Source organism: Cryobacterium sp. Y11 (assembly GCF_002929535.1).
Classification (GTDB): domain Bacteria; phylum Actinomycetota; class Actinomycetes; order Actinomycetales; family Microbacteriaceae; genus Cryobacterium.
The window spans coordinates 57672-172781 of the sequence record NZ_PJJO01000061.1 but is presented as its reverse complement, the minus strand read 5'-3'; the positions used below and the strand labels follow the sequence as shown (position 1 = coordinate 172781).

Annotated in this window: 104 protein-coding genes and 1 pseudogene (2 of these 105 running past the window's edge); 42 read left to right on the top strand and 63 right to left on the bottom strand. The window is 63.5% G+C overall.

Features of this window, described 5'->3' with window-relative positions; translation table 11 throughout:
• Nucleotides 1-564 carry the 5' portion of an SDR family oxidoreductase gene (locus CXY75_RS17465; protein ID WP_104084070.1) on the bottom strand. It extends 111 nt beyond the left edge of the window, so only the first 564 of its 675 coding nucleotides appear in the window; the start codon lies at nucleotides 562-564; its stop codon lies off the left edge, out of view.
• A 253-nt stretch (nucleotides 565-817) separates the two neighbouring features.
• Here CXY75_RS17465 and CXY75_RS17460 point away from each other — a divergent pair, with 253 nt between their 5' ends.
• Entirely contained in the window at nucleotides 818-1765 is a 948-nt protein-coding gene (locus CXY75_RS17460) for an SMP-30/gluconolactonase/LRE family protein (RefSeq protein ID WP_104084069.1), read from the top strand.
• Nucleotides 1766-2228: 463 nt separating this feature from the next.
• Here the strand turns inward: CXY75_RS17460 and CXY75_RS17455 are convergent, their stop codons facing one another.
• From CXY75_RS17455 to CXY75_RS20625, 3 genes and pseudogenes are all read right to left on the bottom strand, one after another.
• Nucleotides 2229-2693 carry an aromatic ring-opening dioxygenase LigA gene (locus tag CXY75_RS17455; RefSeq protein WP_104084068.1) on the bottom strand — a complete coding sequence of 155 codons (465 nt, stop codon included), beginning with the start codon at nucleotides 2691-2693 and terminating at the stop codon, nucleotides 2229-2231.
• A 42-nt stretch (nucleotides 2694-2735) separates the two neighbouring features.
• Complete coding sequence (locus tag CXY75_RS17450) at nucleotides 2736-3329, bottom strand: hypothetical protein (protein ID WP_146069527.1); 594 nt, start codon at nucleotides 3327-3329, stop codon at nucleotides 2736-2738.
• Nucleotides 3330-3693: 364 nt separating this feature from the next.
• Nucleotides 3694-3885: pseudogene (locus tag CXY75_RS20625) on the bottom strand (HigA family addiction module antitoxin); the annotation flags it as partial.
• A gap of 358 nt (nucleotides 3886-4243) precedes the next feature.
• Between CXY75_RS20625 and CXY75_RS17440 the strand changes: the two are divergent.
• Nucleotides 4244-4840 (top strand): helix-turn-helix domain-containing protein, encoded by a 597-nt coding sequence (locus tag CXY75_RS17440; RefSeq protein WP_104084065.1) that lies wholly within the window; start codon nucleotides 4244-4246, stop codon nucleotides 4838-4840.
• 408 nt (nucleotides 4841-5248) lie between these two features.
• On the opposite strand, the gene CXY75_RS17435 is transcribed toward CXY75_RS17440, so the two are convergent.
• Together CXY75_RS17435 and CXY75_RS17430 are read right to left on the bottom strand one after the other, a co-directional pair.
• On the bottom strand, nucleotides 5249-5536 hold the full coding sequence (locus tag CXY75_RS17435; RefSeq protein ID WP_104084064.1) for a hypothetical protein: 288 nt from the start codon (nucleotides 5534-5536) through the stop codon (nucleotides 5249-5251).
• Between the two features lie 129 nt (nucleotides 5537-5665).
• A complete protein-coding gene (locus CXY75_RS17430; protein ID WP_146069526.1) occupies nucleotides 5666-8581 on the bottom strand; it encodes a hypothetical protein in 2916 nt (971 codons plus the stop codon).
• Nucleotides 8582-9775: 1194 nt separating this feature from the next.
• On the opposite strand from CXY75_RS17430, the gene CXY75_RS17425 reads away from it, so the two are divergent.
• Both CXY75_RS17425 and CXY75_RS21140 read left to right on the top strand, forming a co-directional pair.
• On the top strand, nucleotides 9776-9997 hold the full coding sequence (locus CXY75_RS17425; RefSeq protein ID WP_369826749.1) for an ATP-binding protein: 222 nt from the start codon (nucleotides 9776-9778) through the stop codon (nucleotides 9995-9997).
• Between the two features lie 151 nt (nucleotides 9998-10148).
• Entirely contained in the window at nucleotides 10149-10853 is a 705-nt protein-coding gene (locus CXY75_RS21140; protein ID WP_369826748.1) for a CFI-box-CTERM domain-containing protein, read from the top strand.
• Between the two features lie 115 nt (nucleotides 10854-10968).
• On the opposite strand, the gene CXY75_RS17420 is transcribed toward CXY75_RS21140, so the two are convergent.
• The 3 genes from CXY75_RS17420 to CXY75_RS21135 all read right to left on the bottom strand — a co-directional run bounded on the left by CXY75_RS17420 (nucleotide 10969) and on the right by CXY75_RS21135 (nucleotide 13703).
• Entirely contained in the window at nucleotides 10969-11523 is a 555-nt protein-coding gene (locus CXY75_RS17420; RefSeq protein ID WP_104084062.1) for a hypothetical protein, read from the bottom strand.
• Between the two features lie 374 nt (nucleotides 11524-11897).
• Nucleotides 11898-12689, bottom strand: coding sequence for a hypothetical protein (locus CXY75_RS17415; RefSeq protein ID WP_146069525.1), 792 nt, complete (start codon nucleotides 12687-12689; stop codon nucleotides 11898-11900).
• 585 nt (nucleotides 12690-13274) lie between these two features.
• The gene (locus tag CXY75_RS21135) at nucleotides 13275-13703 is read right to left on the bottom strand and encodes an integrase core domain-containing protein (protein WP_104084060.1); all 429 of its coding nucleotides are present in this window, start codon (nucleotides 13701-13703) and stop codon (nucleotides 13275-13277) included.
• Here CXY75_RS21135 and CXY75_RS19560 point away from each other — a divergent pair.
• Entirely contained in the window at nucleotides 13674-14408 is a 735-nt protein-coding gene (locus tag CXY75_RS19560; protein WP_146069524.1) for a hypothetical protein, read from the top strand. The genes CXY75_RS21135 and CXY75_RS19560 overlap by 30 nt on opposite strands.
• 743 nt (nucleotides 14409-15151) lie before the next feature.
• On the opposite strand, the gene CXY75_RS17400 is transcribed toward CXY75_RS19560, so the two are convergent.
• From CXY75_RS17400 to ychF, 3 genes are read right to left on the bottom strand one after another with little or no spacing between them, the layout of a single operon-like run.
• Nucleotides 15152-16492, bottom strand: a complete 1341-nt coding sequence (locus CXY75_RS17400; RefSeq protein ID WP_104084058.1) for a hypothetical protein — start codon at nucleotides 16490-16492, stop codon at nucleotides 15152-15154.
• A 12-nt stretch (nucleotides 16493-16504) separates the two neighbouring features.
• Entirely contained in the window at nucleotides 16505-18352 is a 1848-nt protein-coding gene (locus tag CXY75_RS17395) for a DUF262 domain-containing protein (protein WP_104084057.1), read from the bottom strand.
• A gap of 12 nt (nucleotides 18353-18364) precedes the next feature.
• On the bottom strand, nucleotides 18365-19453 hold the full coding sequence (ychF, locus tag CXY75_RS17390; RefSeq protein ID WP_104084056.1) for a redox-regulated ATPase YchF: 1089 nt from the start codon (nucleotides 19451-19453) through the stop codon (nucleotides 18365-18367).
• Nucleotides 19454-19529: 76 nt separating this feature from the next.
• On the opposite strand from ychF, the gene CXY75_RS17385 reads away from it, so the two are divergent.
• Nucleotides 19530-20144, top strand: a complete 615-nt coding sequence (locus CXY75_RS17385) for an exonuclease domain-containing protein (RefSeq protein WP_104084055.1) — start codon at nucleotides 19530-19532, stop codon at nucleotides 20142-20144.
• Between the two features lie 64 nt (nucleotides 20145-20208).
• Nucleotides 20209-21651 (top strand): DNA recombination protein RmuC, encoded by a 1443-nt coding sequence (gene rmuC / locus CXY75_RS17380; protein WP_104084054.1) that lies wholly within the window; start codon nucleotides 20209-20211, stop codon nucleotides 21649-21651.
• Between the two features lie 92 nt (nucleotides 21652-21743).
• On the opposite strand, the gene glpX is transcribed toward rmuC, so the two are convergent.
• Nucleotides 21744-22676, bottom strand: a complete 933-nt coding sequence (glpX, locus tag CXY75_RS17375) for a class II fructose-bisphosphatase (RefSeq protein ID WP_104084392.1) — start codon at nucleotides 22674-22676, stop codon at nucleotides 21744-21746.
• A gap of 206 nt (nucleotides 22677-22882) precedes the next feature.
• Between glpX and fbaA the strand changes: the two genes are divergently transcribed.
• Entirely contained in the window at nucleotides 22883-23908 is a 1026-nt protein-coding gene (gene fbaA, locus CXY75_RS17370) for a class II fructose-bisphosphate aldolase (RefSeq protein ID WP_104084053.1), read from the top strand.
• Between the two features lie 34 nt (nucleotides 23909-23942).
• On the top strand, nucleotides 23943-24548 hold the full coding sequence (locus tag CXY75_RS17365; RefSeq protein WP_104084052.1) for a DUF6264 family protein: 606 nt from the start codon (nucleotides 23943-23945) through the stop codon (nucleotides 24546-24548).
• A gap of 28 nt (nucleotides 24549-24576) precedes the next feature.
• Here the strand turns inward: CXY75_RS17365 and CXY75_RS17360 are convergent, their stop codons facing one another.
• Nucleotides 24577-25617 (bottom strand): 4-hydroxy-3-methylbut-2-enyl diphosphate reductase, encoded by a 1041-nt coding sequence (locus tag CXY75_RS17360; protein WP_104084391.1) that lies wholly within the window; start codon nucleotides 25615-25617, stop codon nucleotides 24577-24579.
• A 153-nt stretch (nucleotides 25618-25770) separates the two neighbouring features.
• Between CXY75_RS17360 and xseA the strand changes: the two genes are divergently transcribed.
• The 5 genes from xseA to CXY75_RS17335 are packed head-to-tail and all read left to right on the top strand — an operon-like array spanning nucleotide 25771 to nucleotide 30032.
• The gene (gene xseA, locus CXY75_RS17355) at nucleotides 25771-26994 is read left to right on the top strand and encodes an exodeoxyribonuclease VII large subunit (protein ID WP_104084051.1); all 1224 of its coding nucleotides are present in this window, start codon (nucleotides 25771-25773) and stop codon (nucleotides 26992-26994) included.
• A 5-nt stretch (nucleotides 26995-26999) separates the two neighbouring features.
• On the top strand, nucleotides 27000-27251 hold the full coding sequence (locus tag CXY75_RS17350; RefSeq protein WP_104084050.1) for an exodeoxyribonuclease VII small subunit: 252 nt from the start codon (nucleotides 27000-27002) through the stop codon (nucleotides 27249-27251).
• Complete coding sequence (locus CXY75_RS17345) at nucleotides 27248-27901, top strand: DUF4245 domain-containing protein (RefSeq protein WP_104084049.1); 654 nt, start codon at nucleotides 27248-27250, stop codon at nucleotides 27899-27901. Before CXY75_RS17350 ends, CXY75_RS17345 begins: the two co-directional genes overlap by 4 nt.
• On the top strand, nucleotides 27898-28548 hold the full coding sequence (locus CXY75_RS17340) for a carbonic anhydrase (RefSeq protein ID WP_369826747.1): 651 nt from the start codon (nucleotides 27898-27900) through the stop codon (nucleotides 28546-28548). The genes CXY75_RS17345 and CXY75_RS17340 overlap by 4 nt, the downstream gene beginning before the upstream one ends.
• A gap of 59 nt (nucleotides 28549-28607) precedes the next feature.
• Complete coding sequence (locus tag CXY75_RS17335; RefSeq protein WP_104084047.1) at nucleotides 28608-30032, top strand: aspartate ammonia-lyase; 1425 nt, start codon at nucleotides 28608-28610, stop codon at nucleotides 30030-30032.
• Nucleotides 30033-30336: 304 nt separating this feature from the next.
• Here the strand turns inward: CXY75_RS17335 and CXY75_RS19555 are convergent, their stop codons facing one another.
• Nucleotides 30337-30552, bottom strand: a complete 216-nt coding sequence (locus CXY75_RS19555) for a hypothetical protein (protein ID WP_146069523.1) — start codon at nucleotides 30550-30552, stop codon at nucleotides 30337-30339.
• Nucleotides 30553-30980: 428 nt separating this feature from the next.
• Nucleotides 30981-32732 (bottom strand): BCCT family transporter, encoded by a 1752-nt coding sequence (locus CXY75_RS17325; RefSeq protein ID WP_104084045.1) that lies wholly within the window; start codon nucleotides 32730-32732, stop codon nucleotides 30981-30983.
• Between the two features lie 196 nt (nucleotides 32733-32928).
• Here CXY75_RS17325 and CXY75_RS17320 point away from each other — a divergent pair, with 196 nt between their 5' ends.
• A complete protein-coding gene (locus CXY75_RS17320; protein ID WP_104084044.1) occupies nucleotides 32929-33372 on the top strand; it encodes a pyridoxamine 5'-phosphate oxidase family protein in 444 nt (147 codons plus the stop codon).
• 132 nt (nucleotides 33373-33504) lie between these two features.
• On the opposite strand, the gene CXY75_RS17315 is transcribed toward CXY75_RS17320, so the two are convergent.
• The 3 genes from CXY75_RS17315 to CXY75_RS17305 all read right to left on the bottom strand — a co-directional run bounded on the left by CXY75_RS17315 (nucleotide 33505) and on the right by CXY75_RS17305 (nucleotide 36837).
• Entirely contained in the window at nucleotides 33505-33876 is a 372-nt protein-coding gene (locus CXY75_RS17315) for an FKBP-type peptidyl-prolyl cis-trans isomerase (RefSeq protein WP_104084043.1), read from the bottom strand.
• Between the two features lie 205 nt (nucleotides 33877-34081).
• Nucleotides 34082-35368: a PrsW family intramembrane metalloprotease gene (locus tag CXY75_RS17310; RefSeq protein WP_104084042.1), complete on the bottom strand. Its 1287-nt coding sequence runs from the start codon at nucleotides 35366-35368 to the stop codon at nucleotides 34082-34084.
• Nucleotides 35369-35445: 77 nt separating this feature from the next.
• Nucleotides 35446-36837, bottom strand: coding sequence for an FAD-binding oxidoreductase (locus CXY75_RS17305; RefSeq protein ID WP_104084041.1), 1392 nt, complete (start codon nucleotides 36835-36837; stop codon nucleotides 35446-35448).
• A gap of 74 nt (nucleotides 36838-36911) precedes the next feature.
• Here CXY75_RS17305 and CXY75_RS17300 point away from each other — a divergent pair, with 74 nt between their 5' ends.
• The 3 genes from CXY75_RS17300 to CXY75_RS17290 are packed head-to-tail and all read left to right on the top strand — an operon-like array spanning nucleotide 36912 to nucleotide 40287.
• A complete protein-coding gene (locus CXY75_RS17300) occupies nucleotides 36912-38477 on the top strand; it encodes an AlkA N-terminal domain-containing protein (RefSeq protein WP_104084040.1) in 1566 nt (521 codons plus the stop codon).
• A 53-nt stretch (nucleotides 38478-38530) separates the two neighbouring features.
• Complete coding sequence (locus CXY75_RS17295; RefSeq protein ID WP_233201995.1) at nucleotides 38531-39406, top strand: fumarylacetoacetate hydrolase family protein; 876 nt, start codon at nucleotides 38531-38533, stop codon at nucleotides 39404-39406.
• Between the two features lie 50 nt (nucleotides 39407-39456).
• Entirely contained in the window at nucleotides 39457-40287 is an 831-nt protein-coding gene (locus CXY75_RS17290; protein ID WP_104084039.1) for a VOC family protein, read from the top strand.
• A 170-nt stretch (nucleotides 40288-40457) separates the two neighbouring features.
• Here CXY75_RS17290 and CXY75_RS17285 read toward each other — a convergent pair whose 3' ends face one another.
• Nucleotides 40458-41963, bottom strand: a complete 1506-nt coding sequence (locus tag CXY75_RS17285) for an amino acid permease (protein ID WP_104084038.1) — start codon at nucleotides 41961-41963, stop codon at nucleotides 40458-40460.
• Nucleotides 41964-42219: 256 nt separating this feature from the next.
• On the opposite strand from CXY75_RS17285, the gene CXY75_RS17280 reads away from it, so the two are divergent.
• From CXY75_RS17280 to CXY75_RS17260, 5 genes are all read left to right on the top strand, one after another.
• Nucleotides 42220-43587, top strand: coding sequence for a glutamine synthetase family protein (locus CXY75_RS17280; RefSeq protein ID WP_104084037.1), 1368 nt, complete (start codon nucleotides 42220-42222; stop codon nucleotides 43585-43587).
• Nucleotides 43574-44353 carry a gamma-glutamyl-gamma-aminobutyrate hydrolase family protein gene (locus CXY75_RS17275; protein WP_199182495.1) on the top strand — a complete coding sequence of 260 codons (780 nt, stop codon included), beginning with the start codon at nucleotides 43574-43576 and terminating at the stop codon, nucleotides 44351-44353. The genes CXY75_RS17280 and CXY75_RS17275 overlap by 14 nt, the downstream gene beginning before the upstream one ends.
• Nucleotides 44350-45711, top strand: a complete 1362-nt coding sequence (locus CXY75_RS17270) for an aldehyde dehydrogenase (RefSeq protein WP_104084036.1) — start codon at nucleotides 44350-44352, stop codon at nucleotides 45709-45711. Before CXY75_RS17275 ends, CXY75_RS17270 begins: the two co-directional genes overlap by 4 nt.
• 66 nt (nucleotides 45712-45777) lie before the next feature.
• Entirely contained in the window at nucleotides 45778-46545 is a 768-nt protein-coding gene (locus CXY75_RS17265) for a 3-oxoacyl-ACP reductase (RefSeq protein WP_304481716.1), read from the top strand.
• Nucleotides 46545-47297: a FadR/GntR family transcriptional regulator gene (locus tag CXY75_RS17260; protein ID WP_104084035.1), complete on the top strand. Its 753-nt coding sequence runs from the start codon at nucleotides 46545-46547 to the stop codon at nucleotides 47295-47297. The genes CXY75_RS17265 and CXY75_RS17260 overlap by 1 nt, the downstream gene beginning before the upstream one ends.
• Nucleotides 47298-47330: 33 nt before the next feature.
• Here CXY75_RS17260 and CXY75_RS17255 read toward each other — a convergent pair whose 3' ends face one another.
• Together CXY75_RS17255 and CXY75_RS17250 are read right to left on the bottom strand one after the other, a co-directional pair.
• The gene (locus CXY75_RS17255; RefSeq protein WP_104084034.1) at nucleotides 47331-48794 is read right to left on the bottom strand and encodes an NCS2 family permease; all 1464 of its coding nucleotides are present in this window, start codon (nucleotides 48792-48794) and stop codon (nucleotides 47331-47333) included.
• A gap of 86 nt (nucleotides 48795-48880) precedes the next feature.
• Entirely contained in the window at nucleotides 48881-50446 is a 1566-nt protein-coding gene (locus CXY75_RS17250) for a carboxylesterase/lipase family protein (protein ID WP_104084033.1), read from the bottom strand.
• A gap of 67 nt (nucleotides 50447-50513) precedes the next feature.
• Between CXY75_RS17250 and CXY75_RS17245 the strand changes: the two genes are divergently transcribed.
• A complete protein-coding gene (locus CXY75_RS17245) occupies nucleotides 50514-51791 on the top strand; it encodes a uracil-xanthine permease family protein (protein ID WP_104084032.1) in 1278 nt (425 codons plus the stop codon).
• 350 nt (nucleotides 51792-52141) lie between these two features.
• On the opposite strand, the gene CXY75_RS17240 is transcribed toward CXY75_RS17245, so the two are convergent.
• From CXY75_RS17240 to CXY75_RS17230, 3 genes are read right to left on the bottom strand one after another with little or no spacing between them, the layout of a single operon-like run.
• On the bottom strand, nucleotides 52142-52474 hold the full coding sequence (locus tag CXY75_RS17240; protein ID WP_104084031.1) for a peptidase: 333 nt from the start codon (nucleotides 52472-52474) through the stop codon (nucleotides 52142-52144).
• Nucleotides 52471-53667, bottom strand: coding sequence for an inorganic phosphate transporter (locus CXY75_RS17235; protein ID WP_233201993.1), 1197 nt, complete (start codon nucleotides 53665-53667; stop codon nucleotides 52471-52473). The genes CXY75_RS17240 and CXY75_RS17235 overlap by 4 nt, the downstream gene beginning before the upstream one ends.
• Nucleotides 53660-54133, bottom strand: a complete 474-nt coding sequence (locus CXY75_RS17230) for an 8-oxo-dGTP diphosphatase (protein WP_104084029.1) — start codon at nucleotides 54131-54133, stop codon at nucleotides 53660-53662. Before CXY75_RS17230 ends, CXY75_RS17235 begins: the two co-directional genes overlap by 8 nt.
• 72 nt (nucleotides 54134-54205) lie before the next feature.
• Here CXY75_RS17230 and CXY75_RS17225 point away from each other — a divergent pair, with 72 nt between their 5' ends.
• Entirely contained in the window at nucleotides 54206-54460 is a 255-nt protein-coding gene (locus tag CXY75_RS17225) for a mycoredoxin (RefSeq protein WP_104084028.1), read from the top strand.
• Between the two features lie 107 nt (nucleotides 54461-54567).
• On the opposite strand, the gene CXY75_RS17220 is transcribed toward CXY75_RS17225, so the two are convergent.
• The 9 genes from CXY75_RS17220 to CXY75_RS17180 all read right to left on the bottom strand — a co-directional run bounded on the left by CXY75_RS17220 (nucleotide 54568) and on the right by CXY75_RS17180 (nucleotide 65428).
• Nucleotides 54568-55596 (bottom strand): 6-phosphofructokinase, encoded by a 1029-nt coding sequence (locus tag CXY75_RS17220; RefSeq protein ID WP_104084027.1) that lies wholly within the window; start codon nucleotides 55594-55596, stop codon nucleotides 54568-54570.
• A gap of 158 nt (nucleotides 55597-55754) precedes the next feature.
• Complete coding sequence (locus tag CXY75_RS17215; protein WP_104084026.1) at nucleotides 55755-57941, bottom strand: DEAD/DEAH box helicase; 2187 nt, start codon at nucleotides 57939-57941, stop codon at nucleotides 55755-55757.
• Between the two features lie 307 nt (nucleotides 57942-58248).
• Nucleotides 58249-58590: a DUF6804 family protein gene (locus CXY75_RS17210; protein ID WP_233201992.1), complete on the bottom strand. Its 342-nt coding sequence runs from the start codon at nucleotides 58588-58590 to the stop codon at nucleotides 58249-58251.
• A 155-nt stretch (nucleotides 58591-58745) separates the two neighbouring features.
• On the bottom strand, nucleotides 58746-59306 hold the full coding sequence (locus tag CXY75_RS17205; protein ID WP_104084025.1) for a GDSL-type esterase/lipase family protein: 561 nt from the start codon (nucleotides 59304-59306) through the stop codon (nucleotides 58746-58748).
• A gap of 98 nt (nucleotides 59307-59404) precedes the next feature.
• Nucleotides 59405-60925, bottom strand: coding sequence for an SDR family oxidoreductase (locus CXY75_RS17200; protein WP_104084024.1), 1521 nt, complete (start codon nucleotides 60923-60925; stop codon nucleotides 59405-59407).
• A gap of 84 nt (nucleotides 60926-61009) precedes the next feature.
• Nucleotides 61010-61873, bottom strand: coding sequence for an aldehyde dehydrogenase (locus CXY75_RS17195; protein WP_104084023.1), 864 nt, complete (start codon nucleotides 61871-61873; stop codon nucleotides 61010-61012).
• The gene (locus CXY75_RS17190; protein ID WP_104084022.1) at nucleotides 61870-63426 is read right to left on the bottom strand and encodes an aldehyde dehydrogenase family protein; all 1557 of its coding nucleotides are present in this window, start codon (nucleotides 63424-63426) and stop codon (nucleotides 61870-61872) included. Before CXY75_RS17190 ends, CXY75_RS17195 begins: the two co-directional genes overlap by 4 nt.
• A gap of 9 nt (nucleotides 63427-63435) precedes the next feature.
• Nucleotides 63436-64449, bottom strand: coding sequence for a deoxyribose-phosphate aldolase (gene deoC / locus CXY75_RS17185; protein WP_104084021.1), 1014 nt, complete (start codon nucleotides 64447-64449; stop codon nucleotides 63436-63438).
• Nucleotides 64450-64483: 34 nt separating this feature from the next.
• The gene (locus CXY75_RS17180) at nucleotides 64484-65428 is read right to left on the bottom strand and encodes a sugar-binding transcriptional regulator (protein WP_104084020.1); all 945 of its coding nucleotides are present in this window, start codon (nucleotides 65426-65428) and stop codon (nucleotides 64484-64486) included.
• Nucleotides 65429-65579: 151 nt separating this feature from the next.
• Here CXY75_RS17180 and CXY75_RS17175 point away from each other — a divergent pair, with 151 nt between their 5' ends.
• The gene (locus CXY75_RS17175; protein WP_104084019.1) at nucleotides 65580-66524 is read left to right on the top strand and encodes an ROK family protein; all 945 of its coding nucleotides are present in this window, start codon (nucleotides 65580-65582) and stop codon (nucleotides 66522-66524) included.
• A gap of 50 nt (nucleotides 66525-66574) precedes the next feature.
• Here the strand turns inward: CXY75_RS17175 and CXY75_RS17170 are convergent, their stop codons facing one another.
• From CXY75_RS17170 to truB, 6 genes are all read right to left on the bottom strand, one after another.
• Nucleotides 66575-67792: an MFS transporter gene (locus CXY75_RS17170; protein WP_104084018.1), complete on the bottom strand. Its 1218-nt coding sequence runs from the start codon at nucleotides 67790-67792 to the stop codon at nucleotides 66575-66577.
• A 19-nt stretch (nucleotides 67793-67811) separates the two neighbouring features.
• The gene (locus CXY75_RS17165) at nucleotides 67812-68459 is read right to left on the bottom strand and encodes a ScbR family autoregulator-binding transcription factor (protein ID WP_158251245.1); all 648 of its coding nucleotides are present in this window, start codon (nucleotides 68457-68459) and stop codon (nucleotides 67812-67814) included.
• 13 nt (nucleotides 68460-68472) lie between these two features.
• Nucleotides 68473-69447 (bottom strand): bifunctional riboflavin kinase/FAD synthetase, encoded by a 975-nt coding sequence (locus CXY75_RS17160; RefSeq protein ID WP_104084016.1) that lies wholly within the window; start codon nucleotides 69445-69447, stop codon nucleotides 68473-68475.
• On the bottom strand, nucleotides 69444-69887 hold the full coding sequence (locus tag CXY75_RS17155) for a hypothetical protein (RefSeq protein ID WP_104084015.1): 444 nt from the start codon (nucleotides 69885-69887) through the stop codon (nucleotides 69444-69446). Before CXY75_RS17155 ends, CXY75_RS17160 begins: the two co-directional genes overlap by 4 nt.
• Before the next feature lie 78 nt (nucleotides 69888-69965).
• Nucleotides 69966-70334 (bottom strand): hypothetical protein, encoded by a 369-nt coding sequence (locus CXY75_RS17150; RefSeq protein ID WP_104084014.1) that lies wholly within the window; start codon nucleotides 70332-70334, stop codon nucleotides 69966-69968.
• Entirely contained in the window at nucleotides 70331-71254 is a 924-nt protein-coding gene (truB, locus tag CXY75_RS17145) for a tRNA pseudouridine(55) synthase TruB (RefSeq protein ID WP_104084013.1), read from the bottom strand. The genes CXY75_RS17150 and truB overlap by 4 nt, the downstream gene beginning before the upstream one ends.
• Before the next feature lie 58 nt (nucleotides 71255-71312).
• On the opposite strand from truB, the gene CXY75_RS17140 reads away from it, so the two are divergent.
• On the top strand, nucleotides 71313-72323 hold the full coding sequence (locus tag CXY75_RS17140; RefSeq protein ID WP_104084012.1) for a ketopantoate reductase family protein: 1011 nt from the start codon (nucleotides 71313-71315) through the stop codon (nucleotides 72321-72323).
• Between the two features lie 33 nt (nucleotides 72324-72356).
• On the opposite strand, the gene CXY75_RS17135 is transcribed toward CXY75_RS17140, so the two are convergent.
• Entirely contained in the window at nucleotides 72357-72977 is a 621-nt protein-coding gene (locus CXY75_RS17135) for a hypothetical protein (protein ID WP_104084011.1), read from the bottom strand.
• A 23-nt stretch (nucleotides 72978-73000) separates the two neighbouring features.
• On the opposite strand from CXY75_RS17135, the gene CXY75_RS17130 reads away from it, so the two are divergent.
• The gene (locus tag CXY75_RS17130; protein WP_104084010.1) at nucleotides 73001-73906 is read left to right on the top strand and encodes an A/G-specific adenine glycosylase; all 906 of its coding nucleotides are present in this window, start codon (nucleotides 73001-73003) and stop codon (nucleotides 73904-73906) included.
• A complete protein-coding gene (locus tag CXY75_RS17125) occupies nucleotides 73903-74442 on the top strand; it encodes a dihydrofolate reductase (RefSeq protein WP_104084009.1) in 540 nt (179 codons plus the stop codon). The genes CXY75_RS17130 and CXY75_RS17125 overlap by 4 nt, the downstream gene beginning before the upstream one ends.
• A 96-nt stretch (nucleotides 74443-74538) precedes the next feature.
• On the opposite strand, the gene rbfA is transcribed toward CXY75_RS17125, so the two are convergent.
• The 5 genes from rbfA to CXY75_RS17100 form a co-directional block, all read right to left on the bottom strand.
• A complete protein-coding gene (gene rbfA / locus CXY75_RS17120) occupies nucleotides 74539-75081 on the bottom strand; it encodes a 30S ribosome-binding factor RbfA (RefSeq protein ID WP_104084008.1) in 543 nt (180 codons plus the stop codon).
• Nucleotides 75082-75352: 271 nt separating this feature from the next.
• Nucleotides 75353-78208, bottom strand: a complete 2856-nt coding sequence (gene infB, locus CXY75_RS17115) for a translation initiation factor IF-2 (RefSeq protein WP_104084007.1) — start codon at nucleotides 78206-78208, stop codon at nucleotides 75353-75355.
• 76 nt (nucleotides 78209-78284) lie between these two features.
• A complete protein-coding gene (locus CXY75_RS17110) occupies nucleotides 78285-78542 on the bottom strand; it encodes a YlxR family protein (protein WP_104084006.1) in 258 nt (85 codons plus the stop codon).
• An 8-nt stretch (nucleotides 78543-78550) separates the two neighbouring features.
• Nucleotides 78551-79588 carry a transcription termination factor NusA gene (gene nusA / locus CXY75_RS17105; protein WP_104084005.1) on the bottom strand — a complete coding sequence of 346 codons (1038 nt, stop codon included), beginning with the start codon at nucleotides 79586-79588 and terminating at the stop codon, nucleotides 78551-78553.
• 186 nt (nucleotides 79589-79774) lie between these two features.
• A complete protein-coding gene (locus CXY75_RS17100) occupies nucleotides 79775-81538 on the bottom strand; it encodes a proline--tRNA ligase (protein ID WP_104084004.1) in 1764 nt (587 codons plus the stop codon).
• A 257-nt stretch (nucleotides 81539-81795) separates the two neighbouring features.
• Between CXY75_RS17100 and CXY75_RS17095 the strand changes: the two genes are divergently transcribed.
• The 5 genes from CXY75_RS17095 (at nucleotide 81796) to CXY75_RS17075 (ending at nucleotide 89153) form a co-directional block, all read left to right on the top strand.
• Nucleotides 81796-84342, top strand: a complete 2547-nt coding sequence (locus CXY75_RS17095; RefSeq protein ID WP_233201991.1) for a galactose oxidase early set domain-containing protein — start codon at nucleotides 81796-81798, stop codon at nucleotides 84340-84342.
• 1 nt (nucleotide 84343) lies between these two features.
• Nucleotides 84344-84925, top strand: coding sequence for a hypothetical protein (locus CXY75_RS17090; protein ID WP_104084003.1), 582 nt, complete (start codon nucleotides 84344-84346; stop codon nucleotides 84923-84925).
• A 90-nt stretch (nucleotides 84926-85015) separates the two neighbouring features.
• Entirely contained in the window at nucleotides 85016-86296 is a 1281-nt protein-coding gene (locus CXY75_RS17085; RefSeq protein WP_233201990.1) for a glycosyltransferase family 2 protein, read from the top strand.
• Nucleotides 86293-87855 (top strand): glycosyltransferase family 39 protein, encoded by a 1563-nt coding sequence (locus CXY75_RS17080; protein ID WP_104084002.1) that lies wholly within the window; start codon nucleotides 86293-86295, stop codon nucleotides 87853-87855. The genes CXY75_RS17085 and CXY75_RS17080 overlap by 4 nt, the downstream gene beginning before the upstream one ends.
• Nucleotides 87856-87902: 47 nt before the next feature.
• Nucleotides 87903-89153, top strand: coding sequence for a glycosyltransferase family 2 protein (locus CXY75_RS17075; protein WP_104084001.1), 1251 nt, complete (start codon nucleotides 87903-87905; stop codon nucleotides 89151-89153).
• Nucleotides 89154-89384: 231 nt separating this feature from the next.
• On the opposite strand, the gene ispG is transcribed toward CXY75_RS17075, so the two are convergent.
• Entirely contained in the window at nucleotides 89385-90539 is a 1155-nt protein-coding gene (gene ispG / locus CXY75_RS17070) for a flavodoxin-dependent (E)-4-hydroxy-3-methylbut-2-enyl-diphosphate synthase (RefSeq protein WP_199182494.1), read from the bottom strand.
• A 59-nt stretch (nucleotides 90540-90598) separates the two neighbouring features.
• The gene (locus CXY75_RS17065) at nucleotides 90599-91303 is read right to left on the bottom strand and encodes a hypothetical protein (RefSeq protein ID WP_104083999.1); all 705 of its coding nucleotides are present in this window, start codon (nucleotides 91301-91303) and stop codon (nucleotides 90599-90601) included.
• 167 nt (nucleotides 91304-91470) lie between these two features.
• On the opposite strand from CXY75_RS17065, the gene CXY75_RS17060 reads away from it, so the two are divergent.
• Entirely contained in the window at nucleotides 91471-92655 is a 1185-nt protein-coding gene (locus CXY75_RS17060) for an acetyl-CoA C-acetyltransferase (protein WP_104083998.1), read from the top strand.
• Between the two features lie 6 nt (nucleotides 92656-92661).
• On the opposite strand, the gene CXY75_RS17055 is transcribed toward CXY75_RS17060, so the two are convergent.
• A complete protein-coding gene (locus CXY75_RS17055; protein ID WP_104083997.1) occupies nucleotides 92662-94041 on the bottom strand; it encodes an RIP metalloprotease in 1380 nt (459 codons plus the stop codon).
• A 167-nt stretch (nucleotides 94042-94208) separates the two neighbouring features.
• On the opposite strand from CXY75_RS17055, the gene CXY75_RS17050 reads away from it, so the two are divergent.
• Both CXY75_RS17050 and CXY75_RS17045 read left to right on the top strand, forming a co-directional pair.
• Nucleotides 94209-95429 (top strand): serine/threonine-protein kinase, encoded by a 1221-nt coding sequence (locus CXY75_RS17050; protein WP_233201989.1) that lies wholly within the window; start codon nucleotides 94209-94211, stop codon nucleotides 95427-95429.
• A complete protein-coding gene (locus CXY75_RS17045; RefSeq protein ID WP_146069522.1) occupies nucleotides 95426-95893 on the top strand; it encodes a mucin-associated surface protein in 468 nt (155 codons plus the stop codon). Before CXY75_RS17050 ends, CXY75_RS17045 begins: the two co-directional genes overlap by 4 nt.
• Nucleotides 95894-95901: 8 nt before the next feature.
• On the opposite strand, the gene CXY75_RS17040 is transcribed toward CXY75_RS17045, so the two are convergent.
• A complete protein-coding gene (locus CXY75_RS17040) occupies nucleotides 95902-96984 on the bottom strand; it encodes a 1-deoxy-D-xylulose-5-phosphate reductoisomerase (RefSeq protein ID WP_104083994.1) in 1083 nt (360 codons plus the stop codon).
• A 67-nt stretch (nucleotides 96985-97051) separates the two neighbouring features.
• Between CXY75_RS17040 and CXY75_RS17035 the strand changes: the two genes are divergently transcribed.
• The gene (locus tag CXY75_RS17035) at nucleotides 97052-97879 is read left to right on the top strand and encodes a lysophospholipid acyltransferase family protein (protein ID WP_369826746.1); all 828 of its coding nucleotides are present in this window, start codon (nucleotides 97052-97054) and stop codon (nucleotides 97877-97879) included.
• A 41-nt stretch (nucleotides 97880-97920) separates the two neighbouring features.
• A complete protein-coding gene (locus tag CXY75_RS17030) occupies nucleotides 97921-99267 on the top strand; it encodes an aminotransferase class III-fold pyridoxal phosphate-dependent enzyme (protein WP_104083993.1) in 1347 nt (448 codons plus the stop codon).
• A 47-nt stretch (nucleotides 99268-99314) separates the two neighbouring features.
• Here the strand turns inward: CXY75_RS17030 and CXY75_RS17025 are convergent, their stop codons facing one another.
• From CXY75_RS17025 to CXY75_RS17010, 5 genes are all read right to left on the bottom strand, one after another.
• Nucleotides 99315-100121 carry a hypothetical protein gene (locus CXY75_RS17025; protein WP_104083992.1) on the bottom strand — a complete coding sequence of 269 codons (807 nt, stop codon included), beginning with the start codon at nucleotides 100119-100121 and terminating at the stop codon, nucleotides 99315-99317.
• Nucleotides 100122-100159: 38 nt separating this feature from the next.
• Nucleotides 100160-100294, bottom strand: coding sequence for a hypothetical protein (locus tag CXY75_RS20780; protein ID WP_255411805.1), 135 nt, complete (start codon nucleotides 100292-100294; stop codon nucleotides 100160-100162).
• Nucleotides 100291-101439 carry a hypothetical protein gene (locus CXY75_RS17020; RefSeq protein WP_104083991.1) on the bottom strand — a complete coding sequence of 383 codons (1149 nt, stop codon included), beginning with the start codon at nucleotides 101437-101439 and terminating at the stop codon, nucleotides 100291-100293. Before CXY75_RS17020 ends, CXY75_RS20780 begins: the two co-directional genes overlap by 4 nt.
• Nucleotides 101436-101795 (bottom strand): PadR family transcriptional regulator, encoded by a 360-nt coding sequence (locus CXY75_RS17015; protein ID WP_104084383.1) that lies wholly within the window; start codon nucleotides 101793-101795, stop codon nucleotides 101436-101438. The genes CXY75_RS17020 and CXY75_RS17015 overlap by 4 nt, the downstream gene beginning before the upstream one ends.
• A gap of 121 nt (nucleotides 101796-101916) precedes the next feature.
• Complete coding sequence (locus CXY75_RS17010) at nucleotides 101917-102396, bottom strand: OsmC family protein (RefSeq protein ID WP_104083990.1); 480 nt, start codon at nucleotides 102394-102396, stop codon at nucleotides 101917-101919.
• A 93-nt stretch (nucleotides 102397-102489) separates the two neighbouring features.
• Here CXY75_RS17010 and gabT point away from each other — a divergent pair, with 93 nt between their 5' ends.
• Nucleotides 102490-103878, top strand: coding sequence for a 4-aminobutyrate--2-oxoglutarate transaminase (gene gabT / locus CXY75_RS17005; protein WP_104083989.1), 1389 nt, complete (start codon nucleotides 102490-102492; stop codon nucleotides 103876-103878).
• A gap of 7 nt (nucleotides 103879-103885) precedes the next feature.
• Nucleotides 103886-104878 carry an asparaginase gene (locus CXY75_RS17000; RefSeq protein ID WP_104083988.1) on the top strand — a complete coding sequence of 331 codons (993 nt, stop codon included), beginning with the start codon at nucleotides 103886-103888 and terminating at the stop codon, nucleotides 104876-104878.
• Nucleotides 104879-104920: 42 nt separating this feature from the next.
• Here the strand turns inward: CXY75_RS17000 and CXY75_RS16995 are convergent, their stop codons facing one another.
• Genes CXY75_RS16995 through CXY75_RS16980 form a run of 4 tightly spaced genes read right to left on the bottom strand, consistent with a single transcriptional unit; the run spans nucleotide 104921 to nucleotide 109072 of the window.
• Nucleotides 104921-105727 (bottom strand): ABC transporter permease, encoded by an 807-nt coding sequence (locus CXY75_RS16995; protein ID WP_233201988.1) that lies wholly within the window; start codon nucleotides 105725-105727, stop codon nucleotides 104921-104923.
• A complete protein-coding gene (locus CXY75_RS16990) occupies nucleotides 105724-106656 on the bottom strand; it encodes an ABC transporter permease (RefSeq protein ID WP_104083987.1) in 933 nt (310 codons plus the stop codon). The genes CXY75_RS16995 and CXY75_RS16990 overlap by 4 nt, the downstream gene beginning before the upstream one ends.
• Before the next feature lie 2 nt (nucleotides 106657-106658).
• A complete protein-coding gene (locus CXY75_RS16985; RefSeq protein WP_104083986.1) occupies nucleotides 106659-107858 on the bottom strand; it encodes an ABC transporter ATP-binding protein in 1200 nt (399 codons plus the stop codon).
• Complete coding sequence (locus CXY75_RS16980) at nucleotides 107858-109072, bottom strand: PotD/PotF family extracellular solute-binding protein (RefSeq protein WP_104083985.1); 1215 nt, start codon at nucleotides 109070-109072, stop codon at nucleotides 107858-107860. Before CXY75_RS16980 ends, CXY75_RS16985 begins: the two co-directional genes overlap by 1 nt.
• 236 nt (nucleotides 109073-109308) lie before the next feature.
• Here CXY75_RS16980 and ald point away from each other — a divergent pair, with 236 nt between their 5' ends.
• Nucleotides 109309-110436, top strand: a complete 1128-nt coding sequence (gene ald / locus CXY75_RS16975; protein WP_104083984.1) for an alanine dehydrogenase — start codon at nucleotides 109309-109311, stop codon at nucleotides 110434-110436.
• 24 nt (nucleotides 110437-110460) lie between these two features.
• On the opposite strand, the gene CXY75_RS16970 is transcribed toward ald, so the two are convergent.
• From CXY75_RS16970 to CXY75_RS16955, 4 genes are all read right to left on the bottom strand, one after another.
• Nucleotides 110461-113466 (bottom strand): FtsK/SpoIIIE domain-containing protein, encoded by a 3006-nt coding sequence (locus tag CXY75_RS16970; protein WP_104083983.1) that lies wholly within the window; start codon nucleotides 113464-113466, stop codon nucleotides 110461-110463.
• A 95-nt stretch (nucleotides 113467-113561) separates the two neighbouring features.
• Nucleotides 113562-114146 carry an FHA domain-containing protein gene (locus CXY75_RS16965; RefSeq protein WP_104083982.1) on the bottom strand — a complete coding sequence of 195 codons (585 nt, stop codon included), beginning with the start codon at nucleotides 114144-114146 and terminating at the stop codon, nucleotides 113562-113564.
• Nucleotides 114147-114157: 11 nt separating this feature from the next.
• A complete protein-coding gene (locus CXY75_RS16960) occupies nucleotides 114158-114502 on the bottom strand; it encodes a zinc ribbon domain-containing protein YjdM (RefSeq protein ID WP_104083981.1) in 345 nt (114 codons plus the stop codon).
• Nucleotides 114503-114563: 61 nt separating this feature from the next.
• Nucleotides 114564-115110: the 3' portion of a PP2C family serine/threonine-protein phosphatase gene (locus tag CXY75_RS16955; protein WP_369826745.1), read on the bottom strand. 257 nt of this gene lie beyond the right edge of the window; only the last 547 of its 804 coding nucleotides appear in the window; the start codon falls outside the window, past its right edge; its stop codon occupies nucleotides 114564-114566.

Here is a 115110-nt window from a genome sequence, read left to right as displayed (position 1 = left end):
CTGTGGAATGCCGCCGGGAATCACCAGTTGGTTGACACGGATGCCCTCATCCTCGAGTGCATCGTGGAGCATTTCGCCGTAGGCGCTCTCGGCGGGGAACGCGACCGAGGTGCCGGCGTAGCCAGCGCGGGCCTTGACCGAGGTTCCACCATTGATCATGATGATGCTGCCGCTACCTGCCAGACGCATCGCCGGAAGCACTGCTCGCACCGCGTGGATGAGCCCGAGGGCCGAGAACTGCAATGCCTCGAGCGCCAGCTCGGGCGTCATCTCAAGCACCGGCTTCAGGTAATCGCGCGACGGCAGCGGACTGTATTGCAGCGCGGTGATGGGCCCGAGCTCTACCGCGGCATGTGCAAGGGCAGCTTCGAGCGACTCCGGCGTGCGGACATCCGCAACGTAAGCGCTCGCGGTGAAGCCGGCAGCGGTGAGCTCGGCAGCCATAGCGTCTAGCTTCGACTGATTCCTGGCGATCAGGGCAATTGAGAAGCCCTCGCGTCCGAACTTTCGCGCAACTGCTGCGCCGAGTCCCGGTCCGGCTCCGATGATGGCAATAACAGGCACAATGGTCTCCTTCGATTGACGCTGCTGTGATGATTCACGCGAAAGTGACCAGTCTAAACGTTGAATCTGTAGTCAAGTCGACGAGCGCTTCTGCCGCACCCCACGGCCTCAGCTTTCTGAGCACCACCCTTTCAATCCGTGGATCCGGCGACGGCACTCGCTCATCACGCCACAACCACGACCGGCCGGTGATTTTCCGTCCGAGGCCGATCAGGCCTATTGGCAGCCCCCGAGCCGGACTACTGTTATCGCCATGATCAGTCGCATCGTCGCACGCACATTGTCTGCCGCCGCATTGAGTGCTCTCTTCCTTGTTTCAGGGATACCAGCAGTCCACGCCGCAGCGCAGCCACAGCAAGGTCATTTCGAGCAGGTTATCGCGCTTCCCAACGGATTCCAGCCCGAAGGGATCGCGATCGGTCCGCGCGGCACTGCCTACGTCGGCTCACTCGCCGACGGCGACGTCTACGTCTTCGATGTGCGCACCGGCGAGAAGATCACAACGCTCGAGGGCCCGGGCACTCCGTCGGTCGGCCTGAAGATCGACAACCGCGGTCGGCTTTTCATCGCGGGCGGGCCCACCGGCGAGGCGAGGGTCGTGGATGCCGCCACGGGCGACCTCCTGCGGAGCTACGCCCTCACCAATGCGCCAACGTTCGTGAACGACGTCGTTCTGACTCGCGACGCCGCATGGTTCACCGACAGCCAGCGAGCGCAGCTCTATAAGCTCCCCCTCGGACCGGGCGGCGCGCTCCCTGGAGCGGATGCGATCGAAGTCGTCCGCCTGTCGGGCAGCTGGATGCAGCAGCCGGGCTTCAACGCGAACGGTATCGCGGAGACCCCCAACCATCAAGCGCTTCTGGTCATCCAGTCGTCCACGGGCATTCTGTTCCGCGTCGACCCCGAGACCGGCGTCGCCGCGGTCGTTGATCTGGGTGGGCTCCTGCTCCCCAACGGTGACGGGCTGCTCGTCGTCGGGCGCACCCTGTACGTCGTGCAGAATCAGTTGAACACCGTCGCCGTGATCCGCCTCAATGCAGCCGGGACCAGCGGCAAACTCATCGACCGGTACACGGACCCCGACTTTCAGGTGCCCACGACGATCGCGAGGTTTGGCAACGGGCTCTACCTCCCGAACGCCCGCTTCGGCACTCCCCCGACGCCCGACACTCCCTACTCGGTAGTGCGCATCGATCGGTGACCACCGCCTGCAGACGCACATCCCCAGCGTTTTGGTCACGAACCCAGAGGTGGCAGTCCCGCCACCTTGGCGCGGTCACGGCCGATGAACGCCGCTACCCCGACGAGAACACCGCTCTGCGTCAGAATCGACTCGATCCCGGCCCCACCACGCGGGCCCGACTTCACTCTGACACACACCACGTCGTTTGGAGGGGATGCGGCACCACAATCAGAATCGGTACCCCGACCGTATCTTTCTCGCCGCGACAGGCATGCCCTCTACACGGTAAAGCGGAACTCCACCCCGTTCCGTTACCGAACAACGTCTTGCGCCGGTGAAGACCTGTTGCCGGCACGGTCTCGGTATTCCTCCGGCCGAACGGCGGTAGCGGTAGCCCGGTGAACTAGGTGCTCGTAACGTCCATGGCCTTGGAAGCCAAGGCCTCCTTCGAAGTCTGCCGCCGCGTCACAGTCCTCGGGCGCTACTCCCCGTCGGCTCGACGCAGTCGCGACCCCACTACCACGAAGAAGACGCCAAGCCCGGCAGCGAAGGCGCTGACTCCGTACGCAAGTACCGAGGTCATCAGGGAGGTGCGCAGCGATGCCGCGGTCGACAGCGCCGAGCTCTGGTTGCGCAGTTCGCGCGCCTCGTCGCTGCTTCCGTCGACACCGCGCAGCGCATCACTGATATCGGCGAAGGTACGTCCGCCCGCGCCGCGCTCGGCGTTGCTCTTGATTACGAGCGCCTCGACGTAGGCAGTCACCGGGCCTTGAACCGGCTTGCCCGCGAGAATCGGTGCATTGCCGGGCACCGTGATCTTCTCGTCGCACAACTGCTTCGTCACGGTGTACCAGGCACCTGCACCCGCAGCAATGACTAGCGTGCCAGCGACGATGGTGAGCCCCCCGACACTGCGGAGAGCGGAGATGGTGGCAGGAGATGTCATCGTTGATCCTTAGTTGTTGAAGCGGAACTCCACCACGTTACGTTACAGAACAACCCCTGAACCGGGTGAGCGAGCGAGTGCGGTCGTCCCCGCCGCCGGCAGACCCAGGTCTGCACCGAGCTGAACGAACCAGCGGCGCTGGTAGGCGGGCAGATCACTTCTCAAGGCTGACTCGACGCCTTGAACGACGAAGCTCCGACTCCACACTCCAGCCTCCACGAGCCCGGCCACGACCACTGTTCGAAGTGGATCGTTGACATCACTCCGGTCGCTCTGCCTCAAAGAAGCACCTTTGATGCCACGCGTCGTGAAGAGACGAGCGAAGAGCACCCTGGTGACTTTCGGTCTCGCAAGCAGCCAGTACAAAAGCGGCTTCCCCGGCCTGTCAGCCCAACCGCTGATCAGCATCAAGACAGCTCCATCATGATGTGGTGCCTCGACGAGACCTTCTTCAATCCACTCATACATCACGGCCCGACCCCGGTTACGGTCCCAGTTCTTGGGATTCGCTGCGAAATCCGAAGACCATTGATCGACGAACGCGATGAGGTCGTTGGGGAACAAGGCCGGGTACACCCACTGCGCAAACGAACGGTCCTCTGGTATCGGCCAGACTTTTGCGGCCTGAGCGGGCACTTTGGAGGCCAGCAGGACGGTGGTCGCCGCATCCCAGTGCCCTAGTTCCAATGGCCCTGTCCAGGCGTCAACGAATTGCGCGTACCCCCCGGGATAGTCTGCTCGCAGATCGCGAAGCCACGAAGTCACCGTCGATGCTGAACTCGCGCACAGGATGGCCTTGGCCTGACCAACCAGGGGCTTGCACGCCGCGCGGCGCTCGTACGGCTCAACGGAAGCGAGTCGGGCCGCAAGGTCACCCGAACGGCCCGTTGCGAGGAGGTTCCTGAGCGAGTCGACCGTGAGCATAACCGAATGCTAGTCCGCTCTCCGCCCACCAGGTTCGCCGTGCCTCGAAAGAAGGGTCTTTGTCCCGCGGGCGGCGCGGAGTGATTGCCGCAATCTGCTCAGCCATGCGATCCTCGGCAACATCGCGGTCATGCCGGTCCTGCAACGTCAACCAGAATTGCGCCGAGGTGCCGAAGTACCTGGCCAGGCGGAGAGCCGTGTTCACGGTGATTCGACGCTGGCCGTGCACGACCTCGTTGATGCGGCGAGGCGGCACACCGACGGACACCGCGCTCGAGACGGCCCTCGCGGGCCTCCTCGACCATCAGAAAAGGCTCTGGCGGACCTCCTCGACCTGCAAGAAGCGGCCTTGGCCGGCCTGATTAGACGTTAAACCTAAATTCGACGACGTCGCCGTCCTCACCCATGACGAGCAGGCAAGTGTCCTCGCTAGTTCACGATTGAGGCCGACTCGCACATGTACAGCGTTTGCAACGCTCGACAGGACGGCACAGTCGGTTGCCGGCCGGGGCAAGTGTGGGAGATAATCTGGCACACCTTGCTTGAATTCAAGCACGCCGTGCTAGGTTTCCTAGTGGTACCGCACCTTCAGCCGAGTCGGTAGGACCACGTCACGAAGGGCAGAAATGCTTAAGATCTCAACCACTCAGGCAGCTGACTTCCTCAACACCGCCTTTGGCGTCACCAACATCACGGACAAGAAGACCCTAGCTCTGGTCCGTGCAGGCCTTTTCGCCAATGTTGGATCAGGCCGCAGTATCCGCATCGACCTTGCGGAGGTAGAAGAGTACGCCACGAGTACTCGCTATGTCGCTTCCTCCCAGTGGCCCACCGCACAGCCGATTTTCCGCGTTAGCCTCCTCGGTCTCCGCGAAGACGAGATTAAGGATCAGCACGGCATTGTCCTGCGCACCCACGCAGGGGCCGACTACGCGAACATTTATGGCCTTACCCCTCTGATGCGACGCCGCGCGTGGACGGGAGTCTGGGAGGTCTCCGACTCCACCATCACCCGAGCCATTAATGAGCGCGCGCTCCTCGTCGGCACAACAAAGGGGGCCGTGCATCCGGAGTACGTCCGAACAATCACTGGAGCCAAACGGGATTCGACGACCGGCCGCGTGTGGTGGAAGACGAAAAAGGCGCCCGAGGTTATAAATCGTTTCGTAGGCTCCGGGCTATGGATGGACGTGAAGTCGGGCCGAGAGAGCGACTGGGCCTAACAGCCCGCCAACTAAAGGCAGGTCTCCACCCGAGTTGGTCGAGACCTGCCTTTCAGACCAGAACCAGACGCCTCAGCCATTCGCGAAACTTGGCCCGCCCACGGCGCGTCGGTTCACCATAGGGGTCGGCCCGGTCCGGAACGGCAGCGACACCGTGAGCCTCCAGCGACCGCCGGCACCGAGGGCAGATCTCCTCGTCGTGGAATCGCTCACATGGATCATGACGGCGCTGGCTCCGGACCGATAGTGTCTACATCGCCCAGACGCACGATTCCTAAAGTCCGGCGGCGAGGTAGGTCTATAGTCCTACAGGCCTAGTTCGGGCTTAGCCAGCAGCAGAAGCGGCGCCCGGGAACGATCCGCCCGAGCGCCGCTTCACCCTGCCCACTTGACAAAAACGACTACATATCAGCTGTACTGCCGATCGAACGCTGTCAATCCGGTCCGGGTCACGAGATAGTCCGTCGTCGCGATGCTTTGGCAGCCCACGAATTCGCCGTCGAAACGAACCGTGGTCTCGAGTGTCCACACCGCGGGATTCATTGCGGCCCGCTTCGCCCAGTGATACTGCAGGAGCCTCAGCCGGACCTTGCCCATTGAGCCCGTGGTCCACGGGAACGAGAACGGCATGTCGGCTGGCGCAGGGACGCCATCGTCAAAGGTTTGCTCCTTGCCATCTACTTTGATGGCGAACATGAACGTGTCTCATACAGCTGATGCTCTAGGACTGGCCTCTGAACCAACCATGTTCTGCTCGACGGACCGAATCTGAGTCGGCCAATCAGATTCTTTGTGTAGACGGGCGTTTGAAGCCACCTTATCGGGTTAGTTGAATCCGAGTCGAAAGCGTTCGGCGACCCCCTCGTTGTGCCGTGCATCGCCTTCGTACGAGACAGCGATCCGCCTAAACAGACCTGCCACTCGAGGTGCTACGTCAGCCAGCGCCTCGGCGTTAGCGCGATAGCCGGCAGCAAGTGCGCGCTCCTGATCTCCGCCGTCCTCCATCCCGCGACTGGTTACACCACGGCCATTGACAATGTGTAGGTAGAGTCCAGATTCGATGTGGTCAAGGTGCACTTCTTCAAGCAGGTCCCGCACGACGAGGCCGGGCCAGGTGCCATCGGCATCAGGTGGTGTGTGACCGAGCACCTGCCCAATGTGCTGCAGGCCAACCTCGGTCCGACCTTGCTCCGCTAGGAGATCCATTGCCCGCTCTAGCCACGCTCTAAGGGCCTCAGCGTTCATCACGCCATCAACGAGCCCTGGCGGCGTATCCCATGCATTGAGTAGGCGGTAGGCATTGCTTGCCATTGAAGCATTCCGCCCGTCTTCGCCATCCTGATCCTCGTCGCCGTCGCCGTCGCCGTCTTCACTCTTCGGCCGAGCGCGATAGACGGTGCACACGATACCGACGAATTCCGCCGGGTCGGCGGCCAAGCTTTGTGACAACGCAGGAATCTTGGCGTCGTATCCGAGCGCTGGAAGGTATGACCACTGCAGGCGGATAAGGTCGCCGGGCTCCAGATGGTTCCGCATAGCCTCGAGATAGGCGAACAGTCGCTCGAAGTCCCAGGTTGCCAGCCCACTAGCTACCGCACTTTGAGCTTGATCTTTTAGGAGTCCGTCCAACGCTCGCACGATGAGTTTCGCTATTGCCGGACGCTGCTCACCCTTCTCGATATGGGAATACAGGTTGAGAAAATATAAGACGTCTGCGTGGCGAGAGGCTCGTATCAAACGCTCAGCAACCTCTTCGATCCCATCGAAGTCTTGCCCCAAGCCAAGCGGCTGGAACGCCGCCCAGTAATAAGCATCAAGTTCGGGGTCCGCGGCAGCCATTTCCCAAGCCTCCGTCAGGTTGTCACGGGCGACCAGCAGTAATCGAGCACGCTGATCGACCGTGAGGTCGTCCCGATCTAGCAGACCCGTGATGAGCTCGAACCCGTCGAGTGCATAGCGCGCTGAGAAGTACGACAGCGCAGTGCCGTTTAGATTTTCATGGTCGGACGCGAGCCAACTGAGAAGATCGACATCGTGAGAGGGGCCGACATTCGCAAGGGCTATGCCAACGGAACCGTGCACCGAAGCGTCGATCGCGAGCCTTCGAATGGAGTCGAATCCTCCTTCGGTTTCGATCTCTTTGATGGCTTCGACGCGGTGGCGTGCGAGTTCGCGCTCGAATGCTTCATAGTCGTCTTGTCGGCTTGCGCCGATATACGGATGCCATGACTGAAAGAGCCCGACCAGCCTAAGGTATGCGGATTTCGGAAGGTAGCGCGTAGCCAGCGTGTCGAGCTTGTCTAGTTCATCGTTCGGGAGCGTCCAGGCAGCGTCCGGAAACTCGCGATGGCGGCCGATGAGGTCCATAAGTGTTCGCCAAACCGCGTCTCTAAAGTCACTGTCAAGCTCCGGCTGGTCTGCCATCGAATCGAAGACAGCCACCACGCGTTCTCGATCTGCTGGTTGCATTTCTGAGGTATGAGCAATGATGATTGCCCAGCGTTCCGCGTCTCGTCCGGCGTCCTCGATACAGCGCTCGACCGCGGCGGTGGTCACCTTCCAGATCTCGCCATATGTCACCGTCAGCTTGTCCGGCTTCCAAGTTCGGAACGTTGGTGAGCTGATCGGAAAGTGTGTTCCGTGGCTCTCCGGAAGCATGCTGCACTCCAACTTCCAGGCGCTGTCGGGATGTCTTCGGCGCAACGTGTCGATGACTGTAATGCGCCGGTCAGGGTCGACCGAGGCGTCGGGATGCCACGGACGGAAAATGGCGGCCAGCGAGGCGGATGGACGGTTTGACATTCGGCCTCCTGGATCGATCTCGTCCAAGCGCGCCAAGAGGTCGACAGCGCGTCCGAAATAGTCGGTGGACCATGACACGCACTCAAGCGCCCAGAGCAGGTTGCTATGGGGAGTTCCACCCGAAAAGATCCCCGACTCGTCCGTATTGTCCTGGAACATCGTGGCCAGGAGAGAGTCGTCGCCGGCAGACGCTGTTCCTACAGCATCGAGGAAAGCTTCTGGCCCAGCCTCAGCGAGCAGCGGCAAGATGTCAGCAAGCGATTGCCACGCCTTCCCGCTCGCATCTGTCGACGCCCAGTCGAGCAGTTTACGTACTAAATAGTTCGCAAAGTCTGCACCCGATGTTCCGCCTGACCAATTGACGGTTTCCCCATACATCCCCAACAGAGCGAGCGATTGGGCAATACCGCGACGGAGGTCGCTCGAGAAGCGCCGCGTCTTACCCTCCATCGATGCTCTCCACCGCTGGTCCCGCGGTAGGTCGAGAGCAGGGTCGCCCTCCGCGAGGGTCATCTCGACGATTGTCTCGAATCGCTTCATGTCGTCGTGATTGAGTTTCGACACCAACAGCATCCACGCATCCACCGCTGACACCAGATGCCATGCCCCGTCAATGCGGATCGCTAAAGGATCAGTTGCACTGTCGGCAACCCCTGTGACTGCCTCTCTAAATGACTCGTAGTCGGCTCCCGAAAGGACCTCGAGGACCTTGCGGTCTCCTGCCACGTCATCATTCCAAGAGCCAGCCAACAGGATCGATCGAAAATGTCGCGAGGGATTGGCGTCAGCCCACGTCGGTCGATGCAGGACGGCCTTCACAGCCATGTTTCGTCGCAGTCCGGTCAAACTGCGACGGCCAAGTCGGCCCAGCGAGTCTGCCTTGTCGTGGTCGGCGACACCGGCTCGCTTCAGCGCCGATGCAACCTCGGCTGCGTCCAACGCTGGAAGTGTGATGTCGGCACCCTCGCTGGACAAGACCGGCACATAGAAGATGTGGCCCGCACCAATGGGGATATCGTTCGCGAGGTCGGGAGTGCGAGGGACCAAGACAAGCGGTTGCGACGAAGCGGTCAACTGCCTCCATGTGGATATGTCGTCGACGAACGCGAGTCGCGCGAGCATCTGCCCCTTGCCGCGTTCGTCCAGATCAACGGCCACCGCAGCGATGAAGGCGCAAACCTCCTCCATCGAAGCGCCAGCGACTGTTGTGACAGAACCGGAATTGGCAAGTCGGTCTTGGAGGGCCGTCGCGGCGTCAGTTCGACCAGCGCGTACAACCCCCGGCGTCAATGCGGGGTTGGTCTGAGCTGCCCAGCCGCGCCACCATGTCAGGCCAGTGCGCAGGCCGTATGGCGAAAGCCCCAGTTCTTCGGACAACCACGCCCACGTAATTGGTGCTGCCTCAAGCCACGTCTCGATGTCATCGAGCCCCAAAGCCTTTACGTCTTTCCAGACCTTGTCACCCCGCTTGCCCGTAGCCCATGCAGCCCTCGCCGTCCACGGCCGCAGGATCGCCTCGACGTAGGTGGAATTAGCGGCGGGAGTGCCATTTGGGGTATCTGTTCGCTTGGAGTAGTCATCATCGGCCTTGGTGTTCGGGCTGGAATTGACGGATAACTCCCAAACAGAGAGGCCGTCTGGAACCCAGACGGTTGCTTTGGTCGACCGCACAGACCCGTCCCAGTCACCGGCGGCCACACCATCGCCTGCGGGCATCCCAAGCTCGACCAGACCTGGCGTTGTCTCAAGGATCAGGCGCCGTATCAGACGAGGGAACTCGGATTGAGAGGGGCGTGTGTCTGCCCAACTCTGCAACTTGTTGCGATCGATATATCCGGGCCGAGTCATCCTTGATCACGTATTTCGATGATGCGCGAGTTCACAACCGCATTCTAGCGATTAGGACGCCCCAGCCTGCGATAAGTTGCGATAGTGGCAGGGCTGCGGGCTCGACCATAAAAAGGAGCGGACGTCTGTTGAGTCCATCGAGAACGAGTTTGTCTACGACTTATGTAGCGGAATGCTCGGCGAGTTCCCACCCGGGAGCACCCAAGTGACTCTGGGATCAAAACCGGTGCACCTGGCGGTCGTTCCAGGTCATACTCACCTCGCATCGGCTCATGCGGGAGCATATTGTCCCGCGCGAACCTGTTTCTTCCAGCTCAGCGCGAGCAGACACGAACACGCATCGCTAATCATGACGAGCAAACTGTCCTTTTCTGGGGCGAGGTCATCGGTGACCCGACCGTCGCGTCCGCGATGATCGACCGGATCGTGCACCACGCCGACCTCATCAGCATAAAAGGCACCGGTTGCCGGTTCAAGAGCCGCCAGCCGACGCCCGATACGGCATAGTAGAAGCACACATAGTGGTCCTCTTTTCAAACGGCACTATTGGCCCTGTTTTAGATCGGCGTCGACAAGGCCACGATGGCCATCAATTGAACGGGTAGCGAGTCGTCCTCGCCCAACTGCGGCGGCTGGATTCTGCTGCTGCTGAAAGTACATGGTGGTAATGGTGGGGAATCTCGGGCCAAACGCATCGTCGCAGTTCATGCCGGCGAACTATCGGCACCTCGAAGCTAGTCGTCTGATGCTTGTTGATGGCCTGATCCAGACATATCAAGGCATGGGCCTTGACTGGCAACGCATTCACCAGCGAGCTCTGCAGAACGATGCGTCGATCCCTCAGTTCGGCTTCAAGCCTGGACGTGGAGACCTTCAGTACTGGTCATCGACAGGACAAGGGCCAATGAGCGTGCTTGCGTTTACAGGAGAACGCGATCGGATTCGCCTCGCTGCGGATAGAAGCATCGCCCCTCTGCCGCTCTTGATGCTGTCCTCAGATGCAAGTCCGTCGGTTCGACACGCAGTGGAAGGAAACCCAGTTTGGTCAGAGGCCAAATCGTTTGCGAGGGAACACGAGATTCCAATCAGTCCAGCACCTCAAGGGCAGAAATCAGGTAGCAACGGAGGCTGCTACATAGCTACCGCTGTTTACGGTTCCTACGATGCTCCCGAGGTCCTCGTCCTACGCCACTTCCGTGATACGTACATGGCCCGAACAGCCCTCGGACGAGCCGGGATCCGCTTCTACTATGCAGTGAGCCCATCTCTCGCACGTCACATCGGAGGAATACGAACACTAAACCACATGAGCAAGAGGATTCTCGACTGGCTGGTTCAGCGCCTCGAATCAAGCCATACATGACTGCTTAGCCCGATTGACGTGTCACCGACCTTCGACGAGCACACCCGCCCCGGCAGATTTGGTCATAGTGAACTGTGACGGGACTCCACGCCTTCCCGATTCAGCGGAAACTGCTTCATTCGCGAGACGGAATCGGTTTCGGACCATTTCGGAGTTCGCGAACTGGATGACCGTTGACTCGTTCCCACCAACGCCCGTTGGCGTCCTGGAACTGTAGCTGTACATCCATCCCGCCCCCAATTTGGCCCGGCGAGTAGTACACATTGCGCACCTTCTCCTCATGGGGGGCCACTTCGTCGAAGCCGAGTGGGAAGTGCACCTCACGACCGTCGCCAAGCACCAGCCACACTCTGAGGCCCGAGAAGGTCTCATCGCTAGTTGACACGAGGCGCACTCGTGCTCTCAATATGTCTTTCGCTACTACGAGCTTGCCGTCCCGGGTAAAAGCGAACATACCGTTGTCCCCAACCGATTCGGGCTCGACCGGCGTACCCGGCAGAGCCTGTACGGGTACCGCGCCGCCTACAGGGGCCAACAAGCGGGCCTGAGCGCGCCGATTGTCCCGCAGACTGTTGGCATAAAGGTAGATGGCCCAGAAAACGGCACCAAGAGCGCCGATTGCCCCGATCCATGTCGGGACATCGCCCCAGTTGATCACCCAGTCACACATAGCGCTCCAATGTGATGTTTATGAGTGAGGGAACTCCACGGCGTCGCCATCCGGCGCTGCGCTCCCGAGACTTACACCCCGCTCGGGTAGGACAGGGCGTGAACGGGCTCCACTAGAGCGCCCTGATCCTTTCGGCAAACTCTATTCGGAAGATGATCATCGGATGGCTGGCTGTCCACGGACCTGAAATTGTATAGAAGGCTACTTCTGCCCTGATGTTGCTTGAAAGCGGAACTCCACCACGTCGCCGTCACAGCTAAACATTTGAGGTGGTGCTCGCCCTCATGGACTATGTACCCGAGCGCCACCCTCGAGCGTTACGGCCATGTGCTTGACGGACGCGGGAGCCGGCTGGTGCGGGCTGGCTTCGAGTACTAAGGCTGTGACTCGCGAACAAATTGTGCTTCTTCCTCGATCTTTTCGGTTCGTATGGGCTGGCCCAGAACCCTGTAGGAGCGCGAAATCTTATAGAGCTCACCTGAGTAGGTTCTCGCGTACCACGCCGCGAGCCCATGCTGCTTCAGCTGGAAATCGAGAGCAATGGTGCGCGGGTTCACCGCTTGCTCCTCTTCGAGCTTGTCCAACAAGTCCCGGGGCATTGCCTTTCGAACCGTCATGCCCCGTGCTCGACGCACGAACCACCGGGCTGTCCTCCCGGGAGATTCGACAAACCAGCCATGATTGCCCGGCAGAAGGGGATCAGGCAACTTTGCCTTCCAATCCAGATGATCGAAATCGAGGTCTGCTCCGTTAGTTCTGAGCTTCGCGATGGCGTCAGACTCATAGCTCGGTTTGACCATACCTTCGGAAGGCTCGTCATCCGCGAGCTCAGGGTTGTAATCCTGAGCAGAATCACGCTCGGCAATTTGCCGAATGAGCGTCGCAGACCGTTCGAGAAGGTCCTTGACATCCTGCACAGTCTCTTTTGTGCCGTCGACGGTTCCGTTGACCTTCTCAACAACACCGGCGAGAGTCGCTGACTCCTGTCCCTGTCTCCGCGCGATGATGTATGTCAACGCGATAGCGAAGGCAGCAGTAGCAGCGCCAAGTACCGCAACCCAGGCGCCCGGCAAGGCGAAGGCCAGCACGACAGTAGCAGCAGCAGCAACCAAGCCCAGGACCGCCACAAGTCCTGGCCAGCCGAACAATACTTTAGTGTTCCCCACGCACCCGAGAGTAGTGCAAAATCAAGCGACCAGATGCACCACGACATCACGTCACTAAGCACCGTGGCGACAGAAGTCGGTTCGCCAGCGCACGGTCACGGTCACGGCACCGTTCAGCCACGGCCAGTGAAGCGCGTCGTTTTGTTCTTGGGTCCCCTAAGGAGGCGAAATGAATATAAGCGAGATCACACCAACGCACGCTCGTGCCGGATGATATGCCAGTCTTCCTGTGCTGTGATTGTGCTTCCGATCATCTGAGTATTTGATGCTTTGAGAGCCACGCGATCCGCCGGGTATCGGCAATCTCCCGCGGTGAGCTGGCGTCCAAACTGGCCACCGCAACGGCTCCTTGCAGCGAGGACGAGCGCGCCGATCGAACCGTGCCAATACCAGTGTGCGCCGACGCTGGCGAGGGAACCAGGATATTAGCCGTGACGGAACTCCGCAACGTCGCCGTCCAGTCATTCACAGAAAGTGAATGACTGCGGTTCTGTGCGGGCGTCTCTCGATGCGATGCTGATCACATGGCGACCGACGTGAACCGTCCCGGGTTTCATGCCGCCGTTTTGTTGGCGGCTTCGATATTTATCGGGCCATTTGTTCCAGCGTAAGAGTTGAGCTCATATCAGCCGGCGGCTTGTTCCCCAAGGCGCTGTGCAGCCGCCGACTGTTGTACCAGTCGAGCCAGTCGAGCCAGTCGAAGGTGAGCTTCTCAACGTTGGCGAGGGTTTTCAGCGGTCCGGTGATGAAAGGTGAATTCTTCGCCACGGCCTCGTTCTTGTAGAGGCCCATTACGGTCTCCGCGAATCGAACGGACGTATATTGCGACCCGGCATCGCTGTGATGGATCAGGCCGGGTTGGACGGTGTGACCTGCGTTGTCTCGTCGCCACAGCGCCATGTTCAAACACACCTCAACGAACGGGGTGTCCGGCCCGAAAGGGCGCGCAGTGATCTGCCCCTCGGGACAGATGCCGGCGAGTCTGTGCACATCGAGGTCAAAATAGACGATCACGCCAACGACGACCAGCTACGCAAACTCCACGAAAAGTACCCCGAAGCACTCGTTGTACTTCTTGTGGCAGATGCAGAGTCACCCGACGTCGAAGCCATCGACCCAGATGTGTTTGCTGACATTACGATTCTCGAGTGGGGCGTTTTCCTTTCCGCGTTCACAAGTCCTCACGTCCGCCGGCTACAAGCTGACATCACGGCAATCGTAACGAACCCCTGCTCGAAACGGTCCCAGCGCTACGCCTTTCGTAGTGCGCTAGCTCAGGTCGATGTTCCGGACCCTGCCTGGAATCCTCATATAGAGCCAACCGACAACAGTCGTCCAGCTGTACTCCTCAACTCCCCGTGTGGAAACGTGCGTGCGCAGCTTGAAGTCACTGGCAGGAACGGCGTCCTTCACTACACTCCCGGAATTGGATTCCGATATCGAGAGGGTCAGGCCGACGATGAGATCACTACCCTGCTGCACAAGGTGATGATGCCCCTGGGAGCCGCTGAGTTTGATGGCGAGTTTACGATCAGCCGCGCCCGAAGTCTCGGCTCCCGCTGGGAGGGACGCGGCTTTGAAGAGAAACCATGGTTCACACGCGGGTACGCCAACGACTACATCGGCGTCAAGCTTAAGACCACACCGAATGCCGCGGACGCGTTAGAACAGCTCTACAGCGCATTCAAGGTATTCGAGATGATCGCTCTCTCGAACTGAGCGCCAATCCTGTTTTGTCAAAAGAACGGCCGGCGTGGATCACCGGGCGATCCAGGGTCCGCGCGCACGTATTCGGCTAAAGTGTCCCGGCCCGCTCGGCAAACTCCCGTCTGAAAGTGATTGTCGCTCCGCCGCCCCGGTATGGGTTCTGGACGGCAAGTTCCTCAGACTCTGGATCGTAATTTGCGTATGCTTCATACGTTAGTTTCCCCGACCGCGAACGGACGGTGAGAGCGGCCCGAAAACCCGTGACTGAGCACCCGATTATTTCGGAAATGCTCTCCGCAACCTCTCGGGCAATCATTTCGAAATCGCGTTGCGAAAGTGCCAAGTGCGGTCTCCCCTTGTTATCGTGACGAACAGCGAAACCCTATCAGTCACTCTTGCTCGCCGGGAGCGAGCAATAAGTCGGCGTCCGGGATTGTGAGTGCTGTCACCCTGCGCGCCGCTAGACCGGTCTTGTTTCGCTGAATACGTGTTGCGCCAAACTTCCACCGTCGCGGCTGAAGACCGCCGTAGTCACGCTTGTTCCCTCAACACTCTGGGGCCCCCGTGCCGCTGCAAATCAGACTCGTCAGGAGTGTTCGCGGCGCAGGGCACTGAGCCTTTTCGTTTCACGCATACTGTTCGCACGAAGACGCCGGTTCGGGGGTCTGTGAGGCTATTTCTGCCCAGATGTTGCAAGAAAAACGGAACTCCAGCGCGCCGCTGTCTGCGCTCGAACGCCTGTTGGCGAGCCGGGCCTAGGTAGCCAGGAACCCTGACAGTCCGTCGTAGGAGTAATAGCTTGACGAACCACTCGGGTCTGCGCGATTGCGCGCCTTCAATTCAGCTGCAAGGTCTACCCACACCTGCCGAGCGCCGACGATCTTCACCGTATCTTCCAAGGCCTTCAAAGCCAGCGCTGGCATGTCGGACGCAACACGCACCTGATCGTTATGAAGGATTGTCTCCGCAAATGTTTCCACGTGGCGCAGCTGAAATGCTTCCGTGGTCTTCAGTACCCGCCGCATGTTTGCTTCGGCTACTCGATAGTTCGACGACTCCGCAAGAAACGTCAACGCCTTGTCCGCCCACTGACCACGGTCATAAGGGCGATTAAGCTGGTTGTCGACTTCGTCGATGCCAGCCCTATCCAGAATGCCGTTGTAAAGGTCGCGAACTTCGATATCACTCGGCGGACCGCTTGCAAAAAACCGCTCCTCAACAAGCGACCCGAGAGGTGCAACTTTTAATAATGCGATCAGCCTCATCCGCGAGGTAGACGGCAAGCGCTTCCACATCGCGTCGAAGGGGCCCAAAGCACCGACAGCCCGAAGTAGGTCTTTGTCTCCGAGTTGACCCCCTTGCTCACGCTTCGACAACACAGATTCGACGGCGAGGTCAAACCGATCGTGGTCGAATTCGTGTAGCGCTCGAACGCATTGAAGGCACCTGAACGCCAAGTTATTATCGCCTTTGGGCGGCTCGATACATCCCTTCACAAAGATCTCTGACAGATTTCGCTTTACTTGATCACGAGAGCGCTCGAAGTACCTCGTGCGGAGGTAACTCGCGACGTCGTCCTCTGACCACGAATCGCTTTCAAGCTCCGTAAGGAACGTCGCAATCATTTGACGCCCGGCAATGCCGGGCTGCGAGAGGACGGCGTCACACGCCATCGCCAAGTGACTTCGTACTAGCTCAGCCGTCGGATGGAAGGACTCTGCACCTTCCTCATATCCAGGATGAGCACAAAGATTGCGATCTTCATAAAGCCGCGTCAACTCGCTTTTCTCACGTGCAGTGAGAAGCTGCAATTTGTCCGCGCACAATTCGAGGAGACCATTCTCGAACGCCTGCATCTTCCTAACGTCGCGACCCTCGACAAATGCATGCACATCACGCATTGCCGCCGCCGCCGCACCGTCACCTTGCTCAGCAAGATGACGCACTTTCGTGATCAGGTCAGATGTGACGGCTATCCAGATCGAAACGATAGATGCGCGGTTGGCTCCGGCCTGGTAGGCCCGAAGTGCCTCGTTGAACAGCACGCGGGCATCGCGATCCCGGACACTCTCAAGAAGAGAACTCAGATCACGCATCGACAATCACTTTTAGCCAGACGTTGCTTGGTGACGGAACTCCACCACGTCGCCGTCGGCCGGCCCACGTTGACTCGGACCATTAGGAAGCGGGAAGCGCGACATCACTCTCGAAGCCAACTCCTGCGTGCGGCGCTCGATGTCAGCACTCGTCCACGAGTCGCGCGTCGCCAACTCGGCATTCAGTGAAAGTCCGTTGCGATAACCGATCTGCCGTCCTTTAGAGTCCTGACGGTCGCGCTTCTCCGCGAACGATTTGTTGCCGAGGTTGCTGTTATATGCCGTCACAGTGAGGTTGCCGAGCCGGTGCTTGTGTTCCTCCTGAACCAGGGAAGCCACTTCCTTACCCCCGAGCATCTCCACCCAGGCGCCGGGCAGGTTCTCACCTTGCGGAAGGATGTGCTCGATCGTCCACACGAAGTGGTTCTTCTCCTGGCGCCACAGGTCGACCCTCGTCTCCTTGGTCATCTCGTCCTCGGCGAGTGTGGTCAAGGCAAACCTTGCGACGTCGGTGTTCTCGTCATAGATGCGGCCCAGAAGCCGAGCACGGAACTCGTCGTCGGCCGCCGAGACGGTGGTTAGCTTCTCGGCGACGACCCAGAAAATGTCCTGTCCCTTGGCTGCGCCGATGGCGCCAATGGTTGTCATGAAAAGCTTTGCCAGCGCGTACGTGGGCGGGTAGCCCGTCAAGTTGCGACGGACGAAGAAACTCGTGAGGAGATCGGCGATTGCTCCCACATCGACTTCGCTGAGCTTCAGGTCGTTCTGTTTCGCCATCAGCCACATTAAGAGGACGTAGGACGGGGCGCCCTGGGCTCGCATGAGCCTCTGGAAGGCCCTGTCAAGCGATGTCGGCTGGTCGAGCTCGACAACACAATTGATGCGGCCGTAGATCCTGCTCGCGTCTACAAGGGCATCAGCCACTTTCTTGAGGTCCTGCTCCAGGAGCGTCTCGTAAATGCGGATCAGGTTCGACTTCGTAGCCACAGATGCGTTGGGTACATCGGGCAGCTCTGACCTGAAGGCGTTGAAGTAGTGCCGTAGGAAACGCTCCTGGGTGGAATAATTGTCGCCGAGGCTCGTCAGCATTTCGTTCCAGTGCCTAAACGCCTGGTCGACGTTCATAATCTTCTTCTTCTCGGACTCGGCGAGCAGGTGGTTCTTAATTAGATCCACCGGCGAGAGCGGCATGCCGCGGTTGTTGAGCGACTCGAAGAGAACAAAGGCGTCCGAATGGCTGGCCACTTCGATCTTCACGATGACCGCCTTCATAGCCGCCTCGTGCACTCGAAGCGCGGCCTCTGTCTCCGCCAGGTCCTCTGTTTCAGCGAGCTTGAGAATGGCGGAGCGGAAGTAGTGGTAGCACTTCGCGATCCGTCGGCTCGGGTAGTACGGCTTCCACTCGCCTTCGACCGGCAACCCAGCCTCCTCGAGCACCTTGAGGTAGTCGAAGAGGTTCAGGCCCTGCTTTTGGGGCGTCACCCTCGGCTGTCCGTCAATCTTGCGCACTAGCTGACGCCCGAGGTTGATGACGTCGGTCCGCGTGTCATCGTCGAGGTCATCGACGTGATCCTTGAGCACCGAGTACACGGCAGCTAGGAGGAGCGTCAGTGTCGTGAGCCGTTGTTGGCCATCAACCACTTGAAGGATGTTACCCTCCAGCGTGTCAGTGGTCTGATCGAGCGTGATGATGGTGCCAAGGAAGTGCGCCCCGTCAGCGTCGATCAGGTCCTCGAACAGGTCCTCCCACTGAGCTTTGTGCCACGAATACTCACGCTGATACGCCGGAATTTTGTAGAGGACGTTCCCTTCATGACTGAAGAGGGTGTGCACGGGGTACTGGTTAGCCGACTTGATCATCCCCCGGCGTCCTTACTTCTGACCAGATGTTGCTTGGAAGCGGAACTCCACCACGTCGCCGTCTTGCATGACGTATTCCTTGCCCTCGATGCGGGCCTTGCCCTTGGAGCGGGCCTCGGCGATCGAGCCGGCGGCCATGAGGTCTTCGAAGGAGAAGATCTCCGCCTTAATGAAGCCCTTCTGGAAGTCAGTGTGGATGACTCCGGCGGCCTGCGGCGCGGTCCAACCCTTGTGAATCGTCCAGGCGCGGCACTCTTTCGGTCCGGCAGTGAGATAGGTCTGCAGGCCGAGGGTGTCAAATCCGATGCGGGCGAGCTGGTCGAGACCGCTTTCGGCCTGACCGGTCGAGGCGAGCATCTCGGCGGCGTCTTCGGCGTCAAGTTCGCTCAGTTCACTCTCGAGCTTGGCATCGAGGAACACGGCGTTCGCTGGGGCGACGAGCGCGGCGAGGGTGTCGAGCTTGGCCTGGTCCTGCAGCACTGCCTCATCGACGTTAAAGACGTAGATGAACGGCTTCGCCGTGAGCAGGCCCAGTTCACGGATCGACTCGATGTCGAGCGTTGCGGAGGAGAGCGGCTGACCGGCGTCGAGGATGGCCTGCGCCTTGAGCGCGGTCTCCAGAACGAGCGGCGCCATCTTGCGCCCCTTGACCTCTTTCTCGAAACGCAACACGGCCTTCTCGAGGGTCTGTAGGTCGGCGAGGATCAGCTCGGTATTGATTGTTTCCATGTCGCCGGCCGGGTTGACTTTGCCGTCGACGTGCACCACGTCGGGGTCAGCGAAGCCGCGGATAACCTGGGCGATGGCATCCGCTTCGCGAATGTTGGCGAGAAACTTGTTGCCGAGGCCCTCCCCCTCGCTCGCACCACGCACGATGCCGGCGATGTCGACGAACGACACTGGTGCCGGCAGCAGGGCCTTGCTGCCATAAATGGTTGCCAGGGCGGCCAGGCGCGAATCGGGAAGGTTCACGATTCCAACGTTGGGCTCGATCGTTGCGAACGGGTAGTTCGCTGCGAGCACGTTGTTCTTGGTCAGGGCGTTGAAGAGGGTGGACTTGCCCACATTGGGGAGTCCGACGATTGCAATAGTAAGAGCCACGAGAGACCATTCTACCGGCCACGTCGTCGCAGGCCTTGTCGGCGGCCCGTGTCGGTGGCCCGTGAGAACATAGAATGTGCTGAATTTTACCGCCATCGATTTTGAAACCGCGAACTCCTCGGGCGCCTCGGCGTGCTCGGTCGGAATGGTGAAGGTGCGTGACGGGGTGGTCGTCGATTCCGCCTATTGGCTCATTTCGCCGCCGCCCGGCCACGACGCGTTCTCCGAGTGGAACACGCGCATTCACGGCATTACCGCAGCGGATGTCGTGGGCGCGGCCAGCTGGGTGGAGCAACTTCCGCAGTTGGTCGCCTTCGTCGGTGACGACTACCTGGTCGCTCACAACGCCGGCTTCGACCTCGGTGTCATCAAAACGGCATCACTCGTGACGGGCCAGCCGGTGCCCGACTTTCACTATGTCTGCAGCCTGCAGGTCGCTCGCCGCACCTACCACCTGGAGTCATATCGACTGCCCGTCGCTGCGATGGCGGCCGGCTTTGAGGACTTCTCGCACCACAACGCACTGGCCGATGCCGAGGCGTGCGCGGCCATTATGATTCACGCGGCCAAACGACATGAGGTCGACACCCTCGAGCAGCTCGCCCACGTGACCCGGGTCAAGGTCGGCGTGATCGGTCCGGTTGCCACGAAGGAATACGCCTCGACTCACGGACCAATGGCGCTCAACTAGCACGTTTTTATCCTGATCCGAGTGTCATTCCGACGATGTCGGTGGGCGCTGGCAGACTTAAAGCATGGATCCACTGCTGAGTTTGATCGTCGGTCTCATCATCGGCGCCGCGTTGGGCGCCCTCTTCACCATGGTGCTGTTGCAACGCCGCCTCACGACCGGCGCGGGTGACGGTTCGGTCGACCCAGCCGTGCTCGATGCCCGCCACCAGGTAGCCCTCGCCGAGGCTCGAGCCAGCGAGGCGACCGTTCGCGCGGCGCTGCAGAGCGAGCTGTCTGCTGCCCTCGCGACCGTTGACGGTCTGAATGCGCAGATCGACCATGACCGGGCGTCGACGCGTGAGGCCACGGAACGACAGCGCTCAGACCAGCGGTTGCAGTCCGACAGGGAAAAGCGCGAGCACCTCGTGCTCGAGGCCCTCAGCCCCGTGCGTGAGACCCTCCGCACCATGCAAGAGAAGGTCACCGAACTCGAAACCCAGCGCAGCGAACAATACGGTTCGCTGTCGGAGCAGCTCAAGCAGGCGCAGATCTCCGACCAGCAGCTGCGGGTGACCACCGAGTCGCTCGCGAGCGCGCTGCGTTCTAACAGCACCCGCGGTGTCTGGGGCGAGACCCAGTTGCGACGCGTGGTCGAAGCGGCCGGGCTTGCCCAATATGTGGATTTCAACACGCAAACCAATATCACGACGGATGCCGGACTGGGCAGACCGGACATGGTCGTGCGCCTGCCCGGCAATAAGTCAATAGCGATCGACGCCAAGGTTCCGCTCGAGCATTACATCGAAGCGAGCACGATTCCGTTCACGGCCACCGGCGAGGAGGGCGCCCGCCGCCAGGTACTCATCGACAAGCACGTCAAGGCCGTGCGCGCCCATATCGACGCGCTCGCTAAGAAAACCTACTGGGAAGGCTTCGATGCCAGCCCGGAGTTCGTGATCGCGTTTATTCCAAGCGAGTCCCTGCTGTCGGCGGCGCTCGAAGCGGACCCGTCCATCCTTGATTACTCGTTCAGCAAACGGGTTGCCCTGGCCTCGCCGGTCAACCTGTGGGCCGTGCTCAAGACGGTGGCGTTCACCTGGCAGCAGCAGGCGGTCACCGATGAGGCGCAGAAACTCTTCGACCTCGGCAATGCCCTCTACCAACGGCTCGGTGCTCTGAGCGGCCACGCCGAGTCACTGCGTAAGGCACTCGAGCGCACGGTGGACAGCTACAACAAGTTCGCCAATTCGCTCGAGTCGCGGGTGCTCGTGACCGCCCGTCAATTTCCCGGGATCGACCAGACCAAGATCGGGCTGCTCACCGAACCGGCTATCGTTCATGATTCTCCGCGCAAGCTGACCGCGCCAGAGTTGGAGGCGCCGGCTGAAGAACGCGACACTCTGCACCTTCCAGGTGAATTGGACGGTGCCGAATTGAATGAGGCTCAGCACACCGCGATCAAAAGCCGTCTGGACACTTTAGACGACCACACATTAGACGATTCAGAATCCGACCTGCGCGTGTAATTACCGGAGGATGAAACAAAACAGCTGCCCGCCCCGAGTCTGAACGAACAGACCCGCGACGTGCAGCTTCCTCAAGAACTAGCGCGAAAGGCCTACAGCCACTTCTCGGCGAGGTGCTCCGCGATGACGCGACGTGCCGTGCCCGAACGCGAGCGCAGCACGATGCTCTCGGTGCGAATCATCGGGCCCTTGCGGCGCACACCGTCAACGAGCCCGCCATCGGTTACACCGGTCGCAACGAAGAACGTGTTGTCGCCGCTGACCATGTCATCAATCTCCAACAGCTTGTCAATGTCGAGCCCGGCCGCGACGCCGCGCGCGCGTTCCGCGTCGTCCTTCGGGGCGAGGCGCCCCTGCATGTAACCGCCGAGCGCCTTGAGCGCGCAGGCCGTTGTGATGCCTTCCGGGCTGCCGCCAATACCGACGCACATGTCAATGCGGGTCTCGTAGCGGGCGGCGTTGATGCCACCGGCTACGTCGCCGTCGAGCATCAGGCGCGTTCCAGCGCCCGCGCTGCGGATGGCATCGATCAGGCCGGCGTGGCGTGGACGGTCAAGCACGGCCACCGTCAATTCGCCGACGGGCTTTTTCATCGCCTTGGCTAGCTCCTGAAGGTTGTCAGCGATCGACTGATCGAGGCTGACCACACCGCGCCCGGCGGCACCGGTGACGATTTTGTCCATGTAGAAGATCGACGAGGCGTCGAGCATGGTGCCGCGGTCGGAAACGGCAATGACCGATACCGCGTTTTGACGGCCGGCGGCGGTGAGACTCGTGCCGTCGATCGGGTCCACGGCTATGTCGCAGGCGGGACCGCGGCCATTGCCGACGTGCTCACCGTTGAAGAGCATGGGGGCTTCGTCCTTTTCGCCCTCGCCGATGACGATGAGGCCGTCGAAGTTGACGGTGCCGAGGAAGGCGCGCATGGCGTCGACGGCGGCCTTGTCGGCGGCGTTCTTGTCGCCGCGGCCGATGAAGGGCACAGCGCGAATGGCGGCGGCTTCGGTCGCCCGCACGAGTTCCATGGCGAGGTTACGGTCGGGGTGTTGAAACAGGGTGGCGGTCTCGGTGCTGTTCACATGGTCCTCCCGGACGTAAGTTCGACTTCGATTACGACGGATGCGCGGCGGATCGCGCGGAGTGTCCGCCCGAGTCACCCTATCGCGACGGAACACCAGGGCGGGCGTAGCTAGACTCGGATCACACCCCCGCACACCTCCGAGGAGACGCAATGCCCATCGCAACCCCCGACCAGTACGCCGAAATGCTCGACAAAGCGAAGTCTGGCGGGTTCGCATACCCGGCATTCAACGTGTCTTCGTCGCAGAGCATCAACGCCGTACTTCAGGGCCTCACCGAGGCCGGATCCGACGGAATCATTCAGGTCACCACCGGCGGCGCCGACTACTTCGCCGGCCACACCGTGAAGAACAGGGCCTCCGGCGCACTCGCCTTTGCCCGTTTCGCGCACGCCGTCGCCGACAACTACCCGATCACCGTCGCCTTGCACACCGATCACTGCCCGGAGGGCGCGCTCGGCGATTTCGTCATTCCGCTCATCGAAGCGTCCGAGTCGGCAGTAGCCGATGGCGGTCACCCCATCTTTCAGTCGCACATGTGGGACGGTTCTGCCATCGCGCTCGACAAGAACCTGAACATTGCCACCGACATTCTTAAGCGCACCCGCGCCATCAATGCCATTCTCGAGGTTGAGATCGGTGCTGTCGGCGGCGAGGAAGACGGCGTTCAGGCTGACGTGAACGAGAACCTGTACACGACCCTCGACGACGCCATCAAGCTGGTCGAGGCCCTCGGCCTCGGCGAACAGGGCCGCTACATGGCCGCCCTCACCTTCGGCAATGTGCACGGCGTCTACAAGCCCGGCAACGTGAAGCTGCGTCCGGAACTGCTCAAGGAAATTCAGACGGGCCTCTCGTCCAAGTTCGGGCTCGCTGCCCTGCCGCTCGACCTGGTCTTTCACGGCGGCTCTGGCTCAACGGATGCCGAAATCGCCGAAGCCGTTGCCAACGGCGTCGTCAAGATGAACATCGACACCGACACCCAGTACGCCTTCACCCGCTCGATCGCCGACTACATGCTCAAGAACTATGACAGCGTGATCAAGGCTGACGGCGAAGTCGGCAACAAGAAGATTTACGACCCGCGCGCCTGGGGCAAGGTGGCCGAGTCGGCTATGGCCGCTCGCGTCGTCGATGCCACCCGCCAGCTCGGCTCAGCCGGGCACTCAAACAGTTAGAGCACGCAGTTAGAGCAATGACAGCAGTAAAGCAATGACAGAGAACCCGGACTCCGTTCCCCCCGCACAGGACCCACGTCCCCGCCCCCAGTACGGCGAACTCGCTCCTGAGGGCTGGACGTGGCAACCGCCGCAGGGCACAGACCGGGTTGACACTCCCGCCCCCGCCGATGGGGCGGGAGCTGGCGCGCCCCTGCCCGCGCAGCCGCCGACCGCCCCGTCGACGCCCTACATACCGGGACAGCCGTACGCGCCGAACCCGACGCCGCAGCGCGCCGTGCCGGGCTGGGACCGACCACTGACCATCGGGCTGCTGATCTTCGGACTGCTGGCCACCGTGTATGGCGCCTTCTCGCTCGGCGCACTCCCCGATGCGATGCAGCTGATCTACACCCAACAGGGCCTCGGCACCTACACGCCGGCCGCCAGCATCGGACCGTTGACCTCGGTCGGTGCCATTGCGGTCGTGTTCATCTGGCTCGCCGCGGCCGCGCTGTCCGTGCGCCTTCTGCTGCGGCGCCGCCGAGCCTTTTACGTGCCGCTGATCGCCGGCGCCGTGTCGACCGTGACGATGTTCGCGTTCACGGTCGCCGCAATGCTAAATGACCCGACCCTGATCGAATTCCTTAGTCGCCAGTAGCTTTCAGCAGCTGCACCGCCCCGGCCGTCTACTCGGCTGCGGCGGTGCGACCGCCGAAGGCACGCGCATCCGTTTCGCCCGAGACGTTCGTACGCAGTTCCTTCGGCAGCGAGAAGATCAGGTCTTCTTCGGCGGTCTTCACCTGCTCGACGTCGGCATAGCCGGCGTCGGCGAGCGCCTCGAGCAGTTCGACGACGAGTTCTTCAGGAACGGATGCCCCACTCGTCACCCCCACGGTCGTCGCGTTGTCGAGCCACTCCTGTTTGACCTCGCTGGCGAAGTCGACGCGATAGGCAGCCGTCGCGCCGTACTCCAGCGCCACCTCGACCAGTCGTACGGAGTTCGAGGAGTTGGCGGAGCCGACCACGATCACCAGGTCGGAGTCGCGCGCGACCTTCTTGATAGCAACCTGACGATTCTGGGTGGCATAGCAAATGTCGTCGCTGGGCGGATCCTGCAGCAGAGGAAAACGCGCCCGTAGCCGGCGCACGGTTTCCATGGTCTCATCAACACTCAGCGTGGTCTGCGACAGCCAGACCACCTTGCTCGGGTCGCGCACGACAACCGTGTCGGCTTCATCGGGACTGCCGACGAGCGTGGTGTGCTCTGGTGCTTCACCGGCGGTGCCCTCGACCTCTTCGTGGCCTTCGTGGCCGATCAGTAAAATTTGAAAATCATCACGAGCGAAGCGCACGGCTTCGCGGTGCACCTTGGTCACCAGCGGGCAGGTGGCGTCGATGGCCTGCAGGCCTCGGGCAGCGGCGGCATTGACGACGGCCGGCGAGACGCCGTGCGCGCTGAAGACGATGTGCGCGCCGTGTGGAACTTCGTCGACTTCGTCCACGAAGATGGCCCCCAGATTTTCAAGTTCAGAGACAACGTGAACATTGTGCACGATCTGCTTGCGCACATACACCGGTGCGCCATAGTGCGTAAGCGCCTTCTCGACCGCGATGACCGCACGGTCGACTCCCGCGCAGTAGCCGCGCGGGGCCGCGAGCAGCACCCGCTTATGTCCGACCACCGGGGTATCCTTGAGCCTGTTGCGTGCGCTCGGAATGCGCGGCATGCCCAAGCCGATAACGGGCACAGTGCTCTGAACTGGCGCAGTGCTTTTCGTTTGAATGCTGGTGTTCACCGCCTCAGTCTACGCACGCACGACCGAACAACTCTGGGAGGACCAGCCTGTGCCCCACGTCAGCGCCATATCAAGGACCACCGCATGACGGACGCCCCCGCCACCGTCGAAACGCCGTGGCCGGTCGCCCTGCTCTCGGGCAAAATTCGTGGATACATCGAACGCTTAGGCATGGTGTGGGTCGAGGGTGAGATCACCCAGTGGGGTGCCAGCGGCGGCAACGTCTACGGCAAGCTGAAAGACCTCTCCGAAGACGCCACGGTGAGTTTCACCATCTGGTCGTCGGTTCGGGCCAAACTCACCGCCGATTTCAAGGCCGGCGATCGCGTTGTCGCCCTGGTCAAACCCAACTTCTGGGTCAAGGGTGGAACGCTCACCATGCAGGCCTTCGAAATGCGCCACGTGGGACTCGGCGACCTGCTCGAACGGCTCGAACGGCTGCGCAAGCAGCTCACGAGCGAGGGCCTGTTCGATGCCTCCCGCAAAAAGCGCCTGCCGTTTCTGCCGCACTGCATCGGCCTGGTGACCGGAAAAGATTCCGACGCCGAGAAAGACGTTATTCGCAACGCCCAGCTGCGCTGGCCGGCCGTGAACTTTCGAGTCGCTCACGCGGCTGTGCAGGGAGATCGCGCCGTCGGCGAGGTGACCAGCGCAATACAGCGCCTCGACGCCGACCCCGAGGTCGACGTCATCATCGTCGCGCGCGGCGGTGGCGACTTTCAAAACCTACTCACCTTCAGCGATGAGGGCCTGGTGCGCGCCGCGGCCGCCTGCGTCACGCCGCTGGTCAGCGCGATCGGGCACGAGGCCGACCGTCCGCTGCTCGACGAGGTGGCCGACCTGCGAGCGTCTACCCCGACGGATGCTGCCAAGCGCGTCGTTCCCGACGTCAGCGATGAACTAGACCGGGTGCAGCAGGCCCGGGCGCGTCTCAGCGGCCGGCTCACCGGCATCCTCTCGTCGGAAATCGACCGGATCTCCCAGCTGCGCAGCCGACCGGCTCTCGTCGACCCGCGCTGGATCATCGATTCCCGCAGCGAAGACCTCACCCGCTACGTCGCCCGCGGAGCCGAACTGACCGGGCGCATTCTCGAGCGTGCCGGAGCCACCGTGGTTGAACTGCGCTCCCAGCTGCGCGCTCTGTCGCCGCAGGGCACCCTCGATCGCGGCTATGCGATCGCCCAACTGCCGGGCGGCCACGTGCTGCGCCGAGCCGAAGACGCCCCAGCCGGCACCGAGCTGCTGTTGACTCTGGCCGATGGAACCGTCGCTGCCACCGCGGCCGTGCCCGCCGCCGCGTCGAAATAATTAGAATGGATGCTATGACCTCGCCTGCCCCCGCCATCAGTGATCTCAGCTACGAACAGGCCCGCGATGAACTCATTCGCGTGGTCAACGAACTCGAACAGGGGTCAAGCACCCTCGAGCAGTCCCTGGCACTGTGGGAACGCGGCGAAGCACTGGCCCGCCGCTGCGAGGAATGGCTGATCGGAGCGAAAGCCCGCCTTGACGCGGCCCGCCTGGCAGCAACGACACCCTCTGAAGACGCCACGCCCGCCAGATGAGCCGCGCCCCCAAACCGCCGCGCGTCGTCGCCGAGCTCGGTCGACCGGAAACTCCGCAGGAGACCGCCGACCGGCTCGCCGAGAACTCGCGCAAGTATCGGTCCCACAAGACCGTGAACAACCTGGTGCTCTCACTTCTCGTCACCGTGGGAGCGGTGCTCGTGCTCGTGCTGCTGGTGCCGCGCACTGACAACCCGATCACTCGCGACGTCGACTACGCGAGCGTCGCCGCCCGAATGCAACCCGTCGTCGACCAGGCCCTGGCGAGCCCCGCCCTGCCAGCCGATTGGACGGCGAATGACGCCGAGTGGCGGGCCGGCAGCAACGGCCAGGTTCCGTCCTGGTATATCGGTCTGATCACGCCGGAGAACCAGTTCATCGGCTTCAACCAGGCCTTCGACGCCGACCCCACCTGGCTAGCCCAGAAACTGCCGGATTCCCCCGTCGTTGACACCGTCAGCATCGCCGGCGTCACCTGGGACGTCTACCGCAACAGCGCCCCCGCAGCCGATCGAGGTAATTTCGACTATGCGCTCGTGACGACCGCTGGCACGAGCACCTACCTATTGATCGGAACCGCGCCCACCGGCGAATTCGAGACCCTCGCCACCGCGCTGGCCACCAATATTCAGGAGAACGCGACCACATGACTCCAATGTCTGCTGCCCACCCGTCCCCAGCCCAGGCCTGGAACGAACTGCGCGAGGGCAACGTACGCTTCGTCGCCGGCACCCCTAGGCACCGGGAGGACGTCGACCGGCGGGCCGAGCTGGTCGGCCAGCAGACCCCGCACGCCGCTTTATTCGGCTGCAGTGATTCCCGGCTCGCCGCTGAGATCATCTTCGACCAGGGCCTCGGAGATTTGTTCGTCGTGCGTAACGCCGGCCAGGTCATTTCATCGTCCGTGCTCGGTTCGCTGGAATATGCGGTGGCGGTGCTGCACGTTCCGCTCATCCTGGTACTCGGCCACGACGAGTGCGGTGCTGTACGTGCCGCAATCGATTCTCAAAGCACGGATGCCCCGGCTCTGCCCGTGCATATCGCGCGCATCATCGAAAAGATCGTGCCGGCGGTGCGTCGAGTGAGCGGGCAGGCGGCATCCGCTCAACTGGACCCAACGCAGATCGATGCGGGCCACGTCGGCCGGGAGCATCTCAAAGACACGGTCACCGAGCTGCTCGAGCAGTCCGAGGTGATCAGCGCGGCCATCGCAGCCGGTACATTGGCTATCGTCGGTGCGAACTACGTTCTTCGCGAAGGACACGCCGACCCCAACATCGTGGTCGGCGTCATTTAGACCCGACCATCCGCGCACCCGTTGCGCACAGCACGACTCTCACATAGCACCGAAAGGGAATGCACACAGTGGTGGACACCTCCGCACAAACCGGCTACCGGATCGAACACGACACGATGGGTGAGGTCCGCGTTCCAACGGATGCTCTCTACGGTGCCCAAACCCAGCGCGCCGTCGAGAACTTTCCTATCTCCGGCTCCACACTCGAGTCCGCGCAGATCGCGGCCCTCGCCCGCATCAAAAAGTCGGCCGCTCTCGCCAACGCCCAGCTCGGCGTACTCGATGCGGACATCGCCGAAGCGATCGCCTCGGCCGCTGACGAGGTCATCACCGGCCACTTCGACAGCGAATTTCCCATCGATGTCTACCAGACCGGCAGTGGTACCTCCTCGAACATGAACATGAACGAGGTCCTCGCGACCCTCGCGACCCGTGCCCTCGGCCGCTCGGTGCACCCGAACGACCACGTCAACGCGAGCCAGTCCTCGAACGATGTGTTCCCGACCTCGGTGCACATCGCTGTGACGAGCGCCCTGATCGACGAGCTCGTCCCCTCGCTCGACCACCTCGCCGTCGCGTTCGAGACCAAAGCCGAACTGTGGAAAGAGGCCGTCAAGGCCGGCCGCACCCACCTCATGGATGCAACGCCCGTCACCCTCGGCCAGGAGTTCGGCGGCTATGCACGTCAGATGCGACTGGGTATCGAGCGCATCCGCACCGCCCTCCCCCGCATCGCCGAAGTTCCCCTCGGCGGCACAGCGGTCGGCACCGGCATCAATACGCCTTACGGCTTTCCGCAGCTCGTCATCGAGCTGCTCGTGCAGGAAACCGAACTGCCGATCACCGAGGCGCGCGACCACTTCGAAGCTCAGGCCAACCGCGACGGGCTGGTCGACGCCTCCGGTGCCCTGCGCACCATCGCCGTGTCGCTGACCAAGATTTGCAACGACCTGCGCTGGATGGGCTCCGGCCCGAACACCGGTTTCGGCGAGATCAGCATTCCCGACCTGCAGCCTGGTTCCTCGATCATGCCCGGCAAGGTCAACCCGGTCATTCCGGAGGCCGTACTCATGGTCTGCTCGCGCGTCATTGGCAACGATGCCACGATCGCCTGGTCTGGCGCGTCGGGCTCGTTCGAGCTCAACGTCGGCATCCCGGTGATGGGAACCGCGCTGCTCGAGTCGATCCGCCTGCTCACCAACGCTACCCGCGTGCTCGCCGACAAGACCGTCGACGGCCTCGAAGCCAACATTGAGCACGCTCGTGCCTTGGCCGAGAAGTCGCCGTCGATCGTCACGCCGCTCAACCGCGTCATCGGCTACGAAGCCGCGGCCAAGGTGGCCAAGAAGGCCGTCGCCGAAGGACTGACGGTACGCGAGTCCGTCATTGCGCTCGGCCACGTCGAACGCGGCGACCTCACACTCGCCGAGCTCGATACAGCCCTCGACGTGCTGAGCATGACGCGCCCCCCGCAAAAGAAGTAACAGAACCACAAATTCGAGTGTTGCCGATGCGCCTCAGGCGTTATCGGCAACACTCGATCTCGTTAAACATTCGACCCTAGGAGGCTGCTGAACAACTTTGGGTGTGGTTTCGCCTTTTTTCCTGCATGAGCGGGTTCTTGCTGGGCAGGGCGATCAGTGTTTGTACGGGGTTGATCTCGATCGGCGGTTAGAGCCAGTACTGGCCATCGCCGAGGAGGATTTTCCAGTGTCGGCTGTGGAGCAGTATGTGGTGGTGGCTACAGAGCAGTATGGCGTGGTCGATGTTGGAAAGTCCCTGGTCAGACTAGTTTTCGTTGTGGTGTGATTCTGTCCAGGCTGGTGGTTGTTCACACCCGGTCCAGCGGCATCCGCCGTCGCCGGCGGCCCACCGGGCAGCTTCTCGCTCCGTTTCCGCCATCGCCTGTGCCGCGGCGTCGACGGTGGCCTGCTGCACCATCAACGTCGCATTGCTAAACCCGTGCCGCGCCGCCCGGGTGAGGTCCATCGCCATGTTATTCATGATTCAACTCAACACCCGACCACCGACATTCCCGAGAAAAAATCACGCATACAAGCACTAAACTGCCGACAACCCGCAAAGAAGACCCAAAGAAATGTTTTCCAGCTGGGAGGTCCTGAACCGGGCCCACCTTCAGACCGCGGGCCCAGTTTCTAGAGCTTGTTGCGCTTTGCCTTCGGACCGAAAGTTGACCACAAAATATGGGGTAATCGGGTCCGTAATTGGGCACATGTCGTGGTCGGACCCGGAGGGATTCCCATTCTGCAACAGGCTCTTTATCCTGGGCAGTCGTGGCGTCAAAGGGGGGAATGGGTGGCTAAACGGCCCTACCGGATGTGGTGCCATTGCTCGCGGACCGAAGATCCACCGGAAGATACGGAACACACCAGCCGTGGTCGAGGTCCAAGGGTTCCCCGACCCAACAGGCCCTAAATCTTGGGGCGACGGCCCCAACGCGGCCGGCGGGCTGGATCGTCGGTCAGCGCGGCTTCGATGTGACCGTCGACCTGCTCACCGAAGTGGTCGTCGAAGTTCTCTTCAAGGTGCGCGGTCACGGTCTCGCCGATGCGCCGAGCCATCTCCTCGCGCCGCTGTCGACGTTCGAGACTGACCAGAACCTCGTGTTCCATGCGGAACGCTTTGTAGGTGGCGATACACATGCCGATCATGACGATGCTCACCGGAATGGCGGTCAAGATGGCACCCGTCTGCAGAGCGGCCAGTCCGCCGGCTAACAACAGGGCAATGGCGACGAGCCCGCCAAGCCCGGCCCACATGATGCGGCTCCACGTGGGCGGGTTGGTGTCACCGCCGGAAGCGAGCATGTCGATCACGAGCGAACCCGAGTCGGCGGACGTGATGAAGAAAATCGCAATGATGATGACCGCGATCACCGAGAGGATCACGCCGAACGGCAGGGTGCCCAGAAAGCTGAACAGCACATTCTCGGGGACGATGCCAACCTTCGGATCGAAGAGCCCGCCGCCGTCACCTTCCCAAGCCTGACGGATGGCGCTGCCGCCCATGACAGCGAACCAGATGAACGTGACCAGGGTCGGAACGAGCAGCACGCCGGCGATGAACTGGCGCACCGTGCGTCCGCGTGAAATGCGCGCGATGAACACGCCCACAAACGGGGCCCACGAGATCCACCAGCCCCAGTAGAAAATCGTCCAGGCACCCTGAAAGTCCAGACCGACCTCGCCAGTGAACGCTCCGGTGTCAAAAGTGAGTCCGACCACGTTCTGGAAGTAGCCGCCGATCGACTGCACGAGTAAACGCAGCAGGTACATCGTGGGGCCGAGCAGCAGCACGGCCACGAGCAGAAACCCGGCCATGCCGAGGTTGATGTTGGAGAGCCACTTGATGCCCTTGCCGACACCGCTGACAACCGAGGCCGTTGCGAAAATGGTGATCACGACGATCAGGACCACGAGCAGGGTGTTGGTGACCTCACCGACCACGCCGAGGAAGCTCAGGCCGGCGGCGATCTGCTTGACACCGAGGCCGAGCGAGGTGGCAACACCGAACAGGGTTCCGACGATGGCGATCACGTCGATCACATCACCGAGACGACCCTTGACCCGGCGTGTGCCGAGGAGCGGCTCGAGGGCCCAGCGGATGGAAACCGGCCGGCCCTTGCGGTGGATGGAGTAGGCAAGCGCCAGGCCGACGACGGCGTAGATAGCCCAGGCATGAAACCCCCAGTGCAGGAAGGTCTGCGACATTGCGGCACCGGCGAGATCCGCCGAATCGCCGGTCACCCCCGGCTTCGGGGTGGTGAAGAAGGTAAGAGGTTCTGAGGCGCCCCAGAACACCAGGCCGATGCCCATGCCGGCAGCGAAAAGCATCGAAAACCAGCTCATCAGGCCAAATTCGGGCTCGTCGTCGTCCTTGCCGAGCTTGATATCGCCGAACCGGCTCAGGCCCATCCAGACGGCGAAGATGACGAAAGCTGCGACGATGACGATATAGTACGGGCCGAGTCCGGCGACCACCCAACCCTGCAGTAGGGCGAGCACACCGCCGGTCCGTACCGGAAAGGCGATAGCGATTATGACGACGGCGAGAATGATGCCGAGTGCCGGATAAAACACTCGAGGTGCCGGAACGACAAAACGACGGGCCTTGGGTGAACTGCTGGGCGGCGTTTTCGCCGGTACTTCGGGTAGTGCACTCACGGTGGAACTTTCTCAAAGAATAGATTGCGGCCCGCGATCGACAATTGCGGTGCCGCCACGTATGTGCCACGCTGGGTAATTTCCCAGCTTACCGATAAAGAACCCCGCAAAGTGGGGGTCGGAGATTTTCTCAGGAACAGGCCGACTTTTGCCGATCCACCCTCGATCTCAACGCCGGAGCGTGTGACTATGGAACATGACCTACGACGATGTCGACGCCACCTGGAACCCCGTGCAGATCCTCACCGAAGAGGAATGCTGGAATGCCCTGCTTTCGGCCAGTTTGGGTCGCCTCGCGGTCGCCGTCGGTGGCGTGCCCGACATTTTTCCGGTCAATTTCGTCGCGGCCGATCGACGACTGCTGTTTCGTACGGCGGCCGGCACCAAACTTTTGGAGCTCACCGTCAATCACACCGTGGCGTTCGAAACGGATGGCGTTGGCCGAGACGAAGCATGGAGCGTTGTCGTGCGCGGAACGGCGCAGGCGCTCGATGCCCAACGTGACATTGATGCCGCAGCCGCTCTGCCATTGCAACCGCTGATTCCAACGGTCAAGCCGACCTTTGTCGAAATCATGCCGACACAGATCACCGGGCGTCGGTTCGCTCTGGGCCCTGAGCCGACAACAGCCCTGATGTAGCCCGCGTGGTGGCCGCCGGGCGCGCCACCGTCCAAGATCAAGCATGTGCGAATCGACCGGTCGTAGCGGTACGCGCAACGGGATGCGACTGCCGCAGCCGCAGCCCGTTGTGTGATCGCAGTACAGCTGTGCCTAGCTGACGCCGAGCAGATCGATGATGAAGATCAGGGTTTGTCCGGAGAGGCGGTGACCAGAGCCGGCCGGGCCGTAGGCGAGGTGTGGAGGCACGACGAGCTTGCGACGTCCGCCGACCTTCATGCCGGGGATACCCTCCTGCCAGCCTGCGATGAGCGAGCGCAGCGGAAAGTTGATCGACTGGCCGCGGTTCCACGACGAGTCAAACTCGTCGCCGGACTCGAACTCGACACCGAGGTAGTGCACGTCGACGGTCGCGCCGGTAGCTGCCTCGGCGCCGTCTCCGACGACGATATCGATGATCTCAAGTTGCTCGGGCGCAGCGCCCTCTGGAAAGTCAATTTCGGGCTTGGAATTCAAATCAGTCATGACCCCATCCAACCGGATTCGGCGCCCGATTGCACACCGACCACGCCCAAAAAAATAATGCTTGCGTCCAGCGCGCCGGGGGTGCACTCTAGTCATACACCAACTCGTCGCATCGGTAGAGTCGTCGGCATTGCCACACCACCGAAGCGGCGAGTTTCTGTTTAAAGCGAGCCTCAGCAGGGCCAGGGTCTACAACTGAGCTGCTCTATGCCGCCGGAGCTGTTCCCGGGAGCGGCTGACCGAGCACCTCGGAGCGGTCGTTCATGAGCAGCCCGAGCAGCCGCGCCTCCCTGGCGTGGAGGGCGGGGGTTCCCTGGCCGCGAACGAGGCGATCGCGAACGAAGGCGAGGCGGGTCGCATCCGCTATGAAATGGCGCATGGCGAGCTTGCGCGCGCGCGTTTGACGTGCGCCCCAGGCCAGGGCCTGACGCCGCCCCGCTCCGGTGCCGAGCATGGAGACCTCGTCCGCGGTGAACCAGCCGGCTTGCGAATATTCGTGCAGCCTTCGCAGGGTGATCCGCGCCTCCTGCCTGCGAAAAAACACGACAACGAGAATGGCGATGATGAACAGCGGCACCTGCACGACGACGTAGTACATAAGAATGGATGCGTTACCGGTCAGCACAAAGGTGGCCCCGTTCCACACCGCGTGCAGGGCGATTGCTGGCACGAGCCCGAGCAGAAAGAAGCCGAAGGCACCGCCCGTGGAGGCGCCGCGCCGGGCGGCCATGCCCAGGGCCAGTCCGGTGCAGATGGTGAATGTGACGTGCGCAAACGGCGAGAAGACCCCGCGCAGCAAGAACGTGCTGCCGAGGTTGTGCCCGCCGCCGTCCGTCACGGCCAGGCCGAAATACTGAATATTCTCGGAGAATGCGAAGCCGGCTGCAATGGTCGCCGCATAGATGACGCCGTCGAGCGGACCGTTGAAATGCCGGCGTACCGCCCGGAACACAACGAGCACGCCGAACCCCTTGGCGATTTCTTCGACTATCGGCGCCTGAATGACTGCGGATGCGAAATCGCTCCCGGCGAGCGCCCCCGAGCTCGCCGCAATCGTGATCTGCACACCGAGATCGAAAACGAGAGCGGTCACAGCGGAAATGCCGCCGCCCCAGAGGAACGCGAAGATCAGGGCGGGGCGCGGCTCCGGATCCCAACGATCGATCCAACGCACGGCGAGAAGCACAACCGCGAGCGGCACGAGCGCGAGCAGCAGGCCGAACAGCAGCGCTCCAGCACCAAGAAACGTGGTCAGGTACACGAAGACGGCGAACAGGGCCAGCCCCGCAAGCACAATGCCGACGGTACCGAGCACGATTGCACCCGTGCGCGACGGGCGCACCGGCCGGCTCCAGACCGGTTGCACCGGGCTCGGGCTCGCCAGCACCGGCAGGTATTGGCCCGACGTAGCCGACGACCAGCGCGGTTGTGTCTGGCTCGACGGTGTCGGCTCAGGCTGTGGCGGCTGGCCTGACGGCTGGTCGGGACTCATCACTTGAGAATATCGGGCCGATCAGCGCGATGCGAGGTGTTGAATCACCCCGTGCCGACGCCGCCCGGTGGCAGCGCTCAGCCCTCAAACATGGTGCCGGGATTGAGAATACCCAGCGGATCGAACACCGCTTTGACCTGGCGCTGCAGGTCGAGGCTTCGATCGCCGATTTCGTCGCGCAACCAGCGGCGCTTGAGTACGCCGACGCCGTGTTCACCGGTGAGCGTGCCCCCCAGAGCGATTGCGGTTCGGAACATCTCGTCGGCTGCCGCCCAGATCTCGTCGGGCACTGGGGTATCCACGCTCTCGCCGGGCCGGCGCGCGATCACGAAGTTGGGGTGCAGGTTGCCGTCGCCGGCGTGGGCGACCGTGGGAATGGGGATTCCGGTGCGCGCGCTGATTTCGGCGATGGCCGCAAACATCTCGGCCATGCGTGAGCGCGGTACTGACACGTCTTCGATGAGTACCTGGCCCAGCTGTTCCAGGGCCGGATGCATGGCCCGGCGGATGGCCAGCAGGCGGTCGCCGGAGGCGGCATCCGTTGACAGGGTAGCCTCGCCGCCGGCTGCGCGCAGCACGATAAGAGCTTGCTCAGCCTCGGCGAGCGCCGCGGGGCCGTCGGTCTGCACGAGCAAGAACGCGCCGCGGCGAAGCGGTAGTCCGGCCGAGCAGTCGGGGCCGAGGTAGGTTGCGATCTGGGCGAGGGCGATCGGGTCGATGAGTTCCATCACGGCGGGGCGGATGCGCGCGGCCGTGATGGCAGCGCTGGCCGCGGCCGCAGCGGTAACGGTCTCAAAGACCGCGCCGATCGTGGCGACCGTGCCCGCGGTACGCGCTCGCACCCGCACGGTCGCGTCGACGATGACGCCGAGCGTTCCCTCCGAGCCGGTCAGCAGGGCGGTGAGGTCGTAGCCGGTGACGCCCTTGATGGTGCGGTGGCCGGTGCGCAGCAGGCTTCCGTCGGCCAGAACGACGGTCAGGCCGAGCACGGCCTCGCGGGTGACGCCGTACTTGGCGCAGAGCAGCCCGCCGGCGTTCGTGGCGATATTGCCGCCGACCGTTGAGATGGCCTTGCTCGCCGGATCGGGCGCAAACCAGAGATTCTGTTCCGCGAGCACATCGTTGAGCTGCTGGTTGATCACGCCGGCTTCGACGACGGCGAGTTCGTCGTCGGCATTGATTTCGAGGATGCGGTTCAGACCGGCCACGCTGAGCACGATCGAACCGTCGGTGCCGCAGGCTCCGCCGGACAGGCCGGTACCAGCACCGCGCGTCACCACCGGCACCCGAAACTCGGTTGCTATGCGCAGCACCGCCTGTACCTGTTGCACCGCGGTCGCGCGCACGATTGCGAGCGGTGTGCCGTCGGCGACCCAGCCGGACTTGTCGGTGCGGCTGGCCGCAAGGTCAATCGGGTCTGTGCTGACGATGTCGCCCAGCTCGGTTTGGAGGCGCGTCAGTGCGTTCATTCCTTCAGCCTATCGAGGCGCGCCATGTCTGATTTTCGCTACCGGTGTGCACGCGCGCGTGGCAGGCTGAGAGAATGATCCGTTCCGCCGCCGCGTTGCCCGAGGCCGATCCGCCACTGGCCGACCGGGTCTTCGCCGAGCGCTACCGGGCCATGTCGTCGCGTGATGCCCGCTTCGATGGCCAGTTCATCACCGGTGTGCACTCGACCGGCATCTATTGCCGGCCGAGTTGTCCTGCCACGACGCCCAAACCCGGCAACGTGTCGTTCTATCTCACCGCTGCGGCTGCGCACGAGGCCGGGCTGCGCGCCTGCAAGCGCTGCCTACCCGATGCCGTGCCCGGCTCGCCGGCCTGGAATATGCGCGACGACCTGGCCGCCCGGGCGATGCGGCTGATCGCGGACGGCATCGTCGAGCGGCACGGCGTGCCGGGGCTCGCGGCCAGCCTCGGCTACACCCCTCGGCACCTGACCCGTGTGCTGGTCACCGAACTCGGTGCCGGACCGCTTGCCCTGGCCCGCGCGCACCGGGCCCAGACGGCACGCCTGCTGCTGCTGAACACCGAGCTTTCGATCACCGACGTCGCCTTCGCTGCCGGTTTTGGCAGCGTGCGCCAGTTCAACGACACCATTGCCGCCGTGTATGAGCGCACCCCCTCGGAGGTGCGCGCGGCGCGGCGCACACCGTTCACATCCCTAACGCGGGCCTCCGACCACGCCGAGACCAAAATGTCGCTTCAGCTTCCGGCCCGGGCGCCGTTCGATGGCCCCGGAGTGCTGCGTTTTCTCGCCACCCGCGCCCTGCCCGACGTTGAGTCAGCCAGTGATTCGGGCTATGCCCGCACCGTGCGCCTGCCGCACGGCACGGGCGTGGTGGAGGTGACCTTATCGGGGACGGATGCTGCCCCGTCGGTTTCCTGCAGCATCCGTCTATCCCACCTCGCCGACCTCGCGCCGCTGGTCAGCCGGGTGCGGCGCCTGTTTGACTTGGACGCCGACGCGCAGGCGATCGACGCCCAGCTCGCCGCCGATCCGGCTCTCGCCGCGTCGGTCGCCAGAACGCCCGGCCTGCGCGTACCGGGAAGCATGGACGCCGAGGAAACCGTGTTTCGGGCGCTGATCGGGCAACAGGTCTCGGTCGCGAGCGCGCGCACGGCGCTCTCTCGACTGGCCGAGGCGCTCGGCAGCCGCTTGCCGGGCCCGGGCGGCGAACTGGGCCTGCTCTTTCCGACGGCGGCGCAGATCGCGGCCGGCGGGCGGGCCGTGCTGCGCGGGCCGGGCGCGCGGATCAACACGATTCTGCGCGTGGCGGAGTTGCTGGCGTCTGGCGAACTCGCACTCTCGTTCGGGCAAACGCGGGCCGACCTGGAAGCCAGTTTGGTGGCGTTACCCGGCATTGGGCCGTGGACGGCCGGGTATGTGGCGATGCGGGTGCTGGGCAGCCCGGACATTCTGTTGACCAGCGACCTGGCCTTGCGGCAGGGTGCCGGCCGGCTCGGCTTACCGGTCGACCCGCGCGCGCTCGCGGCCGGCGGTGCCGACTGGGCACCCTGGCGCAGCTACGCGGGAATGCACCTGTGGCGGGCGGCTGCTGTCCCGATGTCGCGCATTTCCCCCATTTCCTCCAAGCAGGCCGGGTGACGGTTGGAGGACCCCTCACGGCAACGGGACGCCCGGCCCGCTAGCCTAGGAGAGTGAAATTTGCGCATCTCAGAGTTGACGGCCATTCCATTCCCCGATTGGCCGTGGTCTTTGACGACGCGGCACTGTTTCTCGACGATGTCATGGACAACGCGCCGCGCGACCTGCAAGACCTGCTCGAACGCGGCGATGCCGACTATGAAAGTGTGCGCGCGATCAGCCTCGACGCCGTTTCCAACGGCGCGGCGTTGACCCCGGTCGAGGACCTGCGGCATTCTTCCGCCGTACTGCGCCCGCCGCAGATCATCGCCATTGGCGCCAATTACGCCGCGCACTCCTCGGAGCTGAGCCTGCGCCTCGAAACCGCGGCGACGGTGTTCTCGCTCTGGCCGAACTCGCTCACCGGGCATGGCTCGACCATCACCTGGGCGAGCGACCTCGCCACCCAGGTCGACTACGAGGCCGAGCTGGGCGTGATCATCGGCCGAGCAGCCCGCAACGTATCGGTCGCCAATGCGCTCGACTACGTCTTCGGCTATACCGTCGTGAACGACATCACCGCGCGCGACCTGCAGTTCTCCGAAGCGCAGTGGTCGCGCTGTAAATCCTTCGACGGCTTCACGCCGACCGGCCCGCTCGTGGTCACGGCCGACGAGATCGGCGACCCGCAGAACCTGTGGCTGACCACTCACGTTGACGGTCGCATCCTGCAGGATGCCTCGAGCGGAGACATGGTGCGCACCGTGGCGGAGCTCATCTCGTATCTGTCGAAGACGTCGACACTGCTCCCCGGTACGCTCATCTCCACCGGCAGCCCGGGCGGCGCCGGGTACAGCCGCAAGCCCCCAATTTTTCTGCGCGAGGGCTCAACCGTGACCATTTCGATCGACAAGATCGGCATGCTCACGACTCACTGCCGCGAGATCTAGCGGGCCGGCAGCATCCGCTGGGCACAGACTCACGTGTTAAAGGAGCATGCATGACCAACACCGCCCCGAGAACGTATCCGCAGGGTGTCACGTCTTGGATCGACATCGATGAACCGGACCCGGTCGCCGCCAGCCACTTCTACGGCGGCATGTTCGGCTGGACCTTCGCCAACGCGATGCCCCCGCAGGCACCCGGCGTCTACCTCATCGCCCAGCTCAACGGCAGCGACGTCGCGGCGATCGGCTCCGGTGACGGGGCGCCGTCCTGGAACACCTACATCGCGGTGACGGATGCCGACGTGTCCGCCGCCGCCGTCACCGCGGCTGGCGGCACAGTGCTGGCCCCGCCAGCCGATGCCGGGTCCGGCGGGCGTGCGGTCATCTGCGCCGATCCGAACGGCGCTGTCTTCGGCCTCTGGCAGGCCTATCGCCGGTTGGGTGCGCAAACCGTCAACGTTCCCGGCGCCTGGAACTTCAGCGACTTGCGCACGAGCGACCAGAGCGCAGCTCGCGAGTTCTACACGACGGTCTTCGGCTGGAACTATCTCAATCTCGGCGACAGCGTCGAATCAATGGTCAGCGTGCCCGGCTATGGCGACCACCTCGCTGCAACGGTCGACCCCGACATTTACCGCCGGCAGGCATCGGCCCCGGCCGGATTCGCCGACGTGATCGGCGCGATTGAAAACGTCGCCGCCGACGTGGATTCGCACTGGCACGTCAAGTTCAGCGTCGCCGAGCGCGATGCCAGCGCCGCCCTGTCCATCACGCTCGGCGGTACCGTGCTGGAGACCCTGGACTCCCCCTGGGCCGCGATGGCGCGCATCCGCGACCCCCAGGGCGCCGAGTTCACCATAAGCGAGTTCCGCCAGCCGGCGTAGTTTTCGCCTGAACGCGAGAGCGCAAAAAGTGCCCGAATGGCAGGTCCATTTGGGCACTTTTGCGCTCTCGCGAGGTGACGCGGCGCCATCCGCTCGAGAAAGCGGATGCCGCCTACTACCGGTTCGACGACGTGGCCGGGGTCGCGGGGCGATCTGCTCGCGGCGAGGAGCTAGTCTTCGACCGTTTCGCCGTAGCTTTCCTGCTGCGGGTCTCGGTGCACACCGCCGGACACCGCGTATTCCTCCTCGGGTGAGAGCACGAGCCGCTTGCGACCCCACAGTGCAAAGACCGCGAGCATGACGACGTAGACCACCGCGATAGCCGCGATCGCTGGCCGAGCGGGTTCGTTGATAAAGAACCCGAAGAATATCGCCAGTGAGAGGATGCCGGCGATGACGGCACCGGGAATGCCCCATGGGCTGCGGTACGGCCGGCTGACATTCGGAAATTTCTTGCGCAGCAGGACAAAGGAAATCATCTGCAGCACATAGGCGATCACGGCGCCCCAGACGGCGATGTTGAGCACAATGGCGCCAGCGACGCCTCCCGCGCCGCCGAGCGAGTCAACCAGCACAAGAGCCACGAAACCGATGATTGCTCCCACCAGAAGGGCGATGGCTGGAGTCTGGCGCTTTCCGGTGAGCGATAAAAACTTCGGGTAATAACCTGCCCGGGAGAGCGAATACATGTTGCGGCCGTAGGCGAACATGATTCCCTGCAGGGAGGCCAGCAGGCCGATCAGCGCGAACAGTGCCAGCACGGCTGCCACCCCGTCACCGACGATCGCCCGGAACCCGTCGAGCAAAGGCTCGCCCGATCCGGCAATTTCCGACGCACCCACCACCCCGGTGTTGAGGAACAGCACGAGCAACCCGGTCACAATCAGCGTGGTGCGGGCGATCAGCCCGGCACGCGGGATATCCCGAGCCGGATTATGCGATTCTTCGGCGGCCAGCGGCAGTTCCTCGATGCCGAGGAAGAACCACATGGCATACGGCAGGGCGAACAGAATGGGGACGATGCCATAGGGCAGGAACGCGCTCTGACCGGGATCGGGTGCGATGTCAAAGAGGTTGTCCCAGCTGAACAGGCCGGAGAAGGCCGCCATGGCCGAAAAGACCAGCAGGATGGCGATCGAAATGATCGCCACGATAATGGCGAATTTAAACGAGATCGCCGCTCCAGCGGCGTTCAGTGCGATGAAGGCGGCATACAAGATGAGCCACCACAGCCACGGCGGCAGCGAGACTCCGAGCAGCTCGGTAGTGATTTTGTCGGCATAGGACGCCGAAAAATAGACGATCACCGCAGTGGTGGCGACGTACTCGATGGTTTCGGCCAGGCCCGTCACAAATCCGCCCCATGGCCCCATGGCCGCGCGGGCGAAGGAGTAGGCCCCGCCGGTGTGCGGCATGGCCGCCGCCATCTCACCAATGCTGAAAATCATGCCGTAGTACATGACGATGAGCACGAAGAAGGCGATCAGCATCCCGCCAAAACCGGCGAAGCCAATGCCGAAGTTCCAGCCGGAGAAGTCTCCAGAAATGACCGCAGCCACGGCCAAACCCCACAGGCCCCAAATGCCAGCGCTGCGTTTGAGTTTGCGTTTCTCGAAGTAGCCGGCCTTCGCGGTGGTGTACTTCACGCCTGAAACTTTCAAGGTGTCTTTGGACATCCGAATTTCCTTTGCGCTCTTGTGCACACCCGGTCGATATACACCCGCAAAACGCCTTCGTCCGGTGAACACTAGTTCAGTGAGGTTGGCACGATGGTATGACTTGAATGGTTCGCTGTAAACACCTTTGAATAAATTAGATCTGCTTAACGAAGGCAAATTGTCCTTCCCTGCGCAGCTAGGTATGTGGTCTAATGGTGGAAAATCGCACGATTGACCGGCTTGTTCCCTGAGAAACTCACTGAGGAGAGGCTCAATGACTACCCGTACCGGAAACCTCACGCTGGACGAGCTGACCGCGCTGGTCACGCGCGGCGCGATCGATACGGTGATCGTCGCCTTCACCGACATGCAGGGTCGGCTGGTCGGCAAGCGTCTGTCTGCTCGCCTGTTTCTGGAAGATGCCGCGGCGCACGGCGCTGAATGCTGCAACTATCTGCTCGCTGTTGACGTGGAGATGAACACGGTCGAGGGCTACGCCATGTCGAGCTGGGGCCACGGCTACGGTGACATGGCTATGCGGCCCGACCTCGACACCCTGCGCCTGACGCCCTGGCTACCCGGAACCGCCCTGGTCACCGCCGACCTGCACTGGCCGGACAACACACCGGTGGTCGCTTCGCCGCGTCAGATTTTGCGTCGGCAACTTGACCGGCTGGCCGCACACGGCCTCATCCCATTTTGCGCGACCGAGCTGGAATTCATCGTTTTCGACGATGGCTACCGGGACGCCTGGCAGAAGGGTTATCGGGGCCTGACCCCCGCCAGCGACTACAACATCGACTACTCGCTGCTGGCATCCACTCGGATGGAGCCGTTGCTGCGGGACATCCGTCTGGCCATGGACGGCGCTGGAATGTACTGCGAGGGAGTCAAAGGTGAGTGCAACCTCGGTCAGCAAGAGATCGGGTTTCGCTACGCGACGGCCCTGGCCACCTGCGACAACCACTCCATCTACAAAAGTGGTGCCAAGGAAATCGCCGACGCGCACGGCAAGAGCATCACCTTCATGGCCAAATACAACGAGCGTGAGGGCAACAGCTGCCACATTCATATCAGCCTGCAGCGCCCCGACGGCGAATCCGCGTTCTATCAAGCGGATGCCGAACACGGCATGTCCACACTGTTCCGCCAGTTTATGGCCGGCCAGCTCGCTGTGATGCGTGAACTCACCCTTTTCTCGGCCCCCAACATCAACTCGTATAAGCGGTATGTTCCCGGTAGTTTCGCGCCGACCGCGCTCGGCTGGGGACTCGACAACCGCACCTGCGCCCTGCGCGTGGTCGGGCACGGTCCCGGTATCCGCGTCGAGAACCGGGTTCCCGGCGGCGACGTCAACCAGTATCTCGCCGTCGCCGCGCTGATCGCCGCTGGTCTCTACGGCATCGAGCACGAGCTCGAACTGGAGCCGGCCCATGTCGGCAACGCTTACACGAGTGACCTGCCACGCGTTCCCTCGACCCTGCGCGAAGCGGCCGACCTCTTCACCGGGTCGGCTATGGCCCGGGAGGCCTTCGGCGACGAGGTCGTCGAGCACTACGGCAACAACGCCCGTGTCGAGGTGGCGGCCTTCGAAACCACCGTGACCGACTGGGAGCGGGTGCGCGGCTTTGAACGCCTGTGATGCTAACGACTGTGATGCTGCGGGGCCGATCATCGGCCTGACCACCTATCTGGAACAAGCCCAGACCGGGGTGTGGAACGTGCCGGCCGCAATTCTGCCGCGGGTGTACTTCGATGCTGTCACGCGCGCCGGAGGAATAGCTGTACTGCTACCGCCACAGCCGGTGAATGCTGCCATTGCCCAGCGGGTGCTCGATGGCCTCGACGGCCTGATCATCACCGGTGGCAAAGACGTCGATCCGGCCAGGTACGGGCAGAGTGCCCACACGGAAACCGACGAACCTCGACCAGATCGCGACGCTTGGGAAGACCTGCTGCTGCACCAGGCCATCGCGCGCGAGCTGCCGTTTCTGGGCATCTGTCGCGGCGCCCAAATGCTCAACGTCGCCCTCGGCGGAAGCCTGCACCAGCACCTGCCCGACTTGGTCGGTAACACCAGCCATCAGGCCGGCGGCGGCGTGTTCAACGTCGTCGATGTTGTCATTGAACCGAACACGACGCTCAGCGCGTTACTCGACGGCCAGACCCTGCTGCCAGCGGTTCCGGTGTACCACCACCAGTCCATCGACCGGGTCGCCGACGGCCTCACTGTGACGGCAAGAACGGATGCTGGCATCGTGCAGGCGGTCGAACTGCCGGCAGTGCCGTTTGGGGTGGCCGTGCAGTGGCATCCGGAACAGACGCCGGACGACCTGCGCCTGTTCACCGGGCTTATTGAAGCCGCCACGGAATATCGGGCGGCCCACGTTGAAGGAGCAACTTCGTGAGCAGCTACACCATCGTCAATCCGGCCGACGAGTCGACCGCAGAGACCATCGAGCACGTCGGCGTTGACGAAACCGACGAGGCCGTCGCCCGGGCCGTCGCGGCTCAGAAGCTGTGGGCGGCCGTCGCTCCGGCCGACAAGGCACGAATGCTGCGCCGATTCGCCGCGGCCGTCGACGGCGACCGGGAAAACCTGGCCGCCATCGAGGTGCGCAACTCTGGGCATCCTCTCACGCAGGCCCGCTGGGAAGCCGGGCACGTGCGCGACGTGCTCGACTACTATTCGGCCGCGCCCGAGCGCCTGTTCGGGCAGCAGATTCCCGTTTCCGGCGGCATCGACATGACCTTTCACGAGCCACTCGGTATCGTCGGCGTGATCACACCGTGGAATTTTCCGATGACGATCGGTGCCTGGGGTTTCGCTCCTGCCCTGGCGGCCGGCAACGCTGTGCTGCTCAAGCCGGCGGAATGGACACCGCTCTCCAGCCTGCGGCTCGGTGCCCTCGCCCTCGAGGCCGGATTGCCCGATGGTCTGTTTCAGGTGCTGCCGGGGCGCGGCTCGGTCGTTGGAAACCGGTTTGTCACCCATCCAGAGGTGCGCAAAATTGTCTTCACCGGCTCGACCATGGTCGGCAAGCAAATCATGGCCGGCTGCGCCGAGCAGGTGAAACGGGTCACGCTCGAACTTGGCGGTAAGAGCGCCAACATTATCTTCGCCGACGCCGACCTCGAACAGGCTGCCGCCAAGGCACCGTCTGGTGTGTTCGAAAATGCCGGTCAGGATTGTTGCGCCCGCAGTCGCATTCTGGTTCAGGCCAGCAAATTCGACCAGTTCATGGAGCTACTCGAACCCGCGGTCGCCGCTGTTCGGGTTGGCGACCCGACCGACCCGGCGACCGAGATGGGACCGCTCGTTTCCCGCCAACATCACGCCGCCGTCTCCGCGTACCTGCCAGCGGATGCTCCGGTAGCGTTTCGAGGCCTCGCCCCGACCGGCCCCGGCTTCTGGGTCGCCCCGACCGTGCTCACGCCCGAGAGCCGTGCCGATCGCTGCGTTACCGACGAGATCTTCGGTCCGGTCGTTGTCGTGCTTTCATTCGACGACGAAGCCGACGCGGTGCGGTTGGCCAACGACACCCAGTACGGCCTGTCCGGCTCCATCTGGACCCGCGATGTTGGCCGGGCCATTCGCGTGGCCCGCGGCGTCGAATCCGGTAACCTGTCGGTCAATTCGCACTCCTCGGTGAGGTACTCCACCCCGTTCGGCGGGTTCAAGCAGTCGGGGCTGGGACGTGAATTGGGGCCGGATGCCCCGCTGAACTTTACCGACACCAAGAATGTTTTTATCGCGGTCGACTAGGCCAGCGAAGCATCCGCTCGTCTGACATTAAAGGAGCACCTCGTGAGCAGCATCACTCGAATTGACCTGACCCAACGCCTGGCCGGCAAGGTCGCGGTCATCACCGGCGGAGCTAGCGGAATCGGGCTGGCCACGGCGAAACGGTTTGCTGCCGAGGGGGCGACGGTCGTGATCGGCGACCTTGAGGACACGGCGGGACAGGCCGCAGCCAGTCTGGTCGGCGGGCTGTTCGTCAAGGTCAACGTCACCGATCAGGATCAGGTAAATCACCTCTTCGACACCGCGTTTGACACCTACGGCTCGGTCGACGTGGCGTTCAACAACGCCGGTATTTCACCGCCCGACGATGATTCCATTGAAACGACCGAGCTGCCCGCCTGGCAGCACGTGCAGAACGTCAACCTGAAATCGGTGTACCTGTGCTGCCGGGCTGCGCTTCGCCACATGGTCAAGCAGGGCAGCGGGTCGATCATCAACACCGCCAGTTTTGTCGCGGTGCTGGGCTCGGCGACGAGTCAGATCTCCTACACCGCGTCGAAGGGCGGGGTGCTGGCGATGAGCCGCGAGCTCGGTGTACAGTACGCCCGCCAGGGAATTCGGGTGAACGCGCTCTGCCCCGGGCCGGTGAACACGCCGTTGTTGCAGGAGTTGTTCGCGAAAGATCCGCAGCGCGCCGCCCGACGGCTCGTGCATATTCCGGTCGGCCGGTTTGCCGAGCCTGAGGAGCTCGCGGCGGCCGTGGCCTTTCTGGCAAGCGACGATTCCTCGTTCATGACCGGCACGACGTTCCTGGTCGACGGCGGCATCAGCTCGGCCTACGTCACCCCAGAATAATGGCTGACCCGCCAGCAGTCGGGGGCCTCGACAGCTCTCTGCTGCTGCGCCCGGTTTCGGGCGGCAATGTGTTCGAAGAGACTGTGCAACGACTGTTGCAGACGGTGCGCCTGGGCTTGGCAGCGCCCGGGGAACGGCTGCCATCCGAACGTGACCTGGCCGCCCAACTGAACGTCAGTCGGGACACGCTGCGCGACGCCATCGCCTCCCTCTCCGAGGCTGGCTACCTGGTTTCTCGGCGTGGGCGTTATGGTGGCACTTTCGTCAACGCCGTCATTCCGACCCCGTACACCCCGCCCAACCCGCCGGGCCTGCACGGTACAGCGCGCACGATCAACGCCGTCGAAATTGACGATGTGCTCACCCTGCGAGAAATTCTCGAGGTCGGCGCGGCCAGGGCGGCCGCCAGTCGGGTACTGCCGGCGGTGCAGCGGGAGCTACTCTGGGCCAGTCTCGGGGCCGCTCGGGAGGCCAGCGCCGAGGATTACCGGCGCCTCGACGCCCGCCTGCACCTCTATATCGGCGAGTTGGCGGGTTCGGCCTCGCTCGTTCCGCTGTTGGCCGACGTGCGCATGCGAGTCAACGAACTCCTCGACGCCATCCCGTCGCTCGGGCCGAACATCGCCCACTCCGACGCGCAGCACGAACAGATTGTGCTGGCGATTCTGTCCGGGCGAGCGGATGCCGCCGCCCAGGCCATGGGTGAGCATGTAGCCGGGACCTCGCTGCTGCTGCGCGGCTTTCTCGAGTAGCCGGCCCGCGGCATCCGTTTGCTGGGGCTGGCCTCAGCCGATGAGCGCCTCGACCGGGCCGCGTACGAAGTAGAGCACGAAACCGAGGGCGACCACCCACAGCAGCGGGCTGATCTCGCGCCCCTTGCCGGAGAGGCTTCGCACGAGCACCCAGCTGATGAAGCCGGCGCCGATTCCGTTGGCAATCGAGTAGGTCAGCGGCATCACGATGATGGTCAGAAAGATTGGCAGGGTGCTGGAGAACTCGCTGAAGTCGAGGTGGCGAATTTGCGACACCATGAGCGCACCAACGATGACGAGGGCAGCCGCGGCCACTTCGAGCGGCACGATCTGGGTCAGTGGGGTGAAGAACATGGCGGCCAGAAAGAGGATGCCGGTGATCACGTTGGCGACGCCGGTGCGCGCCCCCTCGCCAATGCCGGCGCCCGACTCGATGAACACGGTGTTCGACGAGGCGCTGGTCGCGCCGCCGGCGACGGCGCCAATGCCCTCGACGATCAGTGCGGACTTCAACCGCGGAAACTTGCCGTCCTTGTCGGCGAGACCGGCTTCACTGGCCAGCCCGGTCATGGTGCCCATGGCGTCGAAGAAGTTCGTGAACACGAGTGTGAAGACGAGCATCACGGCGGCGAGCATTCCGATGCGCTCGAAGGCGCCGAACGAGACCTCGCCGATCAGACCGAGGTCTGGCAGGGCGACGACGCTCGTTGGCAGTACCGGGGCGTTGAGGTTCCAGCCGGCCGGGTTGGTACCGAAGGACGGGCCGACCTTGAAGATCGCCTCGAGAATGACCGCGATGAGGGTCGTCACGACGATGCCGATCAGTAGCGCAGCCTTCACCTTGCGGGCCAGCAGGACCCCCATGATGATCAGTCCGATTACGAAGATCGCGGTTGGCAGGGTGGCGATCGAGCCGGCATCGCCGAGCTGGACCGGCGGTGAATTGGCGCCGCTGGCCCGCACGAAGCCGGAGTCGACGAGTCCGATGAAGGCGATGAACAGGCCGATACCGACCGTAATGGCTATTTTCAACGGACGCGGAATGGCGTTGAAGATGAGTTCGCGCAGACCGGTCGAGGCCAGCAGCACGATGATCAGGCCGTTGATGACGACGAGGCCCATCGCTTCGGCCCAGGTGACCTGGCCAACCACGCTCACGGCGAGGAACGAGTTGATGCCGAGCCCGGCGGCGAAGCCGTAGGGCAGTCGGGCGATGACGCCGAACAGAATCGTCATGACGCCGGCGGTCAGCGCGGTGACGGCAGCGACCTGTTCGTTCGGCAGCCAGCCACCCTCGACATCGACGGCGGCCTGGTCTGCGCTGAAGCCGCCGAGGATCAGCGGGTTCAAAATGACGATGTACGCCATCGTGACGAAGGTGACGACTCCCCCACGAAATTCGCGGGACCAGGTTGAGCCGCGGCTGGTGATCTCAAAGTAGGCGTCGACGCGGGCTTTCAGGCCACGCGGTGCCGGCTGCGACGAGGCCGCTGCCATGGGTGTCTCAGTGCTCGAAATGGTGTGCTCCCGGTGCCGTGGCTCTAACGCAAGGTTCCATTCTATGGCCGGGCAGGGCGACCGGCTCAAACGTGCGGAACGAACCGGCCCCAGGCCAGGCGCCGCTCGCGGTTCGGGTCGGATTCGATGTGGTCTTCTCGATCGATAATGAGGGTCTCACGCGCGGTCTCCTCATACCGCGGCCACTCCGTCGAGGGCACCCCGCCATGCACAAAACCAAGCCACCAGCTCTGCATTCTGGTCCCGATATCTTGAAAGGCGCGTCGACCACCGAGGGCCGTCATGCCGCGGCCGAACCAGCCGTCGAGGCGGTCGAACAGCGGAAACAGTTCCAGCCCGTGGGTGGCGTCAAGACCCATCAGCCGCAGCAAGCGCGGCGCGGCATCGAAGCGGTAAAAATACACCGGCGCGTACCGGGAATGCCGTTCGCCGACTTTCACGCTCGGATACCAAAAGGAGTAATCGCCGCCGAAATCGAGCGCGGCGCGCAGCGCGGGAATGCCCGGATACTGCGCCTTGAGCGCCCTCTTGGCTTTCTTCTTCGTCTTCTTGAAGATCGTGCGAATGCGCGCTGGCGTGGTGGCGAGAATGTCGATGCGACCGCTGAACAGCGAACCCTCCCGCGCATTGGTGCCAATAATTAAGGGGATGCGCGCTGCCCGGCCGTCCCGAAAGGCATCGAGCGGGCGCTCCGGCAGAAAATCGCCGTCAATGACGGGGCAGAGCGGAATCGTGCCCGGATCCTGGTCGGGGGTGCGCACGGTCAGCGCGGTGGTCGCTGCGGCGAGAACGTCGGGGTCGGCGGCGAGCAGCAGCCGCGCGGCGTCGGCCGTGCTGTAGTGGCCGGGGGCGGCGACTAGGCTGTCCACGAATTCGCCGGCCCAGCGCGCGGTGAGATCGCTCGGGTAGACGGCGTTCGGCGGGGCGCTCTGCGCGATGGCCCGATGAAATAAGCCGGACGCGCTCGGAACGGTCATCAGCGTGGTGACCGCGTTGCCGCCGGCTGACTCGCCAAACAGGGTGACGGCATCCGGATCACCGCCGAACGCATGAATGTTATCCCGCACCCATTGCAAGGCTGCAACCTGGTCACGCAGCCCCAGGTTGCTCTCGAACGGATGCTCCGGCGTGGCAAACCGGGAAAAATCCAGGTACCCGAGAGCCCCCAGTCGGTAGTTGAGGCTGACGTAGACAATGCCGCCGCGCCGCACCAGCCCCTCGCCCTGGCGGGGAACCTCACGGCTGGAGCCGACGCTGTACGCACCGCCGTGGATGAACACCATGACCGGTCTGAGAGTATCCTCAAGCGGCACGCCGGCGCGCATCCGCTCATCGGGGGCGATCACGTTGAGATTGAGGCAGTCTTCACCCTGCGGAATGCGCGGGTGGGCGCCGCGAAACTGGCCCTTGTGACTCTGTGGGGCGATTAGTCCCCACTCACTCGCGTCGCGCACGCCGGTCCAGGACGAGGCCGGCTGCGGAGCGCGAAATCGCCGGTCGCCCACAGGCGCGAGCGCGTAGGGTATGCCGCGCCAGGCGACCACACCGCGTTCGCGCACCCCGCGGAGCAAGCCGGTGGCCACTCTCACCTCGAGATCCGCACTGCTGGTCTGATCAGCGAGCTGGCTCATGGGCCTCAGTCTATTGCTGCGCAGGTTACGCTCAAACCTGATCACAGGTAGAAGAAACGAGAACCACATGGCATTGCCCTGGACCCTACACGGCGACGGAAAGACGGTCGGAGCGCAGGAGGTCGTCGGCCCTGGCGAACGCCTGAGCTGGCCGCTGACCATTGGAATCGGTTCGCAACACGTTGTCGCCATGTTCGGCGCGACCTTTCTGGTGCCGCTACTCACCGATTTTCCGCCGAGCACGACACTGCTGTTCTCCGGCATAGGAACCCTGCTGTTTCTGCTGATCACCGGCAATAAACTGCCGAGCTACCTCGGTTCATCGTTCGCGTTCATCGCGCCCATCACCGCGGCAACGGCATCGGCCGGCATGGGCAGCGCCCTATTCGGCATCATGGCCGTCGGCGTGCTGCTCGCGCTGGTCGGCCTCATCGTGCAGCTCACCGGCATCGGCTGGATCGACCGGCTGATGCCGCCGATCGTCTCGGGCGCGATCGTCGCTCTGATCGGGTTCAACCTGGCGCCAGTGGCCAAAGCAAACTTCGAGAAGGCACCACTGACCGCGCTCATCACGCTCGTCGCCGTTATTTTGTGTACGGTACTTTTTCGCGGCATCCTGGGCCGGCTGTCAATCTTTATCGGTGTACTCGTGGGCTATATCGCCGCTGTTTTCTTCGGCGAAGTCGACTTCAGCCCGGTCGCCGAAGCCGCCTGGGTCGGGCTGCCACCGTTTACCGCACCGGCCAACCCATTCGAGAACCCGGCCGCCGTGTTCGGGGTGCTGCCAGCTTTTCTCCCTGTCGTGCTCGTACTCATCGCCGAAAACGTCGGCCACATCAAGGGTGTGGCTCAAATGACGGATGCGAAAGTGAACCGGCTCACCGGACGGGCCCTGCTCGCCGACGGGCTGGCCACCATGCTCGCTGGCTTCGGCGGCGGCAGCGGAACCACGACCTACGGCGAGAACATTGGCGTCATGGCTGCGACTCGCATCTATTCAACGGCGGCCTACTGGGTTGCGGGCATTGTCGCGATTCTGCTCGGCCTCTCCCCCAAGGTCGGTGCGATCATCTTCACGATTCCCGTCGGCGTACTCGGCGGTGTCACCACCGCCCTGTACGGGCTGATCGGCGTCATCGGTGTGAAGATCTGGCTGGACAACAAGGTCGACTTCTCCAAGCCGGTCAACCAGTTCACGGCCGCAACGGCGCTCATTATCGGCATCGCCGACTTCACGCTGAACGCCGGCACTCTCAGCTTCAATGGCATTGCGCTCGGAACGGTCGCTGCCATCGTGATCTACCACCTGATGACCTGGCTCGGTCGGGTGCGCGGAACCGCTTAGACCGGGCAGACCTCGCCGGCACTGGCGTTGTGCACAGGTCAATTGCGCGGCGCGGGACCTGCGCCAGTGCGCGGGAGTTGGTGCGGCGGGCATCCGTCGTGCCCAGCGCGGTACGCGCGAGCTACGCCACTGCGCGGGAGTTCCGGTACCGCGGCGGTGCCTGCCAAGCACGCTGCGCGGGAGCTGCGCCAGTGCGCGGAAGTTCCGGCTGAGCCCGAACTCCCGCGTAACTCGTCGCGCGGGAGCTACGCCAGTGCGCGGGAGTTGGACCTCCCACGCAGCAGCGCAAGTCCCGCGGAGCAGGCCAGGGTTCATCTCCTCAGGCCGGGCCCGAACGCGTAGCAGTGAGGCTAGCGGTGCAGGGCAGGCACGATGAGGTAGACGCCGTAGAGCACCGCGACGCCGCACAGCACGAAACACGCGTAACCGGCATAGAGGGCCAGGCGCTTTACCCCGGGGGTGAGCGGGTTCGCCGCGGCGGCCTTGCGCGCACGCTTGACCTCTTTTGCGGCCTTCTTGGGCGAGCGCACCGTGATCGCCCCGGTGAATTCGGCCGGCTCCACCAGAGGAATGCGACCAGCAGTGGTGAGCAAACGCAGGCCAAAGGAGTACAAGCTGACAAGGAGCGCCGCCGAGAACAGTGAGGCGCCGGAAACGACGAGAAACGCAGACCAGTCGATCACAGCGACACCTTCTTGCGGTCTCGACGGGTCGGACGGCGCGGCGTTTTTTGAATGTTGACGACCCGCCCGGCATCATCGATGTCGTTGAGCAGGGTGTTGTGAGTGACTCGGTTGCGACGCGACCAGCGGAACAGCGCCATGATCACAATCGTGCCGATCACCATGTCCAGCACGATGCCGATGGGGCCGAGCTGGGCGAGCCCGGCAGCGAAAGCACCCATAATGGCCGACGCTGGCAGGGTCAATACCCAGCCGAGCACGATGCGCCCGGCCATGCTCCAGCGGATGGTCGATCCACGCCGGCCGAGCCCGGAGCCGATCACCGAACCAGACGCGACCTGCGTCGTGGACAACGCGAATCCCAGTTGGCTGGAGGCCAGGATGGTGGCCGCGGTGCTCGTTTCGGCGGCGAAGCCCTGGGCCGGCTTGATCTCCGTCAGGCCGGTACCCATGGTACGGATGATGCGCCATCCGCCGGTGTAGGTGCCGATCGCAATGGCCAGGGCGCAGGCGGCGATAACCCAGAACGTTGGCCCACTGCCAACGGCCTGAAATCCGCCGGCGATAAGGGTCAAGGTGATCACGCCCATCGTCTTTTGGGCGTCGTTGGTGCCGTGGGCCAGCGCCACGAGTGAGGAGGAAAATATCTGGGCGTAGCGAAAACCGCCTCTGCCGTCTGGCTTTCCGACGTCGCGTCGGGTAATCAGGTAGGCGAGGCGGGTGGCGATGAGCGCGACACTCCCGGCGATAAGTGGTGCGATCAGCGCCGGCAAGATGACCTTGGACGCGACGACATTGTAGTCAACGGCCGCAGAGCCAACACCGATGATGGCCGCGCCGATGAGACCGCCAAACAGGGCATGGCTCGAGCTGGACGGCAGGCCCATTAACCAGGTGACGAGGTTCCAGACGATCGCGCCGATCAGGCCGGCGAAGATGAGTTCCGGGGTGATCAGTACGCCGCCATCACCCTCCTTGATAATGCCACCGGAGACGGTGCGTGCGACCTCGGTGGAAAGGAAAGCCCCGACCAGGTTGAGAATTGCGGCGACGCCAACGGCGACCTTGGGCTTCATTGCTCCGGTCGCAATCGGGGTGGCCATGGCGTTCGCGGTGTCGTGAAACCCGTTGGTGAAGTCGAAGATCAGCGCCAGGGCTATGACGAGCACGATGATGAGGCTGAAATCAGGCACGCGAGACCACGCTTTCCAGGTCGGCGCCGAAGGTAAAGGTGGCCCGAACGGCAACACCGTCGAGCACGCCGGGAAGCCAGTGCCGGGCGTCGTCCCACATGTCATCGACCGGCAGCTGCGCAACGTCGAACCAGACCGGATTCAGCTCGTTGGATTCCCGCGGCGTACCCGACCACTCGTCACACACGAAAACGGTCGACTCCTGGCTCCATTCCTCGCGGTGGGGAAACAGGTAGGTCAACCGCCCGAGTTCGGTTAGAGCGGATGCCGCCACTACGAGAGAGGACTCCTCCTCGATTTCGCGCACCGCGGCATCCACTGCGCTCTCGCCGATTTCGAGCTTGCCGCCCAGGCCGACGATATTGCCAACGCCGAGGCCTTTTTTCTTGCGCCCCAGCAGTACCTGTCGGTTGCCTTCCGGAGATAGTCGAGTGAGGTAGCACACGCATACCTGGGGCAAAGTCATTGCTTTATCTTAATGCTCGTTCGATATGGGCGTGTACGGTTCATGCGGAGCCTGCTCGGATAGGCTGCCATCATGAACTTTGTACCAGCGAACGGAACCATCACCATGTTCACGACCGATTGGTGCGGCTACTGCAAACGCTTGAAGCAGCAGCTCGATCGGGTCGGCATTGGCTATACCGAGGTGAACATCGAGCACGTAGACGGCACAGCAGAACTCGTTATGAGCCTCAACAACGGCAACCAGACCGTTCCCACGATCCTCTACCCCGATGGCTCTGCTGCGACCAACCCGTCGCTCGCCCAGGTGCAGGCCAAACTCGCCTGAAGGCGGCCAGGGCCCCGCTCTGCGCCTCGGGCACGTGTCGGGGACGCTCGCACTGGTTTGAACACGTGCGAACAGACCGAACGCGTGCCACGAGCCGCAGCTCACGCCTAGCCAAAGAGTACAGCGGCCTCATCGTAACGGGCCGGTGTGACGCGCTTGAGCCCGATGGTGGCTGCTGCGATGCTTACAATGTCGATCTCAGTGCCGCGCAGCGACACCATTGATCCCCATTGCGAGTTGCGGATGGCGTCGACGGCGGCCATTCCGAGTCGAGTTGCGAGCACTCGGTCGTAGGCCGAGGGTGCACCGCCGCGCTGGGTGTGCCCGAGCACGGTTGCCCGGCTCTCGATGCCCGTACGCTCCTCAATCAGTGGAGCGATGATTTCGCTAATTCCACCTAGTCGCGGGCGATTAAAGGCGTCCAGTCCCTTAGTGGAGTGTGCTTCCTCCATGCCGGAGAGCAGAAAGCCCTCGGAGACGACGATGACTGGGGCCCGGCCGCGGTCACGCACGTGCTCGACCCAGTCGCAAATCTGCTCGATCGACTTGGGCTGCTCCGGAATGAGGATGGCGTGCGCTCCGCCGGCCATGCCAGAGTGCAGGGCGATCCAGCCAACGTGTCGGCCCATGACCTCAACGACCATGCAGCGGCCGTGAGATTCGGCCGTCGTGCGCAACCGGTCGATGGCTTCGGTGGCGATTTCAACCGCGGTGTTGAAGCCGAAAGAGTAGTCGGTGGCCTCGAGGTCGTTGTCGATGGTTTTGGGCACCCCAACGATGTTGAGGCCGGCCTCGGTGAGCCGATGCGCGGCGGTGAGTGTACCCTCTCCGCCAATGGCGAGCACCGCGTCGATGCCGTTGTTGTCGAGGGTACGCTGAATGTTTTCAGGACCGCCGTTCTCGCCCTCGAACGGATTGGTACGAGAACTGCCCAAAATGGTGCCGCCCTGGCGGGACAGGCCGCGCACGCTGTGCCGGTCGAGCGGCATGAATTCGCTCTGCACGAGTCCGCGCCAGCCATTGCGAATTCCGACGAATTCAAAATCGTGCGTGCGCACGCCCTTGAGCACGGCGCCGCGGATGACCGCGTTCAGTCCGGGGCAGTCGCCGCCGCTGGTAAGAATTCCGATCTTCATTGCATGCCGATCTTGGTAGCCGAACGAATCAGGTCGTGGCGCAATCCGCGCCACAAAAAAATGTCAGAACACACGCACAGCGTAGGCACGTCTGACAATCATGCGGCCTGACCGGGCACGGCTCAAATCGCGCCCGGCCCGGCCTGTCGCTTACGGTTCTAGAGTTTTCCGTCGAGAGCCTGGGTGAGCAGGTAGATCAGGGCGCTCTCCTGCACCGAATCGGCCGCCGTGTATTCTTCCTGCGAACCGTCAAGAGCACGGGCCGCGAGGCCCTGCTTGCTACCGATGAGGTCGGCAATGCGCGCGTCGATGGTGTGCGCTGCAATGATGCGCCAGGCGGTGACCGGCTCATCCTGCCCGATGCGGTGCACCCGGTCGATGGCCTGGGTCTGCTCGGCAGCGGTCCAGCTGAGCTCGGCGAGCACGACGTTCGACGCCGCCTGCAGGTTGACGCCGACACCGGCAGCGGTAAGGGAACAGACCGCGATCGCGACGTCGGGGTCGTTGTTGAAGGAGTCGATTGCGGCCTGACGGGCGGGAGCACTCTGGTCGCCACGCAGCGATACCGTGCGCAGGTCTCGCTTGGCGAAGATCTCCTCCGCGGTGTCCATGACGTCGATGTGTTTAGCGAAGAAGACGACCTTGCCAACCGAGCGGGCCAGCTGGGCCGCGTAGTCTGCCGCGAGGCCGGCCTTCGCCTGCCCGATCTTACGAACCATTGTGAAGACGTTTTCGCCGGTGCTCTGGCCCTTGGAATCTTCCAATTCGGCGTGCGCGACAGCCCGAATGTAGGCATCCCGCTGATCTTCGTCTGGCACGGCCAGGCCACCGGAGCCCGTGTGACGGGCCGCGACAAGCGCCTGGTATCGGGTGACCAGTCGAGCTCCGAGCTCCCGTTCGGCCTGGCGAATCGATCGGCCGAGGTCATCGTCGAGTTCGACCGGAAGGTCGGCGATACGCTTGGCCGGCAGATCAGCGGCGACGTCAACCTTGCGTCGACGCACGATTCCCATGTCGATCACGGCGGCGCGAGCTTCCTTGTAGAAGCCCATGTCGGCCGGAGTGAGGCCGGTCTCTTCGAGACGTTTCAGCAGCGCTGGGGCGGGCTTGTCGCCGTCGATCCAGCCGAGGAACTGCCAGATGGCCCGAAAATCATCGACATCGTTGATCAGGGGTGTTCCGGTGAGTGCCATGAGCAGCGGGTTACCGCCAGGGGTGCGGCGCCGAATCTGGTCGGCAAGGGACAACACGTGCTTGGAGCGCTGCGAAGACAGGTTCTTAATGAAGTGCGCTTCATCGACGACCATCCCCTTAAAGCCGAGGGTGCCCAGCCATGCCAGGTGACGGTCGAGCACGTCATAGTTCACCACGACCACGTCGGCGAAGGCGTCGAGCGTGTCACCATCGCCGTGAATGACGGTGGCGCGGCGGTTTGGGGTCCACAGTTCTACCTCGCGGGCCCAGTTCATCTTGACAACGTTGGGCACGATGGCCAGAAGCGGGTAAGCGTTGGCAACGGATGCCGCCAGCAGGCTTTGCGCCGTCTTACCCAGTCCAGGCTCGTCGGCGAGTAAATAGCTGCGGTGTCCGAGGCGGGCGCTCTCGATGAAACGGGCTTGGTGCCGCATGAGATCCGTGCCGCCGGGCGAGAGCCGGTCGAGCTTCGGCGCTTCCGGCATGTCCATGCTGGCTGCCTGACCGCCCGAGCCATACTCAAACGATTTGAACAGCGGGCCGAGAAGTTCCCAGTTGGCCAGGCGCCGCGGGTGCACGATCGGCTGGGCTGCTGCACTGAAGTCGGGGGCGAGAAAAGGGTTAGCCAGCTGCCTGGCCTTGACCGATTGCGGAATAACCTGATTCTGTAGAATGACCGGTTTGGCTTCGGGTTCGCGGGTGATGATGAGTTCGTCCGGGGTCAGATCGGCGCCAGATTCCAGCAGCCAGTCCCGCCGAAAACGTTGGGCGACGCTAGAGACACCGGCGTCGGGTTCGAGCAGGGTGATCAGGCTCGTGTCGCGGGCTGCGGTCTTGGCCAAAATCTGGGCGATACCGTCGAGGCGTTTAAGCAGCTCGGCGCGATTGGCGTCGGAGAGCTCCCTGTCGCCCTTGACCCTGGCCCGTTCCTCACGCATCAGCAGGGCGATGACTTGATACTTGGTGCGGTTGGTGGGACCAAGTTTGCTGCCGGATTGAGCCTTCGCCTCGACCTCGCGCACCTTGCGGGCGAGAATCGGGATGATGGGCGCGTCGTCGTCGCGCGAGCGCGGGTGAGCCCGGTTGCGCGTGGCGCCGCCACGGCCAAGGTTGTTCCGGGTGCCCGAGGCATCGGTGCGGGTATAAGCCATTGTTCTCCACTTCGAAGCGACACGGTACCGGTGTACCTGGCCACGCGTGCCGGTCACGGTGACAGGTGTTACCACAACACTGCGTTCCAGAATCGATTTGTACAGCACCGATTTGAGCAGCGCAGCGCAAACACGATCGTTGCGCCGAACCGAAGGTCAGGCTGGTGGCTGGTATACACATGTTCAGCGGGAACTGACAGGGATGCGAGAGCCAACACGATAGCCACCAAGAAACACGACCCGGTTCTCTCAACGCGCCCTTAGTCTACGCCCGTCGGCGAATCCTTCGGTACCGACCCGGCCAGCGCTAGTTTCCCGCTTTGTGCACCGGCACCTTGAGTCGCAGTCCGACAGCGATGAACACGATCGCCGCGATGAACTGGGCGGACACCCACCCCTGGCCGCTGAGATCGAGAATCACGACCGGGTTCCAGAGCACGGCGATGGGTACGAGCCCGATCAGCCAGTACCAGGATCGCGCCTGGATGACAAAGACACAGATGATGAGCGCGAGAATGCTCGCCGCATAGCGAATGATAATAAAGCTCTCGCTATCCAGCAGGGCGAGACCCGCCAACAGTGCGATCGCGCCGAGCAGGCCCGGTGCAAGGGCCGAGCGGTTAAAGGTGGGTTCGACTGGTGTGCCCATCAGATACCCCGTACCCCCGAGATTGATCGATGGGAGGGTGCGGTCCTCAACATCAGGGTACGTGCGGGGCACAACGATCGGGGCATGGGTTAACTCTATCGAGCGCACACCGGACACCTCGCCGCTCCAGCACTGCGATCGGTAACCGCGGCCGTTCAGGCGTGCTGGACCGGAATCGACGTGGTCGACGGCGGGCGCTCGAACAGCGTCTCAAGCCCCGGCTTGAGCTCGGCCAGCCAAGCCGCATATCCTGCCTCGTTCAGGTGCAGTCGGTCGATTCCGAAGGTCGGGTCGAGTTCACCGTCTGGAAGGGCGAGGGCTGGCCACAGGTCGAGGTATTGCACGTGTTGGGTGGGCGCGTATTGCCAAACGTGCCGATTAATGGAGCGGATGGTGGTGGCAAAATCACGGTCGCGCGGCAGTACCGACAACACCATGATGCGCGTCTCCGGCAGCGCCCGGCGCAGCGTGTACAAAATGGTTTCCAGGTTGCGCACAACGTACTCATCGGATTTGCGCCAGCCCAGGTCGTTGGTGCCGACCCCGATCACGATGGCATCCGGGCGCATCTCAATCACCTGATCAAGTTGTGTGATCACCTCATCGGTGGTGTTTCCGCTGGCGGCGAGATTGTGAACGTCGAACTCGGGAAACCATTCAGCCCAGTGACCGCACTCGGTGAGGCCGTCGCCAAGGAAGGCGAGTGAAACTGTCATAGTGGCCTCCTAATCCCTATCTATCATGCCCCGATCCGGGCAGAGCCGCCAGAATTCCCAGAGTATACGCACGCTTTATCGACACAGCTACCTGCGGATCAGTCTTCGTCGGCGCGAGAAACCCCCGCCAACGGATGCTGCGCGTCGGCGGACTGTTCGGCCGCGGCGGTCGCCGTGATCCGGGTAGCCATGCCCTCGAAGATGATGCCATGAAACGGGAGGATCGCCGCCCAGTACAGCCGACCGCCGAGGCCGCGGGGAAAGAAGACCGCGCGCTGCCGGTAGACCGAGCCGCCGGTATCCGTCGGTGTGACGCTCATTTCGAGCCAGGCGCGGCCGGGAACACGCATTTCGGCGCGCAGCCGTAGGAAGCTGCCGTGGTCGATCTGCTCTACCCTCCAGAAGTCGAGCACCTCGCCGGTGTGCAAGTGGTCGGGGTTGCGGCGGCCGCGGCGAAGGCCCACGCCGCCGACGGCCTTGTCCATCAGGCCGCGAATCGCCCAGGCCAGCGGAAAGGAATACCAGCCGTTCTCGCCGCCGATGCTCTCGATAACTCGCCACAGCGCGGCAGGAGCGGCCGCTGTGGTCTTCTCGCGCAGGTCGGTGTACGCAACGTGGCCAGCCCAGTCCGGGTCGCTCGGCAGCGGGTTGCTCGACGCGCCCTCGATCGACGAGTTGCTCCAGCTGGTCTCTACGTCGCCGTCGCGCATGCGGCCAAGCGCGAGGCGCACGGCCCGCCGGTAGCCGGTACGGCCACCCTCCGGGTGTGGAATGTACTCGTCGATGTCGTTCTCGTGCACGACGCAGTCGTACTGCAGCGAGGCGATGATGGGAATGGCGAGGTTGCGCGGAATCGGTGTGACCAGGTTCACCCACTGGGCGGCTAGCCACGGGGTGAGCACGGGCAGCGCGGCAATGGCCCGCTGTTTGAGGCCGGCTTCGAGGGCGTAGCCGTTCATCATCTGGCCGTAACGCAGCACGTCGGGGCCGCCGATGTCGAAGGTGCGATTCACTTCGGGTGCCAGGTCAGCCGCGGCCTGTAGGTAGTAGAGCACGTCGCGCACGGCGATCGGCTGGATACGATTACGCACCCACTTCGGCGCCGGCATATAGGGCAGCACGTCGGTGAGATGGCGGATCATCTCGAACGAGGTCGAGCCGGAACCGATCACCACACCGGCCTGAAAGGCAACGGTTGGAACGCCGCTGCCCAGCAGAATGCGACCGACCTCCATGCGGGAACGTAGGTGGGCCGAGAGCGTCTGGGTATCGGGGTGCAACCCTCCGAGGTAGACGATGCGCGCCACGTGCGCAGCAGCGGCGGCCACCGCGACGTTTTGGGCGGCACTACGCTCCATCTGCTCGAAATCACCGGCTGCACCCATCGAGTGCACGAGGTAGTAGAGAACATCAATGTTGGCGCAGGCGCGGTGCACAGACGGGGCGTCGCCGAGGTCGCCCTGTACGACCTCGACCTGATCGGCCCATGGCACATCGCGCAGCTTTGACGGGCTCCGCACGAGCACGCGCACCGTAAAGCCGGCCTCGAGAAGCTTGGGAACGAGGCGTCCGCCGATGTAGCCCGTCGCGCCGGTGACAAGTGCTCTGCGTAAGGTCATGGCGCGCAGCCTACCGTGTTCCCCCGAGCAACTGATGGCACGTCACAGCGGATGCCCGGGGAACGGCCCGCGCCCGGTACAAGCTCAGAGGATGGCCTTGGTGTGCCAGACCGTCTTCAGTTCGGTGAAGGCGAGGATGCGGGACAGAGCCGGGGCTGCGGCATCCGCTCCCGTCTCGGGTGGGAGAACCCGTTTGAGCGTGTCGGCGGCGTTGATTTGCAGCTCCACCCAATCGAGGCCGCCGGCGCCGACGAGGTCGAGGGCGTTGACGTCGGCGTGGCTGGCCAGCCACGGCGCGATCTCGGCCGGCGAGCCGGTGACGATGTTGACGACTCCGCCGGGAACGTCGCTCGTGGCAAGTACCTCGCCGAGGCTGATGGCCGAGAGGGGTGCGAGTTCGTTGGCGACCACAACGACGGTGTTGCCGGCGACGAGGGCCGGTGCGATGGCGCTGACTAGTCCGAGCAGCGACTCGGCATCCTGCGGGGCGATGATTGCCACGACGCCGGTGGGTTCGGGAACGGACAGGTTGAAGAACGGTCCGGACACCGGGTTAGCGTTGCCGGCGACCTGTACGTACTTGTCGGCCCAGCCGGCGTACCACACCCAGCGATCGATGGCCTCGTCGATTTGAGCACTGGCCGCTGCGGCGCTCAGGCCCTCGCAGCTCATGATTTCGTCGATGAACTGCGCTCGACGACCCTCCAGCAGTTCGGCGATGCGGTAGAGCACCTGGCCGCGGTTGTAGGCCGTGGCGCCAGCCCAGCCGCCGAGGGCGGTGCGGGCGGCGAGAACCGCATCGCGGGCATCCTTGCGGCTGCCCTTGGCGGCGTTGGCCAAAAACTCGCCCTTGTGCGAGAGCACCTCGTAGACGCGGCCGGATTCGCTGCGCGGAAATTTGCCGCCGATGTAGAGCTTGTACGTCTTGGGAATGGCGAGGCGGTTCACTTGGCGGCTTTCTCTGCGGATGCGGACTTCTTGCTGGCGGATGCGGACTTCTTGCTGGCGGGCGCCGTGGCGGGCGTCGCGTGGTCGGTGGCCGCGATGGACCGCGAGCCGGTGCGCACGGCGGGCTTGAGGTACGCGGCGAGCCCGTGTCGGCCGCCCTCACGGCCGTAGCCACTTTCCTTGTAGCCGCCGAACGGGCTCGACGGGTCGAACTGGTTGAAGGTGTTTGCCCAGATCACTCCCGCGCGCAGCTTGTCGGCGACGGCGAGGATACGGCTGCCCTTATCACTCCAGATTCCGGCGGACAGGCCGTACGGCGTGTTGTTTGCCTTAGCGATGGCCTCGGCCGGCGTGCGGAAGGTCAGCACGGAGAGCACCGGGCCAAAGATCTCGTCGCGGGCAATGCGGTGACTCGTCGACACGTTCGTGAAGATGGTCGGCGCGAACCAGAAGCCGTTCTGTGGAATAACGCAGTCGGCGCTCCAACGCTCGGCACCCTCCTGCTGGCCTAGGTCGGAGAGTTCACGGATACGAGCGAGCTGCTCTGCGCTATTGATGGCGCCGATGTCGGTGTTCTTGTCGAGCGGGTCTCCCATGCGCAGAGTCTGCATGCGGCGCTTGAGCCGGTCGATGACGTCGTCGTGGATGCTTTCCTGCACGAGCAGGCGACTTCCAGCGCAGCACACATGACCCTGGTTGAAGAAGATGCCGCGCACGATACCCTCGACAGCCTGATCGATGGGGGCATCGTCGAAGACGATGTTGGCACCCTTACCGCCGAGTTCGAGGCTGAGCTTTTTGTCGGTTCCGGCGACCGAACGCGCAATTGCCCGCCCAACGGAGGTCGAACCGGTGAAGGCGACCTTGTTGACGCCGGGGTGGTTAACGAGCGCCTGCCCCGTGCTACCGTCGCCCGTGATGATGTTCACGACACCGGCTGGCAGGTCGGCCTGCTGCAGAATCTCGGCGAACAGCAGGGCGGTGAGCGAGGTGGTCTCGGCGGGCTTGAGCACGACAGTGTTACCGGCGGCGAGGGCAGGGGCAATCTTCCAGGCGAGCATCATCAGCGGAAAGTTCCACGGAATGACCTGGGCTGCGACGCCGAGCGAGGCCGGGTTCGGGCCGACTCCGGCGTGGTCAAGCTTGTCCGCCCAGCCGGCATAGTAGAAGAACCAGGCAGCTACCAAGGGAATGTCAACGTCGCGGCTTTCCTTGATCGGCTTGCCGTTGTCGAGAGTTTCGGCGACGGCGAGTTCCCGGGCGCGTTCCTGCACCAGGCGGGCGATGCGAAACAGGTACTTGCCTCGGTCACTGCCAGACAGGCGAGACCAGACCCCGTCGTAGGCGTGACGTGCGGCGGAAACGGCGGCGTCGACATCCGCTTCATTGGCGGTGGCGATCATGGCGATCTGTTGCTCGGTGGCCGGGTTGATGGTCTGAAACGGGGTGCCGCGACCGTCGACGAAGTCGCCGTTGATGAACAGGCCGTAGTCGCTTTTGAGGTTCAGGAGTGCCTGCGACTCCGGGGCTGGTGCGTAGTCAAGAAATTTCATGGTCGTTCCCTAATCAATCGTCACGTAGTCGGGGCCGGAGTAGTGCCCGGTGGTCATCTTCTGGCGCTGCAACAGCACGTCGTTGAGCAGGCTGGACGCGCCGAAGCGGAACAGGCTCGGCACGAGCCACTCCTCCCCCACGGTTTCAGCAACCGTCACGAGGTACTTGATGGCATCTTTCGAGGTGCGGATGCCGCCGGCCGGCTTCACGCCGATCTGCACGCCGGTGAGGCGGTGCCAGTCGCGCACGACCTCGAGCATGGACAGCGTAACGGGCAGCGTCGCGGCCGGTGCGACCTTGCCGGTGGAGGTTTTAATGAAGTCGCCGCCGGCCAGAATGGCCAGCCACGACGCGCGGCGCACGTTGTCATAGGTGTTCAGTTCGCCGGTTTCGAGAATCACCTTGAGGTGAGCCATCGACCCGTCGGCGCGGCGGCAGGCGTCTTTCACGGCGACGATTTCGTCGTAGACCTGGCCGAACCGGCCAGCCAAGAACGCGCCCCGATCGATGACCATGTCAATTTCGTCTGCGCCGGCCGCGACCGAGTCGCGCACGTCGGCGAGCTTGACGCCAAGAGAGGCACGGCCGCTCGGAAAAGCGGTCGCAACCGCAGCAACGCTGATTCCCTCTGTGCTGCCAGCGGCGTGAGCGGAGCCGAGCGCCGTGACGGCCGTGCCGACCATGTCACCGTAAACACAGACCGCGGCGACGCGGGGGCAACCGGGGTCGCCCGGGTCTGGCATGAGCGCCTTGGCCACGAGTGAGCGCACCTTGCCAGGAGTGTCGGCACCTTCGAGAGTGGTGAGGTCGATTAAGCCGATGATGGTGTCGATTGCCCAGCGTTTGGAGCTGGTTTTAATCGAACGGGTGCCGAGGTCGGCGGCGCGGGCTTCGAGGCCGACCGCATCGATTCCGGGGATGCCGTGCAGGTACCGGCGAAGGTTCGCGTCGGTGGCCTCCCCGCCGATCAACGCGAGGGCGCGCTGGTCAGGGTGGTAGGTGGCCAAGGGGCTACTGGTCATGGGGTGTCCTTTTGAGCGGTCGCGCAGGGGATGTTCAGTCTTGGAGGAGTGCGTTCGCGGTGTCTTCGTCGGTCACCAGCACGGTGCACAGTCCGTTGCGCACGACGGCGCGGGCGATGGCGTGTTTGGAGTGTCCGGAGATGACAGCGATGGTCAGCGGCGCGCGGCGCAATTGGTCGATCTGGATGCCGACCGTACGTTCATTGAGCTCCGGATCGACGACGCGGCCGTTCTGGTCGATATAGCGACCCACCACGTCGCCGACAGCGCCGCGAGCCACGAGGGCGTCAATCTGGGCGACCGTCAGGTAGCCGCTGTCGACGAGGGCGGATTTGGCATCCGCTTGACCGGCGCTGAAAACGTAGGCCTGGGCGTTGCGGGCGAGAGCGAGCACCCCGGCGACGGTGCGGTCGGCCTCCATGGCCTGCTTGGTTTCGAGGCGTTCGAAAATGGCCGGGCTGGGCAGCAGGGTGGCTGAACCGTCGGCCTTGTGCGCGATGGTCACGGCAGTGGATGCCGCGGTGCCCGTGTGCTGGTTCAGGCTGACGCCGCCGTTAATCTGCACCACGTTCACCCCCGGTGCCCAGCCCTGTTTCAGGTGCAGGGACACGTCATGCAGGGTGCGGCCCCAGCTAATGCCGAGCGTGCGCGGAATCGGACGGAGGCTGGTGAGGTAGTCGGCGGCGGCCTGAGCGGTGCGGGACTGCAGTTCGACGTCACTCGACACCCCGGCGGAAGAGACCACGATGGCGTCGGTGAGACCGGTCGATTCGCGCAGCCTTCGTTCGATCGGCAGGCGTCGGGCGCGCGGGTGCACGATCTCAATCCGGATGAAGCCGTTGGCCTTGGCGCTCGCAAGCAGCCGGCCGACCTTCCAGCGGGTGAGGCGCAGAATCACGCCGATCTCATCTTGCGTCTGATTCTCTTCATAGTAGAGTTCGGCGGCGCGGATGGAGAGGAGTTCGTCGGTATCGCTCATGTACGGTACTCAGCCCAATCGTTTGAACCCAGCCTACGACGGCCAGCCAGCCGAATCAACGGCTGTGGGGAATCTTGCTCGTTTGAGCAGTTATCCGGGGAGCGGATGCCGCCGCGCGCGTCATACGCGACCCATCCCATACGATCAGTGAATGAGCCCCAACGCTGCCCCTGAGTATGTTCTCGCCGTCGACGTCGGAGGTACCAAGGTCGAAGCCGCCCTCGTCGATGATCGGGGCACTGTGCTCACGGCCAGCCGCAACCGCGCGGCTACGGGAGCCGGCGCGACCAGTGAGCAGCTCGCATCCGCTGTCGGCACGGTCGTGCGTGCTACCCTCGCGAGCGCGCCGCAGAGCTCTCCCCTAATCGGCGTTGGCATTGGCTGTGCCGGACCAATTCAGCTGACCGTGGGAGCGGTGTCGCCACTCAACCTGCCGGTATGGCGCGAGTTTGGGCTCAAGGAGCTCGTTGCCGAGCTGGTTCCCGGGCTGGATGTGCGGCTGCGGATGGACGGCCTCTGCATCACACTCGCCGAACACTGGGTGGGCGCCGGCCTGGGCATCGACAATCTGATGGGCATGGTCGTGTCGACCGGAATCGGCGGCGGCTTGATTCTTGGCGGCGTCACGGTTTCGGGGCCAACGGGCAATGCCGGTCATATCGGCCACATCGAGGTCGGTGGTTTTGACGACCCGTGTGTGTGCGGCGGAATCGGCTGCATTGAGGCGATCGCCTCCGGGCCGAAGACCGTCGCCTGGGCGCGGACCCAGGGTTTCACGGGTTCGACCGGCGAGGACCTAGCTCACGCCTACGCTGCCGCCGACCCTCCAGCTGTCGCGGCCGTTGCGCGAAGCGGTCGGGCCCTCGGCCAGGCAATCGCCTCCGCCGCGACCCTGCTCGACCTCGACGTCGTCGCCATCGGCGGCGGCTTCTCCAACGTCACCCCCGACCTGCTCGATTTCGCTCGTGCCGCAATCGCTGAGCGGGTGCAATTCGCCTACGCCACCCGGGTGCACGTGGTGCACTCCGCACTCTCGGGCGACGGCCCGCTGATTGGCGCCGCTGCGCTGATTCATCGCGGGGAGCTGGTGCCGTAAACCTCACCGGCCTGTGAGTGCACGGGTCAAAACGCACGGTCCGCCCGTGGTCAACGGGCGATATCGTCCTCGAGCATGTGCGGGCGGCCGATGACTGCGCCAGCGACCAGGACGGCCAGTGCGGTCGCCAAGAGAAAGATCAACGGCCAGGTCCAGGCGCCGCTGAGCTCGTGCAGCAGCGCGACAACAAGCGGTCCGAGGGCGCCGAGGGTGTAACCAACGCTCTGCACAAAGCCGCTCAGCGCCACGGCCCCCGCGTGAGTGCGCGTGCGCAGGTTGATCAAAACCAGCGCGAGCGGAAAGAACAACGGCCCCAGTCCGGCCAGCGACACCCAGAGCCAGGTCAGAGTTTCGGGCGCAAAAATCAGTCCAAGATCGCCGGCCACGAAAGCGAATACCCCGATATAAACGAGCGGCCCGACGTTGGCTATGCGCGCGGTCAGCACCGGAATAATCAGGGCGCAGGGTATGCCCATGCCGGCATAGACGGCCAGGAGCGTTCCAGCCTGTGCCAAGCTCACCCCCGCGGTATCGACGAGCAATTGGGGCAACCAGGCGAACATGGCATAGGCGTTGAGCGATGAGACCGCAAACACACCGGCGATCGCCCACGCGATTGAGGAGTGCCAGAGACGCCCGAGAATGGCTGCATCGGCCTCCTCGACGATGGGGCTAGCCGATACCTCCGTGCGATGCCGCACGAGCATGGTGATCCATGGAACGAGCGCGAGCACGGCAAGCAGCATCCACATGCCGAGCGAGACGCGCCAGCCGGCGGCATCCGCTACCGGCACCGCGATTAGCGGCGGTATCAGGGTGCTCAGGGACATGATTGTGGCGTAGAGGCTCGTCACGAGCCCGACCCGGTCGGGGAAATATTTCTTTACCAGCGGCGGCAACAGCACGTTGCCGATGCCGAGCCCGGCGAAGGCGATGACACTGCCGATGATGAGCATGGTGATCGAACCGGACAGTCCGCGGCTCACATGCCCGACCATGATTGCCAGCAAAGCGAATAGCAGCGGAACTTCCAGGCCGTGACGACGGGTGATTAGCGGCGTAAAAATGCCGAAGATAGCGAAGCACACCGGCGGCAGCATGCCTAAAACGCCCAGGGAAACCACGCCGAGCGGAATATCGACGTTGACCTCAGTCACAATCGGCGACAGCGCGGCGACGGCTGTGCGCAGGTTCGCGGCGACCAAGATGATGCCAACGAGGGCGAGGCCGCGGCCCGGCCACAGTCGGCGGGAGACAGCAGTATTCACTGAGTTAGTTTAGAGGGCGCTACAGCCCAGCACGCTCCCGCAGGATGCGCGCTGGCAGGTCTTTCAGGTCGTCCCAGCGACCAGGAGCGACGATGCCCGGCAGCAGAATGGCCCACATTTCGGTCAGACGCTGGTCGATATCTGCCCGCTTGGTCAGCACGTCGGAAACGACCTGCACCCCGGTAAAGGCCGAGGTACAAAAATGGGCGGCCGCGCACACGTCAAGCTCGGGGTTAATGTCGCCGGAGACTATCCCGCGGCGAAGGAATTCCTCACAGGCGCCCATCCAGTCGAGGTAGGGACCAGCCACCGGGGTAGAAAAATTAGCCGCTTCAATCGTGAGTCGAACACCGGCGCTCACGACGAGGTCGTCGCGCAGCTGCCTGGCAAGCTCATAGGACATCGACACGAGAGCGTGCAAGCCAGGATGATTGTCATCGAGAAGTTTCTGACCGGCCGCCGCCGATGCCTCGTGCTGAGCCCGGATAATGGCTACGGCAAGGGCTTCTTTGGAGTCAAAGTGAAAGTACAGGGCGCCCTTCGTGACACCCGCGGCATTGCTGACCTGAGCCAGCGAGGTGCTCCCATAGCCGCGCTGTTCAAATGCTTGCGACGCACCGCGAATAATCGCCGCGCGCGTTGCTATCGCTCGTGCTTGTTGTGGCATGGTACCCCCCGGATTATGCGCCTGGGGCAAGCGTACCGGGACGCAGTGGTACCGTCTGGCCCAGGATCGGACGGACCCGCGCAACGTCATCACGAATCTGCTCGATCAGCGGATCAATCCCCGCATAGGCGACCATCCCGCGAATCCGCTCGACGAACGACACGTCAACGACGCGATCGTAGAGGTCAAGATCGGTCTCGTCGAGCACATACGCCTCCACCTGCTTCTGCGCGACACCATCGAAGGTGGGGTTGTTACCGACCGAGATGGCCGCCGGGTAGCGAGTTCCGGCATCCGTCAACCAGCCGGCGTAAACGCCATCGGCGGGAATGAGCCCGTCGGAATCGGCAGAGAGGTTCGCCGTGGGAAATCCCAATTCGCGGCCGCGCGCTGCGCCGTGCACGACAAGGCCCCGAACGGTTGGCAAGTGTCCGAGCAGATGGCCGGCAGCACTGACGTCGCCGAGACCGAGCAGTTCGCGAATCCAGGTCGATGACACGCGGCGTTCACCGTCTGGTTTGACGTCATCGATCATGCGCACCTCGTAGCCAAATTCGGCGCCGAGCTCGCGGAGCAGTGCAACGTCTCCTGCCCCCTTGAACCCGAACCGAAAGTCTCGCCCAACCAGCACAAAGCGCGAGTGCAGGGCCTTGACCAGAATGCGCTCAATAAATTCACGCGGCGGCAGGTTCGACAGGGCACGGTCGAACTTCAGCAGCAAGGTGGCATCGACACCGGTCTCGGCGATCAGGTCGAGCTTCTGCTCCGCGCCGACCAGCGTGCTCGGGCAGTTCTCTGGCGAGAGCAGAGCGAGCGGATGCCGGTCAAAGGTCACGACGACGGCCGCCAGTGATTCCTTCTCGGCTAGGCCCTGCAATTCGGCGATCACGGCCCGGTGCCCGGCATGAACCCCGTCGAACTTGCCGATGCTCACGGCCGATGCCGGCCAGTCGCGCGGCACGGCTTCAACTCCGTAGAAGGTCTTCATGCGCGGCTCACGAGCGCGGCGCGGGCAACAGGATGGCGCATCAGCCACCACATGCCGAGTAGCGGCAGCACGAGCGGAACGAATCCGTAGCCCTGACCGTAAACCGACCAGACGGTTTTGTGTTGAAACAGGGCTGGGTCGACGAGGCTCAGAGTGCCGACGACCAAAACGCCGAGCAGTTCAAATCCAATCGTGGCCCAGGCGATGCGATACCAGAGGGTGTTGCGCTTGATCAGGGCAAGCGTCGCAACAATGTAGACGACGGCGGCGAGGGCCGACAACGAGTAGGCCAGCGGTGCATCATCGAACTCGGAAGCAATCTGTACGAAGGAGCGACCGGTGGCGGCCAGAGCCAGCACACCATAGACGGCGATGAGGAGTCGACCGATGCCGCTCACCCGGCTGGAGGGAGTTGGTGTCTCGGTCTGGGATTCTGTCATCGCTCTGTCGTCGTCATAGCTCACTCGTCATCATTGCTCGTTAATTATTGCAGCATCCGTCGCACAGCTAGAACCGAGTCAGCGACCCTGCACGTTCCAGATCTGGTTCATGCGGTACAGCATGACCGCCACCGACAGACAGGTGACACCGAGAATGACGGTGCTCCACCGATTGCGTTCCACCAGCGCCCAAAAGCCGGCCGCGACCGGCAGCGCAATGGCGCTGACCAGGTACGTGTAGAACTCAAGCAGGCTGCCGGTGGCGTCGTTGCCGGCCCAGGGCGCCGCGATCGCGGCGGCGAGCTGCACGATGAGCAAAAGTTCAACGAGTGCGGGCGCGCCCATGGTGAGGTCGGTGGGTTTGCGACCGAGCAGGCCGAGAATGAGGCAGAGCACGCCGCCAGGCACGGCAATGGCCAGTTGCAGCCAAGTGAACCATTCGATCATGAGGCCTGTTTCGGTTCGGTGGCTGCTGCCGGCTCATCCGGCGGAAAGTTCAACAGGGACTTCGCTTGATTGCCGCGGTACTCCACCAGCCCGATCAAGGTGCCGTCGGGGGCGATCGCGGCCACGGGTCCGATGCGGGTGACATCCTTCTCTACCGTGATGCGTTTGCCGTGCCCGAGATCGATCGCCTGCTCTGCGGACAGATCGAGGCGGGGAAGCAGCCGGGTGGCGGCATCCGTTGGTGAAATGAGGTTGGCGTCGACGTCGACCCGCTCGAGCGTTGCGGCATTCTCGATGCGAAACGGGCCGATGCGGGTGCGTCGCAGACTCGTGAGGTGGCCGCCGACGCCGAGGGCGACACCGAGATCGCGGGCCAGGGCCCGAATGTAGGTACCAGAGGCACATTCAACGCGCACCTCCAGGTCGAGAAAACCGTCTCCCGCCGTGCTCGCGAGCAGTTCGAACACGCTGACCGTGACCGGGCGGGAGGGTAACTGCACATCTTCGCCGGCGCGCACACGGGCGTAGGCACGTTGGCCGTCGATTTTGATCGCACTGACGGCACTCGGTTGCTGGCTGATATCACCGGTAAGGTCTTCGATGCCGGATGCCACAGCGGCGGGAGCGATAGCGGCAACCTGCCCGGCCGAGGCGTGGGTGAGTTCCTCCCCCTCAGCGTCATCGGTCGTGGTGGACTGACCGAGGCGAATGGTTGCGAGGTATTCCTTATCGAGGCCGACGACGTAGGTGAGCAGCCGGGTCGAGCTGTTGACGCCGAGCACCAGCAGGCCGGTGGCCATCGGATCGAGGGTGCCGGCGTGGCCGACCTTGCGGGTGCCGGCGAGGCGGCGAGTTCTGGCTACGACGTCATGGCTGGTCCAACCTTGGGCCTTGTCAATGAGTAGAAGGCCGCTGGTCACTCCCTGAGGGTATCAGCGTTGGACCTCGCCAGTGGCACAGGCAATCTAGGCTGGGGTCATGCAAATTGCTGTGATCGGAGCTGGCGCCCTGGGGGGCGCATTCGCGACCCTGCTCGCCCAGGCTGGGCACGATCTCACGATCACTGCCCGCGAGGTGGCCCGGTCGCTCATTCGAGAAAACGGAATCCGACTCACCGGAGGCTACGGTGATGCGCAATGCCGCGTGCCGGTGCGTGAAATTTTGACCGAAATTCCGGATTTGACGCTCGTCTGCACCAAGGCCCATGACGCCGCGGCCGCCATTGCCGAGAATGCGGACATTCTCGACGGGTCACCGGTGATCGTCGTGCAGAACGGTCTCGACGGTGTCACGATCGCTCGGGAGCTACTGCCCCAGTCGGAATGTTTCGGTCTCCTTACCCTCATCGCAGCCCATTACATCGGTCCGGGGAGGGTGCGAGTCACGACCGCAGCTTCGAGTTACCTCGGTCGCGGCGACGGCGGCGCGGATGCTGCCACCCGGCGCTGGCAAGCCGTGCTTGACGCTGCGTTCCCCACGATCGCCGCCGACAATTTTGCCGGCGCGCAGTGGACCAAACTTGTCATCAATATGCTCAATGCCCTACCGGCGATCACCGGCCTCAGCGTTCAAGCCGTCATCAAGGAGGCACCGTTACGGCGAATTTTGACCGAGAGCATGCAGGAAACGGTACAGGTGGGTCAGGCCCGCAACGTCACCTTCGCACCTTTGCAATCGCTGAGCGATCGCAGCCTGGGTCTTTTCGCACGGTTGCCGGTGACCCTTGGTCAGACGTTGCCGCTTCGAATGGGAGTGAAGATGGGGCCGGTGGCCAACCTAGGCTCGACCTTGCAGAGCATCAAGCGCGCGCAACCGACCGAAATCGACCACCTCAACGGCGTGGTCGTGCGCGAGGCCGCGCGGGCCGGCATGTCGGCGCCGGTCAACGCGCTGCTGACCGAGCTGGTGCACGAGATTGAAGTCACCCGTTCTTTTCTGACCCCGGCCGAGGTGGTGGCGCGGTTCGATGCCCTCGCCGGCAGCCGCTAAGTCGTTCAGCCGACTGCCCGACACAACGAATACTCAGCACCGGTCGGTTAGCACCCGCCGCGGAGCCCCGGCCTGCGTGTTGTCGATGACCGCGGAGACGACATCCCGCGGATTCGTCTCGGCGAGGTAGAGCCGGTCTGGTTCGCTCTCGGGTTCGCTCTCGAGCAGCACGCTGTACAGCCACAGTCCGTGGAGTTCCGGCCGATTGATGTAATTGCCGTCAATAATGAGGGTGGCGTCGGCCGGCGCGGTCTGCCAGGTCGGTTCGATCCAGGCGTCGCGGTCTGGGTCGAAGTGCTCGGTCACGAATCCGATGCTGCCGCCCATGCGAAAGGGCTCGACCAGCACACGGCGCAGGGCGGAGTAGTCGTAGCCGACCCGGTACAGCCGCTCGGGTGAAGCGGGTGTCTCGGACGTCTCGGACGCGAGCAGTTGCTGCGCGGCGCGTGAGAGCTGAAAATTGCGCAGGCTGGCCCGAAACAGGTGCCTGTCTTGTTCGCGCAACACGGCGGCGAGGTCATCGGCGAACGCAACGCGACCGGACGCATCCGTTCCATCGATGGCAATGATTGTGCGACCGCGGCCGTAGTTGTGCACAATTTCGGCGGCGAGGGCGCGAAGAAAATCGATGCGGGGCGTGGAAACGAGCTTCATGATTCGAGCCTAGATTAGAACGAATGAACGTTGCACCCTCGAATCGAACGGCCGCCGGTGTCAGCGGCGCACTCAACGCCTGGTTTCTCGCCAACGCCAGGGACCTACCCTGGCGCCGAGAAGGATTCGGCGCCTGGGGCATTCTGGTGAGCGAATTTATGCTGCAGCAGACGCCGGTGAGCCGGGTCATTCCCCGGCTCGAGGAGTGGCTAGCGCGCTGGCCGACGGCGGCCGACCTCGCCGCGGTGCCGCCGAGCGAGGCCGTGCGAGCCTGGGCGAGTCTTGGGTACCCGAGGCGCGCGCTCTGGTTGCACGCGGCCGCCGTGCAAATCACCGAGCTTCACAACGGAGTCGTACCATCTGACATCGACGACCTGCTGGCCTTGACCGGGATCGGCGACTACACGGCGCGGGCGGTGGCCGCGTTCGCATATGGCCACCGGCATCCGGTCGTCGACACCAACACGCGCCGGGTGATTGCTCGCGCGATCACCGGCGCCGGCGAACCGCTGCCGCCCAGTCGAGCACGTGACCTGGACGCGATGGGTGAGCTGCTGCCGGAGAGCGTGCACGAAGCTGCTTTGTTCAATGCTGCCATCATGGAGCTTGGCGCCGTCGTCTGCACGAGCCGCAGCCCGCACTGCGATATATGCCCGATTCAGAATACGTGCGCCTGGCGCGCCGCGGACTACCCCGAGTACACCGGCACGCGCAAAACCGTGCAGAAGAAGTTCGAGGGCAGCGACCGGCAGGTACGCGGCCTGATCATGGCCGAGTTGCGCTCCACCCACCGCGCCGTGACGGATGCCGAGATCGCCTCGCTCTGGCCCGATTCGGCGCAATTGCAGCGCGCGCTCGCCAGTCTAGTCAGCGACGGTCTGGCCATCGGGTCGCCCATCGGCTACACCCTCCCGGACGGATCGTCATGAGCATCGGACTAATCTGGGCGCAGAGCCGCGGCGGCGTGATCGGAACCGACGGCGGCCTACCCTGGCACCTTCCCGAGGACCTGGCACATTTTCGTGCCGTCACCCAGGGGGGCGTCGTCATCATGGGCCGGCGCACCTGGGACGCTCTGCCCGAGCGCTTTCGTCCGCTGCCGGGGCGACACAACATCGTGATTACGCGCCAACCGGCCTGGGCCGCGCGCGGGGCATCCGCTGTGCACAGTCTCGGCGATGCACGCGCACTCACGACAGGACCCCTGTGGGTGATCGGCGGTGCCGAGATCTTTCGCCTCGCGCTGCCCTTCGCGGCCACCCTTGAGGTGACCGAGATCGACGCCGAGATAGTCGGTGACACGCTCGCGCCCGTCATCACCGCCGACTGGGCCCGCGTTGACACCGACCCAACCAGCGGATGGCTCCGCTCCAGCACCGCCCTGCAGTACCGTTTCGTGCGCTACCAGCTGGCCGTCGGCATCCGCTCGCCGCACGCTGCCGCACCACCAGCACCAGCACCGTAAACCCGCCGCCTTAAACCGAACGGGCCCGTGCCGGAAAGCGGGCCCCTGATAGATCGTGGGCACAGTTTCCGAGCCCGGGCCCGGTCGAAGGTGGTTCTAGTGCTTGGCGGTGCTCTCGTGGTCGGGATTATCGAGTTCGTCGGAATCGTCCGAGTCAGTCGAATCGTCGGCCTCGGTTGAATCGTCGGCGTCGTCGGAATCGTCGTCTTCGAGGTTGTAATCGCGCGGCTTCTTGTACGGGTCGGCGTCGCCGGCGTAGGTTGCCGTGCCCTTATTGTCTTCGGTCGCGGTGTCGCGGTCGTGTGCCTCGCGCAGCAGGTCGTCGATCAGCGCTGCGTTCTCCGGGATACCGTCGGCGATGAACTCGATCGACGGGGTGAGCCGCGCCGTGATGTTCTTGCCGACCTCGCTGCGCATCAGCCCGGTTGCAGCCTTGAGCGCTGCTGCGCTATCGGTACGCTCCTCGATCGAGCCGTAAACCGTGTAGAACACCGAGGCGTGCTGCAGATCCCCGGTGACCTTCACATCGGTGATCGTCACGAACCCTAGCCTCGGATCGCGCAGACCGCGTTCCAGCCGCTTGGCAATGATGACCTTAATGCGGTCCGCCATCTTTCTGGCGCGTTCCGGATCTGCCATGACTTACTCCTTGTTAGCGGGCGCCGAAGCGCCCGGTTCTTCTGTACTTTTCACCGTATTAAACGGATGCTGCCTACCAGCTGAGGGTCGCAGCAAATTCCCCCCGCAGTTAATATGCACAGCAGGGAATCGGGGTAGGGGTCCCCGCTCTTTCCTTTTCGGGAAGAAATTTGCGAAGAGCCGACCCAATGCCGTGGTCGGATCCCCTCGCGGAGACCCAACCTAATGCGGAAGTCGGACCTCGTGAGAAGCCCGACCCCCAAAACCAACGCTAGACGCGCGGCTTTTCCTTCATTTCGATGGTCTCAATCTCATCGCCAATTCGGATGTCGTTGAACTTGCCCAGTCCGATACCACACTCGAAGTCCGTCCGGACCTCGGTGACATCGTCCTTGAAGCGGCGCAGCGACTCGATGCCCAGGTTGTCTCCCACCACGATGCCCTCGCGAATAACGCGAGCCTTGGCATTTCGGGTGATGGTACCGGAGCGCACGATGACACCGGCGACGTTTCCGAACTTCGACGAGCTGAAAACCTCGCGAATTTCGGCGATACCACTCTGAACCTCTTCGTACTCGGGCTTGAGCATTCCCTTGAGGGAATTCTCGATGTCCTCGAGGGCGGAGTAGATGACGGAGTAGAAGCGCACGTCGACGCCTTCGCGAGCAGCACGCTCGCGGGCCTTCGTGTCTGGACGAACGTTGAACCCGATGATGATGGCGTTGTCGACGGTGGCGAGGTTGACGTCGCTCTCCGTGACAGCGCCGACACCACGGTGGATGATGCGCAGCTGAACCGAGTCGTCGACCTCGATCTTAAGCAGTGACTCTTCCAGGGCCTCAACGGCACCGGAAACGTCACCCTTGATGATGAGGTTGAGCGACTCGACCTTGCCCTCTTCGAGGGCACGGGTGAAGTCTTCGAGGCTGATGCGCTTGCGGGCCTTGGCCAGCAGTGCGTTGCGCTCGGCGGCTTCACGCTTCTCGGCGATCTGACGGGCGGTGCGGTCTTCCTCGATGACGAGGAAAGTGTCACCGGCGCGGGGAACGCTCGACAGACCCTGCACCTGAACCGCGCGGGACGGCGTGGCAGCGAGAACGGCAACACCGTTTTCGTCGGCCATCGCACGAACGCGGCCGTAAGCCGTTCCGGCGACGATGGAGTCTCCGACCTTCAGCGTTCCGGACTGGATGAGTACGGTTGCCACCGCGCCGCGGCCCTTGTCGAGGCGAGCCTCGATGGCGACACCACGGGCATCCTTATTCGGGTTGGAGCGCATGTCGAGTGCGGCATCGGCAACCAGGAGCACGGCGTCAAGAATTTCCTTGATACCGGTCTTGTTTTTGGCCGACACGTCGACGAACATGACGTCTCCGCCATACTCTTCGGCGACGAGACCGAATTCGGTGAGCTGCTGACGAACCTTCTGCGGGTTAGCCCCTGGCTTGTCAATCTTGTTCACCGCGACCACGATCGGCACGTTGGCGGCCTGCGCGTGGTTGAGTGCCTCAATCGTCTGCGGCATGATGCCGTCGTCGGCGGCGACCACGAGGATGGCGATATCGGTGACCTGCGCACCACGAGCACGCATGGCGGTGAACGCCTCGTGGCCCGGTGTGTCAATGAAGGTCATGGCACGGTCGATGCCCTCGTGCTCGGTGATGATCTGGTACGCACCAATGTGCTGCGTGATTCCACCGGCCTCACCCTCGGCGACCTTGGCGTTACGGATCGCGTCAAGAAGCGCGGTCTTACCATGGTCGACGTGGCCCATGACGGTGACGACGGGAGGACGAATCTCGAGGTCTTCGTCGGTTTCGTCTTCAAGCTCTTGATCGATGTCGATGTCGAACCCGAGCAGCAGCTCACGGTCTTCGTCATCGGGCGACACCATCTGAATCTTGTAGCCGAGCTCGCTACCGAGTACGTCAAACGTGGCCTCGTCGAGTGACTCCGTTGCCGTGGCCATTTCACCGAGGTGGAACAGTACGGTAACGAGGTTTCCGGGGCTCGCGTCAATCTTGTCGGCGAAGTCGGTGATGGATGCTCCGCGACGCAGGCGAACAACGGTTCCACCGTCGCCGCGGGGTACTGATACTCCACCCAGCGACGGGGCCTCGCGCAGCTCGAACTCTGCTCTCTTCGTACGCTTGGACTTGCGCGCCTTGTTCTTGCCACCACCGCGACCGAAGGCACCGGCTGTGCCGCCACCCGGTCCGCGACCGCGACCAGCTCCACCGCCACCACCGGCAGGGCGAGGCGGGCCGAAGCCGGGAGCTCCGGCTGGAGCGCCGGGACGAGTGAATCCGGGGCGTGCTGCGCCGGCTCCACCCGGTGCACCACCTGGGCGCTGGAAGGCACCTGGACGCTGACCAAAACCGGTCGGGCGTGCGGCCTGGCCGGGTCCACCGGGACGCGGGGCACCCGGACGAGGTGCCGGAGGGCGCGGAATGTTGCTCGGAGTGGGTGCCGCCGGGCGCTGACCCATGCCCTGCGCGCTCGCGAACGGGTTGTTCCCCGGACGCGGCGGCTGAGCTGGGCGCTGACCCATGCCCTGATTGCTGGCGAACGGGTTGTTACCGGGGCGCGCAGCTCCGGGGCGCGGCATACCGGGCTTGACCGGCGTAGCCGATCCTGCCGTGGCCTTTGCATCGGGGGTGTCGGTGCTCGGCTTGTCTGCGGCCTCGGCGGCGGCAGCCATGTCGGCAGCAGCAACCTTCTGCGCTACCGCGGCTTTCTCGGCGGCTTGGGCCTGACGCTCTGCAACGGTGAGTGGTGCGACCGGAACGGGCGCAGCATCCGCTGTCTGGGCAGCCTCGACGACGACAGGGGCGACCGGTTCGATTGTTGGGGGCTTGGGGCCAGGGCGAGCGCCCGGTTTGGCACCGTGGCTCGGACGAGCCGGCGTTGCCGTTGTAGCAGCGCCAGCGGAGGGCGCTGGCGTTGAAGCCTTAGCCGCTGCGCTTTCCGCTTGCAGGGCCGCGCGAAGGCGACGCGCTACCGGCGGTTCAACACTGGAAGACGGTCCCTTGACGAACTCGCCCATTTCTTTCAATTTAGCAAGGGCTACCTTGCTGTCGACTCCGAGTTCGGTAGCGATCTCGTGTACGCGTGGTTTCGCAGCCACAATTCTCCTGTTCCGGGCCTGCACCCGGAAAGGGGCAGACCGTTAGTAACGGACGGGTCTCATTTCGAGCCGCTCATTAGTTATCCATAAGCCAATTCAGCCTGTTCTCTAGTTGTTTCGCGTCCAGTGACCCGGTCACGCGAAAGGCACGCCCAAAAGCGTGTCGCCTTACGGCATCCTGAAAGCACGCTTCACGGGCATGCAGCCACGCACCTCTACCGGGCATTGTGGCGGTTTCATCCACCACAACCTCTGATTTCCCAGCAACGATCCGCAAAAGTGAGGATCGAGGGGCGCGCGAACGGCAGCCAATACACGTTCTAACGGAGTCCATCGTACCCCCTATTCGGCATCCTCCAGAATGCTGTCTGGCTGAATGTCGATTTTCGCACCGGTCAGCTTGGCCGCGAGGCGGGCATTTTGACCCTCTTTGCCGATCGCGAGGGACAGCTGGTAGTCGGGAACGAGGGCACGCACAGCCTTGATCGACTCGTCGATCACGTAGGCACTGGTCACCTTGGCCGGCGACAGGGCGCTCGCAACGAAGGTTGCGAGGTCGGGCGAGAAGTCGACGATGTCGATCTTTTCGTTGTTGAGTTCAACGGTCACGGCGCGTACGCGCTGGCCGAGTTCGCCGATGCAGGCGCCCTTGGCGTTGACGCCGGGCTCTGTGGCGCGCACGGCAATCTTGGTGCGGTGGCCGGCTTCGCGGGCGAGCGAGACGATCTCGACGACTCCGCTGGCGATCTCTGGCACCTCGAGTGCAAACAGCTTGCGAACGAGCGACGGGTGGGTGCGCGACACGGTGATCTGCGGTCCCTTGAGTCCGCGACCGACGGCAGTGACGAACACGCGAATGCGCGCGCCGTGCACGTAGCTTTCGGTGGGAACCTGCTCCTCGGGGGGCATGATCGCTTCGATGGTGCCGAGGTCGACGTGAATCATGCGGGGGTTCGGACCCTGCTGAATGATTCCAGCAACAATGTCACCCTCACGGCCCTTGAACTCGCCAAGCACCGCGTCGTCGGCCAGGTCGCGCAGACGCTGGTTGATGACCTGCTTGGCAGCGAAGGCCGCGATACGGCCGAAGTCGGTCGGGTTGTCAATGGCTTCGCCGATAACGTTGCCGTCTTCGTCGTGCTCGGGAATATAAATGTCCACGTGGCCCGATTTGCGGTCGAGAACAACGCGCGCTTCGGGGACTTCCTGGATATCGTGCTTGGCTTCAGCAATTTTCGACGCTTCAAGCTTGGTCACATCTTGCTGGATGTGCTTGACATAGGCGGTCAGAATTGCCTGTTCAATGATTTGTACGAGTTCCTCAAAGGGAATCTCTTTTTCGCGCTCCAGTAGCCGCAAAACACTGAGGTCGATGTCCATGGCCGGCCTCCTCTACGTACGATCTAGTCGCATGATCTTGCCGCCGCGAAACCGCGCAGCGGGCTGGATACTACGGTACCTGAATCTGCGGCGTCCCATCACCCACTTGGCTCGGTGAAGCGGGGTCGATAAGAACGGATGCTGCCGGCTCGGCCAGCCGGCAGCATCCGTTCTGAGAATTACGGCTCAGGCGAAGTGCTTGGCGACGTCGGCGACGTCGACCTGCTCACGGTCGCCGGTGCGGCGGTTCCACAGTTCGACGATGCCGTCGGCGGCTCCCCGGCCGACGATGACGATCCACGGCACGCCGATGAGCTCCGCGTCGCCGAACTTGACACCGGGCGAGACCTTGCGGCGATCGTCATAGAGCACCTCGCGGCCGGTAGCCTCGATCGCGGCGACAACGGCCTCTGACGTGTCGAAGACGATCTCATCGCGCCCGGTGGCGATCACGTGCACGTCGAACGGGGTGACCGATTCGGGCCAGATCAGACCCTTTGCGTCGTTGTTGAGTTCGGCGATGACCGCAAGAATGCGGGTCACGCCGATGCCGTATGAGCCCATCGTGACGGTGACCAGCTTGCCGTTCTCATCGAGAACCTTCAGACCGAGCACCTCGGCGTACTTGCGGCCGAGCTGAAACACGTGCCCAATTTCCATGCCACGAATGAGTTCGACAGGGCCCGAGCCGTCGGGAGCCGGGTCGCCGGCGCGCACGTCGGAGGCCTCGACCACGTCGTCGATGGCGAAGTCACGGCCGGCGACGAGGCCGAACACGTGACGGTTATCTTCGTTGGCTCCGGTGATCCACTCGGTACCGGCGACCACGCGCGGGTCGACCAGAAAACGGATGCCGGTGGTCGACACCGTGCCGAGCACTGCGCCGGCCGCCCCCCACGGCCCGATATAGCCCTTGACCAGGCCGGGGTTCTTGGTGAAGTCACCCTCGTTGGCGGCCTCCACCTCGGCGGGGGCGAAGGCGACCTCGACGCGCTTGAGGTCGACCTCGCGGTCGCCGGGAACGCCGATCGCGATGAGTTCACGGGTGCCGTCCAGGCTCGTCAGGGCGAGCACGACGTTCTTGAGCGTGTCGGCCGCTGTCCACTCGCGGCCATCGAGGCGGGGGTGCTCGGCGTTGGCCTTGTCGACCAGTGTCTGAATAGTCGGGGTGTTCGGGGTGTCGAAGACCTGCGCGGCAGGCAGATTAGTGAAGTCTTTGTCGGCCGGAACGAGGGTGCGAAACGCCTCGATGTTGGCCGCGTAGCCGCTGGCGCTGCGCACGAAGGTGTCTTCACCGACAGCGGTGGGGTGCAAGAACTCTTCGCTCTTGGAGCCACCCATTGCGCCGGCATCCGCTTTCACGATCTCATAGTCGAGACCGAAGCGGTTGAAGATGCGCTCGTAGGCGTCGCGCTGCTGTTGGTAGCTGACGTCGAGGCCGGCGTCGGTGTAGTCAAAGGAGTAGGCGTCCTTCATGGTGAATTCACGGCCGCGCAGCAGTCCGCCGCGCGAGCGTGCCTCGTCGCGGTACTTGTCCTGAATCTGATAAATCGACAGCGGCAGGTCTTTATAGCTGCTGTACAGGTCTTTGACGAGTAGTGCAAAGACCTCTTCGTGGGTCGGTGCCAGCAGCATGTCCGAGCCCTTGCGGTCCTTCAGGCGAAACAGTCCTTCGCCGTATTCGTCCCAGCGGCCGGTCAATTCGTAGGGCTCGCGCGGCAGCAGCGCCGGAAAGTGCACCTCGTGCGCGCCGGCAGCGGTCATCTCTTCACGGATGATGCGCTCCACTTTGGCCTTCACCCGCAGGCCGAGCGGCAGCCAAGCGAAAATACCCGGAGCCTGGCGACGGATGTAGCCCGCCCGCACGAGCAGGCGGTGGCTGGTCACCTCCGCGTCGGAGGGATCTTCGCGAAGAGTACGGAGGAAGTAGTTGGAGAGACGTGTAGGCACCCGTCTACCTTACGCGGGCGCCCATATCGCATCAAGGCGAATCACGGACGGCGGTTCAATATCGCTTTGAGCCGCAAATTCAACGACAAACCGAGGGATTAGGCAGATTCACAGTATTTCGCTATGCTCATGCCCGAGCCTCACAAGTTGAGGAAAATTTAGCTTTGATCTGGCAATTTAAGAGTCCGGCAAGGAGAACCCGAAATTAAGCCACTCAGCCGAGTGGCCGATTCGCAAAGGCCTCAGGGAGCATAACCGTGCCATTCAGAGCTACTTTCCTCGCGCGCACAGCGACCATATTCGCGCAAGGCGTTGTCCTCACCTTCGGGCTGATCCCCCTTGCCACCGCACCCGTCGACATTCGTGCAGCAGCCGAGCCAGTAAATCTCGTTTCCAATCCGTCATTGGAGCAGGGCGAACCTTGGCCGACGTGTTTCTCTCCAGCGGGTTGGGGCACTGAAGCCTCCTGGTCGCTTATCGCAGGCCCAACGGGCGGCCGCGCGGTCTCAGTATCCGTGAACAACTACGTGTCCGGAGATCAGAAACTGCTCCAGACAGAGACGGACGCGTGCGCGCCCGCTGTCACACCCGGACAGACCTACCGGCTCGGCATTTGGCATAAGTCCACACCGCAAGGGGCGCTGACTGTTTTTCGACACACCGCAGACGGCTGGTTCTATTGGGGCGACTTGGGCGCGGTGCCCGCGAGCCCGTCGTGGGTCGAGGCTGCGGCGACAACGCCCGTCATACCACCAGGAACCGACCGCATCGTCTTCGGAATCTCACTGTCGGCCAACGGGACTCTAGCCACTGACGATTACTCCCTCACGCAAGTAAGCGAAACACCGCGACCCACAAACGAACTCATCGTCAATGGATCCCTCGCCGAGGGCGCCACGACCCCAGACTGTTTCTTCACGGCCGGATGGGGGGACAGGGCGGTTTCCCAAGGATTCGACGCAGATAGTCCAACGGCGTTGCCAACGGGTTCCCGCTCCTACCGCATTAGCGTCTCCAACCTGATTTCCGGCGACGCCAAGCTGCTGCAATCGGAGGCCCCAGGATGCGCCCCGTCGGTCGTCGCAGGTGTCGGCTACCAGATCTCGGTCGATTACAAGTCGACCTCGACGGGGAACGGTCTCACGGTCTTCAAACACACGACCGCCGGCTGGTCGTACTGGACGGAGCTCGACACATTTCCCGCAAGCACGGAGTGGACAACGGCACGCGCACCCCTGCCGTTGATTCCTTCCGGAGTGGACCGGGTGGCCTTCGGCCTCTCTATTTCTTCGAACGGCACGCTTCTCACCACGAACTACTCCATGACTTCGCTGGCCACGGTGCCTCCACCAGATAGCACGGACCCGCCGACCACGGGCCCCGCCGCAGTGGGGAGCTGGCGGGTTCTCGACGTTGACATGCCCTTGCGCACCGTCCATACGACGCTGCTGCACGATGGCCGACTTCTCCTCATCGCTGGGAGCGGGAATGACGGCGCTCAATTCGCGGCGGGCACATTCCGTGCAGTCGTGTGGTCGCCCGACACCAACGTGTACACCGAAGTCCCCGCGCCATATGACATGTTCTGCGCCGGACACGTGACCCTCTCCGACGGCAAGGTACTCATCGCCGGCGGTACCCTGGCCTATCCCCAGCAGGATCAGGGACCGAACACGTTCAAGGGATCGAACAAAAGCTACTACTTCGATCCGAGTGATGACCAGTTCCATCGCCTATCCGACATGGCCGGTGCGCACTGGTATCCGACCCTCACGAAGCTCGGTGACGGTGACGTGTGGTCCGCCGGCGGCCTCGACGAAAAGGCAGAGGGCACGGTACTCACCGAGATGTTCGACTCCTCCCAAATGAAATGGCTCCCCATAGGCCAAGTTCCCCAGACCTGGAGTTTCTGGGGCACATACCCGCACATGTATCTACTGGACGACGGGATGCTGTTTTATTCCGGTGGCCACACCTTCGGAAATGGTCTGCCGGGAACGGGCGCGGCCCTCTATGATTGGCGCACCGCTCAGATTTGGGATTTACCGGGATTACGTCAGAAAGATCTCCGCGACCAGGCCGGTTCCGTACTGCTTCCACCCGCCCAAGACCAGAAGGTCATGATCGTCGGCGGGGGTAACTCGGACACGAACAATGCCGCAACCAGCACGGTCGACATCATCGAACTTTCCAAGACCGCTCCGGCGTATCAAGCGGGACCGGATTTGCCCGGCCCTGGCAAGATGTACGTCAACCTGGTTTCCCTCCCGGATCGCACCGTTCTGGCGGCGGACGGCGCTAAGTACAACCGTTCGGACAACGTCAACACCGCGGCGATCTATGACCCCGAGGCCGGGCTCTGGAAGTCCATCGAGGGCGATCCGATTGGTCGCAACTATCATTCGAGCGCCACCCTGCTGCCCGATGGTCGAGTCGTCGTCTTGGGTTCCAATCCCGTTGACAACAGCTTTGAGTTGAAGATCTCGGTGTACAGCCCCCCGTATCTGTACAAGGGCGAACGACCCACAGCCTCCGGCATGCCCACCGCCGCCCAATACGGCGATTCGTTCCCCATTACGGTAACCGGTGACGTGGTATCGGCCAGTCTGACGGCACCCATGTCGCCAACGCACCAGACCGACACGAATGCGCGTCTGGTGGACTTGCCCATCGCTGGCACTGGAAGTTCGCGGGTCGTGCAAATACCCGCCAACCCCAACCTTCTACCCCCAGGCCCTTACCTATTAACCGTCTTGGACAGCAATGGCGTGCCTAGCACGGCAGATTGGATATGGGTCTCATAACATGAAAAATCCAAAACGTCATTCCCGGCTGAAAATCGTCGTCAGCGTTGCACTGCTGACCGGAGCCTCCTTGGCCGCTGGGGGTGCTGTCATCGCCCAACCGTGGGATGCATCCGCGGTCCAAGTTTCCGCGCAACAGTTGGGCATCAAACCTTCGCAGAAACCGGTTGCACTCAAGCTGAAGGACGCGAAGGTGTCCGGGCTTGGCGAACACAAAGAAACCCCCCTTGCGGAGAGCGCATCGCGGGGGAAGCCCAAGGCCCGGGATCCGAAGACGCTGCCGGGGAAGCGCCCCGCTATCGACCCCGCGAAAGAGTTGGAAAAACTCTCAACTTCCCTCGGCGGCTGTCTCCGTGAATACGGGTCGGCAGGACAGTGCCTGCCAACGATTCCACCGAGCCAGGCCGCGCACGTAAAGGAGATGATCGATGCTGGCTTGAACCCGCATTCAATGCCCCACACCTGGACCTGCTTAGAGGTTCGCCAGTATTTCCCCGAGGGCATCGAGATCCGACAGAAGAAAACCGACCCGCAACGCCTCGACGGCGACCGGGATGGAATCGGCTGCTCAGTTCACGACTGACCTCGGCGCCGGCAACTCGGGCTGAACTTACTTTAGAGCTCCCCCGCTCCCCAACTCGTTCTTTCAGGTTCCAACCGAGAGAGGTTCACCGTGCTCATTACTGCCGCCCACATCGCCGTCCTGATCATCACCGCCTGCCTGGTCCTGCTCGCTTGCTCGACACTGTTCCTGTCCACCTACGCCTGGTGGAGCCCTGATCATCGGAGCAGGACCGGGTACCCCGACATCTTGCCCGAGAACGAGCACAGCTTCTCGCTCATCATGCCCTGTCGAACCGAGCGGGAAGAGGTGATGCGGGCCACCCTCGGGCGGCTTCTGGAGCAGACTCATTCCCGGGTCGAGGTGATCATATCAGTCGGCGACGACGACGACGACACGGTGGCAGTCGCGCAGGCCCTGGCGAAGGAGCACCCGGATAGAGTGCGGGTGAGCATCGACAGCAATGCGGTCAAGAACAAGCCACGGCAGCTCAATACGGCGCTGAAGCTTTGCCGCAACGACATCGTCGGCATCTTCGATGCCGAATCAATTGCTGCTCCGGACCTGCTCGCCCATATCGACAGTGTCTTCCAGCATCGGCACGCCGACGTCGTGCAGGGTGCCGTGCAGTTGGTCAACTTCAGCGACAGCTGGTATTCGCTGCGCAACTGCCTGGAGTATTTCATTTGGTTTCGCTCGCGCCTCCACGCCCACGCGAAGAGCGGCTTCATCCCGCTCGGCGGCAATACGGTCTTCGTCAAGCGCGAACTGCTTGTCTCCGTGGGTGGCTGGGACGGCGACTGTCTCGCCGAGGACTGCGACCTGGGAGTCCGCCTGTCGGTACTCAGGCGGCGCATTGTCGTCGCGTACTCGCCCGACCTGGTAACCAGGGAGGAAACTCCCGACTCCGTGGCCTCACTCATCCGGCAACGCACCCGCTGGTCCCTTGGCTTCATGCAGGTCTACGCGAAGGGGGATTGGCGCCGAATGCCGACCGGCGTTCAGCGATTGAATGCCTGGTGGACGCTGACCCAACAGCATTTCATGGCCCTGGCTGGAGTGCTGATCCCGATCTCCATCACGCTGGCCCTCTTCGCCAAGTTCCCTCTTCCGATCACCATGGCGACATTCCTCCCGCTAATCCCGACGATCGCGTTGTTCGCGCTCGAGATCTGCATGCTGCACGAATTCGGCAAGGACCACAATTTTCGGATTCGTCCGCGCGACTACCTACGTCTCCTTCTTGGCGCCCCTGCCTATCAGGTCCTCCTTGCGATCTCGGCGATCCGCGCTCTCGGCAAGTTCTACACCGGAGATTTCCGCTGGGACAAGACAGCCCATAACGGCGCCCACCTGAAGATGGCGAACGTTGAATTGGCGGAAGCACGATGAGTTCAGTTTTGACGCAGGAACCCGCGGCGCAACCCCGCTGGTCCATCGGGCGCCTGGCCCGCCCGGACACGGCAGCCGTTTCCGCGGTCGTCCTGGTCGCCAGCGCGGTGTTCTTCACGAATCTCACGGGTCTCGCGTACGCGGATGACGAGGGCACGTACACGGCCCAGGCGCTGAGCCTGAACGATGGCGACCTAGCCCCCTATACATATTGGTACGACCATCCTCCAGTCGGGTGGATCCAGTTAGCCATGCTCATCTGGATCCCCCGGTTATTTGGGCTGGGCGACGACATTGATATCGCCACGATGCGCTACGTCATCGCCCTGTACTTCGTGGCGAACGCGGTTCTGATCTACTTGATCGCTCGGAGGATCACGGTCACAAAAACGTTCGCCTTGCTGGGCGTCGCCGCTTTCATTTTCTCGCCGCTGTCGCTGAGCCTCGGACGCCAGATATTCCTGGATACGGTCGCACTGCCCTGGCTGCTTCTCGCCTTCTATCTCGTCCTGTCCCCGCGAATGGCCTTGTGGAACCACGCGGCCGCCGGGGGGAGCTTCGCGATTGCGGTGCTGTCGAAAGTCACGGCGGCCGTCATGGGACCGGCGCTCTTGGTCGCCCTCATTGACCGGCGCGCCTGGCAAGGGCGGATGTTCTCGGTGATGGGATTCCTCACCGTCGGCGCGCTTGTCCTCGCGTTTTACCCGCTCATGGCACTGCTCCGCGGCGAGCTGGTTTCAGGTGACGGGCACGTATCGCTCCAGGACGGACTGCTATACCAATTCACCGCACGCGAAGGCTCCGGCTATGTCTGGGAGGTTGGTTCGGCCCGATCAGAGCTGCTGGTCTCCTGGGCAGTCGGGGATGGATTCCTGATCGTGGGCGGAGCGATCGCGGCGGTACTCTGCCTCGCAAGCCGACGCACTCGGTGGGTGTCGGTCGCGGTGGGCAGCTTCTTTATGCCGGTGATAGTCGGAGAGGGCTACCTGCCCAGCATGTACATCGTCGCGGGAATCCCCTTCTTATGCATTGCCCTCGCCTCGGCCGCAGACCTGATGAGACGTGCCGCGCTCCGGGTCGCTCGAAACTGGCTGCCGAACCAGGCCCTCGTGACGCCCATCGTTCTGGTTGGGGTGACCTTGCTGCTATTGGTCCAGACACCGGTCCTCGGCTGGGTCGCGAAAGACCGCGAGTTGCTCAGCTCTGATCAGAATTCCGACTTCCGCGACACACTCGATTGGATGCGCTCACACGTTCCACGCGACGAGGTGGTCCTCACCCCTTACTCGATGTGGCACGACCTCGACTCGGAGGGGTGGGATGACAACTGGACGATGATCGTTCTTGAAAAGGCCGATCTCGACCCCGCTTTCAAGGTCCACCACCCGAGCGGGTGGAAAGAGATCGAGTGGATCATCGAGGGTCCGACCGTCCAATCGAACCTGGAAGTCCTCGGCCTGACCACGGCATCGACCGCGTTGCAGAACTCCGCGATCGTCCGCAGCTTCGGCCCTTGGAACATCCGTCGCGTGCAAGCTGATGCGATAGCCGCACCCTAATTCTCGATTGCCCAGCGTTGTCCACCTCCGCCCGAAAGAAGGTTTATATGCTCCTCACGGTCATCATCCCCACCTTCAATGAAGCCCCAAATATCCCCGAACTCGTGCGGCGGTTGGCGGTCGTTCTGGACCCTGACGACGCCGAGATCCTTTTCGTCGACGATTCCACCGACGATACCCCGACCGCCGTGCTGTCCGCCGCGGAATGGAGCGCCGTCCCTACGCGGCTCCTCCACCGTGATCAACCGATCGGTGGGCTCAGCGGCGCCGTCATCGAGGGCTTACGCGAGAGCACGAGCGCGTGGTGCCTGGTCATGGACGGAGATTTGCAGCATCCGCCGGAGATGATTCCTGCCCTGCTCGCAGCGGCCAGGGAGTCACAGGCGGATGTTGCCGTCGCCTCACGTTACTGCGGCGGCGGGGATAACACCGGGCTCAGCGGCTGGGCCCGCCGCTCGGTTTCGAGCATATCGACTACCTTGACCCGCGCCATGTTCCCTCGCCGCCTGCGGCACTGCACCGATCCGATGACGGGCTTCTTCGCGGTTCGCCGCGCTGCAGTAGACCTCGAACGGCTCCGTCCCAGAGGGTTCAAGATCCTGCTCGAGATCCTCGCTAGGCACGAGATCACGATCGTTGAGGAGCCCTTCGTCTTCGCTCAGCGCTTCGCGGGCCAGTCGAAGGCGGACCTGGCCCAGGGCATGCGTTTTCTGTCTCAACTGGCCGAGCTCCGGTTCGGCCGGATGTCGCGCTTTGCGATCATCGGAGCCTTCGGAGCGATCGCCAATCTCGCGATCATGGCCGGGCTCACCGCCGCGGGAATGTATTACGCCGCAGCCGCCACCGCCGCCGCCGCCGCGACCATCGTCGGCAATTTCTTCTTCCAGGAGCGGTTCGTCTTTCGCGAACTCCGAACCGAGAGCCGGTTGTTTTGGACCCGTTTCGGATCCTCGTTCGCGTTCAACGGAACGGAGGCCCTGATCAGACTGCCAATCCTCGTGATCTTGGTGGAGCACTTATTCATCCCGAACCTCATCGCCCAAGGCGCGACGATCGCCTGCGCATTTTTTGCGAGATTTGTGTTCCACGCCCAAGTGGTCTACCGGCCACGGGGTTCCGGCGCTTTCAGTGCGCAGGTCTCCTCCCTCGCCGCAACCCGTGTTTGGCCGACGCACCAACCGACCGCAAGAACGAAACTATGCGCGCCAACGGGCACGCCGACGACAAGTCCCGATGCGAGCTTTGTCGGACCAACGGGAACCGGTCAAGATCGACCTCATGGCACTGGTCGGGATTGATTATTTCCGTTGAAACGATCGACTCAGTCGGCCTAGCAGCCTGAACCCCAACACACGTAATGTGAGCGCATACCCCCAATATGGTCAAACCACCCAGGCGACAAATGAGCCATCGTGCTCAAACCGGGCTATACATTACAAGGTTGGTGCACCCGTGGCCAGCGTCTGCGACACTGGCTGATGATTTTAGGAGTACCCCTTTCAGCTAGTCATCCCCGGTATGTCGAGAACTTAATTCGCGCCGACGGTGACGGTGGGGTTGCCAAGCTCGGCTGCGGGCATCTCGGCGGCGAGACGATTGGCCTCTTCGATCAGAGTGGCCACGATCTCGGACTCTGGCACGGTCTTGATGACCTCACCGCGCACGAAGATCTGGCCCTTGCCGTTGCCGCTGGCGACACCGAGGTCGGCCTCGCGGGCCTCACCCGGCCCGTTCACGACGCAACCCATCACGGCAACACGCAGTGGCACTGTCATGCCCTCGAGCCCGTCGGTGACATCGTTGGCGAGCTTGTAGACATCCACTTGGGCCCGGCCGCAACTCGGGCAGGAGACAATCTCGAGCTTGCGCTCCCGCAGATTGAGCGACTGCAGAATCTGCAGGCCCACCTTGATCTCCTCAACCGGAGGGGCACTCAGCGACACCCGAATGGTGTCACCGATCCCCTCGCCGAGCAGCAGTCCGAACGCCGTTGCGCTCTTGATGGTCCCCTGAAAGCTCGGCCCGGCCTCGGTCACACCGAGGTGCAACGGCCAGTCGCCGCGCTCCGCCAGCAGGCGGTAGGCCTTGACCATGATGACCGGGTCGTTGTGCTTGACCGAGATCTTGAAGTCGTGAAAGTCGTGCTCCTCGAACAGGCTCGCCTCCCAGATAGCACTCTCAACGAGCGCTTCGGGGGTAGCCTTGCCATATTTCTGCATGATGCTCGGCTCAAGCGAACCGGCATTGACGCCGATGCGCAGGCTCACGCCGGCGGCCTTCGCTGCGGCGGCGATTTTGCCGACCTGGTCGTCGAACTTGCGAATGTTTCCGGGGTTCACCCGCACGGCGGCGCAACCGGCGTCAATCGCAGCAAAGACATAGTTCGGCTGAAAGTGGATGTCGGCGATGACCGGAATCTGGCTCTTCTTGGCGATGATGGGCAGCGCCTCGGCATCATCACGGGTGGGCACGGCAACACGCACGATGTCGCATCCGCTCGCCGTGAGCTCGGCGATCTGTTGAAGTGTCGCGTTAATGTTGGTGGTCGGTGTGGTCGTCATCGATTGCACGCTCACCTGAGCATCACCACCGACCAGAACCTTACCGACCTTGATCTGACGGGATTTACGTCTGGGAGCGAGTACCTCAGGTACTTTGGGCATCCCCAAGTTGATTGCAGCCACCGGCTTAGCTTAGTTGGTGTAGCCCCCGAGGGGCCTGTGTGCCGACTCTGGGCAGCGACTCAGTGCACCCAGAAGCTGGGGTTGGTGGGCGAGGCGATCTCGTCGATCGCGCCGGATTCGGAATTCGCCGCCACCCTGACCGCTGAGGCGTTCGGGTAGAGGGTGTTACCTCCCGATGGTGTGCCAAGCTCTGGTCCCAACTCGAAGTAGAAGATCGAACCATACGACTCGAAAGTCGTGTCGACGTCCACCCCGAGCGCACGTGCCGCCGCGCGCAGGTCGTCGCCGACTCGGTAACCGCCAGTAGTCGCGACTGAGACGTCGCCGCTGACTGGTGCGCTCACGCTCACGGAGAAGTTGGCATAGTCCGGGAATTTGCCGTCTGGCGGCAGGTGGTCCCTCAGCCCAAAGCCGTCCCAGTCGTAGTCGACCCCGGGCGGATACTCGTCGCCGCCGCTGTCTTCGGCTACGACGGGGTCTGCGCCAAGGGCAACCGTCAGTGCGTCAACGACGCGGTCGATGGGATCATCATAAGAAAGCGTGACCACGGCGGTGCCGCTCTTGTCGTGCAGCTCGAAGTTCTCCGGTCCGATCAAAAGCGCAGTGACCGTGGTTAGGGGATCGGCCGGAGGCGCGCTGCCGGTCGGCGTACTTGACGCGGGCGCCGCGGGCGACGCGACATCCGGTGTGCCCGATTGGCAACCGGTCAAGGCCACGGCCGCGATCACGCCAATAATTCCGGCCCGAGTGAAGTTCTTGATCACCGTTTGAATGCTGTGCCGCCCATCACAATGCGGGGCAAACTGCCCCCGAATTCCACCCTGGCACAGTATCGGGCGTAGGAATGCATCAATACCGTCCGCCGCGTTACAGTCGAGTAATAGAGTCGGTGAGTCTTTCCCGCGCTCGCTGTACAGACGAAGGAGTCTCCATGTCCGAAATTGACGTCGTTATTCTGGCCGGTTCCCGCACCCCGCAGGGTCGCGTGAACGGACAACTCTCATCCCTGACCGCCGTTGACCTCGGCACCGCCGCCATCGCCGGCGCCCTCGCCCGTGCCGGGGTAGCCCCGGAGCAGGTGGACTTCGTGTTGATGGGACAGGTCTTGCAGGCCGGCTGCGGGCAGAACCCAGCCCGGCAATCCAGCGTGGCTGCCGGCATCCCCTGGAACGTGCCGGCCATGACGCTCAACAAGGTGTGTCTCTCTGGCCTGGCCGCTGTCATCGACGCGGCCCGGCTGGTGCGCCTCGGTGAAGCGGATGTCGTCGTGGCCGGCGGTCAGGAGTCCATGTCCCGCGCGCCCCACCTGCTGCCCGGCTCCCGCCAGGGCTGGGCCTACGGAACCGTGTCCGCCCTCGATCACGCCGCGCACGACGGACTCACCGACGCCTTCGATGGTCTCTCGATGGGCCTCTCGACCGAACGCGCCAACGTGGAGCTCGGCCAAACCCGCCTCGAGCAAGATGACATTGCCGCAGCATCGCACCAGCGCGCCGCAGCTGCCGCCGCGAACGATGTATTCCACGACGAAATCACGCCGATCAGCGTGCCGCAGCGCAAGGGCGAGCCACTTGTGATCAGCACCGACGAGGGCGTGCGCGCCGAAAGCACGACCGAGACACTCGGCCGTTTGCGTCCAGCGTTCGACCCGACCGGCAGCATCACCGCCGGCAACGCGGCACCCCTGAGCGACGGTGCGAGCGCGCTCGTCGTCACCAGCCGCGCCTGGGCCGAGAAGCACGGCCTGCCGTGGCTGGCCGTGATCGAGGCCAGTGGCCAGGTTGCTGGCCCGGACAACTCGCTGCATTCCCAGCCGGCCAATGCCATCGCGCATGCCCTGACCCGCCAGGGTTGGACTACCGCCGACCTCGACGTGATCGAGATCAACGAGGCGTTCGCCTCCGTTGTCGCCCAGTCATCGAAGGTGCTTGGCGTAACTACCGACGTGGTGAACATTCACGGCGGCGGCATCGCGATCGGCCACCCGATCGGATCCAGCGGTGGGCGCATAGCCCTGCACGCCGCGCTCGAACTGTCCCGGCGCGGCACGGGCAAGGCTGCCGTAGCCCTGTGCGGCGGCGGCGGCCAAGGCGAGGCGCTCCTGCTGTCCCGGTAGCGCGAGTTACCCGAAGAAGTTGACCGGCTTGACGATGTCGGCGTAGATCAGCAGCAGGCTCATGCCGGCGAGCAAAACCACGACCGCCAGGGTGAGCGGCATGAGCTTGGCCATGTCTACCGGCCCCGGGTCTGGCCGCTTGAACAGTTTTGCAAAGAATCGACGGATGCCTTCCCACAGCGCGCCGGCAACGTGGCCGCCGTCCAGCGGCAGCAGTGGTACCAGGTTGAACACGAACAGCGCGATATTGAGCGACCCGAGCAGGCCAAGCATGCTCGCAACTTTGTCGGCCACCGGGATTGTGTCGATGCTCGCGAGTTCGCCGGCGACCCGGCCAACGCCAACCACGCTGATCGGGCCGTTCGGGTCGCGCTCGCCCGGCCCGAACGCCGCGTTGGCGACGGCCACGAGTCGGTCGGGCAGGTTGATGATGATCTGCGCGACACCGGCGATGTTGTCGCCGACCGCGGGCAGCACGGCCGTCACCGGCTGTGGCACCAGCTCGGCGGCAGGGGCGATGCCGGCGAAGCCGACCTGCTCGGTGATCGCAGCGCCGGCGGCATCCGTTTTGATTTCGTTTTTGTCGGTATAAACGTAGCGTTCGGTGAGTTTTGGTGCCAGCGTCAGGTTTACGGCGGCGCCAGCACGGTCGACGACCAGGGCAACGGTTTGTCCAGCCGAGGCGCGGATGATCTCGGTGGATTGTGCCCAGCTGGTGATGGCGGTTCCGCCCATGCTGACTAGGCGGTCGCCGGGTTTGAGGCCGGCGGCGGCGCCGGGCGAGGCTTCGTCGGTGGCCGCGCAGGTTTGCCGGTCACTCGATGCCGGCAGCACGCACTCGCTCACGCTGCCGACGGTGGTGCTGATCTGCATGCTGCCGAATCCCATCAGCAGGATGGCGAACATCACGATCGCGATGAGCAGGTTCATGGTGGGCCCGCCGAGCATGATGATGATTCGTTTGTAGACGGGGAGCTGGTAGAACGCGCGGTGGTCTTCGCCCTCGCCGATGGTCTCGGCGCTGGCCTGGCGGGCGTCGTCGACCAGGGTTGATAGGGCGCTGGTCTTTTTCTCCGGCGCGCCCTCCTGCACCATAGTGTCGAAGAATCCGGTGGTGGTGCTGCGGGGAGCCCCGCCCTTCTTGGACGGCGGGAACATGCCGATCATGGCGATATAGCCGCCCATGGGGATGGCCTTGACGCCGTACTCCGTCTCACCCTTGGTACGTGACCAGAGCGTCGGGCCGAAGCCGATCATGTACTGGGTCACCTTGACGCCGAACAGCTTCGCCGGCAGCAGGTGGCCGATTTCGTGCAGGCCGATCGAGACGGCGAGGCCCACGACGACAATCGCGACGCCCAATATGAACAGCAGTACGGTTTCCACTGAAGAAGAGTAACCGCACCAAGCTGCAAAGGGGCTGGCCGTGGCCACTGTGCCTCCCGCTAAGCGGATGCATGTGCTTTGCTAGAAGTCGGACACACCAGGAGGTCCCCCTGTCTCACGAACCCGTTCCCACTCAGCAGCTGCCACCACTCGGCCCGGTCGGCAGCGTGTTGGCCAACCGTTTTCTGATCGAGAGCCTGATCGGCACCGGGGGGATGGCATCCGTTTATCGGTCCACGGACACGGCGCTGGGCCGTAGCGTTGCCGTCAAGTTGTTTCGCGCCGACGGCGGCGCCTCAGAGCCGGAGCGTCAGAGCGGTGAAATTGCCCTACTAGCGAGCCTGAACCACTTCGCGCTGGTCACACTGTTCGACGCGGGAACGGCGACCGTCGATGGCTTTTCGCGCGCTTTTATCGTGATGGAACTCGTCGACGGCCCCGATCTTCGCGCCCGCATCGAGGGCGGCGCGCTGCCGAGCCGTGACGTGGCCGGGATGGGCGCCGACCTGGCCGAAGCTCTGCACTACGTGCACGCGCGGGGCATCATCCACCGAGATGTAAAGCCCGCCAACGTTTTGTTGGCGCCCTCGGGCTTTCCCGGGCGCGGCATGCACGCCAAGCTCGCCGATTTCGGCATCGCCCGGCTGCTCGATCAGACCCGGCTCACGGCGACCGGGACGCTGCTGGGAACGGCCAGCTATCTCAGCCCCGAGCAGGCGCTCGGCGGGGCTATCGGTTCTTCATCGGACGTCTATTCGCTCGGCCTGGTGCTGCTGGAATGTCTCACCGGCGAGCGCGCCTACCCCGGAACCGCCGTGGAATCGGCGATGGCCCGGTTGCAACGTCAGCCAGAGATCCCGAGCCTGCTCGGGGCCGACTGGACCGATATTCTCGCGGCCATGACCGCCCGGGAAGCCACCGACCGACCCACCGCCGCCGAGGCCGCAGTATTGCTGCGGGCGTTGGCCACCGGCAGCAGCAACGCCGATGTGCCCACCATGCTGTTGCCTGCGGCGGCGCCGACTGCCACCCAGCTATTGCCGGTCGCCGCGCCCGATCCCACCCTCGCGTTGCCGGCCGCAGCGCCCGAACCAACCCTGCTGTTGCCGGCCGCCACTGCCGGCTCCGACGTTGCTCCGACCGAGATCCTGAAAACGGATGCTCCCGCCAACGTCCCCGCCGCGCGCCCGGCCAAGCCGCGCCGCCCGGAGCGGCGGCACGTGCTCGTTCTGCTGGCGAGCGGGCTCACCCTGATCGCCCTCGCCGTCGCTGCTCTGCTCCTGCTGAATCCGGCCGAAGCGCCAACCGCGGTGCCGCCGAGCTATCCGGCCGTCGACGGCACGCTGGGCACTCATCTGCAACAACTTCAGGAAAGCGTGAACCCGTGAATCGACGCAGTCCACTGTCCATGGCCGTGGCCACCCTGCTCCTCCTGCCGCTGGCCGGCTGCACGGCCGCCCCCGTCGACCTGCACGCCGCCACGGCCGAGCAGCTACAGACCGAGATTCTTGCGATCAGTGAGGCTTCAGCCGCAGGAGACTTTGCCGACGCCCAGTCACTGCTCACCGCCATGCAAGCGAACCTGCGCACGGCAGCAGCATCCGGTCAGGTCAGCGCCGAGCGATCGGCGTCCATTCAGTCCGCGATCAATCTGGTGCAGGGCGACCTGACCGTTGAAATCGATGCCGCCGTCGTTGCCGCCGAGGCCGCGGCTCAGGCCGAGGCTCAGGCCGCGGCGGAGGCAGCAGCCGCAGCCGCCGAGCGAAACAACGAAGACGCCAAGGACCGCGCCGAGCAGGCCAAGGACGACGCGGAAAACGCCAAGAAAAACCGCGAAGACCGGGACGACTGACCGGCGCGCTAGCGCGCTGCGATCAGCTTGTCGGCCGCGGCCCGTGCCCACCGTTCGGCCTCGGCGAGTGACTCCCGGGTGAGCTCTCCACCCTGTTCGTGCGATTCGACCACGCGCAGCACGGTGTCGACGATGTGCAGAAGGCCGATACGTCCGGCGTGAAAAGCGGCAACGGCCTGCTCGTTGGCCGCGTTGAATACCGCGGGGTAGGTGCCACCCTTGCGGCCGACCCTTTTGGCCAGCTCAACCGCCGGAAAGGCCGCATCGTCGAGCGGTTCGAAGGTCCAACTGTGCGGAACGGTCCAGTCGATTGGCGTGCCGACGGCGGCGACCCGGTTCGGCCAGTCGAGGCCGAGCGAAATCGGTAGCCGCATGTCCGGCGGTGAAGCCTGGGCGATGGTCGACCCGTCGATAAATTCGACCATGGAGTGCACCACTGATTGCGGATGAACGACGGCGTCGATGCGATCGTATTCCACGTCGAACAAGAGGTGTGCCTCGATGATTTCCAGGCCTTTGTTCACCAGCGTCGCCGAGTTTGTGGTCACCACCAGTCCCATGTTCCAGGTTGGGTGCGCGAGGGCCTGCGCCGGGGTTACGCGAGCGAGCTGGTCACGGCTGAAACCTCGAAAGGGGCCACCGGATGCCGTCAGCACGAGCCGGCGCACCTCATCCGCTGTTCCTGCACGCAGGGCCTGGGCGATCGCCGAGTGTTCCGAATCAACCGGCACGATCTGTCCGGGAGCGGCGAGCGATTTGACCAGGTCGCCGCCGACGATGAGCGATTCTTTGTTGGCGAGGGCGAGGGTGCGTCCGGCCGCGAGCGCGGCGAGAGTCGGGCCGAGGCCGATCGAACCGGTGATGCCGTTGAGCACGACGTCGGCGTCGACGTCCCGCACAAGCTGCTCGGCAGCATCCGCTCCTACAGCGGTGTGTTCGACCTGAAAGTCCAGAGCTTGCGCATCGAGCAGTTGGCGGTTGCTGCCGGCGGCGAGTCCGACCACCTCGAATCGCTCGGGATTAGCGCGAATGACGTCGAGCGCCTGGGTTCCGATCGAGCCAGTCGACCCAAGAATGATTACTCTGCGCATACCTCCATGCTAGGTGCCGGGCGCGGCGAATGTTCGATGCTGGCCAGCCGTGGCGTAGTGTCAACGGGTGACTGGTGCCGATGCAGAACCCAAAGACAACACTGAAACCATCACGATCGATAGCCATGATGCCGCCGTCGCGGATGACGCCCCCGATGAACCAGAACGGGTCAAGCGCCCGGGATTCGTCTATTTTCTCGGCTACGGAATCATGGCGCCCGTCGCCCGAATCGTGTTTCGGCCAGAGATCGTCGGCCGCGAGAACATCCCAGCGACCGGCAGCGTCATTCTCGCCAGCAACCACCTGTCGTTCATCGACAGCCTCGTCATTCCGCTCGTCGCGACCCGGCGCGTGCAGTTTTTGGCAAAATCCACCTACTTCACCGGAACCGGCTTTAAAGGCTGGGTGTCCCGCACCTTCTTCACCGCGATCGGTGCCATCGGCGTTGAACGCGGCGCCGGGCAGGCCGCGCAGGTCGCGCTCGACGCCGGTCGCGCCGTGCTTGACGCTGAGGGAGCCTTCGCGATCTATCCGGAAGGCACCCGATCCCTCGACGGCCGCCTCTATAAGGGACGCACCGGCGTGGCCTGGCTCGCCCTCACTACTGGCGCTGTCGTCGTTCCGGTCGGTTTGATCGGCACCCAGGAGATTCAGCCGGTCGGCACCAAAATACCGCGCATCCGCAAGGTCACCGTTACTTTTGGTGAACCGCTCGACCTCGGCCATCACGGCCCGGCAACTTCTGGCAAGGCTCGCCGGCAGGCAACGGATGAGATCATGGCGGCCATCCACAAGCTGTCCGGTCAGGAATTGGCCAACGCCTACAACGAATCGCCACCGGTCGGCACCCTCAATCGCATCGCAAACCGGGTATTTCCGCGCGAACGCCTCTAACAGGTGTCACCGTGCCCGGCCGACAGTTCTAGGCTGGAGGAATGACTGCAACGTATTCGGTGCCCCAGCAACGCAAACTCGTGACGGCTCTCCCCGGCCCTAAGTCGGTTGAGCTGCAGGCCAGACGTGAGAAAACGGTCGCCCGCGGCGCCGGAACCCTGGCCAATATCTACATGGACCACGGCGCGGGAGCCATTCTGGTCGATGTCGATGGAAACCAAATCATCGACCTCGGATCTGGCATCGGGGTGACCACGATCGGTCACGCGCATCCGGATGTCGCAGCAGCAGCATCCGCTCAAGCGGCGAAGCTGACCCACACCCTGTTCACGGTAACGCCATACGAGAACTATGTGGCGGTCGCCGAGAAGCTGAGCCAGATCACCCCCGGTGACTTTGAGAAGCACTCGATTCTGGTCAACACCGGCGCTGAGGCGGTGGAGAACGCGGTGAAGATTGCCCGCAAGTTCACCGGTCGCCGTGCCATCGTGGCGCTCGACCACGCTTTCCACGGCCGCACCAACCTGACCATGACGATGACCTACCGGCCCTGGCCCGAACGCGCCGGCATGGGCCCGTTCCCTGGCGAGATTTACAGTGTGCCAACGAGCTACCCGTTCCGCGACGGCCTGAGCGGGCTCGAAGCGGCCGAGAAGACCATCGACTACATCACAACCCACATTGGTGCCACCGAGATCGCGGCGTTCTTCGTCGAGCCGATTCAGGGCGACGGCGGCGTGGTCATTCCGGCCCCCGGCTATTTCAAGCGCATTCGCGAGTTCTGCACCGAGAACGGCATCGTCTTTGTCGCCGATGAGATTCAGGCCGGCCTCGCCCGCACCGGCGTCTGGTACTCGATCGAACACCACGACGTCGTGCCCGACCTCGTCACCACGGCCAAGGGCATCGCCGGCGGCTTTCCGCTGGCCGCCGTCACGGGACGTGCCGACATCATGGATTCCGTGCAGCCCGGCGGCATTGGCGGCACCTTCGGTGGCAACCCGGTTTCGACAGCCGCCGCCCTCGCGGTGTTCAACCTGATCGAGCAGGGCGATCTGCTGGGCGAAGCCAAGCGCGTCGAGGCTGCGCTCTGGGCGCGCATCGGCGACTGGGCCGAGAAGTTCTCCATCGTCGGCGAGGTGCGCGGTAAGGGCGCCATGTTCGGCGTCGAGCTCGTGCACCCCGGCACCAAGAAGCCCTACCCAGAGGCTCTCACCGCCGTGCTCAAGCATGCGTCCATGAACGGCGTTATCGCGCTGGATGCCGGCAGCTGGGATTCCGTGCTGCGCATCATGCCGAGTGTCGTGATCTCCGGCGAGCTGATCGACGATGCTGCGACCGTGCTCGAAGAAGCACTTACCGCTCTGGTCGCCGCCTACCCGGCGTAGTTGCTCGCGTCGTAGCTCCCCCGTCACGGCTCGGTGACGGGTAACTACTAGTGGGGCGGGCTCGTCACGAGACGCGTTGAGCAGCCGAGTTCACCGGGCTCGATCCAGGTGCGATCGAAGCTGGCGAACTCCACCACACCGTCGACACCGCGCACTCCCACGATGCATTCGCGCTCACCGGGAACACCAACGGCGGCCAGGAATTCGTCACCGACGACATCCGTTTCGACGGAAATGAAGTCGTGCGGGAAGGCGGCGCGCACGTCTCGTTCCAGACTCGCGCTCGTCGCGGCACCGAGTACCGTCACGAGCAGGTCCCTGGCGTCGTCGGGCAGGGCCGGGAGTGGCGCCGCGGTCGGGGTGGTGATCTCGGGGTTGTCCGGGCACTTGATGCCTTTTCGGGTGACCGGATGTGGTCGCCGGAAAACCTCGTAGCGAAAGCATTTTGTGGCACTGCCGTCTGCGTACGAGGAATCGCCGATCCCGACCGCATGCTTCTGCTCCACATCCACTCGGATGCGCACCTCGATGCGAGCGCCGGACTCGTCACCGGAGCTCCCGCTCCACGCGAGTGTGTCCGCGTAGACCGCAAAACCACGGCCGCCAGCCTCGGAATTCAGCGGCGTAATGTAGGTGGCCGCAAACCACTCTGCATCGCGTACCCTCGACACCGGCGAGTCCAGCTCGTCGGTGAGCTCCGCAGCTATGTGGTCGACCGTGTCGGCAGCGACGCTCTCACCGGTAGCGCAGCCGGTAAGCGCGAGGAGTGCGGCGGCCATCGCTGCGCTCGTGGCGAGCCAGCGCGCTCGTGCAACCGCGAAATTGTTTGGCCCGTGCATGATGTGTCGACTCATGGTTCCCCTCTGGTGCCACCCTAATCCGCGCGGTCCAGTCAGGTCGAGGGAACTCCGTCACCGGGGTGGTTGCCCACCGCAACCCAGTCGGTGATGTCGACCGACCGGGTCGGCGGCAGGTCGATGGCCGACGGGCTGATGACCGCCACCAGATCGGCGGCCGGCCGCATCATTGTCCGGCCACCGGCGCAGCGGATGCTGTCGGTTCCGGCGAAAGCGTCGGCGCAGCGGATGCTGTCGGTTCCGGCGATAGCGCCGGCGAGGGTGTCGGTGACGGTGTGGGCGACACCTCCCCCGCTGCCGGCACGTCGACGAGCGGCCGCACCTGGGCGAACGGCAACGGCGCGGGCGCGGCATCCGTTTGGTCGGCCGGTCCGAGGTAGTCGTAATTGTTGTAGTCGATGTCCGCTGATTTTATGAGGCGCAGCGGGAACACGTTCCAGCCGCTGCCGCCCGGCACCATCAGGCTCGGCACGACCCTGTCCTCCACGCCGGCCGCATCAGACTGGAGCAGGTAGTTGGTATCGGCCGGTTCATTGACCAGGTTGAGCGCGTGCCCGTCCTGGTCGAACAGCTGCACATCGGTGAGCGGCTGGCCGTCGGCGTCATAGGCGAACACATTGGTCACTTCCTGACCGTTCTGCAGGAGTCCCGTCGTGCTGTACGGGTTGTAATCCGGATACGCGTTGGCCTGCGCAGACGCCACCTGATGCGCAGTGAGATTCAGGATCAACGGCAGGGCCAGGACCGCGCACACACTGACCACGGTGCGAAAGCGTGGCAGCCAGCGCCAGGGCAGCCACCGGCCGCGCCCCCATTGCACGCTCAAAATCACGAAGGCGCAGAGCACAAGCCAACGCACGGGGTCGGTCGGCACCGTGCTGACGGCGCCGCCCGCAAAGACCGACGCGACCACGTAAACGACCCAGCCGCGCAGCACCCACCAGAGCGGGCGAAGCACGAGCAGAAAGTCGAGCACCGCCGCACCGGCCGTGCTCGAGCGGATGCGCCGAGCGGCGTCCGCTCGCGCAGCACCGACCCGGATGCGCAGCCGGCTCAGCTCCGACACCCGAACCGTGGAATCCTCTCCCCGCCCAGCAAACCCGGCAGCGCCGCGCAGCTCGTCGGCGTAAGCCACCGGATCGCCAAGCTCAAAGCCCGGCGCATCAACATCGGCGACATCGGCAGCCTGCTCGGTCAGGTCTGCTTCGAGGCCGTCGGTGAGATCGTCGATATCATCGACCGAAAGGTCGCTCAGGGACGCCCGCACGGCCAGGGCGAAGTCGTGAATGGACTGGGTGGTGGCGGTTTCGCTCATGACTGGTCACCAATCGTACGGAGGTGGACGGTGGATTGCGGCTTCTCGAGCAGCTGGGTGAGAGTATCGGCGAAGGCGGTCCAGTTTGCGCGCTGTTCAGCGAGCAGAGCCCGGCCGTTCGCGTTCATTCCGTAGTACTTTCGGTGCGGCCCGCCGTCGGACGGCACGACATAGCTCGACAGCGCTCCTGCGCTGTACAACCGCCGCAGGGTGCCGTAGACCGACGCGTCGCCGACCTCATCGAGCCCGGCGGCGCGCAACCGGCGCACGATGTCATAGCCGTAGCCGTCGTCGTCGACGATCACGGCCAGGACGGCCAGATCGAGCACCCCCTTGAGCAACTGGGTGGTATCCATCAGCATCCCTTCGATCGGCGCGAGCCTTCAACGGATCCCACACTACTATGCAAACCGCAGTACCGCGTCATGCGTAATTTGAGCCGACGTCACCGAGCCGTGAGTGTTGGTCGCCGAGCCCCTACGCCGTGGTGACCGGCTCGTGACCGACCGGAAAGTTCACGGATGCCGCGATGAAGCATTCACGGGCGGCCTCGGCGTGCAGCGACTGCGCGAACTCGACCTGCTCGGGGTCGGTGATCGTGACTCGTGGCCGCAGGGTGGCCGTGGTGAAGTGGCCACCGTCTCCGACCTGTTCCATGGTGCCGATCGGGGCATCCGTATATGCCGTCACAATGACCCCGTTGCGGGCAGCCACGTGCAGGTACGACATCAGATGGCATTGACTGAGCGCTGCGAGCAGCAGTTCCTCGGGATTCCAGCGGTCGTTATCACCGTGAAACGTGGGGTCGGACGAGCCCATGATGGGCGCCTTCTCAGCGGATGCCCGGCCGGCCGGCGAAATCAGATGATCGCGCCCGTATGCCTTATAGTGGCTCGTTCCGGTGCCGCGATTGCCGGTCCACTCGACCCGCACCGCATATTCGTGCATTCCGTTCATACTTCTCCCCTATCCATGCATGATTTCGCCCTACACAGATTCTTGCAGCCGAAGTCAGGTTCACGCTGCCCCGGTGGGTACAGTGGAATCACCATGACTGACACCCTTTCTGATTCTGCCACCGTTGCCGCCACCACAACTGCACCTTCTCCATACGTCATAGTGCAAGAACGAAAGATCGTCACCGCCATCCCCGGTCCGATCTCGGCGGCATTGCATGAGCGGCGCCGAGCGGTCGTCTCCGACGGTGTCAGCTCCATGCTCCCCGTCTACATTGCCAAAGCCAACGGCGCGATCCTGGTTGACGTCGACGGCAACCAGTTCATCGACCTCGGAGCCGGAATCGGCGTGACCACGATCGGCCACACCGAGACGAGCGTTGTCGCGGCCGCCGTCGAACAGTCCCAGGACTTCATTCACACCCTCTTCACCATCACGCCGTACGAAGAATACGTGCGCGTCGCCGAGCTGCTCGCCGAGCACACCCCCGGTGACTTCGCGAAGAAGAGCGTGCTCATCAACTCCGGCGCCGAAGCCGTCGAGAACGGCGTGAAGATCGCCCGCAAGTACACCGGCCGCCGCGCCGTCGCGGTACTTGACCACGCGTACCACGGTCGCACCGTGCTGACCATGGCTATGAACTACAAGGCCATGCCATACGCGGCCGGTTTCGGCCCACTCGCGAGCGATGTGTACCACGCACCGAGCTCTTACCCCTATCACGACGGTCTGACCGGCGCCGAGGCGGCCGCGCGCACGATCGCCTACCTCGACAAGGTGATCGGGGCATCCGATCTGGCCTGCCTCGTCGTTGAACCCATTCAGGGTGAGGGCGGTTTCATGGTGCCAGCAGATGGCTACCTGCCCGCCCTGCAGGAATGGTGCACCATCAACGGTGTCGTGATGATCGCCGATGAGATTCAGAGCGGAATGGCCCGCACCGGAAAGTACTTCGCGAGCGAGCACTTCGGCTGGATCCCCGACCTCGTGCTCACCGCCAAGGGCATTGCCGGTGGCTTCCCACTCGCCGCCGTCACCGGCCGCGCCGAGATCATGGATGCCGCCCAGCCCGGTGGCCTCGGCGGCACCTTCGGTGGTAATCCCGTCGCCTGCGCCGCGGCGATCGCCGTGTTCGAGGCGATCGAGGCGGGCAACCTGCTCGGCGAGGCAGCGCGCATCGGAAAGTCCCTCACCGCGGGCCTGACCGCGCTGAAGAACAAGTACAACATCATCGGTGAGATTCGCGGCCACGGCGCTATGATGGCCATCGAACTGGTGCAGCCCGGCACCGGTGACACCACGAAAACGCCGAATGCTGCCGCCGTCAGCGCCATCTCCAGCTACGCCAGCCAGCACGGCGTTCTGCTCCTCACCGCAGGAACCTACGGCAACGTGCTGCGCTTCCTGCCGAGCCTCGCGCTCTCCGATGCCCTCATCGTCGACGCCCTCTCGGTGATCGACGACGCCATCGCTACGCTGTAGTCCCCTCGTGACTGAAACTTTCACGGTCGACGATTCCGTCGAGCTTGCCGTCGTTACGCGCAGCGGCTTCGTTGAATCCCGGCACGCCGGTTCGGCAATCGTGCTCGGCACCAATGGCGAGGTGCTGCGCACGCTCGGCGATGTCACCAGCCCGGTTTTTCCGCGTTCGGCGATGAAACCGTTCCAGGCCGTTGCTGTCATGGCCAGCGGCGTCGCCCTGCGGGGAGCGGATGCTGCCATCGCCACCGCGAGTCACACCGGCACGGCAGAACACATCATTTTGGTGCGGGGGTTGCTCAGCCGGGCCGGAGTGCCCGAAACCGCTCTCGCCTGCCTGGCCGCCTGGCCGATCGACTCCGCCGCGCGTGACGCTCTGGTGCGACTCGGGGCCAGCAAGGCTCCGGTCTATATGGAATGCTCGGGCAAGCACGCGGCCATGCTCGTGGCCTGCCAGCAGAACGGCTGGGCGCTGGAGGGGTATCTGCAGCCGGAGCATCCGCTGCAAAAACGCATTCTCGACGTGCTCGAACGGTTTACCGGCGAACGATCTGAAGCCTCGGGCGTCGATGGGTGCGGCGCCCCGGTGCACGCTATTTCGCTCACCGGATTGGCGCGCGGCATCGCCCGCATTGCCACGAGCAAGTCCAACTCGCCGTTCGCGATCTACCGGGAGGCCGGCTTTCTCGCCGAAGCTGTGCGCGCCAACGGCTGGGTCATTGCTGGTCCCGGCCACTCCGACAGCATCGTGATCGACCGGCTCGGTCTGTTCGTGAAGGGCGGCGCCGAGGGCATCATGGTCGCCGCCGCCGAGAACGGTACGACGGTGGCGCTGAAGATTCTCGATGGCAACCTGCGCGCCGCCGCCGCTGTCGCGCTGGGCCTGCTCGCCGATGCCGGAGCGCTCACGCGAGCGGATGTCGACGAGTTGCTGCCAGAACTCGACCTCACCATCACCGGCGGCGGCCTTCCGGTCGGAGAGATTCGCGCGAGCTACGTCTAACCGGTTCGGCGATCGCCCGCGAGGCCTTCGCCCTGGCCTCGACTAGCTGAGCTTGGCCAGTCGCCGCGCTCTCGCTGCCCCGGACACTTGCACCGTCACGACGACGACGAGCGCGAGAATGAATACGGCCGAGGCGAGCACGTTGGCCTCGGCCGGAATGCCGCGTGCAGCCGAAATGTAGATGTACTTCGGGAACGTCGTCACAGCACCGGAGTTGAAGTTCGTAATGATGAAGTCGTCGAAAGACAGGGCGAACGAGAGTAATGCAGCCGCGAGAATTCCGGGCAGTAGCAACGGAAAGGTGATGCGAGCGAAGACCTGCACGGCCGAACCGTAGAGGTCGCGGCCCGCTTCTTCGAGCGCCGGGTCGAGACTCGCCACCCGCGCCTTGACCGTGACCACCACGAAGCTGATGCAGAACATGGTGTGCGCGAGAATGATCGTCAGCATGTCTTTCGGCACTCCGATCGACAGAAACTGGGCCGCCAGTCCCGCGCCGAGCACGACCTCCGGGGTCGCCATCGGCAAAAACAGCAGCAGGCTGGTCTGTGACCGAAATTTGAACCGGTAACGCACGAGGGCAATCGCGATCATGGTTCCGAGAGTGGTCGCGATAACGGTGGCGACGGCCCCGATAAACAGGCTGTTGCCGAAGGCCTGGCAGACGACTCCGTTCTGCACGTTGCAGACGTTCAGCCACTTGTCGAAGGTGAAGCCCTGCCAGGTGATATTCGATTTATGGGAGTCGTTGAAGGAGTAGACGAAGGTGTATCCGATCGGGATCATGAGAAACAGCAGAGCCAAGGCACTGTAGACCGGCAGCAACCATTTGCCGAGGGAGAGTTTCACAGCAGCTCCTCCGTTCCGGATCGTTTGATGTAGATACCGACGATCACGAGAATCACCGTCATCAGAAGGATCGACAGTGCGGCGGCGGCGGGAAAGTTTTGCAGCACCAGAAAGTTGGCCTCGATCACGTTACCCATCATCTGGGTACCGGTGCCGCCGAGAAAGTCCCGGCTGGCGTTGATATAATCGCCGGCCGCTGGGATGAAGGTGAGTAGGGTGCCCGCAACGATGCCGGGCATTGACAGCGGAATGGTGACCTTGCGAAACACCTGGAAAGGGCTCGCGTAGAGATCGTTTCCGGCTTCGAGGTAGCGCACGTCGAGTCGCTCCAGCGTTGTGTACAGCGGCAGGGTCATGAACGGAATGAAGTTGTAGGTCAGGCCGAAGATCACCGAGAATGCCGTGCCGGTCACGTGGGCTTCCGGTGCCAGCAGTGAGAGGGCCTTGAGCGACTGCACGACGTAGGATTCGTCGGAGAACAGCTGCTTCCAGGCCAGGGTGCGCAGCAGAAAACTGATGAAAAACGGCGCGATCACGAGCACGAGCATGAGGCTTTGCAGCAGCGGCCAGCGCCGCGCCTTCACCCCAATGAAGTAGGCCAGCGGGTAGCTGATCAGCAGGGCGAAGAACGTCGCCGCGAGCGCATAACTAAAGGAACGCACAATGTGCGGCCAATAGGTCGTGACGACCTCGACGTAGTTCTGCCAGCGAAAGGCATAGTCATACTGGCCGATGTCGCCGAACTCCCGTGGAGCTTGAAACGAGGTCAGCAGCAATGACACCAACGGGGTAAGAAAGAACAACACCAGATACAGGATGCCCGGCAACAGCAGAAAGAGCGCGACCGGGCTGCGACGCCGAGCAACCGGGTCGCTCGACGGTGCGCTCGTGGTTGACGGCGCTGTTGACGCGAGTACGGCGAAGGCCATCGTCAGGCCTCCTCAAGCTCCGTGATCAGCGACGACCGACGCTGCTGGGCGATGGTCTTGGTGTCGAGATCAGCTTCGAATCGCGGAGTATCGGCCGGATCGTCGTCGAGCCCGAAGCCGTGGTCGACGTTCCAGCTGAGCCAGACCTCAGCGCCGACGTGTGCCGCCGGTCCGAAAGCCATGTTCTGGGCGAACACCACGAGCGTGCCGACGCTGGGAACGGCAACGAGGTATTGGGTGCTGACCCCGCTGAAGGACACGTCGATGACCTTGCCGGGGCCCATGGCATTGCGGCCAGAGTCGTGGGCGGGTGCATCGACGTGCAGGGTGAGTTTTTCGGGACGCACACCAATCGTGACCTCGCCAGAGACCCGGTGCGCCCGCCCGAGCGGCACCACAATCTTCTGGCCAGACACGTCGACGGCGATGGCGGTGCTCGTTGTCGACACGACCGGTCCGGTGAACAGGTTGGATTGACCGAGAAAGTTTGCCACGAACGCTGTCTTCGGCAGCTCGTAAAGCTGCTGCGGCTCGCCCATCTGCTCGATCCGGCCCTTGTTCATGACCGCGATGGTGTCGGCCATGGTCATGGCCTCCTCCTGGTCGTGGGTCACGTGCAGAAAGGTCAGGCCAACCTCTTCTTGAATCGTCTTCAGCTCGAGCTGCATCTGACGTCGCAGCTTGAGGTCGAGGGCGCCGAGCGGCTCATCAAGTAGCAGTAGCGCCGGTCGGTTCACGATCGCTCTGGCCAGGGCAACTCGCTGCTGCTGACCGCCGGAGAGCTGCTGCGGTTTGCGGTGAGCGAGGTGATCGAGTTCCACCAGGAGGAGTGCCTCATGCGCCTTAGCCACGGGGCCTTCGATCTTGCGGCGACGCAGCCCGAAGGCGACGTTCTCCAGCACGGTCATGTGCGGAAACAGGGCGTAGCTCTGGAACACCGTGTTAACCGGGCGCTGGAAGGATTTCTGATTCGTCACATCCGCTCCCCCGATGAGGATGCGGCCGTTGGTCGGTTCCTCCAGGCCGGCGACCAGACGCAGGGTCGTCGTCTTGCCGCAGCCGGAGGGGCCGAGCAGCGCGAAGAATGACCCGGCCGGAATGGTGAGGTTGAGATTTTCAATAGCGGTGAACCCGGGGAAACGTTTTTCGATACCGACCAGTTGGAGGTCGGCGCCACGATCAGCGAACGCACCGTCGCCCATCAGGCTGCACCTAGCAGGATCGCCTGAAACTGGTTGTTGAAAATCTGCTCCTCCGTGCCATCGAGGCCCCGGAAGACGTAGGCGTTGGCGAGGGTCGCGTCGTCGGGAAAGATCAGCGGATCTTCGGCGAGCGCCGGGTCGATGGCCAGCATGGCTTCCTTGGCGCCGACAACCGGGGTGATGTAGTTGACGTAGGCGGCGACCTCGGCGGCAACGGCCGGGTCGTAGTAGTAGTTGATGAGTTCTTCGACGTTTTTCTTACCGGGCGATCCGATCGGAACCACAAAGTTGTCGTTCCAGAGCGTGCCGCCCTTTGCGGGAACGATGAAGCCCCACTTGTCGCCGTTTTCGGCGTTGAGCTGCACAATGTCACCCGACCAAACGATCGCGGCTAGGGTGTCCTCGTTGGCGAGGTCCTCTTTGTACGAGTTGCCCTTGATGTTGCGAATCTGGCCGTCGGAGACCTGCTTCTCGAATTCGTCGATGGCGGCGGTGAACTCGTCTTCTCCCCAGTCACCGGAGATGTCGACGCCCTGATCGAGCATGATCAGGCCCATGGTGTCGCGCATTTCGGAGAGCACACCGACGCGACCCTTCAGATCGGGCGCCCAGAGGTCTTCGACCGATGTGAGTCCCTGCGGATACTTTTCCTTGTTCCAGGCCAGTCCGGCGAATCCGCCCTGCCACGGCACGCTCATGGCACGACCAGGGTCAAAATCCACGTCCTGCAGCGACGGCAGCAGATTGGCGAGGTTGGGAATGTTCGCGTGGTCGAGTTTCTGGGTGTAGCCGAATCGAATCATGCGGCTGACCATCCAGTCGGTCAGGCAGACGACGTCGGCGCCGATGTCCTGACCGAGGGCGAGCTGATCTTTCACCTTGCCGTAATAGGAGTTGTTGTCGTCGACGGCTTCGGTGTACTTGACCGAAATACCCGTCTGTGCCTTGAATGCTTCAAGCGTTGGATAGTTTCCCGCATCATCGACGTCGATGTAGAGAGCCCAGTTGTCCCAGCGGATGGTCTTGTCTGTCGCCGAAGTGTCTGCCGCAGCAGTGGGCTTGGCCGCGGTTCCTGAGGAGCAGGCGGCGAGCGCGAGAGCCGTAGCACCGGCACCGGCGCCGGCCAGCAGCGTGCGACGGCCCATTTGCGAGTTCTGTGCCTGACGAATGAGCTGGCGAATCATAGGGTCGGCGGGCAGCGGCTTGGACTTCATCAAGGTTCTCCTAGAATTCTGGGCACGCACGGTCAGTACTCTCTGCGTTGTGAGTTGGTCGATAGTTACACAAATCATAGGTAATCGCACCTGAAACTGGTCAAAACATTGATCTTGCAATCGATTTGTCACGAAATCAGCACATATTCGCACTCAGCTTGACGCAGAGGGGTCGCCCTCGAAATCGTTGGTATCGAATACTAGGGTGATGCGCAAGAGAAATCGTGAGGAGCACCATGAAGATCGCAGTTCCCACCGAGATCAAGAACAATGAGTTTCGGGTCGCGATCACTCCCGCCGGGGTGCACGACCTGGTCGGCCACGGTCACGAGGTTCTCGTGCAGGCCGGTGCAGGGGAAGGCTCGTCGATCAGCGACGAGCAGTATGCAACAGCCGGAGCCACGATTCTGCCGGACGCCGCGAGCGTGTGGGCATCCGCTGATCTGTTGCTGAAGGTGAAGGAGCCGGTGTCGAGCGAATACGGCTACTTTCGCGCCGGGCTGGTGCTGTTCACGTACCTGCACCTCGCAGCGGAACCCGAACTGACCCGGGCCCTGCTCGCCAGTGGGGTCACCGCGATCGCCTACGAGACGGTGCAGCTGCCGTCGCGGTCCCTGCCCCTGTTGGCGCCGATGAGTGAGGTCGCCGGTCGACTGGCACCGATCGTGGGCGCTAATGCCATGCTCAAACCGAACGGTGGCCTCGGTCTGCTGGTACCCGGCGTACCCGGCACCCATCCGGCCAAGATCGCTGTTCTCGGCGGCGGCGTCGCTGGCACCGCCGCAATGCAGGTGTCGCTCGGACTCGGCGCAGAGGTCACCGTGCTCGACACCAATCTGTTTCGGCTGCGCGAGATCGACTCCCTGCACTTCGGCCGGGTCAAGACCATCGCCTCGAACAGCTTCGAAATTGACAAGGCCGTATCGGAGGCCGATATGGTCATCGGTTCGGTGCTAATTCCGGGGGCGAAGGCTCCGAAGCTGGTCAGCAACGAGTTGGTGTCACGAATGAAACCGGGCAGTGTGCTGGTGGATATCGCTGTTGACCAGGGCGGATGCTTCGAAGGCACCCACCCGACCACGCACGCCGACCCCACGTTCACTGTGCATCGATCGTTGTTCTACTGCGTTGCAAACATGCCAGGTGCTGTGCCGCACACCTCGACCTACGCGCTGACCAACGCGACGCTGCCCTACATTCGGGCTCTCGCAACGCTTGGCTGGGTGAACGCGCTGCGAGCGGATCCCTCGCTCGCTCTCGGCCTCAACGTCTTCGGCGGGCACCTGATCAGCGCGCCCGTGGCGATCGCCCATGGCCTGAGACACCGTCCACTCGCGGAGGTGCTGAACTCGCGTCAGTGCTGATCTCGCCTCAGTGCTGATCTCGCGTCAGTGCTGATCGGCCGTTTCCGGCAGGACCGCGCGCGTCACCTCCCCGTCAGGATGCAATACCCACACCCGGCCGCGCCCGGGTGCAAGCGGTGGCGGCAATTCACGCCGGTGACTGATCAACCGAAAGTCCGAGAGACTGCACCGATCGAAGACAATGCTGGCGTGGCTGCTGTGTAGCCGCGCCAGCATCGTCCAGTTCGTCTGCCAGGTGTCGGAGTCACCGACGACGATCAGCTGGCCGTGAGCATCCGTTTGACTCCCGTCGACAGTGATCTGCAGAGCGGATGCCGCCGGCCCACTCGTTGCCGCCAGCTCGATCACCGGGAGCGCTAGGGCAGCGCGCAGGCGTGCGGCCGTTCGCGCCGGTGACGAGGACACGATCAGGAGCGGTCCCGCCGTGGGGAGCGCGGCGGGGAGCGCCGTGGGAAGTCGCGTAGGGAAAGCTATGGGCATCGAATCGGGCTGAGCGGGCAGCGCGGCGTCCGGCGCGAGCAGTTGCACGCGGAGAGTGCGCCACACTCCCCCGCCTGGTGGCAGTGCCGGGTTATAGCCGGTTGAGAGCCCTCCGGCAGCAAGGTGGTCCTGCACGCTGGGCAATTTCAGCAGCAGCGTGCTCTGGCAGAGGGCTGCCAGGCCGGGGATCACGCTGGTGTGTCGTTGCACGGCGACGACGATGTGCACCCCGGCGGCCGGTCCGTCACGCAACAGCCCGGTGAGCATGTCGACCGCGGCCAGGCGATGGTCAGGGTGCCAACGGGCACAGACCGAGTCGAAGTCGTCAAACAACAGCAGTCGTGGCGCTGAGGCCGTCTGAGTTCCGGTTTCAATCGCGGTGCAGACCCGTTCCAGGGCGTCCCAGACCATCTCAATGTCGCCGCTGATGTGGTCAACCTCGACGCGCTGCTCGACCGCGCTGCCGGAAATCACCCGGGCGAGGGTATGCAGCAGCGTGGACTTGCCGGAGCCGGCTCCGCCGACGACGAGCAGGTGCCCATCGGTTTGGGGTTCGTAGGCGAACACGCGGTAGCGCTGACGCTCCGGTTCGTCGAGCAATCCGAGGCGGTAGCCCAGCGCAGGGGCCTCCTCTGCTCGTGCACCTAATTGATCGACCGCGCGCAGATCGGTCGCGGTCACCAGCTGCGGCAGCGCATCCAGCCACGGCCGCCGCGCGGGGCCACCAGAGGGTGTCGATAACGCGGAAGCCTCCGCGATGTAAGCAATGTCGGCTTCCCCGGTCGAAGCTACCTGGCAGAGCATCGGTTCGTTCATCTCGGTGGCGACCACGCACCGCCCGGGCTGATTCGGTGCCAGCGCGGCCGCGGCGTCCGTTCCGATCACCGCCTGGCTGTCGGCGCGATTGTTCACCCGCAGCGATAGGCGCAGGCTGCAGTTGGCCAGGAGGGCATCGCGCACCACCCCGGCCGGCCGTTGAGTGCACAAAATTAGGTGCACCCCGAGTGACCGGCCACGCGCGGCAATGTCGACGAACAGAGCGTGCAGCTCGGGGAAGGCCCCAAGCATGGTCGCGAATTCATCCACGACGATGACCAGCCGGGGCAGCGGATGCACCAGGCGAACGTCGGTCAGATCCCGCGCACCAGCTGCGCTCAGCATCCGCTCGCGGTAACGAAGCTCGGCCCCCAGACTCGCCAAGGCACGGGCCGCCGTATGTGAGTCGAGGTCGGTGATCAGGCCGACACAGTGCGGCAGGCGCCCGAGTGGCTGCAACGCGGCGCCGCCCTTGAAGTCGACGAGCAGAAAGTTCAGCTGATCGGGCGAGTAAGTCGCCGCCAGGGAGGCCACCCAGGTCGTCAGGAGCTCGCTCTTGCCGCTGCCCGTTGTGCCGCCAACGACGGCGTGTGGTCCGGACTGCACCAGATCGATGCGCACCGGCCCATCGCAGCCAACTCCGATCGGGCACGAGAGTTCGGAAGGAGCCCGGCCGGCCACGCTCGACGGTGCCGTGCTGAACGATGACGTGTCGGCGGCGAGCAGTTCCCGCAGAGTCGGGCTCGACGGAATCGTTCCGGCCGCGGCGAGAAGCCCGGCCGCTCGTGCTTGCCCGGCCAGCGCCACGGCGAAGTCGGCGGCCTCGGCCCGAGCCAGCAGTTCCGGGCAAAACTCTATCGGCGGCGCACGGTTCGGCGAGCGAACAACGTGTGCTCGCCCGGGGCCACCCACCCGTACGACGGTTCCGCACCCGGGGGGAAGGTCTTCCAGGCGCGTGGCTACGGCGATGAACAGCCGCGTGGGGCCGGGTTGCGGCGCGCCAGCTGTGCGCGGCAGTGCCACGGCTGCCGTCTCGCTCAGCACGATGAGCCGGCTTGCCGCTGACACGTTGGCGTGTGGGAGGTGTGCTGCCCACTCCCAACCGGGAGCATCGACCTTGAGCCCCACGTCGTGGGGTGACAGGGCGAAGCACAGTTGCACGAGCACCGCCCGGGCCAACGCTGCCGAAAGCGGCTCGGGGCCGACGATGCCAAGCCCCGTGGCCACGTCTACAACGATGGGCGCGTCGCTGACGGTCGCGGCCCGCTCCCTCAATTCGCGGTACTCGTTCGGACCGGTGGCTCCACCGAGTCTGATGCCGCTGGCGGCTGGGCCGGTGCCCAGGGTGACCAGCGTTGCATCTACTTGTCGCCAACGAGCGGCCGCGGCCAGGCCACGCACAATGTTGCGGGCCGACGGAGTGTGCTGCCAGGCAGCATCGCGCCAACGGGCTTGGCGTTCAGCGATCGCTGATCGAAGCACGGTTATGGCCTCGATCTGTGACGCCGCATCGGCAATTCGCCCCTTGCGGCCGGAGTGCTTCGAGTCGAACAGACTCGCCACCGCGATGAGAGGACTCAGCACGGCGAAGATCAACGCGAACGCCGAACCCGTGATCAGCCAAATCAAACCCGCGGCGACCAAGGGCGCCACCGTCGCCAGTAGCGGAAAAGCGGCGGGCTGCGGCGCGCTCGGCGTCGGCGGCAACGTGAGGGGCTCTTCGACGGTGGACACAGGTCAAGCAGACCAGCCAGCACCCCTGTGGCGGGCGTAAATGGGAGTATCGGTGTACAAGCGGGCGTGGTTGCCGCCTGTGGAGGAGCGGCCGGTCAGTCGACCGTGAACGAGATGTCGGCGATCTCGACCCTGGTTTCTCTCGGAAGCACATAGCGGCGTCCCGGCTCCAACGTCTCGGCAGCGTCGCCGGGCCGACGAATGACCGTGCCGTTGCCAGAGACCCGGTCACTGACCCAGAATTCCCCGTCGTGCTGGCCGAATTCCAGGTGGGTCTTCGAGACGGAACGGTCGGCATCCACTACCCGAATGAGGTCGTCAAATAGTTCGTCGGGTTGAGGTAGGGGTTTGCGGCCGATGAGGCCTGATCCCTGCACGGACACCGTCTGACCAGTGCTGAAGCTCAACTCGAAGGAAGCCCTACTCGGCAGTGCGACGATCGGGGCTGCGGGCGAAACCTCAGGCACGACACCGGATACCCCCACCGGCTCCGGCAGGGTGGCGGGAATCGGTATGGAGATGACAGCGGGTGGGCGCGGCAGCCGGGCAATGATCGTCGTGTCGTTCGGGCGCGGGTCTGGACGCTTGCGGGACGCCACTGTGGCGGTGCGGGAGCTACCGCATTCGCCGCAGAACAGGGAGCCGGCCGAAAGCCAGGCACCGCAAATCCGACACGTCACAATTTGCTCACTTAGACCTTCTTGACCAAGCTGCTCTTGAGTTGCATGAAACCAAAACCATCGACCTTGCAGTCAATGTCGTGGCCGTCAACCGGGTCGACGAGACGAATGTTACGCACCTTCATGCCGACCTTGATCGACAACGATTGGCCCTTGACTTTGAGATCCTTGATGACCGATACGGTGTCACCGTCGGACAAAACGGTTCCGAAGGCGTCCTTAACGACGGTCTCCTGCTCTTCGTCAACCGGTTCATCCGACCACTCGTGGGCGCAGAGCGGGCACACCAGCAGAGCGCCCATTTCATAGGTCAGGTCGCTGGAGCATGCAGGGCACGGGGGCAGGGTCTCATTCACTCGTTACATAATACGCGAGTGGTCTAGCGCCTCGACCAGCGAAGACGCCAGCCGAGAGCGATCAGGCTTCTGGCGCCTCGTAGGGGTCGACCGCCAGCACGTCGACGACGATCGCGGTGACGTTGTCACGACCACCGTTTTCGAGGGCCGCCTCGACCATTGCGGCGACGGCATCCGCTGCCAGCTTCTTTTCGAGCAGAAAATGACGGATACCGTAGGACGTTAGTTCCTTGGTAAGCCCGTCGGAGCAGACCAGGATGCGCATCCCGGCCTGAATAGGCAGAATGCGATAGTCGGGAATGGGCGGTTCGTGAAAGCCGACCGCGCGGGTGATGATGTTGCCGTGTGGGTGCACATCCGCTTCTTCGCGCGTGATGCGACCGGCGTCGACAAGTTCCTGCACGACCGAGTGATCGGTGGTGACCTGCTCGAGTACGCCTCCGGTCAACTGGTAGACCCGGGAATCACCGATGTTGTAGACGATCCAGCTGACGGCATCCGAGACGAGAGCCAAGGCCACACCGGTCACCGTGGTTCCGGTGCCCTGGTCGGTCACTCCGACACCCTGCGCCATGTCCTCAACCGCGAGCACGAGCGCCCGATCAATC

What these genes read in the sequence shown, in the direction of transcription:
- CXY75_RS17260 (WP_104084035.1), top strand. Translation starts at nt 46,545, where the DNA reads ATGGCTGACCCGCCAGCAGTCGGGGGCCTCGACAGCTCTCTGCTGCTG.
- xseA (WP_104084051.1), top strand. Translation starts at nt 25,771, where the DNA reads ATGACGGACGCCCCCGCCACCGTCGAAACGCCGTGGCCGGTCGCCCTG.
- ald (WP_104083984.1), top strand. Translation starts at nt 109,309, where the DNA reads ATGAAGATCGCAGTTCCCACCGAGATCAAGAACAATGAGTTTCGGGTC.
- CXY75_RS17180 (WP_104084020.1), bottom strand. Translation starts at nt 65,428, where the DNA reads ATGAGCGATACCGACGAACTCCTCTCCATCCGCGCCGCCGAACTCTAC.
- CXY75_RS17225 (WP_104084028.1), top strand. Translation starts at nt 54,206, where the DNA reads ATGAACTTTGTACCAGCGAACGGAACCATCACCATGTTCACGACCGAT.
- CXY75_RS17315 (WP_104084043.1), bottom strand. Translation starts at nt 33,876, where the DNA reads ATGACTGATTTGAATTCCAAGCCCGAAATTGACTTTCCAGAGGGCGCT.
- CXY75_RS16990 (WP_104083987.1), bottom strand. Translation starts at nt 106,656, where the DNA reads ATGGCCTTCGCCGTACTCGCGTCAACAGCGCCGTCAACCACGAGCGCA.
- CXY75_RS17285 (WP_104084038.1), bottom strand. Translation starts at nt 41,963, where the DNA reads ATGTCCAAAGACACCTTGAAAGTTTCAGGCGTGAAGTACACCACCGCG.
- CXY75_RS17340 (WP_369826747.1), top strand. Translation starts at nt 27,898, where the DNA reads ATGACTCCAATGTCTGCTGCCCACCCGTCCCCAGCCCAGGCCTGGAAC.
- CXY75_RS17395 (WP_104084057.1), bottom strand. Translation starts at nt 18,352, where the DNA reads ATGATCAAGTCGGCTAACCAGTACCCCGTGCACACCCTCTTCAGTCAT.
- CXY75_RS17360 (WP_104084391.1), bottom strand. Translation starts at nt 25,617, where the DNA reads ATGCCGCGCATTCCGAGCGCACGCAACAGGCTCAAGGATACCCCGGTG.
- CXY75_RS17280 (WP_104084037.1), top strand. Translation starts at nt 42,220, where the DNA reads ATGACTACCCGTACCGGAAACCTCACGCTGGACGAGCTGACCGCGCTG.
- CXY75_RS17190 (WP_104084022.1), bottom strand. Translation starts at nt 63,426, where the DNA reads ATGAAATTTCTTGACTACGCACCAGCCCCGGAGTCGCAGGCACTCCTG.
- CXY75_RS17300 (WP_104084040.1), top strand. Translation starts at nt 36,912, where the DNA reads ATGATCCGTTCCGCCGCCGCGTTGCCCGAGGCCGATCCGCCACTGGCC.
- CXY75_RS17010 (WP_104083990.1), bottom strand. Translation starts at nt 102,396, where the DNA reads ATGAACGGAATGCACGAATATGCGGTGCGGGTCGAGTGGACCGGCAAT.
- CXY75_RS17455 (WP_104084068.1), bottom strand. Translation starts at nt 2,693, where the DNA reads ATGACATCTCCTGCCACCATCTCCGCTCTCCGCAGTGTCGGGGGGCTC.
- CXY75_RS17210 (WP_233201992.1), bottom strand. Translation starts at nt 58,590, where the DNA reads ATGGGCACACCAGTCGAACCCACCTTTAACCGCTCGGCCCTTGCACCG.
- CXY75_RS17460 (WP_104084069.1), top strand. Translation starts at nt 818, where the DNA reads ATGATCAGTCGCATCGTCGCACGCACATTGTCTGCCGCCGCATTGAGT.
- CXY75_RS17135 (WP_104084011.1), bottom strand. Translation starts at nt 72,977, where the DNA reads ATGAAGCTCGTTTCCACGCCCCGCATCGATTTTCTTCGCGCCCTCGCC.
- CXY75_RS17030 (WP_104083993.1), top strand. Translation starts at nt 97,921, where the DNA reads ATGACTGCAACGTATTCGGTGCCCCAGCAACGCAAACTCGTGACGGCT.
- CXY75_RS17140 (WP_104084012.1), top strand. Translation starts at nt 71,313, where the DNA reads ATGCAAATTGCTGTGATCGGAGCTGGCGCCCTGGGGGGCGCATTCGCG.
- CXY75_RS17435 (WP_104084064.1), bottom strand. Translation starts at nt 5,536, where the DNA reads ATGTTCGCCATCAAAGTAGATGGCAAGGAGCAAACCTTTGACGATGGC.
- CXY75_RS17075 (WP_104084001.1), top strand. Translation starts at nt 87,903, where the DNA reads ATGCTCCTCACGGTCATCATCCCCACCTTCAATGAAGCCCCAAATATC.
- nusA (WP_104084005.1), bottom strand. Translation starts at nt 79,588, where the DNA reads ATGGACATCGACCTCAGTGTTTTGCGGCTACTGGAGCGCGAAAAAGAG.
- CXY75_RS17200 (WP_104084024.1), bottom strand. Translation starts at nt 60,925, where the DNA reads ATGACCTTACGCAGAGCACTTGTCACCGGCGCGACGGGCTACATCGGC.
- CXY75_RS16980 (WP_104083985.1), bottom strand. Translation starts at nt 109,072, where the DNA reads ATGAAGTCCAAGCCGCTGCCCGCCGACCCTATGATTCGCCAGCTCATT.
- rmuC (WP_104084054.1), top strand. Translation starts at nt 20,209, where the DNA reads ATGGATCCACTGCTGAGTTTGATCGTCGGTCTCATCATCGGCGCCGCG.
- CXY75_RS20780 (WP_255411805.1), bottom strand. Translation starts at nt 100,294, where the DNA reads ATGATGCGGCCGGCCGCCGATCTGGTGGCGGTCATCAGCCCGTCGGCC.
- CXY75_RS17020 (WP_104083991.1), bottom strand. Translation starts at nt 101,439, where the DNA reads ATGAGCGAAACCGCCACCACCCAGTCCATTCACGACTTCGCCCTGGCC.
- CXY75_RS17150 (WP_104084014.1), bottom strand. Translation starts at nt 70,334, where the DNA reads ATGATCGAATGGTTCACTTGGCTGCAACTGGCCATTGCCGTGCCTGGC.
- CXY75_RS17175 (WP_104084019.1), top strand. Translation starts at nt 65,580, where the DNA reads ATGAGCCCCAACGCTGCCCCTGAGTATGTTCTCGCCGTCGACGTCGGA.
- CXY75_RS17230 (WP_104084029.1), bottom strand. Translation starts at nt 54,133, where the DNA reads ATGACTTTGCCCCAGGTATGCGTGTGCTACCTCACTCGACTATCTCCG.
- CXY75_RS17090 (WP_104084003.1), top strand. Translation starts at nt 84,344, where the DNA reads ATGAAAAATCCAAAACGTCATTCCCGGCTGAAAATCGTCGTCAGCGTT.
- CXY75_RS17040 (WP_104083994.1), bottom strand. Translation starts at nt 96,984, where the DNA reads ATGCGCAGAGTAATCATTCTTGGGTCGACTGGCTCGATCGGAACCCAG.
- CXY75_RS17305 (WP_104084041.1), bottom strand. Translation starts at nt 36,837, where the DNA reads ATGAACGCACTGACGCGCCTCCAAACCGAGCTGGGCGACATCGTCAGC.
- CXY75_RS17205 (WP_104084025.1), bottom strand. Translation starts at nt 59,306, where the DNA reads ATGACAGTTTCACTCGCCTTCCTTGGCGACGGCCTCACCGAGTGCGGT.
- CXY75_RS17025 (WP_104083992.1), bottom strand. Translation starts at nt 100,121, where the DNA reads ATGAGTCGACACATCATGCACGGGCCAAACAATTTCGCGGTTGCACGA.
- CXY75_RS17125 (WP_104084009.1), top strand. Translation starts at nt 73,903, where the DNA reads ATGAGCATCGGACTAATCTGGGCGCAGAGCCGCGGCGGCGTGATCGGA.
- CXY75_RS17215 (WP_104084026.1), bottom strand. Translation starts at nt 57,941, where the DNA reads ATGGCTTATACCCGCACCGATGCCTCGGGCACCCGGAACAACCTTGGC.
- CXY75_RS17080 (WP_104084002.1), top strand. Translation starts at nt 86,293, where the DNA reads ATGAGTTCAGTTTTGACGCAGGAACCCGCGGCGCAACCCCGCTGGTCC.
- CXY75_RS17220 (WP_104084027.1), bottom strand. Translation starts at nt 55,596, where the DNA reads ATGAAGATCGGAATTCTTACCAGCGGCGGCGACTGCCCCGGACTGAAC.
- CXY75_RS17420 (WP_104084062.1), bottom strand. Translation starts at nt 11,523, where the DNA reads ATGTGTGACTGGGTGATCAACTGGGGCGATGTCCCGACATGGATCGGG.
- CXY75_RS17345 (WP_104084049.1), top strand. Translation starts at nt 27,248, where the DNA reads ATGAGCCGCGCCCCCAAACCGCCGCGCGTCGTCGCCGAGCTCGGTCGA.
- CXY75_RS17320 (WP_104084044.1), top strand. Translation starts at nt 32,929, where the DNA reads ATGACCTACGACGATGTCGACGCCACCTGGAACCCCGTGCAGATCCTC.
- CXY75_RS17350 (WP_104084050.1), top strand. Translation starts at nt 27,000, where the DNA reads ATGGATGCTATGACCTCGCCTGCCCCCGCCATCAGTGATCTCAGCTAC.
- CXY75_RS17290 (WP_104084039.1), top strand. Translation starts at nt 39,457, where the DNA reads ATGACCAACACCGCCCCGAGAACGTATCCGCAGGGTGTCACGTCTTGG.
- glpX (WP_104084392.1), bottom strand. Translation starts at nt 22,676, where the DNA reads ATGGAACTCGTGCGGGCGACCGAAGCCGCCGCCATTCGCGCTGTGCCC.
- CXY75_RS17130 (WP_104084010.1), top strand. Translation starts at nt 73,001, where the DNA reads ATGAACGTTGCACCCTCGAATCGAACGGCCGCCGGTGTCAGCGGCGCA.
- CXY75_RS17400 (WP_104084058.1), bottom strand. Translation starts at nt 16,492, where the DNA reads ATGCGTGATCTGAGTTCTCTTCTTGAGAGTGTCCGGGATCGCGATGCC.
- CXY75_RS17060 (WP_104083998.1), top strand. Translation starts at nt 91,471, where the DNA reads ATGTCCGAAATTGACGTCGTTATTCTGGCCGGTTCCCGCACCCCGCAG.
- CXY75_RS17310 (WP_104084042.1), bottom strand. Translation starts at nt 35,368, where the DNA reads ATGAGTCCCGACCAGCCGTCAGGCCAGCCGCCACAGCCTGAGCCGACA.
- CXY75_RS16985 (WP_104083986.1), bottom strand. Translation starts at nt 107,858, where the DNA reads ATGGGCGACGGTGCGTTCGCTGATCGTGGCGCCGACCTCCAACTGGTC.
- CXY75_RS17335 (WP_104084047.1), top strand. Translation starts at nt 28,608, where the DNA reads ATGCACACAGTGGTGGACACCTCCGCACAAACCGGCTACCGGATCGAA.
- CXY75_RS19555 (WP_146069523.1), bottom strand. Translation starts at nt 30,552, where the DNA reads ATGAATAACATGGCGATGGACCTCACCCGGGCGGCGCGGCACGGGTTT.
- CXY75_RS17365 (WP_104084052.1), top strand. Translation starts at nt 23,943, where the DNA reads ATGACAGAGAACCCGGACTCCGTTCCCCCCGCACAGGACCCACGTCCC.
- CXY75_RS17110 (WP_104084006.1), bottom strand. Translation starts at nt 78,542, where the DNA reads ATGGACTCCGTTAGAACGTGTATTGGCTGCCGTTCGCGCGCCCCTCGA.
- CXY75_RS17440 (WP_104084065.1), top strand. Translation starts at nt 4,244, where the DNA reads ATGCTTAAGATCTCAACCACTCAGGCAGCTGACTTCCTCAACACCGCC.
- CXY75_RS17155 (WP_104084015.1), bottom strand. Translation starts at nt 69,887, where the DNA reads ATGACAGAATCCCAGACCGAGACACCAACTCCCTCCAGCCGGGTGAGC.
- rbfA (WP_104084008.1), bottom strand. Translation starts at nt 75,081, where the DNA reads ATGGCAGATCCGGAACGCGCCAGAAAGATGGCGGACCGCATTAAGGTC.
- CXY75_RS17160 (WP_104084016.1), bottom strand. Translation starts at nt 69,447, where the DNA reads ATGAAGACCTTCTACGGAGTTGAAGCCGTGCCGCGCGACTGGCCGGCA.
- CXY75_RS17165 (WP_158251245.1), bottom strand. Translation starts at nt 68,459, where the DNA reads ATGCCACAACAAGCACGAGCGATAGCAACGCGCGCGGCGATTATTCGC.
- deoC (WP_104084021.1), bottom strand. Translation starts at nt 64,449, where the DNA reads ATGACCAGTAGCCCCTTGGCCACCTACCACCCTGACCAGCGCGCCCTC.
- CXY75_RS17250 (WP_104084033.1), bottom strand. Translation starts at nt 50,446, where the DNA reads ATGAGCCAGCTCGCTGATCAGACCAGCAGTGCGGATCTCGAGGTGAGA.
- CXY75_RS17015 (WP_104084383.1), bottom strand. Translation starts at nt 101,795, where the DNA reads ATGGATACCACCCAGTTGCTCAAGGGGGTGCTCGATCTGGCCGTCCTG.
- CXY75_RS17245 (WP_104084032.1), top strand. Translation starts at nt 50,514, where the DNA reads ATGGCATTGCCCTGGACCCTACACGGCGACGGAAAGACGGTCGGAGCG.
- fbaA (WP_104084053.1), top strand. Translation starts at nt 22,883, where the DNA reads ATGCCCATCGCAACCCCCGACCAGTACGCCGAAATGCTCGACAAAGCG.
- CXY75_RS21140 (WP_369826748.1), top strand. Translation starts at nt 10,149, where the DNA reads ATGGTGGTAATGGTGGGGAATCTCGGGCCAAACGCATCGTCGCAGTTC.
- gabT (WP_104083989.1), top strand. Translation starts at nt 102,490, where the DNA reads ATGACTGACACCCTTTCTGATTCTGCCACCGTTGCCGCCACCACAACT.
- CXY75_RS17255 (WP_104084034.1), bottom strand. Translation starts at nt 48,794, where the DNA reads ATGGCAGCGGCCTCGTCGCAGCCGGCACCGCGTGGCCTGAAAGCCCGC.